Origin of the sequence: Fictibacillus sp. WQ 8-8 (assembly GCF_024494405.1) — a bacterium.
GTDB lineage: Bacteria > Bacillota > Bacilli > Bacillales > Fictibacillaceae > Fictibacillus_C > Fictibacillus_C marinisediminis.
Genome location: NZ_JAMXKG010000005.1, coordinates 343139 through 441505 on the forward strand (window position 1 = coordinate 343139; position 98367 = coordinate 441505).

Below are 98367 nucleotides of genomic sequence, written 5' to 3' on the forward strand. Positions count from 1 at the left end.
AGGGTTACACCGAATATCAGAGGCTCTCCGATTCCGAGGATACCAACTGGCAGGCCGCCTTTGATGACGCGTTTCAGCTTGGCATTTTTTGTTTTGAAGTAGATAGCAAAGGCTGCACCAACTTGGCCTGCTCCACCCATCGCCAGAATCGGAAGCAAAGGATCCACTTTAATCGAGTTCAATAATTCCATATGAACAGGTGTCAAACCTTGATGCAAACCGGTAACAACAAGCGGAAGGAAGGTACCTGCAAGGACGATTCCGGCAAAGATACCGCCAATATCAAGAAGGTTTAATAATCCTTTTGTGATCAAGTCAGAGATGAAGCCACCGACAGGCTGTAGAACGAACAGTGTCGCGATTCCGGTAGCCAGCAAAGCTAATGTAGGAGTTACAATAATATCAACTGCAGCTGGTACGAAACGGCGGATTCGTTTTTCACTCCAGGCAATAAAGACAGCAGCAAGCATGACACCGATCAGACCGCCTCGGCCTGGCAATAGCTTTTCGCCAAACAATGTGATGTTGGCAAGCGCCGGGTTGATGAGCATGATTCCGGCCGCGCCGCCAAGTGCCGGTGTTCCGCCAAATTCTTTTGCGGTGTTGATTCCGACGAAGATCGCAAGGTAACCAAAAAGCCCCCATCCGATCATATCGAGCATCTGCATAATTGGTACTTCTTTTGGAACACCGCTTCGGACCAAAACGTTAGTAATACCGGCAATCAATCCGGAACCGACAATCGCCGGGATTAACGGAATAAAGATGCTGGCGATTTTACGAAGAAACAGCTTAAACGGTGTAGCGTTTTTCCGGTTGATTTCATCTTTCGTAGTCTTGGCGAGATCATCTTCTCCATCTTCATCCAGTGCTGAAACTTGAAGTCCCGTATTTCTGGACATCTCATCGGCTACCCGGTTGACTGTTCCAGGTCCGACAATGATTTGAAGGGTCTCATCCCCTACAACACCCATGACCCCGTCGATGTCTTTGATGCCTGCTCTGTCCACTTTGGATTCATCCTTCGGCGTTACGCGAAGCCGTGTCATACAGTACGTTAAGCTTTGAATGTTTTCGGCGCCGCCCAGTTTTTCAGTTATCTGCTGCGCCATTAATTGTTCTTTTTTCATGATCTTATCCCCCTTTTAAGAAAAGCGTAGCGTCCCGTTAAGGTCCGACAAGCGCTGGAACTCTTACACAGCAACACGCTTTTTGTGTTGAGGGGTAAGAGTGAAGCGACCAAAGACGAATTGTGTTTTTCAATTCGTCCTCCGAGGACCTATGCTGAAAACAAGAAACACGTTTTCTGCTTTGGACGCTGGAGCTAGACATCACTTCTATGCGAGTTCAAATACAAAAAAGCGTTCACATCATCCCCGCTGCATATCGATGATGAATTTATAGCGGTCCCCTCGGTAAATTGACTGCACGAGCTCCAACGGACGCCCGTCTGTCAGGTAGGTGTATCTTCGAATAAATAAAACCGGCGATCCTTTCGCGATTCCAAGAATCTCGCTTTCAGCTTCGCGGGCGACAGAGGCTTCAAGCTCCTGTGTTGCATAATCAATGCTGAGTCCAAGCTCATCCTCTACGTATTGATAGAGTGAACCTTGTACGATCTTTTCGTTCAGTCCCCTGACTAAGTCAGCCGACAGGAACGTGGTTTCAAGCGCCATCGGTATTTGATCCGCGAGCCTGACCCGCTGGATCTCATACACGGCAGCTCCCGTTTGAATTCCTAAACCTGTGGCCGTTTTCCCATGGGCTTCACTCAGTTTAAAATCCAATAGTTTGATAGATGGCGAGAGCCCTCTGGCCTTCATGTCTTCTGTGAAGCTCGTCAGGCCGACCAGCTTTTGCTCAATCTTTTTGTTGGCGACAAAGGTTCCCTTGCCTTTTCGGCGGGTCAGGTAACCATCATTGACGAGGTTGGTTATCGCCTGTCTGACAGTCATCCGGCTGATTCCGTAAGTTTCAGCGTATTCCCGCTCGGAAGGAATCATCTCCCCTTCTTGAAGTTCTCCTTTTTCAATCCGTCCTTTGATCGCTTCTTCAATTTGATAATAGATCGGCAGTGGTGAGTATTTATCAATCATTTCTGTATCACTTCCCTAACGAGTTCACCAGTTTTAATGCCTGTGAATCTGCAATAATGGTTACATTTCCATGCATGTTCAAGGCCGATGCCGGTACGGTTTCTGAAATTTCTCCGCGCAACAGATGGAACAGCGCGTCCTGTTTCTTTTCTCCCGAGGCGAGAAGAAGGATTTCCTTGCTTTGCAAAATAGTGGAGATGCCCATCGTGAGTGCTCGTGTCGGCTGTTTGGAGAGATCTGTAAAATACACCGCGTTTGCCTCAAGCGTCGATGGCGTTAAGTCCACCACATGTGTTTTTGATGAAAAAGGCGTTCCCGGTTCATTAAACCCGATGTGCCCGTTCTGCCCGATACCGAGCAGCTGCAGGTCGACGCCACCGATGCTCTCAATCAGTGAGTCATAGCGCAAGCATTCTTGAAGGAGTTCCTCAGCCGATCCGTTTGGAATGTTCGTTTGATCAAGCGGAATGCTCACCCGGTTAAAAAGGTGCTCACACATGTAGGAATGATAGCTTTCCGGATCGCTTGACGAAAGTCCCACATATTCATCGAGATTGTACGTGTGCACATGGTCATACCGCGTTCCGTTCTCCTCATGATCCCTAACGAGCTCCTTGTACGTGCCAAGCGGTGTGCCGCCTGTCGCAAGTCCAAGTGTGACATGTTCCTGGCTCTTGACTTTTTCCAACATAATTTGGGCACTAACCCTGCTCATTTCCTCGTAATCCGCAACTTCAATGATTTTCATGTTATACGTCCTCCCTCCGCTGATAAGAAAGTTTTCCACGGCAGAAGGTGAAGATAACGTCTTTTTCCTCGTTAAGCACGACAACATCGGCATCCTTGCCTGCTGTCAAACTTCCCTTGCGTTCATAAACACCAAGCTCTTTCGCCTGGTTTACGGCGGTCATCTGAATGATGTCCTCCGTGGAACACCCGGTAAACTCCCTCATGTTTCGGGCCGCGTCCTTCATCTTTAAGATACTGCCGGCAAGCGTACCGTCTGCCAGCGTCGCTTCGTTTCCATCGACCGTTACGTCCTGCCCGCCAAGTGTATATGAACCATTGCCCATACACTTTGCCCGCATGGAATCGGTAATGAGTACGACCCGCTCGCTGCCTTTGTTGCGGTAGGCGAACTTCACCATCTCAGGCCGGGAATGAATGCCGTCGACGATGATTTCTGTTGTGATCTCATCATGCAGCAGAATCGCTCCTGCCACTCCGGGTTCACGGTGGTGAAGGCCCCTCATTCCGTTATACAGATGAGTCGCATGCGTAACACCTGAATCAATGCTCTTCACAACCTCCTCATACACCGCGTCAGAATGGCCGATTGATGCGACAACTCCAGTTTCTTTTAAATAGGAAGACAGCTCGTATCCACCCGGTTCTTCGGGTGCCAAAGTTACGAGTTTAATCGCGTTGCCAGAAAGCTCCTGCCATTTCTGAAACAGCTGGACGTCCGGATTTTTAATATGGTCCAAAGGCTGGGCTCCTGCCCGCTTCGGGGAAATAAACGGCCCTTCTAAATGAAGGCCGATGATCTCCGCCTCCCCGGGAGGATTGTTTTTCCCCATGTACTCTCTGACGTTTTGCAGTGCGCTTTCAATTTCCTTTTCGCCTTGCGTCATCGTCGTTGCAAGAAAGCCCGTCGTTCCTTCTTGTGGAAGGGTAACTGCCATCGTTTTTAGGGCCTCCTCTGTCCCGTCCATCACATCTGCGCCAGCAGCACCATGAATGTGCAGATCAATCATACCGGGAACAACAGATGACTTGCCGGGCAGCTCAAGAACATCATAATCTTCAAGATTTAATGCATCAGCTCCTTTGCCCACCTCTGCTATTTGCTGGTCTCTAATTATGAGGTATCCATTTTCCAGCTCACCATTTTCTGTATAAATGGTACCTCCTGTTAATAGTAATGGTTTCATCTCCACTCACCATCCTTATTATCTCTATGCACAGGGTACCATGCTTATAACTAGTTGTCTATACCAGTCGAACTATTTTGTTAATTCAGAAAATAGGTCTTATCACCTTATTTATAGAGAAGGTAGTGCTTTCTGATCTTTTTGAACTGGTCAAGCTCAGGCATCCACTTCTGTCTGATCTCTTTTAAAGATGTTCCCTTTTCGATTTCTTCCCGTACCCAGCCGTTTCCGATCAGGTTATCAAAATATGAAATCCCCTGGCTGTTTTCTGCTCTGAACTGAAAATCGTTGGGATACAGATCATGTATCGTTTTCACAACCGCAAGCCCTGTATCCACAGAATTATAGGAACCATAATCGGTCACATGAATCTGAACACCGTTCGACAGCACATTTGCAAATTTTGAGAACGTTGGGGTGAAGGAATTTGAACGGAACATCACTCCCGGAAGCTTCAGTTCGTTCAATTTTTGTGCGAGCACATCTCCGTCAATGAACGGAGCTCCGATCGTTTCAAACGGCCTCGTCGTTCCTCTTCCTTCTGACACATTTGTTCCTTCAATCAATCCTGCTCCAGGATAGACGAATGCGGTGTCCACAGTTGGCATGTTAGGCGAAGGCATCACCCACTGAAGCGGTGTTTCGTAATAAGTCTTCCAGCGGTGCCAGCCTTTCATTTTGACAACCTTCAGATCCGCATTGATATTGAACTCCTTGTTAAAAAGCATCGCGAGTTCACCGACCGTCATCCCGTGGCGAAGAGGAATCGGATATAAGCCGACAAACGTTGCATACTTCGGCTCAAGCACCGGCCCTTCCACTGCTTCCCCGCCGAGCGGATTCGGACGGTCGAGCACAACAAACTCGATGTTGTTTTCCTTCGCCGCTTCCATCGCATACGCCATCGTATAAATGTACGTGTAAAAACGGGTACCCACATCCTGGATGTCAAAGACGAGAACATCAATGTCCTTCAGCATTTCAGGGGTTGGTTTTTTCGTTTTCCCGTAAAGGCTGTAAACCGGAAGCTGTGTTTTCTTATCAATGTAAAAATCAACATACGACCCTGCCTGCTCGCTTCCCCGAACTCCATGTTCCGGACCGTATAAGGCTTTCAGTTCAAAGTTCGGGTTGTTGTGCATCGCGTCGACGATACTGTTCAGCTTTCCGTCAACTCCTGTCGGGTTCGTGATGAGCCCGACACGCTTCCCTTTTAAAAGGTCTTGTTGGTCTTGAAGCAGCACTTCTGCACCCGTTTTAAAATTTTGCGGTGAATTTTTATGATGATTGTCATCCTCTGCCATCGCCGATGACAGTAAGGTGATCACCAAAACAAATAACATCCCTGCACTCAACCACTTTTTCATCTTATTTCTCCCCCTTTAATAAGATAGTCCGTGCCCGTATGGATACAATGTTTCTTTGTTGCTGTTATAGATGGTTACTGGCAGCTTTCCCGACGGATTATTCTTGCCGAAAATAGTATCCGCCACTGCTGCAAAGCTTGCTGTTCGGAAGCTGTATTGTGCGAGATATGCATCTACATCAGGAAACGCCATAATGTCATATGGATTTCGGATCCCGACCGCAATGACTGGTTTGTCACTTTCACTGTTCACTTGATTCACCATTTTCATTTGGGCACTGTCAGGGGCTCTTCCTGCTACAGAAGATGTGTACGTTCCAACGATGACAGCTTTTGCTGATTTTACCGTTTGAAGCTGATCATCCGTTAATGAGCCAGCGGCTTTAATCATGACACTGTTTGGATACAGCCGTTTCACTTGAGCAGCCAAATCTTCTACATACGTGTTGCCGATCACGACAACTGGTGCACCCGCATCCGTACTCAATGGAAGAGTATTTTGGTTTTTAACGAGTGTAATCGACTTTTCTGCTGTTTCCTTTTCGATCTGTTTATGTGCAGGGGAACCGACGACTTGTTGAGCATTTTCAATGAGCTTGTTTACATCTGCAGATTTTTCAGCTTTAAAGATGCTGCGTTTCACTTTCAATGTAAGAAGCCGTTCAACAGACTGGTTCAAGCGTTCCTGTGTAATTTCACCTTTATGAACCGCATCATATAAACCATTCGCTACGGCCTCAAGACCAACAGGCATGAGTACGATATCTGTTCCAGCGTTTACCGCTCGGATGGCTGAGTCTACAGGTCCAAAGTTGTCAGAGATCGCCTGCATGTTCATCGCGTCGGTTGTAATGACACCTTTATAGCCCATGTCCTCTCTCATCAGTTCTGTCAGCACTTTATGGGAAAGCGTGGCTGGGATGGCAATCGTGCTGCCGTCTTTCTTGGAAATAGCAGTGGATGGATCGATTTTTGGGAACGTCACATGAGCAGTCATGATTGCGTCCACCCCAGCATCCATCGCTTTTTGGAAAGGAAACAGCTCTACTTTTTTCAAGCGCTCCAAGTCATAGGGTACTTCCGGAAGGCCAATATGGGAATCAACTGCTGTGTCCCCATGGCCCGGGAAATGTTTTGCTGCACCCGCGGTGTTTGTGGACTGCAAGCCTTTGATGTAAGCAGTTCCTAAATCTGTAACAAGCTGAGGATCTTCTCCAAAGGAACGAGTTCCAATAACAGGGTTGTCCTGATTGTTGTTTACATCAAGCGAAGGTGCAAGATTAAAGTTGATCCCAAGCGCGTTTAGTTCTTCACCAATCGCTTTCCCTACCTTTTCAGCTAACTCAGGAGATCTTGTTGCACCTAGTGCCATGTTTCCTGGAAAATCTGTTCCGCTTTGAAGGCGGGTAACAATACCACCCTCTTGGTCAATCGAAATAAGCAATCCGTTCTTTTCTGAAGCTTCCTGATAATTGGCCACAAGTTTGGTTGTCTGTTCTGTCGTTACAACATTTTCACGGAACAAGATGATGCCGCCTAGATGATATTTCTTCACGAGGGCTTTAATCTCTGGTGTGACCTCTGTTACGTTCTTGCCATTAAACGTTCGGAAGTCCGGCATCAGCATCTGACCTACTTTTTCTTCCATACTCATCTGTTTGATGGCTGCCGGAATCACATTGTACTTTTTCCCTTTTTGCTTTTGGATTACAGCTGTCTTTGTTCCTTTATGGTCTTTCACGGAGATTTCTGTATGGTCGATCTTTCGTCCGTCCGTCACAAAAATGCGAGTGTCGCCGCTGTGGCCTTTAAGTGTTACAAGTCCTTTGGGGTCTACTGTGGCAACCCGCGGATTTGCCGACCACCATCTTAAAGCTTCCGTCTCCGTGAAATGGCCGTCCACTTTATACACATGAAGAGCATGAAGCTGGATTTGATCACCATTAACCTCCTTTAACGCCTGTGGAATGTTGCTGGAGATGATCAAATCTCTTTGATCAGGATGGCTTGCTGCAGCTGTCTGTTTTGGAACCGCTCCAAGGAACGAAGCAACGACGAGCATACAGGCCATCGCATATAAAAACGCTAGTCTTTTCTTCATTGCATGTTATCCTCCTTTAGTTTTATGAACGATACTTCTTTCTGGAGGAATTTGTCGTTTCCTTTCGACTCAGGCGAAAACAAAGCAATAGGCCCAGGAAGGTTTTCTGCCATATAGTTCTAGTTGTCTATACCAGTTAACTTTATTCACAAAAGAGTGGTAATAAATCCTTATAAAGGAAAAAAGCTGTGGAAGAAGCTCCACAGCTTTTAATAACTTTGTCTTTATTGCGTGGGTGGGTTATGAGGAAACTGGGACATGTACCCGGTAAACTGCTGGGCAGCCTGCTGCAGCTTCTGCGGCTGTTCCGGCGTCAGTGCGTACCAGCCTTTTTGGAACATAAGCTCATAGAGTTCACGCTGCATGTTTTTCGTCTCATCAAAAATCGAATGAATCTCCTGATAGAGCGCGTCATGGCTCGCTTCATTCATGGCTGTTGAATACGAAGCGGTCATGTACTTTTCATAGGAAAGAATGTCATTCAGGAAATCCCGGTCATTCATCTGAGGCGTTTTCGGCACCTGAGACTCTGGATTTTGAATTTTGTTCTGATTGTTATTCATCTTCCGTTCCCCCTATTGATTCATATTCTGGCTTCCGCCGGATTGAAGTTTCTGCAAGATCTGCTGATAATGCTTTTCGTGCATGTGGCACGCCTTCTCAAGCGCCGTACTCACCTGCTGGTCCTGACACTGGCTCGCTGCAAAATGCGCCTTCTTAAATCCAAGCAAATTCCATGAAAGCATGTCGGTTAAGTAGTTAAAGTCTTTCCCTGTGATCACATTCGGCGGCTGTTGATACATCGGCTGCTGGTTCTGTCCCTGATTCGGTTGCTGCTGTTGCATACGTATGTCCTCCTTCTATTCTTTGATTTACCATGTTAGCTTTCCATCTTTTTGAGAAAGTATGCCAATAAGTTGGTAAATTTATGGAACTGGAAAAGATGAACCCTGATAAGGCTCATCCCTCATTGAAAGAATTTTTAATAAAGAGGCTTGCTTTTCTTTCAGCTTCTGTTATATAATTTTTCTTGTCAGCAACAACCATCGTGGGGGCTTAGCTCAGCTGGGAGAGCGTTTGGCTGGCAGCCAAAAGGTCAGCGGTTCGATCCCGCTAGTCTCCACCATACATAATCATTCAAACCCTTGGTATACAAGGGTTTTTATTTTTGTTTTAGAATCTAGTTTGGAGTAAGTTTCCGAATTGTCGCCGAAATCATATTCTTTTTCTTAGGCTGTGAATAAATTATTTTTATTAATAGAACGAATTTTGTTGAGAGTATCCGAAATACATATCATTACTCCATATTAGCATGGACCTCAAAATCCACTCTCAGTTTGGGATAATATTCATTCCTCCAGTCTTTTAATTCATGGTAAGAAATCAGATGATGAAATTGTTGGCCAAACCCAAAAATATCTGTATGGCTTCTTTGTGTTTGCTTAAGTATATGATAAAACCGCTTTTCAGTAATCTTTTCAAGTTCTTTTTGAATCATGTGATCTGTGATTCCTTCTTTTCTTTCTAAAATGTGTATTTTTAAATTCAAGTCGCTTGACACCAGCGGTTGATTACCTTTCATTGATGTTATATTTTGAATGGAGCTGTTTGTGATCATAGTACTGGCAAAACCTAGACTCTCTATTTTTCCTTTTCCTTTTTTATTTTCGTTTTGGAATACATTAATTAATTGGTTTTCATCCGGGCTGATTCTTTCCACTATTTTTCCTTTCTTCAAAATATCGGAGCCCTCAAAGATTAACACTGTATCTTTTCCGGAACGAACAACCGGAACGGCGATATCTCTAGTATATAAAAACGGGCTTCGATACACTTCCCAAATAGGGGTACTAAAGATCTCAGGTGCCCACCCAGCCCCTTTATTAAAATAATCATAAATAGAGGAAGCATGGACACCTAACTTATCGTTTATGTTTGATAACACATTTTCGACATTTTCATCTGTAATGGCTACCAACGCTCTTGAGGGAATTTCTTCTGAATCCATTAAAAATTTTATAAGGCCCTTAAATTCCTGTTGGTTATGTGCCAAATTGTTTTGAATGACGATTAATCGTATTTGTGAATAATCAACGGCATCTTCGGAGTTTGTCCGCATTTGGCCAAGCACACTTGCTACAGTTTCGCCTTTCCCTGTTACAATTCTCGATATTTTGCTGTCTTTATTCGGTATAGGGATTTGCAATGTTAATTTATACTCTTTACCATCTTCCTTGGAAATGCCCAGGACTAAAGGAATGGTGCGTTTATTTATATCTTTAATATCCCAACACCCGCAGAGTAAGATTATCGACATGAATACGATCAATAGTTTATATCGTTTATTTTTTTTCATGCCCCACGACACCTCTTTTCGACAGAAAACCATAGATAAAAATGGTAAACGGAATAATAATCATTAAATAAGCTTGAGCACCTGTACTATACAGAAACCACTTTTCCATCAAAGTTTTGTTCGGAACAAATAACGCGAAAATAAAAGCGATGACAGAAAAAGCAATAATCCAATATGAGGATTCGCGTTTGCTGCATCTAAACATTTTCTGCATGATCCGTCCGATCATCCAAAGTATAACTGCATTAGCCAATATCACTAATCCAACCAACGATACACCGAAGAACACCGTTTGTCGGTTGAACGAAAACCAGCTAATGTCTATTGAATCCATTGCTTCCATAAAAGGGTGGGTCATGACCACAACCGGTTCTTGTCCGAAAATATATAACGGTATATACACAACCGAAAGAAAAAATAACGTTACACTAACCCATGCAATAAAAAAAGGGCGGAACGTCAATTTTGTTTTGGAAGTCATAAATCCCAAAAATAAAAACGATGAAAATCCTAAAAGATAGCAAAAATTTTTATTTAACAAGAATTTGGGAGGTGAATTCCAACCAAGTGTAACGTTATTTAAATCAAAATTTATAAAAGAGGAAAAAATATTAAATAGCACTAAGGGAAAAACAATCAAGAATATAAAAATCGAGGAACGTAAAATGGTGCCTAAACCTTTTATAGCTGTATATACCGAAATGAAAAATAACAGTGCCATTATTGACCAATAAGGGGTCCGAGGCAAAAATATCGAAATAATGACTTCAGTATGGAGGCGAATATTGAGGGCAACTAGCGCAATCAAGTGGATCACAAATGGGGTAAGAAACATGATTACAGCCCATCTCCCCATTTTAAGAAAAATATCAATGACATCATTTTCGGGAAAATAATTTAACCCTTTCATGTAAATCCAAATTAAAACCAATTCCAGAAAACATTGACACATCACCACTTCCCAATGAGCTGTTTTCGTTAATACATAAACGAGATTAGGATAGACCAAATAGCCAAAACTCAAATGTATAATAATGAAAACTGCTCCAATTTGTATCCTCTGCGTCACTTTGTGTCTCCTTTTTGTTCAATACGAAACGTTAGATAAGGAATATCGTTGGATGTTAAGCTTGCCAAATATATGATGGTGAAAATGAAACCAGTACAAACCCCTAAAATACCGAAAAGTGATGCCAAAATTAATATGGGGTATTTCAGTAAACGAATGTACAAGGAGTTTTGCATTCCGATCACTGCCGAACTGGCAATTACAATAGCGGTGATTACAATGACCAACAAATTACTTACTAATTTCGCTTCAACTACCGCCTGCCCCAATATGACCCCTCCTACCATTGTAATAGCGGGACCCACGCTCTTAGGAAGCCGCACAATCGCTTCAAGTATCAAATCAACTAAAACGACCATTGCAATGGTTTCAAGAAAGGCAGATAAAGGAATACCTTCCCTGCTTTTAGCGACAAACAGAGCAAGATCAGTTTTAAATACTTCAGGGTTAACTGAGACCAAGGCAACATATAAAGCGGGAAGTATAAGAGTGGCCACAACTCCTATTACTCTAAAGATTCGAAGCATAAATGACAGTACAAAAGGGAAATTGCGATCGTTTGCACTACTTAACATATCCCAAAGCAGATGGGGAAAAACAAGCGCGAAAGGACAATTATCTAAAAAAAGCACGATTCTGTTCTTTTTTAAGGAATGAATGGCTTGAGCCGGAAGTTCAGTGGCGAATAGATGACTGACAGGACTCAATCTACGTTGACCAAATTGCTTATTAAGATCATCGATTGTTTCAATATCTGATTTAATTTGATTTAACTGCTGGTTCACTTTTTCAATAAGGTCATTCGGGGTTCTTCCTTTAATATAGAGCATTGACAGCTTTCGCTTTTCCAGCTCTCCAACTTGATAGGAACAATGGCACAGACGTTCAGTATCCAGTCTTTTTCGGATCATCCCAACGTTAATATTAATATCTTCTCCAAAGGCATCCGTAGAGGATTGAATGGGACTTTCATTTTTAGGCTCTTCAATGCTGCTACTCAGATTTTGGGCGATAGGGTCTATCACGGCATTCTCTTCGCCATCTTTTGAAACGATCACTAATTTGCCTTCTAATACGGCTTTAATGATTTGTTCTGTATCAACGCTAATCTGGTCACTAAGATTTGACAAAAGTACTTTTAATGAAGTAGACGGAGCAGCCATTTGTTGAACATATAATTTCGACTTAGGTAAATCAACTAGCGTATTAAATCCAATAAGATAGATTTCTGTTTTATCTACTCGTTCTTCTTCGATGAAAAAATCGTCGTGATTGGAAAACCTGGATTCAATTTCTTTTACTATATTCCTCATTAATTTGCCCCTTAACAACTAGAAATCTAAAGAAATTATTTGCAATAGGGAGCGTTTTTATTCGATGAATGAATAACTAGTGTTATATCCAGATGGTTTAACCGAACTATTATAAAGGAAATTTAAGTCTTAAAGCGAATGGTTAGTTGAGCATGATACAATGAATTTGAAAGGCTTCTTTAAAAATTTGCTAATTTACGGAGGGAATGGAATGTTTACATCAGTAAATGATTTCTTAAACGAATGGAAACAAGAAGCAGCTGTTACCCAGAAAGTGCTGGATGTGCTGACGGATGAATCGTTGAATCAGGATGTTTCTCGAGGATTATACAGCATTGGAAGCCTGGCTTGGCACATTACTGGAGCAGCTTACTACTTTCCTTCACAGGTTGGATTAATATTTGAGATTCCTGATCTTCAAAAAGAGACACCCAAATCAGCTGCAGAAATCAGTGAGACATACAAAACAGTAAGTGAGCGGTTAACACAAGAGTTTTCTGAACAGGTTTCAGATGAAAAAATGAACGAAATGGTGAATTTATTTGGAATGGACATGCCTGTTCAGGCTGTTTTCCGTCTGCTCATTCAGCATCAGGCTCATCATCGCGGACAATTGACTGTCTTAATGAGACAAGCTGACTTGAAAGTTCCTGGCGTATATGGCCCTAGCAAAGAAGAATGGGAAGCAATGAATGCTCAAATGAGCTGAGATCGTCATGGTGAAAAAATGTTTTAAAGGAAGTTTTCTCTGGTTCCCTAAATAGCGGTTCGATCCCGCTGGTCTACACTATACACAAACCATTAAAACTCTTGATAATCAATCAGCAAAACAACTGCAACACTTAATCCTTTAACAAAGTTAAACTTCCTAAAGTATAAAAAAACGAAGCCGCTAATTTGCGGCTTCGCTTTCTTATTAAGAACAGAATTTATCAGTTGATTTCGGAACGGATAACCCGAATAACGGACGGATATACAAAGCAAAAAAGGTTCCAAGCATCGCCATAATCGCCCAAACATAGCCATGCAGGCTAAAGGATGCGATACCACTGAAATACGCTCCAATATTACATCCAAAAGCAAGGCGTGCTCCATACCCCATGAGCAGTCCGCCGATGATTGCCGCGGCGGCTGTACGAATAGGCACTTTCTTTAGAAGGAATACACCTCCGAGCGTAGAAGCAGCCAGTGCCCCAACAATAAGGCCAAAGTCCATTACACTGGTTCCATCCATAAGAACAGATTGATTGAGAGGCGCTGCTTTTTCACCGGCCCAGTAACCCCATTGGGTAACATCGACTCCCATTGCCTGTGCGGCTTTGGATCCCCATAGGGCAAAAGCGGAAGTAATACCCCACGGACTTCCTTTTACAAGTAAAGTTGCGGCATTAAGCACTGCCAGGACGACAGCCGCAGTTAATATTGGCCATGAGCCGCGGATGACACGGGTCCAGCCTTTTGCACCTGGAATCGGAGCCATTTTTGGAGGACGGCGTTTCTTTTCAACTTTAAATGTCATCCAAGTTATACCTCCTAGGATAATCATTTGAATCACCCAGCCTCCAAACCAGCCAAGACCTGTGCTTGTCGCCAAGGAAAAAGGCTTAAATGCAGGGAGATTCATCCAAAAATCGAAGTGGTATGCTCCAAAAACAGAGCCGACAATAAATGCAATTAATGTGAGAAACATTTCAGAACGGCCACCCCCTACAGCATACAATGTGCCAGATGCACAACCGTTGCCAAGCTGCATTCCGATGCCGAAAATAAAAGCACCCACAATTAAGCTTACCCCGATTGGAGAGACGTTTCCAACCGGACTTCCGCCAAATAAGGTAACGTCAGCCGCAAATATAATCGCAAACAACGTACTGGCAACTGCCAGCATCAGCATATGCGCACGAATGGCTTCGCCGTTCCCTACTGCCATAAACCGTCTAAAGGCAGATGTAAAACCAAACCTTGCGTGAAAGAGTGTAAATCCAAGCAAAAGGCCGAGCCACAAGAGCATTCCTTGTTTTAAACCTCCAGCCTGGATGCTTGCATAGCTCAATATAACTGTTAACAAGCCTGCAAACACAACCCAGTAAGCCTGAACCGCCCCCGTGCTTTTCCCTTCACCAGTCGGCTTTCTTTCTTTATTTTGTGACGTATTAGAAGAAGCTAATCCCATCAAATCACCCCTTAATCCAATAAAACTAGTCGGAAATATTCTTTCTCTGTATACTACAACTTATATTGAAAAAGGGGAACCATTTTGCTTGTGTTAATTTTAGAGAATATTAAAAAAGCCAGAGCCCCCTTTAAAAAGAGGACTAGCTGACTAAATTCAGGTTGATTTGAACATTCCTAACGGTAGTAAAAAAAGATTTTGGCAGGCGGAAACAAGCATTTGTTTGACTCGTCCATCAATTGCTATTTTTTTCCTTGCCTAATTACATAATTATTATAAACTACGACAATTACAATGGTTTAGTTTGACAAAGGTATGGCTTGATTCAATACTGTATCCATACATCGCTGTATTTGTTCCTTCTTTTCAGCACTTAATGGACGTGCAGGTGCCAATACATCGGTAGAGATCTCGATTCCCCGCATCCGTATGGCTTCTTTCGCTACATTCACAAAAGGAGAATCGAGTTTGTATAAAAGGGGAAATGGCGCTAACTTTTTGTGTAATTCAATGGCTTTCCCGTAGTTTCCTTCCTTAAAAGATTGATAGAGGCCAACAGTAAGCTCTGGGATAAAATTGGCCGTTAACGGGATGGCACCGTCCCCGCCAACAGATAATGTATTTAATAAGTGATCATCGTATCCAGAGAGAACCGCAAAATCTTCTTTAAAGGACTTCACCGTTAAGATCATTTCCCTGGTATGCCCCACTGATTCAACCGTTTCTTTAATACCCGCGATATTTGGATACGCTTTCACAAGCTTAAGTACAAATTCTGGTGATAAATCTTGTCCTGTTAGTCCAGGGAAATTGTAGAGCAGAATGGGTAGATCAATCGCTTCAGCAATATCGGCATAATGTTGAAAAAGATTCTCCTCTGTAAGTTGCCAATAATAAGGGTTAATGACAACAATACCGTCTGCTCCAGCCTCTTTTGCATGCATACTTAATGAGATGGTTTCTAGTGTGCTTGGAGTACCGGTTCCAATGAGAACGGGGACTCGGCAGTTAACATACTGAATGGCAAATTCAGTTACAGCTTTTCTTAATTCAACCGTCATCTGGCTGAATTCACCACCTGTCCCTAAAAAGAACAGTCCATCTACTTTTGATTCAATTAAGAAATCAATCAGATTTCCCATACCCTTTTCATCTAGTCGTCCATCTTTATGTAATATGGTTGGAATCGGTGGAATAACACCTTGGAATTTTGCTGACATATGATCTCTCCTTTTTTAAAAATGGCTGTTTTCGTAACCTTTGTTGCTCTTAGGAGTGGTTGATTTCCGTTTCAGGCTGCTCGCTTTCCGCGTGGCGTGCGGTGAGCCTTACCGGCGCCAGCGCCTACTTTCTCGGCGCATGTCGCCTGTGGGTCTCACCTGTCCCGCTGCTCCCGCAGGGCAAGGAAGGCTTCGGCAGCGTTATATCGCACGAAGAAAATGTGAAATTTATTTTCGAGGAGTCTCGCACCTTGCACTCCAATCAACTTGTCAATGAAGATTCTTTAAAAAATGTTCCTAAAGCAACAATCTTTTAGAAAAGAGCCTTAAAAATTGATAAATAGTATTAAAGCAGATCTGAGCTATATAAACCTCCTTTCTACCTAAAGGGTTTTATAATATCAAACAAGGTTTCTATTCTCTGGATATATCATAACATCTTTTCTGAAAAATTAGAATTATATGCCAATGGAATTTAAAAAAGATGACCCCTGTTAAATACAGAGATCGTCTTATAAAAACTGCTTAGGCTTTTTTTAATGTCCTTGTTTACTTCATTACAGTTGTGTCTATACTAGTCATCCAGCTTTGCCGCAGTTAAGTTAGCGTCAAAGAGATTAATTTGTGTAGCAGTTGCATTTTTCACTTGGAGAACTTCGTTTTCCTCTAAACAAACGATTTTACCCACTTTAGCCAAAGTGGTGTTAGGGAGAACGGTAACGGAAGCGATCAATCGAGCGTTAGCGAAGATTTCGAAAGTTGCATTTGTACCGCTCTGCAAATTCGCATTAAACGTGATTCCATAGGTTCCAGATTTTTTGATCGCGAGTCCGCCAATTGGAGAAATGTCAGTACACTCTGCAATCACTTCATTGTTTAACGGTATAAATTCATCGGGGTCAAATAATCTTCCGCTAGTAGCACTGAACGAAGCATATCCAAGGACTTCATGACACTTTCTGCATTCCTTTTTACACGTAGAGGAGCTAGAGGAACTCTCGTGTTTGCACTTAAATGAACTGGAGCTGGAGCTTTCATGTTTATGAGAATCCAACCTCGCCGCAGTTAAGTTAGCGTCATAGAGTGTAATCGTGGTAGCTGCTTTCACTTGGAGAACTTCGTTTTTCTCTAAACAAACGATTTTAGCCACTTTAGCCAAAGTAGCGAAAGGGTAAACGGTAACGGAAGCGATTAATCGAGCGTTAGCATAGATTTCAAAAACTGCCGGCGTAGTTTGTCCACTGCCTGCTAAATTCACATTAAACGTGATTCCGTAGGTTCCAGATTTTTTGATCACGAGTCCGCCAAGTGGAGAAATGTCAATACATTCTGCAATTACTTCATTGTTTAACGGGATGAGTTCTCCGGGATTAAAAGTCGTACCCTCAAAAGTAGGAGCACTGAACGAAGCAAATCCAAGGACTCCTTTACACTTTCTGCATTCCTTTTTACACTTCGAGGAGCTAGAGGAACTCTCTTTTTTGCACTTAGAAGAGCTGGAGGAGCTGGAGGAACTGGAGGAACTGGAACTTTCATCTTTATGAATATGGCAACGTTTTTTTATAATTTTAACACCCTTCTTTTTAACTCTTCTTTTCGAGGAGCTAGAGGAACTAGAGGAACTCTCTTTTTTGCACTTAGAGGAGCTAGAGGAACTGGAACTTTCGTCTTTATGAAAATGATGACTTTTTTTCATAATTTTATCACCTTTCTTTTTAAATCTTCTATATTATATTAATTTCATAATCCAATGTATGGTTGAATGATAGAGGACAAACGTACATTTAATAGTAAAGAGTAGCCAATTATGATAGAAACAAGAATAGCGTCCATGTTATCGCTCTTGTGTTACTATCCACGGCCGCATCAGTCGCAATTGCTGCATTATTGCGGCGGCTCTATTTAGCCTAAATAGTAAAGTAACGAAGTACGAGAAAGTCGTTTAGTTGAGAAAAAGCGCATTAATTCCCTACCACTGGGAAAACTTTGATTATGCATAATAGACAAACTAACTATGAAAAGGGGTATGAACCATGAAGAAAGACCACGAACAAAAGCCGTCGGTCGCTCCAGGCATGAATGATGCAGAAGAATTAGACCAAGAGGCTACACAGGAAGAAATTGAAAGAGGCAATTATACAGAAGTAACAACGATGTCTTGGGATGAAGTGGATCCAAGTGATTAAGGCTATATAGCTTTTATGAGCCAGAACAAAGCCTGTACAAACTATAAAAAGGCATTATAATGCCTTTTTATAGTTGTTTTATTTTGCTTTTCTTACTCCTGGTAGCATGAGAGCCCGTATAACTAGACGTTCTGTTCCCTCTGTTCGAAATAATGGATAGGCCGGATCACAATGCCCCAACCAAACTGCTCACCAGCTCTGACTTGCGTGGTCGGATGTAGTAAGGCTATCCGAATCGCATCCTCCATGTCCTTTGCTTCAATGAGGAACGCACTGCCGATCAGCTCTTTGGTCTCTACAAAAGGACCGTCCGTAACCATTACCTTCCCGTTCTCCCGGCGCAAGCATTTGGTTTCTAAGTCGAGCCCAGCATCCATCATCACTTGACCGCTTTTGTAGAATTCCTTGAGGTGGGGCTGACATTCGCTCATGACAGCCTCAATCTCCGCCTTGGGACGGGCATCCATTTTTTCTTGATTGAAGTAACCTAAACATAGATATATCATTTTAACATCTCCTTTATATCATTGATATTGGCTTACATTTTGCTGTTTGTTTTAAGTCGACGATCGGCATACAGTAAAATGGACTCATCACAAATTGTTTTTCTAGACTTTTTCATCGGTTTTACTTGCTATTCCTCCATACATTCAGAGGCCCGCTTCAGAAGCAGTTCCCGCTCGGGTGTATTGCGGGTAAAATCCATGTGGATCTGGCATTCGCATCGCCCATTCTATTGCTTCTTCTCTAGATTTAACCTCTATGAGAGTAAAACCAGCAATCATCTCCTTTGATTCTGTAAATGGTCCATCTATTACTTTTGGTTCCTGCCAGGTTCGGGGTACGAGATTCGAATTCCGTTTGAGCTTGGATGAAGCCCTTCAGCGGCTAACAGAAAACCTGCTTTCACCAATTCCTCGTTATATTTCACATAGCCTCCTTACAACGAACGAGGAATTACAAAATCGACATGAAAAAATATTTTTTATAAAATATTTTAGACATTCATTACTATCGTTAAATTATTCAATAAAAAAGTGGACAACACCTTTTGAGTTAGTGCAGCGATATCTATTTTTATCTCATTGAAAAGAAAGTCATTTAAGTTTCAATTCTTCATAAACCCCTTTAGTTACAAATAAAAGCTTTACTTCTTATTGAAGCTAACAAATGCAATGTCCAACCATTACAAATCGCTCTTGCCTGGACCATCCGTTCGAGCAACGTCATAGCGATTCCAAAAGCGGTTCAAAAAGAACATGTTATAGCAAATGCCGAAGCGGCAATGATTGAGATTACTGAAGAAGATCTCAATAAACTTAATCAAGTATTTTCTAAACCTACAAAGAAAATGCCATTGGATATTATTTAGAAGGACTTTTTTTATTTACATTTGTGATTGAAAATACTGAAGAGAGGAACATAGAGAAGAGAGTATTTACTTATGGGGGCAGATAAAAGATGAGCACGGAAATCAAAGCTTTTGTTTTTGATGTGTATGGAACATTATTTGATGTCCATTCTGTGAAGGAAAAATGCGAGGAATTCTATCCTGGAAAAGGAGAGAAAATCAGTCAAATCTGGAGAACGAAACAAATTGAGTATTCCAATTTGCGCCAGCTTATGGGCAATTATGAGACGTTCTTAACGATTACAAACGATGCCTTAAAATATGCCATTAAAGCCAGTGAAGAAGAATGGGGCGAGGAAAAAGAAAAGGCATTGATTGAAGCTTATTTGCAATTAACTCATTATCCTGAAGTAGAACGTGTACTTGTGCAGCTAAAAGATAAAACATTGGCCGTCTTCTCGAATGGTTCCCATGATATGCTTGATCCCTTAATCCAACAGTCCGGGCTCTCCCCTCTCTTTGACGCCATCATCAGTGTGGATGAAGTGAAACAGTATAAACCCACACCCGCTTCGTATGATCATGCGCTAAAAACATTGAATGTCAAAAGAGAAGAAGTATTATTCATGTCTTCCAACGGCTGGGACATTTCCGGAGCAAAAAACTTTGGATTTCGTACGGCATGGATCAACCGAAACGAGCTGCCCATTGAGGAATTGAACCTTGCTCCTGATACCATATATTCTGATCTTAATGGAATTCTTGAGTGGAAATAATAAAGAGGGAGAAACCGTCATGGCTTCTCCCTGTATTTTTCCCTGTAATGGCATAGAGCAAGAAGTGGCCAGACATGATTATAGCTATGGTAATAGATATAAAAGCTTCCTGGCAACCCAGCGCCTGTTGGGTAGGTCAGGCTTTGAACATTATAATTTCCACGGTTTAATAGATAATCAATGCCTCTTTTTATGGTGCTGTTCGGTGTGGGACAAGCAGTGATCAAGGCATCAAGTGCCCAGGCTGTCTGGGTTATGGTGCTGTAGGAAAGGGAAATATATTTCTTTTCGATATCACTTCTGCATGATTCTCCCCAGCCACCGTCGGAATGCTGAATTTCTGTCAGCCATCCTATTGCCTTTTGAATGGTGCGGTCTTGCTCACAGATGCCCGCTGCCATCAATCCTGTCACACTTGCCCAGGTTCCGTAAATGTAACTAATTCCCCAGCGGCCGTACCAGGAACCGTCATTTTCCTGATTTCTTTTTAACCATTGCACGGCTGCTTTAATCCGAGGAGACGGCAGCAGCAAACCGTCATAGTTACCAAAAAATTCGAGGGTACGTCCTGTGAGATCAGCAGTGGAAGGATCCGTAAGGGCATCTCCCGCGTTTTCAACAGGCAAAATCCGCAGCCATTTTTTATTGGTGTCCTTCTCAAAAGCCCCCCACCCTCCATCCTTATTCTGCATGGATAACAGCCAGTCTCTTCCTCTTTTATAGGCATGATTCAGGTTCTTGTTTATTCTTTGGTATCGGTTTATTGTTCGAAGGGCAGCCTGTGTGTCATCTACATCGGGATGGCGGGTATTGCCTTCACTGAAACCCCATCCGCCTGGAGATGCATCCTGATTATGATACTTCCAATCACCATAGCTTGAATGCTGATTCTTCAGGAGGAACTGAAGGCTTTTTTTCAGACTGGGATGTGTAGAGGCAACCCCGGAAGACAATAAAGCATAGTTTATCAGAGAGGTGTCCCATATAGTGGAGGGAGAATTTTGGATATGAAAGGTCTGACCGTTATAGCACAACAAGGAAATAAGGCCATGAACGGCTTGTTTTATCATAGGTGAATCCTTCTTATAGCCGATTGAGATAAGCCCATACACCATAAGAAAGCTGGTACTTGCATAGTTAAGCAATGTACCGTCAGCTTCAATACGCTTTAAAATATAGTTTTCCAGAAAGGCAGTTTGATAAGAATACGAAGCCTTCCTACGAGTGACCTGTGTCTCATCCCATAAGCCATCTTCCATTTTTGTATACAAATGTTTCAGACACGGCGTGCTGCCGCTTCGTAATTGGAACTTTTGTGACATACCCAACAAAACGGGGGCAAAATGTGCCCTGGCATAGCTGCTGATATCATAAAAGTTTAAGTTAACTTTCTCCATTATTCGAAAAATCCTTGCAGGATCAGCTGTATGTTTCGGCCAGGGGTACAGGCCGTTAAACGCAAAAAAGACTTTTGTCATCAAACTTACTTTTTTTAAACCGCCCTGATTTCTAATAAAACTGACGGCTTGCTTTAGACGGTTTGTCTCATTTGGCACGTGCCCTGAAAAGAGGAGAGCGGTATACGCTTCTGCTGTCGCCGTCAAATTCCCCTTTTCCTCATCAGGATAGGCTTTCCACACTCCATTCGTTTCCTGCTTGGACAACAATCGTTGAACGAGCCGCTGAATCAGTTTTTCGTCTTTCCATCCCAGAGTCCGTAATAAAATAATCATGTAGGCGTCAGTCATTAAAGCATTTTCGAAGCAACACCTCCATGATCCATCCTGTTCCTGCAGCTCAAGAAGGCAGGAACTGCGGCTGTCAATTTCCCTATTTACCTCAGCAAGTCTGTACATGGCATCCATCACTCCGGTTAAGTCCCTTGGCAGTTGCTTTACTGCCTATAATGTATGTGTGTGCAAGGGTACCGGTGACTGATATCTTTAATGCCAAATTTTTTCTAAGATTTAAAGATTGATATACTATTTACAATCTATTATTTTGCATGCATAAAATAGGTGATCAATAAGGGAGTGATTCTAATCAATAACTTACATAGCAAAATTGCACTCGTAACCGGAGGATCAAAAGGCCTTGGCAAACATATCAGCGCAGCCTTGGCACAATCAGGAGCAACCGTCATCGTCAATTATGCACACAGCCGGGAAACTGCCCTCCAAACCATCGACTTCATTCAATCCAGCGGAGGAAAAGCATTTGCTGTTCAAAGCGACGTAACAAATGAAGAATCCGTAAATCGCCTAGTTAAAGAAAGCGAAGAGATAACGTGCGAGACAATCGATATTCTGGTAAACAACGCTACCGGCCCCCAGCCAGAGCTCTCACTTGAAGAAAGCACATGGGATGACTATTTGGATCAGCTGAACTTTTTTGTGAAAGCTCCTCTGTTATTAACGAAGGCGGTCTTGCCGGGGATGAAAGAAAAAGGAGAAGGCAAATCATTAACATTGGAAGTGAAGTCATCCAATTAGGGAACGCAAACTTTGCAAACTATGTAACTGCGAAATCCGCTCAGCTTGGGATGACCCGATCTTGGGCGAATGAACTCGGACGTTTTGGAATCACGGTGAACCTTCTGAACCCCGGCTTTATACCAGTGGAGCGGCATGAAGGGATCGATCCAAGTAATTACCAAAAAGGCGTGCCCCTCGGCCGCATGGGAGAACCCCTTGATATCGGAAACGCGGTTGTATTCTTGGCATCCCATGAAGCCAAGTTCATCACCGGACAATCACTATCCGTGAACGGCGGGAAAACGTTTGGTATATAAAACTTCTTCATTCCCTTTTGATTCATGCACCCAGTTAACGGTTCCTTCATATTTTAATGGAAAAAAGGAAGGTCTCTCATGCCCTCTTTTGGCCAGTTGTGTCAGCAATACGCCCAAATATTGAATGGAACTCCCAAGGTTGAACATGGGGTATGCTCGGTAGAGTTCCAGCGCAATCTGCATGTTACCATTCAAGGACGTCCGAGCCGCGGCGAACTTCATGCTGGTCTGATGTTTGAATCTGTGGATCAACAAGGAAACGCCCTTAACCTGGGGGAAGTGGTTTTATTAGAAGAAGAGATACCTTTGTTCACGAGTATTCTTGTTAAAAATAAAATCATGATAAGCGCACTTCATAATCATTGGATGTATACAAAACCGAGCATCCTTTATCTTCACTTTCAATCTGTTGAATCTCCCTTAACGTTTGCTCATAAAATGTCAGAAGCATTTAGAGCTCTAAAAATTAATGTCTCATGATACTAACTTTACTTATGTCTTTGTCTCTGAAGTAACTATTTCTGGTAATCCGCTCTCTTCCTCTTCCACTGGCAGATTACTTAGCTTTGGAAGCGGTGAAAATACAATCCACACTAGAGCGGTCACGGTGCCTATCGCGCCTACAACGAGGGTGAGGCGCAACCCAATGAATGTTCCGAGGTACCCTCCCAGAAGTGCTCCAATCGGGGTAACTCCTGAAACGACAATTCGATAGCTTGCATTCATTCTGCCAAGGAGATTCTCATGTGTGATGGTTTGGCGGAGGCTGATGACATGAACGTTGGAGATGACGACACCCACTCCTCCCAAGAAGAATGAAATGATAAGAATAGGAGATGTGATGTAAAATGGCCCGCTAGCCATAATAGGAACGAGAAGAGGTGCCAGGCACGCGACAAACATAGCTTCGAAGATGGTGGGACCCGTTTTAAAGCGTGTGCCGATATAATTGGCAAGAAGTGAACCAAAGAATGCGCCGACACTTGCCATTGCCAGGATGACCCCGAGTAAAGTGGGTCCGATCTGCAAATCCCGCGTCAGGCCCACGCGGGAGATGATCTGAATGAATGGGTCGAAATCCATGAGCTTTTTCCATCTACTGCTTTACTTTTTTAAACGCCTCTTCTGTATACTTATTCTTCGGATTCCAGAGCAAGTACTCATCCACACCAAGCTCCTGCCCAGCCCGAATCTGATCCTTCACCTGCTGTGGCCCGTATTCAATATGGCCGTCCACCCAGGTGGCAGTGAAATCCTGGTACCACGGACGGATTTCAGCGACCGGTTTCTTTTGTTTTTCGAGCACCTTGTCCCGGTCGACAGCAAACTGGAGAGCTTTCTTGATCAGTTCATACGGCTTGGCATCCGGGACACTTATGCCGTACACCCCTGGTCCGTAATGGGACGGGTACGTCATTGGGCTGATCACATCGACGGTCGGAGTAACTGACTCCCACTGCTGGCCGATGCCGGAATCGTCTTTTTGGCTTGTGGACACACCGAACACATCGGCTGATACTTTGACGCCGTATGGCTTCAGATCCTTTTTCGCATAAAGAAGGAAGTCGTGAATGTTTTGCTCTTTAGACTTTTTATCCGGGTTATCAAACTTCACTTCACGATCCACCTGCGCCCCGTTGTCGGGGAATCGGACATAGTCGAACTGAATCTCATCAAACCCTTGCTTTGCCGCTTCTTTCGCAATAGAGGTCACATAGGACCAATACTCTTCATTATACGGATCAACCCAGGGAATGCCATCGTTGTAATATAAGCCACCGCTTTTCTTCTTCATGGCATACTCTGGTTTTTTCTTAGCCATATAAGGATCCTTAAAGGTAACGATCCTGGCAATTGTATATATGTCTTTGTTCTTCAGCACTTTCATCCGCTGAGAGATATTGCTGATTTTCGGGTGCTGATCTGAGCCGTATTGATTAACGGCAGGCACCTTTGAATCGTATGTAATCTTCCCGTCATCTTCTTTTACATCTACCACGAGTGCATTGAGTTCTGTATCATCCACCAGCTTGACCAGTTCATTAAACTTTTCATTATTTCCGGCGGATGCTCCTGACATGTAGACTCCCTTTACTTTCACATCTTTCGGTTTTTTAACAGGAACTTTCCTTTCCTTTGCTGCTTCTTCTTTCTTTACCGGCTGGTCTTTTGCTTTCGTTTCATTCGTTGTGCTTCCCGACGTCTTTTCTGCGGTCCCGCATCCAGCCAGTCCGCTAACTACAAGCAGACAGGTTAACGAAATGCTTCCGAACGCTCTCTTCATTTGGTGCTTCCCTCCCCTGATGTAGCATCTAGCTATGTTCTATGGTTCGCAGTGTTAATACCCTCTTTTAGAGAGTTTAAGCGCTTTCTCTGCTTTTTTAACAATCTTTTAATAGAAGGAAGAGAGAACTGATTACCAACTGGTTTTATTTGGTCATACTAAAGGGAAATAAGTAAATAACTCGCAGAAGTTAACTTGCCATATATGTCGCAGGAAAGGTTGGTGCAGGAGTTGAAGAAAGAAGAAGATTTGCAGCGGGGGTTGAAAAATCGGCATATCCAGCTGATCGCCATCGGCGGAGCGATTGGAACCGGTCTTTTTTTAGGCGCGGGAAAATCGATTCACTTGGCGGGGCCGTCCATCATGCTGAATTACGCACTTATTGGAGCTATGCTGTTTTTCATGATGCGTGCCTTGGGTGAAATGCTCATGTACAGCCCGACATCCGGCTCGTTCACTCACTTTGCCGAATCGTTCATCGGGCCGTGGGCAGGTTTTATCACGGGGTGGACGTACTGGTTCTGCTGGATCGTAACAGGAATGGCCGAAATTACAGCGGTCGGATTGTATGTGAAATACTGGTTTCCGAGTATTCCTCAATGGCTGACGGCACTGGCCGCTGTACTTGTTTTGCTGCTCATTAATATGTCGGCGGTTAAAGCGTTCGGGGAGATTGAATTCTGGTTCGCTCTTATTAAAATCATTACCATTATTGCGCTCATTGGTATTGGAATCGTGCTGATCGTCATGGGCTATGAAAGCCATGGCACTCAGGCTTCATTATCCAATCTCGTAAATCATGGCGGATTTTTCCCGAACGGTTCATCGGGCTTTGTTCTTGCCTTTCAAATGGCACTCTTCGCATTCGCAGGAGTGGAGCTTGTCGGCGTAACAGCCGGTGAAGCACAGGATCCAGATAAAACCTTGCCAAGTGCCATCAACAACATCCCTGCACGGATTCTTCTCTTTTATATCGGGTCACTGATCGTCCTCATGTCCATCTATCCATGGGATAAAATAGATCCAGACTCAAGCCCGTTCGTTTCGGTCTTTAAGTTGATCGGTATTCCGGCAGCATCGGGTATCATCAATTTCGTCGTCCTCACTTCCGCAATGTCGTCTTGCAACAGTGGCCTGTTCAGTACGGGACGAATGCTTTACACACTGGCGAATGAAGGAAAAGCACCTAAAAAGCTTGGATTGCTAAACAAAAAGCAAGTGCCGGCACCCGCTCTTATCGTTTCAACATTTTTCCTCTCGTTTGGCGTTTTGCTCAATTATTTATTGCCGGAGGAAGTGTTCACGCTGGTGACAAGCATCGCGACCATCTGCTTCATCTGGGTATGGGGAATCATCCTGGTCGCCCATCTCCGCTTCCGGAAACTAAAGCCTGAGGACGCGAAAAAGAGCGCATTTAAAATGCGGCTTTCGCCGGTGATTAACTGGATCGTACTGGCATTCTTCGCTTTTGTTATCGTTGTGCTTGGTTTTGCGGCAGATACACGTATCGCCCTGTTCATTACACCTGTCTGGTTTGTGATTTTGATCATCGCTTACATGATTACAAAAAGAAACACTGAAAAAAGCATTCGTTAATTTTAAAACCCCCGAGAACTCATACCGTTCCGGGGGTTATTTGTGATTTACAGTAATTTACATAAAGTGTAAAATAATAGGTAATTTGTGTATATTGTGGAGGGATGTATTTGTTTTCTCTATTAAAAAATTCTCTTTACCTGCGATTTTGGCTTGGGCAAGTCATTTCCCAACTTGGAGATGGAATCACAAGAATTGGGATTACCTATCTTGTAGCAACGCTATCCAAAGATCCGCTATTAATCGGACTTGTCATTTTCGCCCAATTACTTCCCACTGCAGTCTTTGGAATTTTTCTGGGTCCCCTCGCTGATCAATGGAACAGAAGGTGGCTGATGGTTAGTGCAGATCTGTACCGGATGGCTATGGTTATAGCCATGATTTTTTTCTATGATTCTGTTCCAGCATTAATCATTTTGACTGCTTTTCACGGAATCGGAACGGCTCTTTTTGATCCTGCACGTACATCTTCCATTCCAGACCTGGCCGGAGAATCCAACCTCTCGGAAGCCATTTCACTGTCTCAATCTACAAAAGCTGCAATGGATATCATCGGCCCGTCGTTAGGGGCTTTGCTGTTAATGAGTAAGCAGTATTCCATCATTTTTTTAATTGATGCAGCTACATTCGCCGGCTCTGCACTTCTTCTCTTTACACTTTTTTCTATTGGAAAAGTACATGCCTATTCGCCTGAGGACAAGAAGACCTATTTATCTTTTATTACCTCTGGCATAAAGGAGATCACCGGCATGCCTTCTCTGCGCTTTCTTCTCTTACAGCTGCTTCCTATCACACTGGTCGTCGGTATACTGAATACAAACCTGGTGGCTGTATTGACCACTACATTCCATGTATCTGCGTTTCACTTTAGCCTGATTGAATCTTCCATGGCGATCGGGGTAATCATCGGTGCTACCTGGTTCGGTCCTTACCTTATGAAACGATTAAAAGCAAATGCTCTTTTAATCTCAGGAACGGCTGTTATCGGCATTTGGATGGCACTCATTCTTCACCTAGACTGGATAAGGGAAGAAACAGGAATTGGAGCGATCTATATTTGGTGCACATTAATAGGAGTCTTTAATGCCCTGATTAATGTTCCGTTAAGTACCCTTTTCCTTCAGGTAACTCCTCCTGCTTTCAGTTAAACTCACAATGTATTTGAAACACTTGCCCAACGTGATATAATAAAAAAAGAAAATGTTCATCGTTCTTCGGTAATATCAAATTGCTGGAAGAGCTTGTCATTTAATGGAATAGCGGGATGGATGGCTGGTATTTAAAATGCTTAGCAATTAACCCACTGTAAAGGAATTTGTGCAGCAAAAGCACAGATTGTTTTATAGTGGGTTTTTTTATGTTTTCTAATAGGAGGAAAGTAAAGTGGCAAACAAGATTAGGATTGAAATAAACGGGAATTTACAGGAGGCTGAGGAAGGGACCAGGGTACTGGATCATCTTCTGGCACAGGGTGTAGAGCACCCGCACATCTGCTATTCGGAAACACTGGGGCCGATCCAGACGTGTGATACGTGCATGTGTGAAATCGATGGAAAGCTGATGAGAGCCTGCTCCACCGAAGTAAAGGAAGGCATGAATATTCTTACCTCCTCTCTTTCTGCAAAAACAGCCCAGAACGAGGCGATGGATCGAATTTTAGAGAATCACCTTCTCTACTGTACGGTTTGTGATAATAACAATGGAAACTGTAAGGTCCACAACACGGCAGAACTATTGGAGGTAGAGCATCAAACTCGCCCGTTCCGTGAGAAAGGCTATGAAGTGGATATGTCCCATCCCTTCTACCGCTATGACCCGAATCAATGCATCCTTTGCGGAAAATGTGTAGAAGTATGCCAGGATCTTCAAGTGAATGAAACACTGACGATTGACTGGGAAAGAAAGATGCCCAGGGTTATATGGGACAACGATAAATTAATCAATGAATCTTCCTGTGTCTCTTGCGGTCAATGTGCAACCGTCTGTCCGTGCAATGCCTTAATGGAAAAATCAATGCTTGGGGAAGCGGGTTTCATGACCGGAATCAAGCAGGACCTGCTCAATCCGATGGTCGACCTCATAAAAGAAGTGGAACCCGGATACAGCGGAATTTTTGCAGTTTCTGAAGTGGAAGCTGCCATGCGTGAAACCCGTACAAAAAAAACAAAGACTGTTTGTACCTTCTGCGGAGTCGGCTGTTCATTTGAGGTATGGACGAAAGGCCGCCAGATTTTAAAAATTGAACCTTCCGAAGATGCACCAGTTAACAGTGTTTCTACCTGTATCAAAGGGAAATTCGGGTGGGATTTTGTGAACAGTGACCAGCGCCTCACTACACCGCTCATCCGCAAAGGCGATGAGTTTGTAACAGCAACCTGGGAGGAGGCTCTTTCCCTTATCGGTGAAAAGATGAGCCATATAAAAAATACGTATGGAAGCAATGCGTTAGGTTTTGTCAGTTCATCCAAAACGACAAATGAAGATTCCTATCTTATGCAGAAACTGGCCAGGCAAGTATTTGAAACGAACAATGTGGATAACTGTTCACGTTATTGCCAATCCCCTGCCACCGACGGTTTGCTTGCAACAGTCGGGTACGGCGGAGATTCCGGTACGATCAAAGATATCGCAAGCGCCGGACTTGTCATCATTATCGGGGCCAATCCTACAGAAGGACATCCTGTATTGGCCACACGTGTCAAACGGGCGAAGAAACTTTATGGACAAAAATTGATTGTTTCTGATCTTCGCAGACATGAAATGGCGGAGCGATCCGATCTTTACCTGCACCCGAAACAAGGTTCTGACCTCGTCTGGCTGGCGGCGGTAACCAAATACATCATCGATCAAGGCTGGCATGATGAGGACTTTATCAGGGAAAGGGTTAACCAGTATGAGGACTACCTTCACCTGCTTAGAAAATATACGCTTGAATATGCAGAGGAAGTCACAGGACTTTCAAAAGAACAGATGATCAAAACGGCGGAAATGATTCATGAAGCAGACGGCACCTGTGTTCTTTGGGGAATGGGTGTTACTCAAAATATCGCCGGATCCCATACGTCTGCTGCGATTGCAAACCTGCTGCTGGCTACTGGCAACTTCGGGCGCCCGGGTGCAGGAGCTTATCCGCTGCGCGGGCATAATAATGTACAAGGCTCCTGTGACATGGGAACTCTTCCTCAATGGCTTCCCGGCAACCAGAGACTGTCCGATGATGCTGCACGTGCAAAATTTGAAGAAGCATATGGAGTATCCATCTCCCCTAAAGCAGGATTTACAAACATTGAAATGCTTCAGGAAGTGGAAAAAGGCAATTTAAAATCCATGTATTTGATGGGAGAAGACATGGCCTGGGTGGATTCCAATTCCAATCATGTCCATGACATGCTAGGCAAACTGGAATTCTTTGTCGTTCAGGATGTTTTCTTTACAAAAACGGCTCAATTTGCCGACGTTGTCCTTCCAGCTTCTCCATCACTGGAAAAGGATGGCACATTCACCAATACAGAACGCCGCGTTCAGCGTTTGTATCAGGCGCTTGAACCTATGGGAGAATCCAAGCCGGACTGGTGGATCATCCAGCAGATCGCTAGGCAGATGGGAATGGACTGGAACTATTCACATCCTCGTGAAATTATGGATGAAATTGCACGCCTTGCCCCTATTTTTGCTGGAGTCAGCTATGACCGTCTAGAGGGATGGAACAGCCTCGTCTGGCCGGTGCAAAAAGATGGCAATGATGAGCCGCTTCTTTACACTGAGCGCTTTAACTTCCCTGACAGCAAAGCACGCTTCTCCCTTGCTGAATACTTGCAGCCAGTGGATTATGAAAAGGAATTTGATCTGATCTTGAACAACGGCCGTCTGCTTGAACATTTTCATGAAGGCAATATGACAAACAAGTCAAAAGGCATCCAGTACAAGCTTCCTGAAGTCTTTGTTGAAGTTTCGCCTGAACTCGCCAGTGAAAGAGGCCTTCAGGACGGCTCTTCTGTCCGCCTGATCTCACCGTACGGTTTTATTAAATTGCGCTGTATCGTCACAGACCGGGTCAAAGGAAATGAATTGTATGTACCGATGCATTCTGTAAGCCACGAAAATGCCATTAATATGCTGACCGGCAGTGTCGGCGACGTCCGGACCCAGACTCCTGCCTATAAGCAGACAAAAGTACGAATGGAACTTATTCATGTTAAAGGCAGAACACCGCTTCCAATGTATAATCCGCGATATGCAGAACGGAACCCTCAGGCTGGTGTTCAGGTCGAACGCAAGTGGGCCCGAGAGGACTACGTGACAATTGCCGATATTAATGTACCAGTGGGAGGCCGACGATAATGGCACAGCCTATTACAAAGATTGTTCATTCAACACGAACCGAAAAAGAAATGCAGGAGCAGCAAATTGAAACGATTGTAGAGGATCTTGCAAAGAGTGCAGATGGAATAAAGGAACTGATCAAGCTTTTTCAGCAGCTTCATGACAGCGGAATTTTAGGATCGGTGAATGGCCTTGTTGAAGCGAAGGAGAAGGTGGCGGGGATTGCGGTTGAACAGCTGCTCCGCCCCCAGATGACCAATGCCATTAATAATATGATGGCGGCGGCCGGTGTCTTGTCCGATACCAACCCTGAAATGACGAAGAAACTGATGAGCAGCCTTGGCAATGGAATTCAAAGAGCGGAAAAGGGACTTATCAGTAATGATAAGGTAGGCATTTTCGATCTCATGAAAGCCCTAAAAGACCCTGACATTAACAGGGCAATCGGATTCGGTATGAACCTGTTAAAAGGTGTCGGGGAAGGATTGAAGGAGTAAGATGGTCCGCATGCTAGAAATAATCTTACCGGAAAAGTGGAAAACCATCAGTAATGGTTTACAAAAATTATTAAATCTCTCCCTTGTTCTGCTTGGCGGTATGCTGGTATTTTTTCTTTTCAGAGAGCTTATCTATATTTTCATGGACGCCTGCACAGGGAATCACAATGTTCATGATATACTTGGTAAAGTACTCGTGTTTTTCTTATATTTCGCCTTTATTTCCATGATTGTGACCTATTTTAGCGAAAGCCACCACTTTCCGCTTAGCTATCTTCTATACATTGGAATTACGGCGGGTGTCCGTTACATTATCGTCAACAACGCCAATCCATTAGGAAACTTTTGGCTTTCAATCGTCATCCTGCTGCTGGTTATCAGCTATATCATGCTGACGCCTAAAGGCAAACGATTAAAGGATACAAGGAGAAGGATACAATGACCAAAAATATAGAGCATCAATTCAGTATGCTTGTCCGTGAAATACGCAAGGAATTTGTCGGCAACGGTCCAAAGGAAATCAGCACACGCTTTGTTGGCTCTTGGGCCGTTAGTGAGATGAAAGGAAACCTTACGAATATCGAAAAATTCATGATGGGTTCAAAAGAAGGCGAGAAAATGGTTCACGAAGCACGTACCGGTCTCGTGAAAAAAATTTATACCGATCTCAGTGTCCGCAGAAAGTTTGAAGATCTTGCTGGTGCAGCCATCCTGCGTATTTTTTCTGATATCGACATTGAGGCTGATATTGCCATGACAATCTTTGTCTTTGACCGCCCCTTATTTTCTAAAGAGAAATAATAAAAACCCGGATCCTTTGTCAGATCCGGGTTTTCTCGATTTAAAAAAGGATTTATCGTACAGAGCTGTTTACGGTTAAAATATCATCAATTCTTTCTAGCTCTTCATCACTGAAATCAAGGTTATCCAGTGCTGCAATATTTTCTTCAATTTGACTCACTCTGCTTGCACCTATTAAAGCAGAAGTTACCTTACCGCCGCGAAGAACCCATGACAGTGCCATTTGAGAAAGGCTCTGTCCTCTGTCTGCAGCGATTTCATTGAGTCTGCGGACTCTTTCAACTACTTCAGGAGTGACTTCATTCTCTCCCAACGCTCCAGTCGATTTTGCCGCACGTGAATCAGACGGCACACCGCTTATATATTTTTTCGTCAACAAGCCTTGGGCAAGCGGGCAAAACGCGATGGACCCTACCCCGTTTTCCTCTAAAACATCCTGAAGTCCGTCTTCGATCCAGCGGTTTAGCATGGAATAGCTCGGCTGGTGGATAACGAGCGGTGTTCCCAGATCATTCAAAATTTTAATAGCTTCCGTCGTTTGTTCCGGGCTGTAGCTGGAAATCCCCACGTAAAGTGCTTTCCCCTGGCGAACGATAGCATCCAGCGCTCCCATCGTTTCTTCAAGAGGAGTATTAGGATCCGGACGGTGGGAGTAAAAAATATCCACATAATCGAGCCCCATACGCTTCAGGCTCTGATCCAGGCTTGCAATCAAATACTTTTTGGATCCCCATTCCCCATATGGTCCCGGCCACATGTAATAACCGGCTTTGCTCGAGATGATCATTTCATCACGGTACGGAGCGAAATCAGTCTTTAACATCTGACCAAACATTTCTTCTGCAGAACCTGCAGGCGGTCCATAATTGTTAGCCAGGTCAAAATGGGTAATACCAAGATCAAACGCTCTTCTCAGCATCGCGCGGCCATTTTCAAAGCTGTCGACTCCGCCGAAATTATGCCAGAGACCAAGAGAAATCGCAGGAAGAAGCAGCCCGGAGCGGCCGCTTCTGTTATATTTCATAGACTCATAACGATTCTTTTCTGCTGTATAGACCATCATTTATCTCCTCCTCAATTCTAGTAAAGCGCTTTCACTTTCAGTCAAAGAAATGAAGTTCAATGCATTCCGCCAATGCCTCCGACCCTTTGCTGCTTGGATGAAGGTGATCCCCCGAATCGAATTCTCGTAAAAGTCTTTCAGGATGATTTGGATCTTGTACAACTGCCTCAAAATCAATGACTTGATCAAATTCTCCAGAGTTCCGGATCCAATGGTTTACCTTCTGCCGCTTGGCTTCCTCGGTATCAGTAACTCCTCTATATCCGCCGAAGGGCAGGAGCGTCCCGCCGAATATCTGTATATTTTTTTCATGAGCCCACTTAATATAAGTTTTTAAGCCTTCAATAATTTCTTCCGCTTCAACTTCTTCTGAGATTGGATTTGATCCACAGGAATGAATGATATCATTCACGCCATGCAGGACAATGACATACTTAACATCTGAAGTTCCAAGTGCATCCTGCTTAAATCGTTTAATGCCCGATACACCAAAATTATAATGTTCTGGGCTGTCAGTTAATACCTTGTTCCCGCTGATTCCCCGCCTCAGCAAATGACACGGTACGGATTCTTTCACCAATCGCTCTTTAAAATAATCCGGCCATTCCATCGCGGTTATCGAGTCTCCGAAAGCAACGATAGAAGGAAGAAACTCCTTCTCCCTCTGACTCTCCTCGATTCCATTTGTCATATCTTTCTTATCCCCTCGCTTTCAAGGTATACTGTAAGATTCAGGATCACAAACCATACAAACATAGAATAGATGCCCAGAGCAAAAAAAACAAAGAATATGATCATTCGATGACGTTATTTCGATGGATTAACGGTTGTCACATCGAATTATCGTACCCAGGTGCCTCGCATCTAAAGTCTGAAACCGGACAGATTCCCCTGAATGGATTTGAAGAATTGATTCATAATCCCTTGAAAAAGACCCATGCAAATTTTTTCTTGCAGGAAAGATGGTATGTACATTGTTCACTCCTATGTCATCTCATTGGTCTGCTATTATTTGGAATAACCCGATACTTTCATTATTCAAGGAGTTTTATTTGCCTGTTTTTGTATTAAAAGCTTAAAGTTTTCATGTATAATTATTCAGTACAAAAAAGTAAAATTTTGTGGAATACTGTCCATTCAGAATAGAAGAAAAACAGGTAGATGAGGGGTTGCGATGACCAACGAAATTATTCAATTTAAAAATGTGACAAAGCAATATGACGATGATCCGGCAGTGCTCGATAACGTCAGCTTTGAAATTGAACGGGGAAAATTTTATACGCTGCTCGGTCCTTCCGGCTGCGGAAAAACAACCATACTTCGCTTGATCGCTGGCTTTACGGAGGCATCTGAAGGAGAGATTTATTTTAACAACAAGAAGATTAATGATGTACCGGCGAATAAACGCCAGGTTAATACCGTTTTTCAGGATTACGCACTATTCCCGCATTTAAATGTATTTGAAAATGTGGCATTCGGACTTCGTATTAAAAAGTTGAAAAACAACGAGATACAAAAGAAAGTGAAAGAAGCGCTCAGCTTCGTTAACTTGGAAGGCTATGAGACGCGTGAGATCCGGGAAATGTCCGGAGGCCAGCGCCAGCGTGTGGCCATTGCAAGGGCTATCGTCAACGAGCCGGAAGTCATCCTGCTTGACGAGCCGTTATCTGCTCTCGACTTAAAACTGAGGACAGAAATGCAGTATGAATTGCGTGAGCTGCAAAGGAGACTGGGAATTACCTTTATTTTTGTTACCCATGACCAGGAAGAAGCTCTTGCCATGTCTGATGAGATTTTTGTATTAAACAAGGGGAAAATTCAGCAAAGCGGTACGCCAATTGATATTTATGATGAACCGATCAACCGGTTTGTCGCTGATTTTATCGGGGAGTCCAATATCGTAGAAGGAAAAATGATCAAAGATTATCTTGTAGAGTTCGTCGGAGGACAGTTTGAGTGTGTGGATAGAGGACTGAACGCTAACGAACCGGTAGAAATTGTGATACGTCCGGAAGATTTGGAGATTACAACGCTTGAACGAGGAAAACTTAAGGTGCGTGTAGATTCACAGCTGTTCCGCGGGGTTCACTATGAGATCAGCTGCTACGATAAAGACGGCAATGAATGGCTTGTCCATTCTACGAAAAAGGCAGATGCAGGAAACGAAATCGGATTATATTTCGATCCGGAAGCCATCCATGTCATGCGGTTTGGGGAGTCAGAAGCAGATTTCGACCGGCGTCTTGAGGCTTATACTGCTGGAGATGCCCATGAACAATAAGATCACCCGAAATCTTTACCTTTTGCCTTATGCAATATGGATTATTCTTTTCGTTATTGCACCGCTTCTTCTTGTTCTTTATTATTCGTTTTTTGATATCGAGGGTCACTTTTCACTGGTGAATTACAAGAACTTTTTTACGCCGGTTTATTTGAAGATGACCTTCAGTTCGTTCTGGTATGCGTTTTTGATCACACTTATTTCCTTTATCATCTCTTACCCGACGGCTTATTTGCTGACGAAAACGAAGCATAAGCAGCTATGGCTGTTATTGATAATCGTTCCTTCCTGGATCAACCTGCTCTTGAAAGCCTATGCTTTCCTGGGCATCTTCGGGACAAAAGGAATCGCGAACAGCTTCTTGGAAGCCATAGGTGTTGGATCGAAACAGATCCTGTTCACTGATTTCAGTTTTATATTTGTATCGGTTTATATTTTCATACCGTTCATGATTTTGCCGATTTTTAACTCATTGAATGAAATGAATCCTACCTTATTGGATGCAGCCAATGATTTGGGGGCATCCAAGTGGACAACATTTCGCCGCGTCATCTTCCCTTTGACGATTGATGGTGTAAAGTCAGGCTGCCAGGTCGTATTTATCCCTGCGCTGTCTCTATTCATGCTCACACGCTTGATCGCAGGAAACCGCGTCATTACGCTTGGTACAGCGATTGAACAGCATTTTCTTGTCACCCGTGACTGGGGCATGGGTTCGACGATTGCGGTTTTCTTAATTATTATCATGTTCCTGATCATGAGTGTGACAGGGAACCGGAAACGAGGTGTATAAGTTGGATAATAAAATAAACTCGATGTCACGAATCTTTCTCGTGTTGATATTCCTTATCCTTTATGCACCGATCTTCTTTCTTGTGTTCTACTCGTTCAACACCGGTGGAACGATGTACGGCTTCAAAAGCTTTACACTCGATTGGTACAAGGAGCTCTTTCAGGATTCACGCTTGCTGATCATCGTGCTGAATACGTTTGTGATTGCTCTTCTTTCCTCTTTATTTGCAACCATTATCGGGATTTTCGGAGCACTAGGCATCCACAGCATGAAGAAACGGCAGACGAAAAACACGCTGCTGTCACTGAACAACGTACTGATCGTCAGTCCGGACGTTATAATTGGTGCCTCCTTCCTCATCCTGTTCACGAAAGCAGGAGTGAAGCTTGGCATGTTTTCCGTCTTGTTCTCACATATCGCGTTCAGTATTCCGATAGTCGTTCTGATGATCCTTCCCAAGCTGTCCGAGATGAGTCCGACGCTGATCGATGCAGCCAGAGATCTTGGAGCAAGCCACTGGAATGTGTTGACCAAAGTTGTTCTGCCCTACATCACGCCTGGAATTTTTGCCGGCTTCTTTATGGCGCTGACGTACTCTCTGGATGATTTTGCGGTTACGTTCTTTGTTACCGGAAATGGTTTTACTACGCTTTCTGTTGAGATTTACTCATTGGCCCGCCGTGGAATTTCGTTGAATGTCAACGCGCTGTCCACCCTCTTGTTCCTTTTTACACTCGTGCTTGTGGTTGTGTATTATTTCATATCTCAGCGCAACAAGCCGAACGGATGGGGGGTTAAAAAATGAGAAAGCTTGTCCGTTTTTTCCTGGCGATCATTCTTGTTTCTGCGGTTCTCTTTTATACTGTTTCTGAGCTGAACAACTCAGAGGGGTATTCAGGGCGGAATACCCTGACGATCTACAACTGGGGCGATTATATTGATCCCCAGCTGATCAAACGGTTTGAAAAAGAACACGGCATTAAAGTCATCTATGAAACGTTTGATTCGAATGAAGCAATGCTGACAAAGATTGAGCAAGGCGGGACTACGTATGATATTGCTATTCCGTCTGAATACATGATCGATAAAATGAGGAAGGAGCATCTGCTCATTCCTCTCGATCATTCCAAGCTTCCGAATTTGCATTATATCGATAAGCGATTCATGGACCTACCGTTTGATGAAGACAATAAATATTCTGTTCCTTATTTCTGGGGTACAGTCGGCATCGTCTATAATCCAAAAATGCTCGGCGGCAAGAAGATTACGAGCTGGAACGATTTATGGGGACCCGGCCTTCGGAACAAGATTCTTCTGATCGACGGAGCCCGCGAAGTGATGGGCATGGGACTCAACAGCATCGGTTATTCCCTGAATGATACGAATCATACCCACCTTCAGAAGGCCAAAAGAAAACTGGATACTCTGACACCGAATATCAAAGGCATCGTTGGAGATGAGAGCAGACTGCTGCTTGAAAATGAAGAAGCTTCAATCGGGCTTGTCTGGTCCGGGGTCGCTTCAGAAATCATGAGCGAAAACAAGGACTTAGAATATGTTGTTCCTAAGGAAGGCTCCAACTTGTGGTTCGACAATATGGTCATCCCGAAAACAGCAAAAAATAAAAAAGCGGCACACAAGTTCATCAACTTTATGCTTGATCCAAAGATAGCAGCTAAAAATGCAGAATACGTCAACTATTCAACGCCAAACAAAAAAGCTCTATCTTACATGCCGAAAGAAACCGTGAACGATGAACGCTTTTACCCGTCGCCTCAGCTGACTGAAAAGCTTGAGGTATACGAGAACCTTGGGAAAAAGAATTTGGCGTACTATAACGAGCTGTTCTTGGAATTTAAAATGCACCGCAAATAAAATAAGAGGAAGAGCTATTGCTTACAGCTCTTCCTCTTTTCTTATGGCTATTTTCGTAAAGGTTGTGATTCATCCTATTGATTAAGTTTATGTACCTCACGAGCAATGGATTCCAGTATATAAACAACAGGCACTTGTGCAGTAATATTAGCTTCTTCAAAAGATTCCTCGGTTACATAATACGGAATGTTTATATCAGAAATTTTCGCAATGGTAGATAGTTTATTGTTTGTAATACTGATTATTTTACTTCCTTCTTGTTTAAGAATGTTAAGATGAGTGACTGTAAAATTATTTTCTCCTGAGACAGATAAAGCAATGGTTACGCTATTATTGCGGAGTTTGGAGTGAATCGGAAAGATATATAACGAAAATTTACCTAAACTTGAGAAATATCTAGCTCCATATTCAGCAAGAATACCTGAGCTTCCTATCCCGATAAAAATAACATTATCTGCTTTGGTGACTAAACTTGCAGCTTTCCTGACTTTTTCTTCTATATCACCTTTTAAAGTCCGTTCAAAAAATTCTACTCCTGATTGTTGGGAACTTTTTATCGTCGTCTTTTTATTCTCTTTTAATTGCATTTTAAGCCTTATTTTAAATTTGGAAAAACCCTCACAATTTAGTTTCCTGCAAAAACGTAAAACCGTAGCTGTTGATACATGCGTTTCATCTGCTAGTTCACGAATTCGCATATAAGCCACTTTATCCATGTTTTGACTAATGTAGTTGTATAAAGAAGTTTCTAATTCATTGAAAGAAGCGATGATTTCGTTCGACCCTCACCCATTACCTGCCCGTCTTTCATGGCAGTGGTGCCGGCAACTTCTACACGTTTACCTATACGGATAGCTCTGCAATATCCTACGATCGGCTCCCACGGTGAACCTGTTAACACCTTTGTTCGATGATCCATTAAAAGCATCCCCGCTCTCTTACTGATTTTTCCTTTTGAGTCTCACGTATCTCCTAAAGACATATTAACCGCTTCAGTTGCATGTATTAAAGCTGTATCAAATAATGGCACTTCTGAATCTTCTGGTTTTACGAGTAATCCGATCTCCGTACAGCCCAAAATAATCCCTTCTGCTCCAGAAGCAACCAATCGATTAATAACCTCTTTATAATATTCCTTTGATGATTGCTTAATCTTCCCTAAACATAACTCTTCATAAATAACTTGATTAATTCTTTCCCTATCCTCTTTGTCTGGCACAAAGACATGAATACCTTGAGACTCTATTCGAGATTTGTAGAAATCCTGTTCCATCGTATATTTAGTGCCAAGCAATCCTACGTTTTTTATTTTTGATTTTTGAATTTGAAAAGCTGTGGCATCAGCAATATGCAGTATGGGTATATTTATTTTTTTCTGTATATCATTGATTACTTTATGCATGGTGTTCGTACAGATCACAATGAAATCGGCGCCTGCTTTTTCTAAGGACCCAGCAACATTCCCCAGGATTTTCCCGGCACTTTCCCAATCGCCTGCTGCCTGACAGCGTTCAATCTCTTCAAAATCAATGCTGTATAACAGGCACTCTGCTGAATGCAAACCACCTAATCTGTTTTTAACTTCTTCATTTATTTTTCGGTAATATTCTGCGGTGGATTCCCAGCTCATACCACCGATTAAACCGATCGTTTTCATAGAATCACCCTGTTTTCCTATTTACTTTTAATTGAAATATTTTTCAATATCCTGGTTGTTCTTTAATATAATCAGTTTGTGATCATATTGGTTTAGTAGTTTTAATATTTTGGGTTTACTTTCTTTTTCAAAGTTGGAGTTCCATATAAACATGTTCCTGAAGATCTTTAACGTTGGCCTGTAATTTGCCTTTTCGATTTTTAATTTTTGATAAACGAATCTCTTTATGATTCTAATAGTCCGTTTAGAATAATCAGTATCTAAGAGGATAATAAAATCTGCATTTTGAAAACTTGGATTCACCCAAGTATGGTGAACTCCCTCTACAATCCATTTGTCAGAGGAAATGATTTCATTCAGATACTGATCCCTCTCTTCATCACTTCTTCTTATATCTTCAGGCTTGTTCCTTTTCCATACGACGTTGTCCAGTTCAATGTACGGAACATTTAAACGAAAAGAAAGTGTCCTTGCTAACGTTGTTTTCCCGCTTCCTACTGAACCAATAATATGTATCTTACTTGGATTTTTAACCATCATTTTTTCCTTAATAACTAACCATCCCTTTTATTATTTTAAAAGCATTGCGGTTTTTCTTCCCTGTTTTGAATCCTTCTTTCGTATCAAGAATAAACACGGTTTTAGCCATCCAGATCCGGAAATAAAGAGAATGAAATTTATTCCCCCTAATGAACACCAAATTAACTTCGATATGAAACCCATTTTTCCTTCTTCAACCACCTAGTGATGGAAGTAACGTTCCGAACCTTGAAATCGGACAGATGAAATTACAGATGATGGCTTTATCTTTCTTGCTTGGGCTAGTCCCTCATGGAGGTGTCTTTTATGCCTTTACTTTGAAAGTCTTCTAGCGAAAAAAAACAAGCACCTCCACTAAGAGGTGCTTGAATGTTCTATTTGCTGTAAACTGCATTGGAAAGCAGGCGGAAAAGATAATCGGTATGATCCCTGAAGCCTGCTTCGATTCCCATAAGCGTGACGTCCTTGGACTGGTCCTTGATGATGACAGCCTGTCCCTGGGCGGCCTGGCGATTTTTCCAATGCCCTGCCATAAAGAATTCACTGCTGTTTTTAAAAGAAGCTGCCGTTTCATAACCATCCGTATTGGAGTACCAAACTGGGCCGTATACAAATCCGTAATCACTCTCATTGTAGCCTTGAGTCAGGGCGCTATGATTATAATCGACGCGAACAATCCCATTGCTGTCAGGGTTTCCTTTGTTGATGGTCACATTGGTCAGCCCAAGCGTTTTTGTGGCACTTGCTGCTCCAGAACCAATAGCGATATACTTCCCGCCTCCATTAACAAAATCAGTAATGTTCTTTTTCAAGGCTTGGAATTGTGCTTCGTTTTCCAGGCCGAACTCCGCGTTTGCTTTGCTGTTTTTATAGGAAATGAGATTGGATGTTCCGTTATAGAAAAATACATCAGTATTGCCAAGTCCTTGAACTGCGAGATCTCTTGGTGCGAGTTCTCTCACGTTAAAGCCCAGCCGTTCAAGGGCAAGCTTTGTTCCGGAGTGGGATTGAGTTTTGCCCATTCCTCCATCTTTTAAAATGGTGACATGCAGCTGTTTTACGTTTTGGACTTGATTAGGTATGGCCGCACTTTTGACGATCAGTCCAGACTTTCTGACGAATTGCATAAGATCATGGTTCACTCTGCTTTTAATGTAAAAAGAACCCTCTGTCCCGCGTTGGACTGCGTAGCCTCTGTTGATCAGCTTATTTGCAAGTTCAACTGATTTTACCGATGTGTTCGGAATTTTGTATGGCCCTTTCCCGATGAGCTTGCCCTCATCGTGCGCACTTTTGACATCATGTAAAGAGAATTTCAGGTTACTGTCAGCCGGTACCTGAATCGCGTCAAATCCCCACAGTTCCGGGAGACTCCATGCTGAAATGTCGTACATCGCTGGAGTATCATCCGTGATGTCTTCCCCATCCCAAAGCATAGTGTTGGCCAGTCCTGCTTTCGCCTGGCTCATGTTTACGATGTACGTTCCGGCAGGATAGGTCTTGCCATTAAAATTGAACGTTTTTTTTGATTTGCTTACTTCAATATCGTTTTTCATGAGATGGCTGACTGCCTTTTCTGTTGCTGAAGAATCTGTTGGATCAGAAGGCAGGATATAAGCCTTCGGGAAGAATCCTTTTTTATGGAACGGATGATCAAAGTTGATGCCTCGTTTGAAGACTTCAATCTGATCTTTCACCATACCGGTTTTATTTTGGCTGGCGTAGTTCAGAGCACCCATTACCGCGTCGTAATGCCACTTTACGCCATCCCAGTCATTAGTCGGCGTTTCAAGAGTATAGCCGTAAGATCCGTGATACATGGCATACATCGGAGTGAAGATCGGCGGATAATCATCCCAGCCTGCCGTGTCATCCCTCTGCGGTATGTAGGCACCCGTCATGTTCTGGTAATCTACTTTTGATGTCAAAGTATTCGTGTTCTTATAGTCTTTACGGTTGCTGACGATTTCAGACTCCATCGCTTTCGCCTGGTTCATCGCCCACTTGGAGAAAAGGTCATACTCATAGTTTGGATTATGAGGCGGCGTACACGGCTCGATCAGCCCCGGTTTATCCGGACCGCCATAATCTTTCACATAACCATGAAGGTCGAGAAACACCATCGGGTTCCACTCTTTAATCAGGGAGACCATCGCTTGAGTTTCCGGCTGGGATTGCGTGATGAAGTCGCGGTTTAAATCAATGCCATTGCCGTTAAAACGAGTAGCGTCGATCCGTCCATCCGGGTTGGCCACTACATTAAAGATAAGGATCTGATTCTTGAGGATCTGCTTTGTGTCTGCGTCGTTGTTTTTCGCAAACCGTTCAATGAGCTGAAGTACGGCATCTGATCCAGCAAACTCTGTTCCGTGGATGGATCCGTTGATCATGACAGGCACCTTGACGTCCGGATGCTTGTCAATAAAGACTTGAGCTTTTTCGGGATTCTTAAACATCTCTTTTCTAAGTTTCTTGTAAAATCCTAATTGCCCTTTTGCTTTTTGGTCAGCGATTGTGACCACATACATATCCCGGCCGTTTGCTGATTTCCCGTACTTGGTGACCGTCATCCGATGGCTTTGCTTCTGAATCTTCAGAAGCTGCAGGCCGATCTTTGAGTATTTCGTAAAGTTATAGTTCTCGCTGTTGAATAAGCTTCCGTCTTTTTCACTTTGAGCTTCAAAAGTATTTACATTGTGCCATTTAACTGGTGCTTTCCCTGGTGATTCTGCCAATGCCGCATATGGTGCTGCCAGGATGCTGAGGCCGATCAGCCCTGCTGCTGCCTGTTTCTTAAATCCCATCTTTCAATCTCCCCTTTTCCAAGAAATGAAAAATATAACTATATTCATAGTATCGTATATTTATTCGACAAAACATCTGTAGAAAGCCCTAATTTGCATAAATGGTGCCAGGCACTCTCATTACACACTTGTGTAATGGGAGTGCCTGGCACCGACAAAGAAGCCTATATTAATTTACTAAAACCTAAAAGGAGAGTTATTGATATGCCTAAAAAAATTCTGATGATCACATCTCTATCTTTTCTTCTTTTATTAACTGCGTGCAATGAGGAAACCCGTGCCGTTGAAAAGTTAAAAGAGGAAAATCCAAGGGATATAAAAAAAGTAGCTGCGGCCTTTCCAAAAGATGTTCAAAAAGAATTGGAAGCTCCAACGAAATTTCCTTTCAAATCTAAAAATGCCGACTTAACTTTTGCAAGTGAGCCTGCGGGAGATCCAAAAGGGAAAATTATTATGACAGAATTTATATTTGGCAATGGAGTCGACTCCGTTTTGCATGCCTCGACCTATCATAATAAAAACACAAGTTTTGATTCAGACGGCAAGAAGCCTAAAACGGTTAAGTTAAAAGACGGAACGAAAGCAACCATAGTAAATAACAGCAAGACTTCAAAAGTAATCCGATGGAAAAAAGACGGCCTTTATCACTCCATCATGCTGATTAAATCACCTAAAAGCAAAAAAGAATATTCCATTAAAGACATCGTAAAAACCGCAGATTCCATGCATCACTGATCCATTCTTTCAGAGCACCGATTTTTTTGGTGCTTTTTCCATTTCTTGCTTTAAACTAAAAGTAAGAATGAATAAATCAAAAGGAGGCCGCTATGGACCGTCTTACCGTTCATTTAATCGTCATATCATTCGATTGTCTTTCGTCACTGGACTTCCCTATGCTGCAGGAGCTTCCCCATTTTGCCGAACTCCTGCAGAACGGATCCTATTGCAATAATGTTGAATCAATCTATCCATCTGTCACCTACCCTTGCCATGCCACGATCGTTACCGGCAATTATCCCAACAGGCATGGCGTTGTGAATAATACCTATCTTCAGCCTGGCCGGCCCTCCCCTGACTGGCATTGGCACCGACGGCATATTAAAGGCACAACCCTGTATGATGAAGCGAAGAAAGCAGGCATGACGACGGGAGCCCTTTTATGGCCGGTGACCGCCAAGGCTGAAATGGATTACAACATGCCAGAGATTTTCGCCAACCGTTCTTGGCACCATCAGATACCTGTCTCTCTTTTTAATGGAAGCGTCAGCTATCAGCTCGAGATGAACCGCCGTTTTGGCCATATCCGAAAAGGGCTTAGTCAGCCTGAGCTTGATGATTTTGTCCTGGAATCAACCGTCCATACCATTCAAACAAGAAAACCGCAGCTCTTGCTCGTTCATTTTACCGATCTGGATACCAATCGTCATTACCATGGCTTTTCTTCAGATGAAGCGATGGATGCACTCCGACGACACGACGCTCGGCTCGGCCGGATCGTAAAGGCGCTCAAGGAGAGCGGTATTTACGATCAATCGACCATTGTGGCACTCGGTGACCACAGTGCCCTCGATGAATCCATTGCCATCCAGCCGAATGTCTACTTCAAGGAACAAGGACTAATTACCGTTAATAACAGAGGAAAAGTAACAAATTGGAAGGCATACTGCCATAGCTGCGACGGCTCGGCATATATATACATAAGTGACAAAAATGATCATGACACAAAACACAAGGTTCAACAATGGCTGCAGGAATTATCACAAGATGAAAGCAGCGGAGTTGAACAGGTATTAACTGGAGAAGAAGCCGGAGCCAGAGGTGCGGATGCGCACTCTGATTTTATGCTGGAGGCACGAAGGGGTTATTATTTTAAAGAAGCGCTGAACGGCGGCTTCCTGCATCACATTACAGCTGAAGATGTGAAGGCAAAGCGATACACCTGGGGTTCCCATGGCTACTCCCCTGAAAAGGAAAACTACTGTACGTTCTTTGCAGCGGCAGGCAAGGGAATTGTCCCTCATCAGGCCATTCCGTCCATGCGCCTCGTGGATGAAGGACCAACATTTGCCCGACTTCTTGGTCTTCACTTAGGGAATACAGACGGAGCGGCTGTTGAAGGATTATTAACGCTATAGGGAGAAATGAGAAGCGGAAAGAATGAAAATGGAAATAAAAAGGGGATAAGAGGATGAAGCGTTTCTCGAAGGAAGAAAGCAGCTGGATGTTTTATGATTGGGCTAACTCTGCGTATTCGATTATCATCACAACCGCTGTGTTTCCGCTTTTTTATAAAGCGTCCGCGATGAAAGCCGGTGTAAGTGGTGCTGATTCTACTGCGTACCTGGGCTATACAATTGCCATTGCGACCTTTATTCTGGCTATGCTTGGACCTATCCTCGGAACGATTGCGGACTATCAGGGAATGAAAAAGAAGTTCTTCACCTTCTTCTTTACACTGGGTGTCGTCTCAACTGCTGTCCTTGTTTTTGTTCCAAGTCAGCACTGGCTCCTGTTATTGATCATCTACACGTTTACAGCCCTGGGATTTAACGGTGCTTTAGTTTTTTACGATGCGTTTCTTATCGACATCACGACGGAAGAACGGATGAACCGTGTTTCCGCCCGTGGATTTGGGTTAGGGTATATCGGAAGTACGATTCCTTTTCTCATCAGCATCGCAATCATTATCCTTGCACAAAAAGAAGTGCTGCCCTTCTCTACTCCCGCTGCAAGCAAGATTGCCTTTTTCATTACCGCATGCTGGTGGGCTCTGTTTACGATCCCCATGTTTAAAAATGTTCATCAAAAATATTATGTTGAGCAGGAACCTTCTCCTGTAAGAAATAGCTTTAAACGCCTTGGCAAAACCCTAAGGGAAATCAAACAATATCGTTCTCTATTTCTTTTCTTACTCGCCTACTTCTTTTATATTGATGGAGTCGGCACCATTATTTCCATGTCGACCGCATACGGAACGGATTTGGGAATCAGTTCAACGAGTCTGCTCATCATTTTGTTTGTCACACAGGTTGTTGCTGCACCATTTGCCATTCTGTACGGCAGACTTGCTGAAAAGTTTACGGGTAAAAAAATGTTGTACGTGGGAATTGCCGTTTATATCATTGTCTGCATTTATGCCTATTTCTTAAAAACAACGCTCGATTTTTGGATCCTGGCAATGCTGGTCGGTACGTCACAAGGAGGGATCCAGGCGTTAAGCCGAGCTTATTTTGCGAAGCTTGTACCGAAAAAGAACGCCAATGAATTTTTCGGATTTTACAACATCTTCGGAAAGTTTGCTTCCATACTTGGGCCATTGCTGGTCGCTGTCACCGCTCAGGTAAGCGGCAATTCAAGCAGCGGCGTGTTCAGCCTGATTCTGCTTTTTATTATCGGCATGATCATCCTCGCTTATGTCCCTGAGACAAGAGCAGATGCAATCGATCAGTTTGATGAAAAAAAGCATACAAAAATAACATAATTTTCCGGGCAACTACACATAATAATCGCGATATTCATTGAATATCACCCTTGTTTCTTAGGGTCTACTCTTAACGGATGAGGTGAAAAGCAATGAGTTACAAAGATCATTTAGATCCCCACTCAGGTAAGTTTCACCACAATTGGACGCGGCCGAAACGTTCAAAATCTCAAGTGAATGGACATACTGAGATGTCTCAGAACAACATTATCTTGAGAAGCAACGCTAAAGCCCACCACTGGTAAGGATTGCGAATAAGAAACAAAAAAAGAAGGCCACAGCGCCTTCTTTTTTATATTTTTCTGCATATTAAAGGATTGAAGCTTTCTTTAGAAAGAGGAGATCTGATGGATCCTAACACCAGAACCGTGAGAGTATTTATCGCCAGTCCCTTCTTTGATAAGGAGCAGCTGGAACGAATTCAAAGGCTTGAGAATGCCTTAACCCGAAATCCATATGTCTCGGAATTCTATTCTGCCCGCTTCCACCAAAATCAGCAATATCCATGGGGATCCAAGGGATGGAGAAAAGTTGTTTTTAACCTTGATCTCTATTATCTGCGAAGAGCGGATGTAGTAGTTGCCATTCACATTACGAAGGATTATGTACTGACAGCGGAACGGCATTCGAACTTGGCTATGCCTTTGCCTTTCAAAAACCGATCATCCTTATTAAAGAAAAAACAAGTGTGCCAAATCTTATGTTGATTGAGAGTCTCCATGCCTATTTGACGAAAGCGGACGATATTGCCACGTATGATTTTCTGCGAATGCCGCCACTTTCATACGAAGGACCATTAATTTAACCTGCTCGTCCAAGCAAATACCAGAATTCCCCATATGATAATAGAGAGAAGAGAGTTATATTCTCTTTTCTCTATTATTCAGTTATTGGGGGATGATTGAATGTCAAGGCGTAGGAAAAAAGTCAAATGCAGAGTGAGAACTAGGCGTACAAGCGGCGGCCGCCGTGTTACCATAATTAAATGCAGAATTAAAAACAGAAGAAGACGCAGATCCAGCTCATTTTAAGCTTACAGGGATGCTACCAATTTTGGTGGCATCCTTTTTTATTTTTTTCTTTACCTTAAGCTTACAAATGCTTCACTCTTTCGTAACTATACCTTCATAATGCACTGTTAGTCTAACACTGCATTACGATAAAGGAGGTTGTTCAATGAAAGTTTTGAAATCACTTATCATGTTTTTTACCATATTTTCTTTCGCTATTCCTGTTACTCAAGCTCATGCCATAAGCGGCGGTGGAAGCCAGGATGGAGGGGTCGGAAATTCAGAGCACTATCTTGATCAGGATTCCAGCATGACAGCAGATCCCAAAATTAAAAACATCATCTATCCGCTGATGTCTACACCAGCCATTAAGAAAAAAGGCAGCAGTTTCACTATACAAGTGGATACACAAGGGAAAACACCTTCAGGATGGGGTGTGAAACTTCAGGAGAACACGGCTTCCCAGGTTGATGGAGAGTATGCCCTTCCAGTGACAAAGGTTGAGAAAGGTACATCTTATTGGAAAGACAGCTCCTCGATTTACAATGTTACAGTCACGATTCCCGATGACATCCCTGAAAAACTTTACGATTTAAATATTTCTTATTCGGCCGACGGCGCTCAAGTGAGTGATGAAGAACCGAATTCAGTAAAAGTTGTGAATGAATTTAAAAAGGATTTTCGTTTTATTCACTTAACGGATATCCATGTCGGTTCTCCCCGTAATCTAGCTAAGCCGGAAGATGTTGCGGAGGCTGGATTTTGGACTCCTGATGAGTCCAAAAGATGGCTGTACCTGCAAAAGACCATTCGGGAGGTCAATCTGCTCAAGCCCGATTTCGTCGTACTAACCGGAGATTTAATGTTTGGGCAGATGAATCCTAAGGAATATATTTATGAGTATAAAGAAACGTACCGCATGCTGAAAAAATTTAATGTACCAGTCTATGTTGTACCAGGCAACCATGACTATTATGCACAGGATGCTACATTAACCGATGGCGCCAAATATTGGGAACAATACTTTGGACCGCAGTATTTCTCTTTTGATTATGGCCCTTATGCCCATATGATCGGATATAACTCGTTTGACTGGGATAAGTTTGACCGGCAAGGACATGGTTCCGTTTCTGTTCCAACATGGGGCGGGCAAGTGAGGCAGCAGCAGATGGACTGGATTAAAAACGACCTTGCAAAAAACGCTGAAACTGCCGATGCGGAACAAATAAAAGGTCTCTTCTCCCACCACAATCCATTATGGCGGGACCGTGATATCTGGCCTTCGAGCGATTCACAGGTTGCAGATTATTGGAAGAATTATGATGCTACGCATGACCCGCAAAATCTTCCTACATTGCTGCAAGGAGAAGTCCTTGGCCAAAAGTATGATCAGCAGTGGCACGGTGAAGGAGCTCAGCAGATGATTGATTTAATGAAACAGTATCATGTGAACTTATCGCTGCATGGACATACACATATTGACAACATTACGAAAAAGGATGGCATTTTATACTCTACAACCTCTTCCATCGAGCTGACCGGGCAGCCATGGGTAGGTTACCGAATCTTCCAAAAGAATCCTGCTAGCCCTGATTTTAGTTCCTATATCTACGAAGGAACAGAGCGTTCTACGCCTGTCTATCAAAATGGGAATACAGCAGCGGGCACGGTTTCTTTTGACGCCAATTACACCCAGCCGAATGACGGAACCCAGAGAAAACAGACCGTTACAGCTGTAAATCGTTTGAACAAAGAAGTAACATTGAACATTCCTTTATATATGAAACCCGGCAGCTACAGCTCCACAGAAGGTGAAATCACTGAAAGTAAAGCATATGGACTGAAGCAATGGATGGAAGTAAAAGTTACCGTCCCTGCGAACTCCAGCAAGGACGTCACCATCCAGCCAAAATAAAAGCTTTGCTTTAAAAGCCCGAATACATTCTTCGGGTCTTTATTGTGGTTTTCTTTTATCTTTCAAGAGCCTTTACTTTCACTTTTTGTCTGCCATTCCTGGCGGAGTCAGCTGTTCTTTTTGTCTTACTATACGGGCTGCTCCACCCTCTGAAGCATCGTACCGTTCTTTTCAAAGTTGATATGCCAGGACAGCGCTTTTTCCAGGATGTGAGGCGTTTGTCCTCCTCGTTTCTTCGCTTCCTCATAATAGGCCGATAACTGCTCGCGGTACATCGGATGGACACAGTTTTGAATAATCTTTTCCACACGCTCTCTAGGTGCAAGTCCACGCAAATCCGCATAGCCCTGCTCTGTGACAATCACATCCACATCATGTTCATTATGATCCACATGTGATACGAACGGAACAATGCTTGAAATGTTGCCGTTCTTGGCAATGGATTTGGTCACAAAAATGCCGAGGCGGGCATTGCGGGCAAAATCACCGGAACCTCCGATGCCATTCATCATTTTCGTTCCCATCACATGAGTAGAGTTCACGTTTCCGTAGATATCCAGCTCCAGTGCTGTATTGATTGAAATAATCCCCATTCGGCGGATCAGTTCAGGATGATTGGAAATCTCCTGCGGCCTGAGCATCAGCCTGTCACGGTATTTTTCAAAGTTAGAAAAAACCTTGTCCATCTTAGACGAGGATAAGGTGATTGAACAACAAGACGCAAAACGTACTTTATCCGCATCCAGCAGATCGAAAACCGCATCCTGAAGCACTTCTGAATAAACCTCCAGATCGGTAAACTCTGAATCCAGTAATCCATGAAACACGGCATTGGCGACCGATCCAATACCGGATTGAAGCGGAGCAAGTTTATCTGTCAGACGGCCAGCCTTGATTTCTTCCCGCAAAAAAGAGATTAAATGCTGGGCCATGATGACTGTTTCATCATCCGGTTCCACAATAGTTGACGGGGAGTCGAGTTGATTCGTAAACACAATCCCTTTAATTTTATCCACATCTACTTTCATACCGGGTAGCCCGATTCGGTCGTCCGGCTTTGTCAATGGGATGGGCGAACGTTCCCCTTGTTTTTCCGGTTCATAAAGATCATGAATACCTTCTAGTAATTCAGTCTGTGCTGTATTGATTTCTACAATTATATTTTTTGCGTGCTGTGAGAAGACCATGGAGTTGCCGATCGATGTCGTTGGAATAATCATTCCGTCTTCGGTGATTGCAACCGCTTCCAGAATAGCGTAGTCAATAGGTTCCAAAACATTGGAGCGAATCCATTCTGACGTATGCGACAAATGCTGATCAACAAAATGAAAGTCTCCCGCGTTAATGCCTTTTCTCATAGTCGCATCGGCCTGGAAAGGAAGACGCTTATTCAGCATGTTCTTCTCCGCAAACAGTTTATCAACATCTGAACCTAACGAAGCGCCTGTATAAACATTCACTTTCAGAGGTTCGTGTTCTGCCCGCTTTGCCAGAGCAAACGGAACGGCTTTCACATCTCCTGCCCGTGTAAAGCCGCTCAAGCCAAGGGTCATCCCATCATGGATCCACGAGGCAGCTTCCTCTGCTGAAACAATCCGATCATGTAAGCGTTGATCTCTAATTCTATTGTAAACGCTTTCCATTCTCTTCACTCCTATCTCGCTCTTTTCATAAGTGTAGCAAAGGATCATTATCGGAAGAAAAGAAGTGAATAAATCACGAAAAATTAGGATAAGACAGAACATTCAGTTCTTGAAACAGAAAAAAATCCGCCTAGAATCCAAGCAGATTTCTGAAATAACTTGCATACGACTGGCTGACCGGAACCTGATCTCCGTTTTTCATTGAAAGTAAAAATGTGGAGTGGGTGTCCGGATAGATCTCCCGGATGTGATGAACATTGACGATGAACGAGCGATGGCATCGGACAAAGTCATCTTTCGGTAAAAGAAAATCAAATTCATTCAGCGTATCCTTATGACTGCCAGTATGTTTTTCACCAACCACATACGTCTTTCGTTCCTTCGCCTCCAAATAAAGAATATCTGCGAACGGAATCGGAATCCAGCCATCCTCGCTTTTTACGGTAACGACCGCCTTGCCGCTCGTTAATGCCGGAAAGATAGCGGTGACACACCCCTTCAGCTCTCCTTCATCCATCAAGGGGACCGCCATTCCGTAATATGGGGTGCCGAAAATATCACGGTTAATAAACTGCGATACTTTTTGTTTGGAAACCAGCGCTTTATGTGTAATGGTGCCTTCTTTAATTCCATCACCCGGCTTGATCTTCAGGTTGATCCTTTTGCTTGGCTGGTAGTAAATATAATGGTCTGTATCTGTTACTGCAATAGAAGCTTCATGTGAAAACAGGTCACTGATTACGTCAAGAAGTGCAGATGTTTTAAAAGGTTCCATGGCTCACACCTTTTCTTTGTTTAGCTTAGCTTCTTCTTATTCTATCATGAAAAAAGAGAACGGATTTCCGCTCTCTCTCTTCACCCTTATTCTTTTTCCGTAAGCTCAAGAGCAAAGTCACCAACAGCGTTCTCTTTGTACAAATCAGTGATAGACGTAGAATACTGGCTGATTTCAGCTCTGAATCGGAGGTCCTTTTCAGGGACTTTTACTTCAAAATCGTTTTTGTAGAGAAGCGTCGTAATGTCGTGATACTCACTATGCTCTACTTTAAACTTGAAACGGATCTTTTTCAGTTGGCTGGCTGTAGTCGTAAGATGCAAATCTGTTACATCAAATTTCCTATCATTGAGAATGACGGTATTCAATATGATAAACAACTCCTAAAATGGATGACTGCCCTCAAATGCTGCAGGAGCCGTCTGAGCATTGATCATCCTTATTTTCTTTCTTCTCACTGCTGCTAATCACTTGGATCGGGCTGTTTTGCTGTTCTTCTTCCTGCACCTTTTCGAGGACTTCGGTAAAGACAGCTTCCGGCTGTGCGCCTGATACACCATACTTTTGATTGAAAACGAAGAAAGGAACACCGGTTATCTTAAGTTGTGATGCTTCCGCCTCGTCTGCACGGACATCGTCTGCGAATTTCCCTTCTCTTAATACAGCAAGTGTTTCTTCCTGATCAAGACCGGCTTCTGCCGCAAGCTTCGCCAGTGTTTCATGCTCACTGATATCAAGGGCTTCGGTAAAATAACCTTTAAGGATACGTTCTGTCACTTCTTTCAGCAGTCCCTTTTGTTTGGCAAAATGAGAAACCCTGTGGGCATCAAAGGTGTTCGTCGGTTTCATATTTTCAAAATCATAGGTTAAGCCAACTTCTGCCGCTCTCTGTGTCATCTGATCATTCATTCCTTTTGCTTGCTCATAAGACATGCCGTACTTTTCAGCCAAAACGGTATGCATGTTTTTATTTGTTTCATTTTTGAAAGAAGGATCGAGTTCAAAACTCCTATAAATGACTTCTACGTTTTCACGGTCTTCAAAGTCGTTCAGCGCGTTCTCAAAACGTCGTTTTCCGATATAACAAAATGGACAAACATAATCTGACCATATTTCAACTTTCATAGTTTTACCCCCTATTTACGTACAACTATTCCCTATTGTATCCATAATCAGCGAATCATGCAGAAATCCTGCTCAAAAAAGCCTATTGAGACGGGAAGATTCCTCCGTCCGGGATGGTTACTTGCGAGTTGACAGGAAATACTTGCGAAACCGGGCCATTTACTTGCGGTTCGACAAAGATTACTTGCGAAAAACAGCCCGTTACTTGCCGTTCGACAAGCTTTACTTGCCAAACACATCATTTTCATAAAAAAGAGAAGCCAAAACGCGCTGCCTTGGCTTCTTTTTCCTCTTCTTACTCCACATTCTCACTATACCTATGTTTTTCGAGTTCAGACCTGATGTCTTCCGGAATCACTTCCGATTTACCCTTTTTAACATCATGATTTACGTAGACGGCCGTCCCTTTTGCACAAAGCCTGTTGTCCTGGCGAATTTCTTCATACAGCTCGAGGCTTGTATTTCCGATCCGTTTTACCCACGTATACACCTCGGCATCTTTTCCGAAATAGATCTGATCCACATAATCAACATTCATGTTCAGTATGATCATTTTCCAGTTTTCGAAGGAACTGTCCGGTGTGAACAGTTTAAACAGTTTGTTCCTGCCCGCCTCAAACCAGATGGGTATCGTCGTATTGTTGATATGTCCAACCCCGTCTGTTTCTGAAACGCGCGGTTCGATGATCGTTTTAAACATATTTTTCTGCCCTTTCGATTGGTTTGGTAGATGGAATAGCAGGTGCCCCTGTAGCAGCCGTAAAAATAATCCAAAGTCAGCTTCCTCCACACTTACGAGAATCGTGCGTATCTTTTTCAATCTTTTCTACTTCGCTCTGTACTTCTTTAATCCTTTTAAAATAAATAAAAACGAAGCAGCCGAAAGCGGCTGCTTCATTTTTTATATCCTTTATACTTGTCGTGCCCAATGGCGATGCTGCGCCACAGCTTGAATAAAGGACTCGCTGTTCCTGCTTTCCAGGATTACCACTCCAGCGGCCCTGGAGTCAACACCCGCTGCTGCCAGCAGTTCCGTTCCTTCTCCGGCTGTACCGATCGCTTTGAAATGTCCAAATGCCTCATTCACAAATGTCGTTGCTTCTTTTACTGCTTTTAAGCTGTTCACACTGTCTTTTCCGCCGGCCACATAAACGGCGTCATAGAGTACCGAATCGCTCGTAAGCAAAGTTTGATCGACTTCCAACTCCTGTCCGCCGCTGCTCGAGATTGGATTAAGTGTTTCACTGACAATTTCAGATGTGATTCCAGCCTTCTTCAACGCATCCTTCAACCCGCTGATTTCTTCAAAGTTAAACCCGTCTTCTGCCAGAATGGCGACTTTTCTTGTTGCCGGAGCTTTGATGGTGTTTTCTTGGCTTAATGCCGGTGATGACGCGGTTTCCTGAGAAGGTTGAGCACTGTTCGAGACTTTTACACCCACTCCTGCTGCAATCTGTTCAGCAAGGTCGGCATCAACATGGCTGAACAGATTTACAACCTGCTGCTGAACACTTTTGCTTTTCACCTTTCCGACTTCAAAACGGAACGCTTTAATAATATGCTGCTTCTCGACTTCTGACATGCTGTTCCAGAAGAGCTTCGCCTGGCTGAAATGGTCCTTGAAGCTGTCGCTGCGCTGCTGAACCTTCCGCCCTTCCACTTTCTCCTGATAATGAGCATAGCCGCCCTCTTCCTCAGTGGCTGGCGCTGGATCGTTATTTTCCAAAGAGTTTTTATGATAAGCAACAGGCCCTTGATTAATCGTCATGCGATGCATACCGGCTCGCTGGTTATTGTGGAACGGGCACACCGGCCGGTTAATCGGCAGCTCATGGAAATTCGGACCGCCAAGACGGGAAAGCTGCGTATCTGTATAGGAGAATAAGCGCCCTTGAAGGAGCGGATCATTCGAAAAGTCAATGCCGGGTACGACATGTCCAGGGTGGAAGGCTACCTGTTCTGTTTCAGAGAAGTAATTATCAGGATTGCGATTAAGTGTCATCTTCCCGATAATTTTCACATGAACAAGCTCTTCTGGCCAGATTTTCGTGGGATCCAGCACATCAAAATTAAATTTAAACTCATCTTCCTCCTCGATCATTTGAACACCAAGCTCCCATTCCGGGTAATCTCCTTTTTCAATGGCTTCATAAAGATCTTGGCGGTGGAAGTCAGGATTTTTACCGGCAAGACGCTGTGCCTCGTCCCAAACGAGGGAATGCACACCGAGCTTCGGCTTCCAGTGGAACTTAACGAAGCGAGCCTGTCCCTGTTCGTTCACAAAGCGGAACGTGTGCACACCAAAACCTTCCATCATACGATAGCTGCGGGGAATGGCACGGTCGGACATCGCCCACATTACCGTATGAGCTGATTCCGTATTGTTGGCAACAAAATCCCAGAACGTATCATGAGCAGTGGATGCCTGAGGGATCTCATTATGCTGCTCCGGTTTAAATGCATGAACAAGATCCGGAAATTTAATCGCATCTTGAATAAAAAAGACAGGGATATTGTTTCCTACGAGGTCATAGTTCCCTTCTTCCGTATAAAACTTGGTGGCAAATCCCCGCACATCACGTACAGTATCCCCGGAACCGCGTGATCCGGCAACTGTGGAGAAACGGACAAATACCGGTGTTTTCACAGATGGATCCTGAAGAAATCCAGCCTTCGTAAATTCTTTCATGGATTCATAGACTTCAAATTCACCGTGCGCCGCATACCCTCTTGCATGCACAATCCGCTCAGGGATTCTTTCATGGTCAAAGTGAGTCATCTTTTCACGGAAATGAAAGTCTTCCATTAATGTCGGTCCCCGCACTCCAGCTTTTAGTGAGTGTTCATCCTCAGAAACGCGAAGCCCCTGATTGGTGGTCAGCTTCTTCCCTTTATTGTTCACTCTGAATGCTTGAAGCTGCTTGTCCTTCTTATTTTCCCCGCTGTTGTTTTTCGGATCATTCGTACTCAAAGTTCAATTCCTCCTTAGGGCCGTATTCAGACTATAAATTATGTATATCCATTAGAACGTTTCCCTTCCTTTCCAAAATTAAACTAGTTTATTAGATTGCAGGTTGCATTTAATAAAACAAAAAAATCAGCCGTAAAAGGGCTGACTATAGTTTTTATCTATTCATTTGATTTTTTTTCACGATGGATTTCACCGCTCCTTCAATTTCCTCATACCCTGTGCAGCGGCATATGTTGGAATTCAGCCACTCAGCGATTGTATCGTCTTTGGCATCTGGAACTTTTTCCAGCATCGCATGGCAGTTCATAATAAATCCCGGAGTGCAGTATCCGCATTGAAAAGCAAAATGCTCAATAAAGGCCTGCTGGATGGGTGTTCCTTTTAAGCCTTCGATCGTTGTAATCTTCTTGCTCAGACTTTCCACTGCGAGCATCAGGCAGGATTTCATCGCGAGCCCATCGACGTTTACCGTGCAGGCGCCACAGTCTCCGTTCAGACATCCTGGCTTTGCTCCGGTTAATCCCATCTTCTCTCTTAACACGAACAGCAAAGTGTCCGTTGGCTTGATGACTACCGCTCTTTCTTCATCATTGACATGTAAGACTGCTGACAGACTCCGTGCTGCATTCATCGGTTATCCCCCTCGAGCTCTTCTAAGATGTCAAAGAGCGTATTTTTCAGCACAAAGAGCCGATATTGCGATGACCCCTCTATATCATCCAGAACCGGTTTGGGCAGGTGCTTGAGAGATGCAAGAATCCGATCCTGTAAAGAAGCACCGTTGGCATTTAGTGCTTTTTCCATCTCTCGAGATCGAAATGGAAAAGGACAGACTCCGCTGAAAGCAACTCTGATTCCCTCTTCCGCTTTGATCGCGGCAATCGTTACCAGTGGGTAGCCGGTGTCCCACTGCTGACGCTTTTTCACACAATGATATGGAAGGTCTAAATAATGTTTATCGGTCTGAAGCTGTACGAGAAACTCTCCTCTTTTCAGACTTAGCGTCTTGTTAAAAACATTCATCAAAGCCACTGTCCTGTTGCCATCCATGCCGGAAGCCACTATTTTACTGTCCGTTAATAGATACGGAAGAACTGCTTCACGGTAAAAGATCTGTCCGCAGATGTTTCCCCCGATCGTAATTTTATTTCTCGCCGTGTGGTCAGCCACACCGCTTGCCGCTTTGCTGAGAAGCGGAAATCCATTATGCTCCTCTATGGCAGTCAGGCTGAGCGCGGCACCAGTGACAAAAGAATCGCCATGGCTTTCCATTACATTGCATTCCGGAATTCCTTTGATGTCAATGACCGCGTTCGTATACACAAGATTCAATCGTCCGAGCGTGATGATTTCCGTTCCGCCTGAGTAATAGAGCGGATATTTCCTTTCCTCGTCCAAAGTGTGAAAGAGCTGCACCGCTTCCTCTATACTTGTCGGATGATAATAATCAAACTCAAAGGAAAGCATGGCTGGCCCCTTCCTTTTCCTTGGTTCTCCAGATCAGCTCAGGGATAAGCGGAAGTTCGTTTAACTTTACACCGGCAGCGATGGAAAGAGCATTTCCAAGAGCTGCAGGCATTCCCAGGATTCCGTGTTCGCCTGCTCCTCTTGCACCATACGCGGCATCGATCTGGGGAGTTACGACAAAATCCACAACGTATTCAGGATGTTCACCATAACGGAGCGGCCGGTACGTTCGGAGCTGAGGATTCAGCACTCTCCCAAACTCATCGAATCTAAAGGTTTCACGGCCGCCAAATGCGAGCCCCATGCTCATCGCTCCCATCACCTGGCCCCTTGCGGCCTTCTCATTCAAAACCGTTCCGATGTCAATAACAGAAACCGCCCGTACGATCCGGTACGTCAATTGCCGTTTATCAAACTCAACCTCAACGGCCTGAGCTCCTACAGACCATTCCGGCCCCGGCTTGCCTGCGCCTGTTTCTTTATTCATATAAGTAAGGTGACGCAGATTGTAATGTCCCCTTCCGATAATCTGGCCGCCGATCGCATTGCCATTAGAGAACTTGTACCCGTAGGCAATATCCTTAACATCGATTCCAATGCTTGGATCGTCCCGTAAAAACACCTTTCCAAACGCTACCATCAGATCTGATGCTTTAGCTCGCAATACACAGGATGCGATGTTTTTCAGCTGGCAAATCACATCGTCTGCCGCTTCAAGGACCGCTCTTCCCGCCAAGAAAGTTCCCCGGCTTGCAACGGTTTTCCAGTGTTCGGGAGTACTTTGAGTATTCACTTTCATCTGAACATGTATCTGGCTTATTTCCATCTGCAGCCGCTCTGCCAGAATTTGTGCAAGCACCGTTTTTGTCCCTGTGCCAATCTCAATGACGCCTGAGATTAAATTGATGCTGCCGTCAGGATTGAAGGTTAAAATAACCCCTGAACCAGCATCCGATTCGATCGTGGAAGTCTTCCAGATGCAGCTCACGCCTTTTACTAGTACTTTGTTGTTCCCTATTTCTTTGGCCACTCCTTCATCCCAATGGATGATTTCTTTCAAACGGCGGATGCAAGCTGGGAGATTCCCTACATTGCTCTTGTTCAGCGGTACTTGTGTCGGTGTTGTATCACCGGGTTTGATCGCATTTTTGTAACGCAGCAAAAGTCGGTCCATTCCGATTTTTTCAGCTAAAGAATCCATTGTCCGCTCGATGGCAAACAAAAGCTCGGAATGGCTGAATCCCCTGAAGGGCGCCGCATATGGGTGGTTCGTATACATGCAGAGCGAATCACACCAGACGTTATCAATATCATAAGGACCAGTGCAATCTGCTGCAGCCGCCTTGCTGAGATCCGCTGCTTTATCCGAATAGGCTCCCCCATCAAACAAAAACTGGAGCTCGGCAGCTTTGATCTTTCCTTCCTTTGTACACCCCAATTTTACCGTGGCATCCAGTCCGATGTGCACCGGTGAAGTCAGTAGATCCTCCTCACGGCTATTAAGCAGTTTAACCTTTCTTCCTCCCACCGCTCTAGATGCTAAATAGGCGAGCAGTTCAAGCTGGATGGACGCCTTCCCGCCATATCCTCCACCGACCAGAGGTGTTTCCACGATCACTTTTCCAATGTCCACATCAAAGTATTCATGAATCAGCCGTTTGATCATAAAAGGAGCCTGGGAAGAAGAGGTAATGATCACATCCCCGTTCGAACGAATCTCACACGATGAACATCTCGTTTCCATGGCGGCATGATCGGAAGGCGAAAATGAAAAGTGCTCTTCCACTGTTACTTCACTTTCTTTCCAACCTTTCTCCATATTTCCTTTCCTGATTTTTGTCTGGTTAGCGATGTTGGTGCCAGGCACCGGGTATACCCGCTCTTCTTTTTTATAGCGGCCCAGATGCTCGTGTACGAGAGGGGCATCCTTTTTTAAAGCTTCTGTTGGATTATGGACAACGGGCAACGGTTCATATTCTATTTCGATCAGATCAGCTGCCTTTTTAGCCTGATGGGGTGTATCAGCTACAACAAGAGCAACAGCCTCACCATGATACCTTACTCTTTCAGTCGCCAATGGCGGACGGTCACGGATTTCTTCGCCCGTGAGAGGGAAATGGTCTCCGGCAAGGATGGCACGGACACCGGATACTTGTAACGCCTTTTCTTTTTTAATGCTCTTTATACGGGCATGTGCATAAGGACTGACAAGGAGTTTGACATGAAGGGTACCAGGGGATGAGTCATCAGCTGTGTATTTTGCTGTGCCCGATACTTTATCCCAGGCTTCTTTTCGGATTACACTTTTTCCAATGTACTCCACTTCCATCCTCCCCTTTTCATCAGCTTTTTGATCTCAATGTAATCTTCTTCTGTATCAACATCTACAAAAAGAGAAGGGTTATTATAGTGAATGATTTTACCGTTTAAATACTTTTTATTTCTATATATATGACGTGCACCATGATCTCCTGTTATTCCTTTCACCTGTGCTGCCAGGTGTTTTGAAAAAATCACCGGTGGCCTAAAACAATTCTTATGGCATGCAGCCACAAACGCTATAGGAGACTCTTTTTTAAAGCAAAGGATTAGTTCATTAATCATTTCTTTTGTAATCAAAGGCTGGTCAGCAAGAAGCACGATTATTCCGTTGGGTAAAAGCTCTTCTGCTTTTTTCACCCCTGCAACAAGAGAAGCAGACTGTCCCTGCACTGAATTTTTGCAGGTCAGCTGACTCCATTTTCGACGATAAGGACTTTTAAAGAATGAAGAGTCCATCCAGTCGAGGCGATCATTCTCTCTCGTCACCACAACGATATGGTCGATCAACGATTGAAGAGCCGCCCGAAATGCCCAGTTTCCAAGACATTCATGACCTAACCGAAGCCACAATTTTTGAAAACCCATCCTCTGGCTGCTGCCGGCCGCAAGAAAAATAGCCACAATCTTTCCCTCTCTCATAAAAAGCTTTCCGTCGGACGCTTTTTTTCCAGCCGATAAACTGCTATCATCTCTGCGAGAATACTGACTGCAATCTCCTGGGGACCTGATGAACCAATCGGGAGCCCTATAGGTGAAGAGAGGTATTCTGGTATTTCCTTCGTTTCCAAAAGCTTCTCTGTCCGATTTCGTGGCCCAAGCACGCCAACATAGCGAAGATTTTGTTTGAGAAGCTGAGTCAGAAATTCTTTGTCTTGTTGAAAGTTATGGGACATGATTACTGCAAAATCTTGAGAGTCAAAAGCAAGCTTATCAAAAAGGTCTGGCGGATAACCAACGATTAAGTGATCCGCAAAGGGAAATTCAGCACGGTTGCAAAATGCTGGACGCCAGTCACAAATGGTTACCGACCACCCTGTCTCGGTTGCCAATTTAGCCACCGGTTTCGCATCTTCACCTGCTCCGAAAATGACTAGCCTTGGCATGGGTTCAAACAAATAAAAAAAAATCATCTCCACGCCATTCGTTGAAATAAGGCCATTTTTGAAAAAGGTTTTCTTATCCGTTTTTTCAAAGTGATTTTTAATGTTTAGCCGAGTTCCATCAATAAACAACTCCTTACTATGCAGAACTGGCCTCCCTTCTTCCAAGGACCGTTTTACATCAAGAAGCTGGTGACGAAGCTCTTCATCCACCCTCTCTACTAAAACATGGAGCACCCCGCTGCAGCCGGTTCCCGTTCCCCACAAAAGGTCTTCATCGCTTCTTTGGTTATAGACGGCATATTGAGGCTGGCCATCCAACAGGACCTGCCGGCTGCGTTCCTCCAGATCGCTCTCTACACATCCTGCACTGATCATACCTGTTTTACCATCCTGATGAAAAAGCAGCATCGCGCCTTCCTTTAAGTAAGAGGAACCTTCCACATGAAGGAGTGTCGCGATCACACACCCTTCCTTCAATTTTTTCAGCCTGTCAGCAATCTCGTAAAAATACATCTCTTCGTTCACCCCCTGTTTGGCTCCCTGCAAAAATACCTTCCAGTGAACGGAAATGACCTCATCAGCATGATTATATTCGTGAAGAGCATGACCTTAGAATAGGGGATTTTCATTCTAATAAACTTCTATTGACACCTAAGTACCATGCGTTTACAATGAGAATCGAATCATTGAGATGTAAAAAAATCAAGGTCATAAAATAGATAGAAAAACTAGACTCCAAAGGAGAGCAGCATACAGTTTTGTTGTTTGCGAGACCTTTACCGAAGGGCATCGGAAAAGGTTTTTAACTTGATATTGTTACTGGAGGTACATTACTTGTTAAAAAAATGCATGAGCTTATTTAAGCTCGGACAGGCTACGATCGATCTTAAACTCGATTCCTATGAATTAAAGCCTGGAGAAAATGTTAACGGCTTTTTCCTTCTTAAAGGAAAGTGGATGAAACAAATCATCAAACGGCTCGAATGTGATCTGATTGTTCAGAACCAAGAAGATAAAACAGAGCGGATGATTGAATCTGTCACTACCATCTATATGTCTAAAGAGCTTTCTCCTGATGGAAGCATTGAAATCCCGATGTCCTACCAATTGCCCGATGATCTTATTTCTTCCTCCCCTACTGTTACGTACCGCCTCCAAACGCGGCTCATCTGCGATAACACCCGCTGTGTAGATCATGATGAGATTACAATCTGCGGATAAACAATAAAAATCCAGCCGTATTCATTCGGCTGGATTTATTTTGTGGTTATTTTCAGATGATGTTTCGTAATGATTCTCATTCCGCATTTGCATCGCATGCTGTGTTTCAAGAATTTAATTTCACTCTGGCACTTGGGGCATTCGATATGTTCGGCAACAGCCATGTTCACGAGCCTCACTTTATCTTTTTATTTATTTCTGCACTCTTTGCATAAACCGTAGAATTCCAATGTGTGATGATGAACGTCATAATCTGTTAATCGGGAAGCTGCATACTCCACTTCAGTCAGCCTTGGATAGTTAAAATCAACGATCTTTTGGCAAGACTCACAGATGACATGGTAATGTTTTGCGTCAACAACTTCATACTTGCTGCTCCCATTTCCAAATGATAACTCTTGGATGATCCCCAAGTTAACAAATGATTTCAGGTTATTATAAACCGTAGCCAGTGTAATGAACGGGGGAAGCTGCCGATGAATCTCCTCTGCCGTCAAATGCCCCCCGGATGAAATGATGGCTTGTAAAATCAAGACTCTTTGAGGGGTAATTCGCAAGCCGCTTTCTTTTAACTTTAATTTGGTCACTTGCTCCGCATCCACGGTCAACATCCTCTTTTCATTCGTTTAGAAACAAGTACCCGCTGTTTGTGCGGGTACTTGTTAATTGAGAATTCACTATACTAATTGAGAAAAAAGTCGAATCATAGCGCTTCTTGCGGAACCGGTAAACCAAGTCCGTCCGCAATCCTTTTTCCATAATCAGGATCTGCTTTATAAAAATGCTGGATCTGGCGTAGTTTAATTTCTTCTTTCTCTACAGGCTTCATAGCTTCCACAATAGTATTTACAAGCCTTATGCGTTCTTCATTACTCAACAGACGGTACAGATCTCCAGCTTGTGTATAATGGTCGTTGTGATCGTATGCCACACTTTCTGCCACTCCGTAAACCGGATAAGCAGCCTGTTTATTTTCAGGTGATTCCTTCGGGCCTCCAAAGCTGTTCGGCTCATAATACACAGAACTTCCTCCGTTGCTGTCAAAACGCATCTGCCCGTCACGCTGATAATTCTTCACTTCGTTTTTGGGACGGTTGATCGGCAATGCCTGATGGTTTGCTCCTACACGGTAACGGTGGGCATCTGAGTAAGCGAACAAGCGGCCCTGAAGCATCTTGTCAGGAGAAACATCAATTCCGGGTACTAGTGTCCCTGGTGAGAAGGTTGCTTGCTCCACTTCTGCAAAATAGTTTTCCGGATTTTTATCCAGCACCATTCTGCCCACTTCAATCAACGGATAATCCTTTTGGGACCACACTTTAGTAACGTCAAACGGATCAAAGCGATACGTATTGGCATCTTCCATCGGCATGATCTGAACATACAGTTTCCATGCCGGAAAATCTCCTTTTTCAATCGCATTAAACAAATCTTCTGTATGGTAATCAGGGTTATCACCTGCAATTTTTGCAGCAACATCCGGAGCAAGATTCGCTACACCCTGCTCTGTTTTAAAGTGATATTTAATCCAGACACCGTCACCATCAGCGTTAACCCATTTAAACGTATGGCTGCCGAATCCATGCATGTGGCGGAAAGTTGCCGGGATGCCGCGGTCGGACATCAGAATTGAAACCTGATGCAGTGATTCAGGGGAAAGTGACCAGAAATCCCAAACTGCGGTCGGGTTTTTCAGATGTGTTTTCGGATCTCTTTTTTGTGTATGGATGAAATCAGGAAACTTAATGGCGTCTCTTATAAAAAAGACCGGTGTATTGTTCCCGACGAGATCATAGTTACCTTCTTCAGTATAGAATTTAACGGCAAAACCGCGAGGATCACGGACGGTATCTGCAGAACCATTTTCGCCGGCTACAGTGGAGAAACGAACAAACAGCGGCGTGCGTTTTCCGACTTCAGATAAAAAGCCGGCCTTCGTATACTTTGAAACGTCGTTCGTTACTTCAAAATATCCGTGGGCTCCGGCACCTTTCGCATGAACAACGCGTTCAGGAACTCTTTCTCTGTTGAAATGTGCCAGCTTCTCCAATAAATGAACATCCTGGATCAATGTTGGTCCGCGTGAACCAGCAGTGATTGAATTTTGATTATCTCCTACCGGTGCTCCCCAGCTGGTCGTCAAATGATTCTTATTCGTCAATGTTATCACCTCATAAGTTATTTAGAATGATTATAATTTAATGATAACACTTATCACTATGAAATCAACACTTTTTTATAATTATTATTAATAAATAACAAAAATTATTTATAGCCTGTCAAAATTGAAAAGCTTTAATGTTTTTCTCCTTTCACTCATAGACTAATTACAGCATACCGATTTCAGCAGATGGAGGATTAATGTATGAGTAAAAAAGTGAATTTCGACTGGGCTTCCATACAGGAAAAAGTAGATGGTGTTCTCGGAAATGATTTTTGGCAGGACTTAAACCGTGTTGTTCCGAAACGGACGGCTTGTACCGATTTTTATGAAAACGAAACGGAAGGATACCTTGTCGTTGAACTGCCGGGTCTGCGGTCTCAAGAAGACCTGAACATTGTACTTGAAGCCAATCAGCTTGTATTGGAAGGAAACATCCCGTATACGTATCCGATTGAAAAAGAAGCACTGAAGATGAATGAAAGATTGTCCGGACCTTTCAAAAAAGTCATTCATATTCCCTTTCAATATTCACCTGACGAAGTGAAAGCCGAATACAGACATGGTCTGCTCGAAATCAGACTTGTAAAAATGAAAAAAACGAAACCCATTACGATTTCGTTTACGGAAGAAAATCATAAGGATCCGTCGTAATATGAATCTCCCGGAAAGCATCACTCTAGAAAAGCTTATTCCTATTCTATAATTTTGTGCATTTAAAAAAAGGAGTTTACGAACATTTGTTCTTATGTTAGTCTATAAAAGAAGGCGCGGATGGTAGCCGCACCTCCCCCGAATAACTCTCTTTGGCCAGCTTGTTAACCTTGCTGGCTGCTTTTTTGCTTAATTATTCAAAATTTCAACATATAAACATTCCATTTCCCCGGACAAACCCACACTCTTTCCTTTTTCTTTCATAGAAATAATTATCAGAGTATGTGGAGGTATATGTGTGCCCATTGATCTATACATCCAGGGAATAAAAAGAGGGGTAATTTTACGAACAAATCTCCCTCACTATTTGCAATTTTTCAAGCAGTTGGGCTGTACTACTATAACCTGGAATCAAAAACAACAAAGACTTGATATTACTCTTCCTTCTATCGATTCACCGATAAGGATTCAAACACTTTTTCAAAATAATGAAACACCAAGCAGTTTTCATCAAAAAGCAATGCAGCTTTTTAAGGAACAATTAATCTCCTATGGAGTATCTTGTCCTGTAAAAAGAAGCCAAAAGGATTCAGAAGTTCTCATCCTTAACATCTCCTTTCAAGAAAGCAATAAGTTCGATCGTACAAATCTTACACTTTACAACTATGGACAAACCGGCCATAGCCTGTCTAAAAAATGGGCGAGCTCCTTATGCTCACCAACCTTCCAAGTTAAAGCAAAAAAGCGATGGAGTCTCTTATCCTATCCCATATTGGAAATCCATTGTATCTTTCCAGAGAACTACGATCCTGACTGCCTCAAGAGACAAATTGATTTACTCGCTCTTACCCTGGCCGTCATTCACCTTGATTTTTATAACTAAAATTAATAATTAAAAGGGGCTGTCCAGAAAGTCGAAAATTGACCTTCAGACAGCCCTTTTTTGGCTTGAAAAATCTTCAATGAAAAGTTAATTGAAGTGGAAGATGCGAGACTCCTGCGGGACTAGCGTGACAGGTGAGACTCCCGCCGGTGCTTGCACCAAGAGGCTCACCGCACGCCCCGCGGAAAGCGAGCAGCCTGGAACGGAAATCAACAGCTTACAGATTTCTTGGACAGCCCCTTTGCTGATTTATCTATCTTTTGAAAACTTCTGAGACAATTTCATAGGAACGCAATCTTTCTTGATGATCAAAAATCTGAGCGTTGACAATCATTTCATCCGCTTGAGTTTCATCAAGGAAAGCCTGAAGTTTTGTTTTAACTGTTTCCGGTGTGCCGATGATGGTTGTTCGAAGTGACTGTTCGACAGAAGCTTTCTCATAATTGGACCAGATTCCTTCCATCGTTTCAACAGGTGGCTTAAGTTTGGAAGGAATGCCTCTGACAAGATTTAAAAACTGCTGCTGCATGGAAGTTGCCAAATAAGCGGCCTTCTCTTCTGTTTCAGCAGCAATCACGTTAACTCCCACCATGGCATACGGCTTGTCCAATACCTGTGATGGTTTAAAGTTTCTGCGGTACACATTAAGAGCAGGCAAAGTATTGTCTGGAGAAAAATGGCTCGCGAATGAAAAAGGCAAACCGAGCTCAGCAGCCAGCCGCGCACTGAATCCGCTTGAACCAAGCAGCCAAATCGGAATGTCCAGCCCCTCACCTGGAATGGCCCTCACCGGATTGCCTGATCCGTCTGGTTTTAAATACGCACGGAGTTCATCCACTTGTTCTGGAAAGTCTTCCCCGTTGCTCATATTTTCGCGCCTAAGAGCTTTAGCTGTCACCTGGTCTGTGCCAGGAGCTCTACCTAATCCAAGGTCTATTCTGCCTGGGAACAATGACTCGAGAGTTCCGAACTGCTCAGCGATGACCAAAGGAGCATGGTTAGGCAGCATAATCCCCCCGGACCCTACACGGATTTTCTCCGTTCCTCTTGCTACATGGCCAATAACAACGGCGGTTGCAGAGCTGGCAATGCCAGGCATACTATGGTGTTCAGCCAGCCAGAAGCGGTTATAGCCCCACTTTTCGGCGTGCTGTGCTAAATCAAGGGTGTTTTGAAGCGATTCTGAAGCGTTTCCTCCTATTACGATCGGAGATAGATCCAATACAGAAATCGGGATATCTTGGAGCTGCTTTTTAGCAGATGATTGATTTTGCTGGGACATTGTAATTGTCCTCCTTTCTAACGTCTTGCTATAAAAAATGATTTTAGAAAATGATTTATTAAAACCTTACTTTTTATTGTAACAACTAAATTTAAAGTATCTAAATTTTTTGCTCAAGTTGAGCAAGCTAAACATTCATTGGCGATCAGCTCATAGGAACGAACACGATCCTTTATATCATGTGTAATCGTAACAATCATCATTTCGTCGGCTTGATAGTGTTCTCTCAGCTCCTCAAGACGCCGCTTAACATAAGAAGGGCTTCCGATAATGGACCGTTTTTTCATCGAGTTCAGCATCTCTTTTTCCTCTGGAGTCAATGAATAATGCTTCGCTTCTGCAAGGGATGGGATTCCTTTTCTCCCCTCTCCTTTTGCCAGCTGGATCTTCCAAATTTGATTAGGCAGTGCTAAATCTTCAGCTTCTTCTTTTGTCTCCGCACAAAGAACGGATACGGCTGCAATCGTGTTTGGTACCGGCGACCAATTATTCGCTCTAAACTCAGATTTGTACTGATCAATAATATCGGTAACGTCCTGTTCGCTCATAAATTGGCCGAAAGCATAAGACAATCCGTGTTTGGCAGCAAGAATGGCACTCTTTTTGCTCGTTCCGAGAATCCAAGGCTCTGGAAGGATGTCAGGAACCGGTGATGGAGTGATCTTAGAAAACATGTCATCTGAAGGAAAATCATTTTTGAAAAAATGCAGCAACGTGTCTACTGACTCAGGCATCTTTCGGACTTGTTCCAAATAGTTATCCGAGAGTGCCATCGTGGCTTCTGCCGATCCGCCGGGTGCTCTTCCGATGCCTACATCTATTCTCCCAGGAAATAAAGCAGCGAGGAGATTATACGTTTCTGCCACTTTATACGGCTTGTAATGAGGCAAAAGAACCGCTCCGGATCCTAAGCGGATCGTTTCGGTCTGCCCGCCAATATACCCGAGCATCACTTCCGGAGCCGGACAGGTCAGTCCAGGAAAATCGTGATGCTCGGCAATCCAGTATCGCGTGTAGCCTAGTTTCTCTCCTGCCTGCGCCAGGCTCAGCGAGTCATGAAGAGCCTGCTGAGCGGTTTTTCCGCTTGAGGCGGGAGATTGATCAAGAATGCTTAATTTCAATTACGGTTCCTTCTTTCTGCAAAGAACGTTCTTTGCTTATCCTTGCCCCTATTTTATCCAATTCATGTGATTCATCAAAATAAAATGATCTGACAAAAGAAAAGCATGCCCCATGAGTCAGGCATGCTTTTTCGCAGAATGTATGGTTGTTGTTTTGTTTTTCGAAAAAATCTACTTATCCCCAGTAAATTTAATGCCTTTGACAAAATAGCGGTTGAAGAAGGCGTAAAGAACCACAATAGGCAGGGTAAAGACCATGGATGCAGCCATGATATAAGTTCCAGAAGCTGATGAACTGCCCCATTGCCGATATCCGTCAAAAGAACTCTTAAATCCAGGATCCCGCGCTCGACCAATCTCTGGAGTGCTGGGTAGTCACTTTCAATTTTGGTTATTCCTGCTTCCCAGTCTTTATATGATGACTCTAATTTTCCAAGTGCTGCTTCAGGCGCGATAGCTGTTCCAGATTTTCCATCAATCTCAGGAATAACGGTAAAGGTTACAGATTGAACCTCGCCGTGGTTTAATGAGAAACGGAAGGTGATTCCTTCTTCCTTTGATACAGCCTCAGCATCAAGGTTCCAGCTCACCTTGGTCGCGCGTTTTACATGATCAGCTTCATCATAATAGTAATGGATCCCATGAGAGGTAGGTTTGTTCTTCGCCTGAGCACTTCCCAATTTCTCCATATTGAAAGCCTCGGATAATAAACATGTCAGTAAAGTCCACATCCAGCAATAAACTGATGTCAAATTCAACTGGTTTTGAAAAATAGCTTTTTACTTGAATGGTTTCGTAAAGAACCCCGTCATAGATTAAGCGCTTACGTTCAAGCTCTATGGATTCTCTCCAAAGTATGAGTTCTCCGTCTTTCTCCATATGGGGATTTGTCAGCAAAATTCTCGCACTGTAATTTTCATCCGCAGAAGAAGAAAGAAGGATTGGATCTTCTCCATTAATTTTCAGATCAAACTTGCTTAAAAAGCGTGTATCTTTCGTATAAAGACCCAAGCCATATGTATTGTCAACAAGAATATTGCCCTTGTCATCCGTTAATAAAAATAAGTCGTTTTCTTTAATCACCCGATAGTCCATATTGGCTTTTAATCATACACACAAACTAAAATTGAAGGTTATTGTGACAATAGCATTCAGGCCATCCAAATCAGGTGGCATGTTTATTTTTTTTATATAAAAAGGTTTGATTACAAAGGAGAAGGGGAATATTTTTATAGTTAATATAAAAACTCTTCAAAAATAAAGGAAATTTAAAATAGGAAAAGAGATAGTTTTTTAACACTGGAAGGAGAACAGCAAATGGACAGAGTACAGCAAAGAGAAATTATTGAGTTTATCATCAGTCGGAGAGAAGAGTTTCAAAATAAGCTGCTATCCGAGGCTGTAGAAGTCGCGCCTAAAATAAATGATATTTTACAATCAGGGAATATTGATCTTTTGAAAAACGCTGAGAAGCTGGTAACGTATGTGGTGGAAAGGAAAGAGAACGAACTCATTTCCTTTGCCAAGCAAGAAGGGGTAGCCTGGGCAGAGCATTCTTTAACTCTTACTCTTAAGCTGGAGTGGGTACATGCGATTAGAAGGACGGTCTGGCACTTCCTGTTAAAATACGATCAACTGAATACCCCTGTAGTCAGTATTTCAGACTACAGAGCAATGATTTATGAGATGGAGATGCAGATCAATGACAGCATCGATAAATTTCTTAATAGTTTTTTCATTAGGTATTCATCTTATAAAGATGAATTAATCAGCTCTCAGCGAAAAATAGTTGAGCATTTATCTGCGCCTATTATACCGATCAGTCATAATATAGCCGTCCTTCCTTTAATCGGTTTAATTGATGTGTACCGTATGGATACCATTGAGGAAAAAATATTGATGGATATTTCAAATTTAAAAATCCGAACGTTAATCATGGATCTATCAGGCATTACAGATATGGATATTGAGGTAATACACCAGTTTCAAAGAGTGATGAGCGGGGTTTCCTTGATGGGATGTGAAGCGGTCATTACCGGTCTGCGTCCAGAACTTGTCAGGAAAATGATTCATTTGGATATTTCGTTTAATGAGTATGCATCAACTAAAGGTACGCTTCAGCAAACATTAGCCGATTATTTAAATGCAAATCTGATTTAATACAGGAACGATCAACATTCAGTTTTTACTTTCTTTTTTGAGGGAAAGGAATACTCCTCAAAACTTATTGAACTAATAAATGGGTTTAAGAAAAAGCGATTTTTTCCGTCAAGTCAGGTAAAAAAAAATTTACTTTAATTTCAAATAAATTTTAGGTTGAATTTTGATAATCAACAAAGGCGGAGCATCCAAATTGGGTGCTCTTTTGTGATAAAGGAACATCCTGGCTTCTTGTCGAATTATTAAAGCGGAAGGAGGTTATTAAATGGATTACAGTACTTTGTTGAATAGATTAAAAAATGCCAGTCAAAACGGTGAAACATTTACAATTTTTATAAATACAATTAGTGATCAAGAAGATGATCAAGTAATGAGGACAGCGAAGAATCTCCAAAATGAATTGTTTATACGTTTAAGAGTTTGTGAAAAACAAAAAGATGGCGTGTTGCTCTCAGGAATGATTGAGCAGCTATAAATTTTTTAGGCAACCTTTAGAGGGTGTTTTTTTGTTGCTGCCTATAGAGAAGACTTTGAGGCCATACCAGGCACTTAATGATCGGGGGGTAGTCGAATCAATTTGTATCCATTAATAAAAATCTCGAATTTTTGGTGTTTATGCCAAATCATTCCGGGTAAACACTATAAAAACAATAGAGCGGGGATTGATATGATAAGAAAACCAGAGGAATATAGACATGAACTCATTGCAGGTAATAAGAAGATTTTTTCAGGAACTGGTGAACAACTTTTGTTATTGCTTTCTAATAATAAACCCATTATATCAATCGGTGACACAATTAAACTGCACGGAAATAAATTTTTTGTAAGGCGAGGTAAGTTTATAAATAAAAAAAATCAAAAAAATCTTATTAGGTATTATTTAGAAAAAGCCTTATAAAAATTGTTTCCTTTTGCCGAAATATGAAAGTATCGTGGGATATGGTTTGAAGGAGAGGTACAAATTGCTTCGGGCAAAAATGAAATGATTGTGCCGCTCAATCCGTCTGAGCGATATGGGTCCAGCTCCCAAATCCGGAGATGGAACTGACGAAATGGTAGTTTCCTGCGGGATCGATCCGGGCAGTCGCACCCTCACCAGTATAGGCATTGTAGAAGAGCACGCTACCGCTAGAGGTGCCGGTGATGTGCGTCCAGCGTCCAAATCCAGAGATGGAACCGACATAACGGTAGTTTCCACCGGGGTCAAGTGTTGCAGTCGCTGCCTCCCCTATATTGGCATTGTAGAAAAAGAGTGTACCGTTGGCGGATCCGACTACGTGGGTCCATGTTCCAAGTCCAGAAATTTGACTGACGTAATTATAGATTCCGTCGGCGTCAATCGTGGCGGTTGTTGCAACCCCATTAATGGCATTGTAAAAAAAGAGAGGTGTGTCAAGTGCACGTTTAATCATTTGTCTCAAGTCGGGGCGGCTTCCTATCCGAGGCAAGCGCGGAGTTATCCTTACCTGGGGTGAACCTGTTCATCGGAGCAATCTTCTCGCTCTCGCTGGACTCAACGGGTTTCTCCCACGAGACCGCAGGACACCTTGCAGGCAAGCCAAAGCGCCTACCACCATGGCAGCAGCGCTAGAAGTGCCGGCAAAAACATTGGTGTACCATTCGAGCTCATTCGTGCCGTCCTGGAGATCCCCATAACCTGTCGTTGTCACCTCACGGCCCCACCCTTGAGCATCAAATAATTTCCCATAATTCGAGAAAGACAGGCGCGTCCTATCCCGGCCATGATTCATGCCGTGGGTTCCTGGGGGTGGTGCACCAGCTCCCACATAGTCCCCATTTTCAATAGATGATGTTAACGTTTCTAAAAATGCAAACATTTATTGTTTAGTAATCTTTTTTCATTAATTAATGATACCTCACCTGATTCCTCCTCAACAATAACAGAACAATAGCGCGTATATCCTTGGTTGTAGTTATTTTGAAAACTAAGACGTTAAATTGATAAATCTGAAATTTTGATAACAAAACAGTAGTAGCCCCTGTTAACTTATTCTTAAAATAAAATTCAGAGCAAGAGACCATCCTTTTTACTACGTCTTTCAATATTGGCTGGTTGTGCTCATTCTGGAGGGTCAGTGGCAGCTACTGTAAAAGTATGTGCTGGAAAAGAACCTGCCAGAAAATATTCAGTGGATAAGAAGATTGGAAAAATTAAAAAGACGGTCAAGCATTATTCCTTTTTGAACGGATTGACTTCTAAGAGAAGTTGTTACCCTAATAAAGACGATGAAGGCAACTATTTTATTCGCCTTCATCGTCTTTTTACTATAGTTTCCTTCTCTGGCCCAAAAGCTCCGCAGCTTTCTTCGCCTTTTCGTGCTCCGGATTGGAATATAGAGCAGATGTTGTAGTTGAACTATGACCAAGCTGCGTCATTAGCAAATGGATATCTCCCTCTTGAGCCATTAAATGAGTACCATATGTATGCCTCAACTTATGTGGAGACATCGCTTTATTTGAGGTAAACGCTTTTGTATATTTCTTAACGAGTGCTTCAATGGCTCGATTGGATAGGGGAGTGGCCACTCCATGGATTTTAGTTAGAAAAACGTAATCAAATCCATCATTTTTTCCATTATAACGGGTATGACGAACGAGTAAATAGGTTTTTAGATCATTCATTGAAGGAGGGGCAACGGCTACAATGTCTTTTTTTCCACCTTTTCTGACAACATGAATCCGGTTATCCTCAAAATCCAAGTCACGAAGTCTTAAATTTGATAATTCATTTACTCGGATTCCACTACCGAGAAAAAGCGAAAGTATAGCAAGGTCACGCTCTTTGTCTCTCTGGAAATATGCTAATCGTCGAGGACTTAAATTTTTCTCATACAAATTTTTTACAAACTCCAGAAAGATAGTATCATCATCGTTGTGGAATATTTGTGTTGTGATTCTTGCAGCCCGTGATCCTAGGGTTTCCTTCACCTTATTCACTTCAATTTTTAACATAACATTGCGGTAAAAATAAGGTTCACCTTCTTCATTTTCCGTTTGAGTAGTCAAATATTTGAAGAGTGAGCGAAGGGCAGAGATCTTTCGATTTATTGAAACCTTTTCCGCTTTTTTTGTTTCATGTTTATTTACGGAAATGTTTCTACGCTCTAAAAATTTTATGAAGGAACGAGCATTCTCTAACTTGAGATTTTCCAAATCAGATAAGGGTATATCCTTAATATCTTTACTTTTAGAAATACCGTCCGCGATAAGCCACTCAAAGAATAATTTATAGTCAAGTACATAGTTTAATAGAGTGGAGGGGGATCGGTTACTCAGCTTATCATCGACATATTCTGCAACGTAAAAGGGCATTCGCTTGACCAGCTGTTCTAATTTTTGTTCATGAACTTGATGTTGTCTTGTATTAGCCAAAGTCAAAACCCTTTCTTTTATAATAAAATTATTTAGCACTAATTGATTGTACGGGTACTTTTACATATTCGAATTGGGAAGGGTAGAGCGCTTCTAGATCTAGGATTGCTGTTTCAGCAGCTTTCTCGCCCTTAAAAATGGTTTCAATAGTAAAGGCTTCCATATTCGTATTTACGTGGAACACACGAATTTTATAGTCCATATAAAAACCTCCAATATCATTAGGATTGAAGTATTTGTTTTGTAAACTCTTTAAAATCACCAAGGTGTTTTTCAATAATTTGTTTTAAGATCTCAATATTAATGGATTGATAGTCATGGACAGCGATATTTCTAAAACCAACCATTGCTTTTAGCCTTTTGGCCAGAATTTCATTTATGATGGCATTCTCCTGTAGCAAATCAAAAGCGTCTCTACTTGATTGTGGGAGTCCAAGGCGTTTATCCGCAATGATATGCATCGCCAGGTCTATGGAAGCTTCGCATGCACGTTGAACATTTAATATCATGGAATCTTGTTTTGTGTAATCCTTAAGATTCTCGGGATTGTTGTCATATACTTGGTTGATCCTATTTATACAACGTTCAATCACATTTATTTTATTTAGAATCACGTCGTTTTTCATAAATGGACCCTCTTTCATCAATTTTGTTTAAAATACTTTTCCGTTCTTCATTTAACTTGGCATACATGCTTAAAGCGGTCATTTGTAAGTTCTTATATAAGTTGTCGTCGACACAATAAATTAACCGACCAGTTGAGTAGATCTGAGCTTTGAAAACGGTTGATGCTGCACTAATGTCCACTAAATCAACATCTACTTTGATTAAGGCCGCTAGTTCTTGAGCGAAAAGAAAAAGATCATAGGTATTAAATGATATTTGTGAAGAATAGAAAGCAATATCAATATCGCTTTCTTTATGTACGGAATCTTTCGCATGGGATCCAAACACAATGATAAATGTTGGATCAATTTTATTTATTAGGAAATCCTGGATGATTTGAAACATATCTGGTTTCATTTACACACACTCCCTAATATTTATGTCTACATTATACCAAACGTTTATTAATAAGTATTTTACGAAAAGTTAATAAAACTCACCATTAATATAAAACCGACTGCTGTCAGACGCTTTTCAGGCGGAAACATCTCTGCCGCATAAACGAAAGAGATCGGAGCAAAAGCTGCTGCAATCAATCCTTCAAGTGCCCGGAGCATCACTAATCCTGAAAAATGATCAATAAATCCAATGATAAAAGAAACAATCGCTAACGCACTAATGCTGCTGGCAAGAAAAATTTTACGGCCATACATATCAGAAAATGGTCCATAAAGCAGGCATCCGATCGCGTAGCATAACGAAAACGCACTGCCAATCCAGGCCGCCTGATTGGCCGTTTTATGAAAAGTGCCTGTAAATACTGTGGTCAGCGGGATGGTTACATACATGCTCGAAACAATGACCAACCCACTCCACAGTAAAATAAGAGTCATGATTGAATATTTCTTTTCCACTAAAAATCTCCTTTACTTTCCACTGAACGCTGGCAAAATACCGGCAATGACATGGTCCACCAGCTCGGAAATAAAGAGCTCATCCGGTGTTTGTTTATAAATGAGGATACGAAAATAGATCGGATCGATAAGCATATCGAGCAGAATATCGATGTTTACTTCGGCTTCAATCCCGTGGCTGAATAATGGCCTCGTTCAGTCTCTCCCTGTCAATTAACGTTTGTATGTAAACAAGCGAAAAAGAAGCACCGTTGTTTGTTTGCCTCTGTACGATTTTCAGCATCATCCATTTTCGCTGTTACATTATTTAATAATTCAAGCGTCACAGCTTCATGGCGTAATCCTGTTCTTCTCTTCATTTTTATTTTTTTGATTGGCTGCTTTCCTTTTCTTTTTACGGAACATCAATACAAATGTTCAGGTGAATAGATTTTAACCAAAGAAAAAAGCAAGTGCTCCGCCCATGTGCTTTGCCATGCACAAGAAAAACTGCCGGTCATATATAGGTATATCGGTTCAAATCGGATGAGGGAGATGATGAAATTTATGCTGCCTATGGAAAAATATTTCGGTAAGTTTGAACTCGTTCATTCATTTTATGGGGCTATGCCTACAGGAGTTACCGTGTCAGAAACCGGGCGTATTTTCGTTTGCTTTCCGAAATGGGGAGATGACGTGAAATTTACGGTGGCGGAAATTGCCGGGGATCAATTGCAGCCTTATCCAAATTTAGAAACAAATTTGGCCAACCCGGCAAACGTTGCGATGTCATTTATCAGTGTCCAAAGTGTAGTGGCTGATGGAAGGGGAACACTTTGGGTATTGGATACAGCAGCACCCAATTTTTCTGAACCAATTAAAGGGGGAGCAAAACTGGTCGCTGTTGATTTAAAAACAAATACAATCAGAAATGTGTATACCTTTACAGAAGAAGTAATCCTGCCAACCACATATTTGAATGATGTTCGCTTTGATTTTCGCGTAGGAAAAGCCGGTTATGCCTATATTACAGATTCATCCTCCAAAGGTCCAGGAGCGATCATTGTTGTGGATTTAGAAACTGGAAAGGCATTCAGACGGTTAAGTGGAACCCCTCCTACATCACCCGATTCCTATTTCTTGCCAAAAGTAGAAGGTAAAATACTGATGAACCGCAATAAAGATGGCTCTATTTCTCCCTTTCGACTGGCGTCTGATGGTATCGCGATTTCTGCGGATGGAAAGACATTATTTTTTTGTCCATTAACAAGCCGTCATCTGTTCTCCATTTCAACAGAAGCCCTGAGAGACAGAACGATACCGGAGAAGGACTTACTTTCCCGCGTAGAGTATTGGGGAGAAAAAGGGGCTTCTGACGGAATGATCACCGGGGCAAAAGGAAACGTCTATGCAGGGGATTATGAAAACAACAGCATACGAAAGATCATGCCGAACGGAAACATGGAAACCATTGCACATGACCCGAGGATTTTATGGCCGGATACGTTTTCGATTGGCCCGGATCAATACTTATATATCATTGTAAACCAATTACACCGGCAGTCCAGGTTTCATTATGGAAGGGACCTGCGAGAAAAGCCGTATAGTTTGCTTCGCATGAACATAGATGAATTGCCTGCTCCTGCATTCTGACAATAAATAAGGGGCTGTCCTGAATTGACCTTCAGGCATCCCCTTTTTGCGTAAAAAATCTTCAATGAATGAAAAGTTGATTGTAGTGGAAGGTGCGAGATCCTCGAAAATGAAAATCACATTTTCTTCGTGCGATGCACCGCTGCCGCAGCGTTCCTTGTCCTGCGGGACTAGCGTGACAGGTGAGACTCCCGCAGGCGCTCGCGCCGATAAAAGCGAGCGGCCTGGAACGAAAATCAACGGCTTCCAGACTTCTTGGACAGCCCGTTTACATGATCTATAGTGTTGGCAAATCCAAAGCGGTCTTCATATTTGTCAAGTTCAAATCGATTTGCTCGTTCGTATCCCAAGCGTGATACCATCCTTTTTCCACTATATAACCGGAAACTTGTTCATGCATCTCAATGGCTTCCTCCAAATGCCTAGTTAACATTTCTTTGATTTCAGGTGTTCCGGCTTCCGTAACAGCCATTGCGTAATTTCTAACTCCACTTTTTGCCGCAATCAATAAATCCATCGCAACAATCTGGTCGGAAAGGGCATCCATTCCTGTTAAGTTTTCAATGAATGAATTCAATTTTACTCAGCTCCTAACGATTGCTTTGCATTAGATAAAACAGAGGTATATTCGTTTAACTGGCTGGTGGAAAGATCAATGTCTTGCTGCATAATTTCTTTTAGCCTTGGGTCACTAACCAGTGCTTTCATTGTTTTAGACTTGGTTAAACAATTTGTTTTAAAAGCGGCCATTTCTTGAACCTCAAGAACTTCGTGTAGGGCATAGTTCATTTTTCAATCCTCCTTCCTCAAGGCTTCAAGACGACTTTTATACAATCATCCGTTTTGGTGTCAAAAATCTCATAGCCACGCTTGGCTTCACTGAGCGGAAGGACATGGCTGACCACATCTCCCGGATCAATCTTTCCTGTAGAAACCAGTTCAAACATATAAGGCATATAGTGAATAACAGGTGCTTGTCCGGAGCGGATATTGACATTGCGGTTCATAATATCTCCAAATGGGAAACCGTTATATTTTCCCCCATAAACGCCGGTCACCTGGATATTGCCACCTTTTCGGACGGCCTGGGTCGCCATGATAAATGCACCAAATGCACCACTCTGAAGTTTTAATCCGCTGGCAAGAAACTCCATATCGGTCATTTTTCCGTCCATACCAACAGCATCAATGACTACATCCGCACCGCCCTTGGTGATTTCCTTCAGGTATTCTCCACAATTTTTATGATCCTCAAAGTTCACAATTTCAACTTTGTTTGTCCGTTTCGCATGCTGCAAGCGATAATTCACATAATCGACTGCAATCACCCGCTTCGCCCCTTTTAGCCAGCAAAACTTTTGTGCAAAAAGTCCCACGGGACCACATCCCAAAACGATAACGGTGTCCCCGTCTTTTACGCCCGCATTATCAACACTCCAAAACCCAGTGGTCATCGCATCCGCAATAACACTTAACTTTTCATCAGGTTCCTCGCAGGTCTCCGGGATTTTAAAATGAGTAAAGTTGGCAAAAGGGACTCTCAAATATTCCGCTTGCCCGCCTGGATAACCGCCAGTTGTTCCGGAATATCCGAAATAGGCTCCCATATCTCCATTATCATTTGAATTGTCGCATTGACTTTCCAAATGGTCTTTACAGTAACGGCATTCACCGCATGCGATGTTAAATGGAATGATTACGCGGTCTCCCTTTTTTAGTTTTGTCACTTCAGGACCAACCTCTTCAACGATTCCCATCGGTTCATGTCCAATGACATAGTTCTCTTGCAGGTTAGGGATCATGCCATGAATTAAATGCAAATCAGAACCACATATCGCTGTACTGGTCACTTTGATAATCATGTCATCTGGTTTTTCAATCTTAGGGTCTGGCACTTCTTTCACAACAACATTTTTTATCCCTTGGTACGTTACCGCCTTCATACTATATAACCTCCAGTGTTAATGTTCATCAGGTGTCCGATCAAACATGCCCTTTCGATTGGTCTCAATGGGAAACAGGTTCATTTTGCCAATCTTAATCGTATTGTTGGCCGAAAGCTGATCCAATTGATACTGTTCCGTTAGTTCGTAAGGATGGAACCATTTTTTCTTGATCATCAACTCAGATATTTCCTGATGCATCGCAATGCCCTGCATCAATTGTTTTCTTAATGTGGCACGAACATCAGGTGATGCGGATTCGGTTAATGCTACAGCTATGTTGCGAACGCCTTCTTTGGCACGAAGGAGAAAGTCCATTGCAAAGGTGGTGTCTGCTAGTTCAGGCATATGCAGCGAGTTTATCGGGTCCAAATAATCATTATTCAATGAATGGTTCCTTCCTTTCCATTAATGATGGGGGTTGGGCGATTTTGAGGAACAGGAGCTTGAAAAGGTGCTCGTTCATAGAGGGATTGCAATTCAGTAAGATCCTGTATCGATTGTTCAACATCTTTTTTCATTAAATTCCTAAGATCATCATCAAAAACCAATCCTTGCATTAATTTAGACTTGGCGATACAAAGCGTTTTAAAGTTAATGGCCTCATGTAAGTCCAAAGACTCGTGGGCAGCTAATAATTTCTGTTGATCCATTTTGATTCCCCTCCTTTTATCCTAAATACAATGGTATTGTTCCAAACATAGAATGAAGTATGCTTTACAATATTTCTTACAAAGACCAATTACTTACAAGGATAGAACCACGAAAGGCAAGCAGAATAAATCATCAGCAAATTCAAAGCTCTGTTATCCTTAATAATTTAAAGGACGGTATAAAGTTGTAGCTTATAAATGGCTACCTTAATGGAATTCTAATTTTTTATTCTATATTCCAAAATCCCATTAAAAAGGAATGGACTGATGTACTTTTTTTAGCATTTTTTTAATCAATTTCAAAAAAGAAAAATCCCGGGAAACTTAAAAATTAAAAAGTACTTCTAACGTACTTAGAACTAGAAAACCGATGCCCCCCATCAAAAATAACGCTTTTGGATAAATAAATGCCACAATTAATCCTATAAGTAAGAGCCATATTATCGACTTGAGAGTTACTTTGAGAAATTTCCAGATAATATAACCAAAGCTCTCCCCCCTTCAGTACATTCTCACCCGAAAAAAAACTTCACTACATAACGGAAGGATAATGCGGAAGCCTCGTACGAACAAACCACGTATTTGTTATACATAACGTTTTATTTACATTTTATAAGATTAAACGGTGTTATCCCCCACGATATTAACCACAGGGGCTTTAATTCTATTGTTTTATAGAAGTTTAATGTCAGGCTTAAGTTTTACACACCAACGAAAAAACTTCTGTTATTAGGTAACTTTTCCATGTTAATTTGAGAGTGAACATCTAAAGTTTTATACTAAAACCATCCCATCTTCAACGAGCTGTTTTTGAAGCTCTTTAATATCAATGTTTGATGGAGTTGTTCCGTTAGTATGGGTCATTGCAGCTGCTGTTCCAGCCGCCTGCCCAACAGCCATTGCACTTGGAGTTAACCGGGTTGTGGCAAGTGCTTCATGAGAAGTTGACATACAGCGTCCAGCTACAAGTAAATTTTGGATCTTCTTAGGAACAAGGCATCCATAAGGAATGTCGAACGAACCGTCCCCTTCTATCCATGAGATCTCCATTCCATTTCCGCTTGGAGCATGGATATCAATTGGATAGCCGCTTTTTGCAATAACTTCGTCAAACTTTCGTCCGGCTACCACATCCTCTTTTGTTAATACATAGTTACCCTCAATTCTGCGAGATTCACGAATTCCAATTTGGGCACCAGTGCTCGATATCGAAGCGTTTTCAAAACCAGGAATTGAATTTTTGAGAAAATCAGCCACCATTAACACTTGCTTGCGGCCTTCAAATTCGGCCTTTGTTAAATCCTCAATTTTTGTGCTATCCAGATCCTGAACCCTTGTCATATTCACAAGCACTTCATCTTCTGCTGGACCTGCAAAGAAAAGAACCTGATCACGGTTAATTGGCAGATCCGCTTCCTTCCATTCTTTATAGAAACCCTGCACAGCAGTCAAAGGCAGATTTGGAAGGTCATCAAACGGTGTTTTTTTAAAAAAGTTTTCCGGATGGTTGATCATTTGCTCTTTGACTTTTTTCAAATCCACTCCCCGCATCCTAAACTTCATCGTTAACGGCTGAGTTTTTTGGTCTTGATCACGACCCTTTAGAGTGGGCGCTCCTGACAAGTATGCAATGTCTGCATCTCCTGAAGTATCGATAAACATATCAGCGTAAACTTTTTGTCGCCCTGATTTTGAGGTGATCTGTATATATTGAATCCGATTATTTTCAACTTTAACGGTATCGACAAAGCTATGAACGAGTAAGTCGGCCCCCGCTTCTTCCAGCATTTCAACAGCTAGAACTTTGTACACCTCCGGATCATAAGGTGTGACGCTATAAACAAACCCACACGTGTCGCGAAGATGTCCTGGAGAAGCACCGCGATTCTTTAAGCGCTGGACAATTTCATCAGCTATACCTTTGATTACTTGGGTTCCATTTTCAGTGTGGTATGTCATCCATGGGTAAACGCTTGCAATGGTGGACATGCCTCCAAGAAAACCATGCCTTTCAACTAATAGTACCTTTTTATGTTTTCGGCCAGCAGCAATAGCGGCATTAATTCCAGCCGGTCCACCACCCACGACAACAATATCGTAATGTTTTATCATATTTTCTCCTCCTATTAAGAAGCTTAATGGATCTACTACTATACTAGACGAATAAGGGGTGCTGTATCTATAAATGCAGGAAGGTTAAAACATGTTTCAATTAGAGGAAAATACAAAAAACATGTTTTAAGAACAGACATTAACAAAAAATTCTGTGATATAGTTTCGTTGTTGAAAGCGCACACAATTAAACATGGAGGTTTTAAAGGGGGTTATATTTTGAGGAAGAAATTACAAAGTTATTTTTCCATGCTGGGAAGATCGTTTCTTTTAGCCGTAGCGGCTATGTCATTCTTTGTCCTGCTGCTATCCTTAGGAGCTGTTTTGAAAAACCCGTTTTTTATTGAAGCAGTTCCCTTCTTAGGTAACACATGGGTTCAATTTATTGCAAACGCTCTCAGTGAATCCGGACTTGTTATCATACGGTTTATGCCGCTTGTATTTGCTGTATCCATTGCAATCGGAATGTCGGAAAAAGGTTCCAAGGAAATTGCAGCCTTTTCAGCGGTAGTGGGTTACTTATTTATGATTACCTTCTCGAGCTTGGCGATGTCTACATTCGGGTTGGCACTCAAACCCGATGTAGTAGTCGGTGAAAACAATATGCTTGCCATTTCTCAAACGCTTGAGATGAGAAAAGCAATGCAGACGATGGTGCTCGGTGTTCAAACGATTGATACTGGAGTACTTGGCGGGGTTATTGTTGGTACTGTCTCAGCTTGGGCAACCAAACGCTTTAAGACTCAATCGCTGCCGATGATTTTTAGCTTTTATCGAGGCAAACATTTTCCCCCGATCGCCACCGGTTTTATCTTTATGGTTGTTGGGATTGTGATTCCGTTCATCTGGCCGGTCATCGGAGGAGGAATTTACAGCGCTGCCAAGCTTGTCACCGGAGCAGGCGTATTTGGATCGTTCTTATTCGGATTTATTGAAAGAATGTTGATTCCAACCGGGCTTCACCATGTGTGGTACTCGTTGGCACACTTTACACCGGTTGGGGGAACAAAGGAAATATGTGGACAATTTTATACAGGTACCAAGGCCATTACAACTGCTGCGTTAGGGTGTGGCAAGTTCAGCGGGGACCTTTCCGATATTACCCGTGTTTGGCTCGGCCAGGGTGCGACTCCAATAAAAGTATTTGGTGTACCTGGTGCCTTGCTGGGGATCTATCTTGCGGCGAAGAATAAGAATCGAGCAAAAGTTATCGCCATCTCGGCGGCAAGTGCTTCTTTCTTTGCTGGAGTAACAGAACCCTTCGAATTCCTATTCATGTTCCTAGCTCCAGGATTATTCGTGATTCATGCTGCTCTAACTGGATTGTCGTTTGCTATTTTAGATTTAGTGAACGCTTCTTACCTAGGAGGTAACAACATCATCGAACTTATTTTTAATGGTGTTTTCCAAGGTCATAAGTCAACATGGATTCCTGTCACATTAGTCGGTGTCGCGATGTTCTTCATCTATATGTTTACGTTTAAGTGGTATATCGAAAAATTCAACATTATGACACCCGGACGGGAACCAGAAGAAGATACGGAAGAGATTTTACACGCAGAAGTGGCAGCGTCCAAGCTTATTATTTCAAAAGCTGATAAGAATGAAGTAGCAAAAATCTTAATTGAACACCTGGGTGGAAAAGACAACATTAAAGATTACACCAACTGTATTTCCCGCCTTCGAATTTTCGTTCATGACCCATCACTGTTGAATGAAGGAGCTCTCAAAAAGGTACCGGATTCTCTCGGTATGTCAAAACCATCAGAAGAAGAAGTTCATATTGTTTTTGGTATGAAGGTATCTGAATACCGTGAAGCATTAGACGTTCAGCTAGATCAATAACCAAACAGAGATTGAGGTGCTAATATGAAAACTTATAAAATTGCCGTAGCGGGTGGAGGTTCCACTTATACACCAGGAATTGCGAAAGCACTAATGCTTAAGAAGGAAGAATTCCGGGTTAGCGAAATTCGTTTATATGATATCAATGAAGAACGCCAGAGGAAAGTGGCAATGATTACAGAAAAAGTAGTCGCTGAATTTGATTCAAACGTAAAAATCACAGCCACAACCGAACCAAAAACCGCATTTGAAGATGTTGACTTTATCTTTGCGCAGCTTCGTGTAGGCGGTAATGTTATGCGTGAAAAGGATGAAAAAATTCCGTTCAGCCACGGGATTGTTGGTCAAGAAACATGTGGGCCGGGCGGTATGGCATACGGGTTGAGAACTATTGGTCCAATGATAGAACTCTGCGATTATGCAGCGCAGTTTGCTCCTGACGCGTGGATCATTAACTATTCAAATCCTGCGGCGATTGTAGCCGAAGCCATTCGAAGAGAACGTCCAAATGCACGTATTTTGAACATTTGTGATATGCCAATAGGTATGATGCTTCGCATGGCCGAAATTCTAGGCGCAAAAAAAGATGAAATTGAAGTTGATTACTTTGGATTAAACCATTTTGGCTGGTTTACCGACGTGTATGTTAAAGGTGAAAGCCGTATGAACGAATTGCGTGAGTATATGAGCGTAAACGGGCTAGTAACTCCGGAACAGTCAAAAGATCTGCAGCACTCCGATGTAGATTGGATTAAAGCGCATAAAAACGTGGCAAAAATGCTTCAGCTTTTCCCTGAGTATCTGCCTAGCTCCTACTTGCAATATTATTTGATTCCGCAAACCGTGGTCGAACAAACAAATCCAGAGTACACGAGGGCAAACCGGGTGATGGATCATCGTGAAAAGAACTTGTTTGACTCTATTGAGCATCTGGAAGAGACGGGTGAATTCCAAGAAGGGTTCAATGTCGGTGTCCATGGTACTTTTATCGTTGATGTAGCCATGTCAATCGCCTTTGATCGTCGCGAGCGCTTCCTCCTAATTGTTGAAAACAACGGAGCGATTCCCAACCTGCCTTCCGATGCAATGGTCGAAATTCCAGCGTATGTAACGAGCAGAGGACCTGAACCTATTCGATTAGAACCCATTGGTTTATTTTACAAAGGTTTAATCGAGCAGCAACTAGCCTCTGAAAAATTGCTTGTTGAAGGGGCATTGGAAAGTTCATACCAAAAAGCACTGCAGGCATTTGCACTCAATAAAACATTCCCTTCTGCAGAAGTGGCAAAGATTGTCTTGGATGATCTGATCGAAGCAAATAAAGATTTCTGGCCAGTATTAGCATAATATTTAACCAAACAGACCTGACCTATCGTCAGGTCTGTTTGATTTCCCTGTCCCCTATTTTATAATAGGTATCATGGAGGGAAAACGATGAAACGTTTGTTGCTTAATAAAATCCTCGCTACCATCGGCGACACCATTAATGAGACTGAATACATGGTTCTTCTCGATTTAATAGAACATATGGATCAATTGCAAACCTACAGCATTCGCGAAGCGGCAAAAAATAATTTCGTATCCACATCAAGCATTTCCCGGCTTTGTATAAAGATGGGGTTAAGCGGCTACAGTGAACTAAAGTTTTTTTTGAAACAACAATATGATTATCTTGAGGACAATCAGAATGACACTGATTCTTCGATAAACAAAATGGCCTCAGTTTTGCTGAATTCGTTTCAGCAAAACTATAAAAACACGATTACCCAACTAAATGAAGAGGACTTAGAACACTTTATTAAACTGTTATCTCATTCTTCCTACATAGGTGTGTGTGGCTCAGGAATTTCCGAGATTGTCGCCACATATTTCACTCAGCGGTTCCAAATCATTGGAAAGGATACATGGCTGGTTAACGTAAGCGCTCCCGGCGGGATCTATATGAACCAACTAGCAAAAAGCCAGCTAATGGTGGTGTTCTCAAGATCAGGTGAATCATCGTATACCCTATCGAAGGCACAGATCGCGAAACGAGAGGGAATTAAAATCGCAGCTATAACAAGCAGCAGGAACAGTACTCTGGCGGAAATAGCTGATTTGATTCTCCCGATATATGGTTCAGGGGAACCTCTTGATGTGTCCTATAACATAACGTCATATAACTCGATTGTGGTGCTTTTCATTGACCTTTTGCTTCAGTTGTACATGGATAGTGTACCGAGTGACGGTCTAGAGGAAAAAAAATAAGTGGTGGCTTATTCTGAGTTACCTGCTCCTCCGTGCTCACCCTTGCATAGATCGCGATCATTGACACTTTCCCTTCTGTAATTATCTTTAAGTTAAGAGTAGTAAGAATACCTGATTTTATCAGTAGAAGTTCCTTCAATGATTTTTTTATGCACATCGCATCCACCTCTTTAGAAGGTATGAAATACGTCTTGGTTACTTGCTGTAAGTAATAAATCGCGCCATTTTGGTTGATTACACTATATTCTGGTTCAAACCGATATTCATTTCGTTCCACAGCACCCATTTGCCCAATGACCCTCCTTATATAAACATAACAATTAATATTTCACAAATCTGCTGTTAACAATCTTATAATTCATATTTTCTTTTCAATCTAGCAAAAAAAAATGCAAGTACGTGCAGGATATTATAGAGCTTGCACTCTGGGATTTGTTCAGGAAGTACAAAACATGAGGAAGAACTGAACACTCTGAATAATGAATATGGATAAACCTACCTGTAGTAACACCCTTAATTTGTTTAAATTAGTGTGATAAGGTGAATATAGATGGTTTTCCAACGAATCCCCATCAACCGTTGTGTCCCTCGTTTAGTCGGATTTCACTAAAAGAGGGATCTTTTTTTATTATTTTTTGATTTCAACCGATTTTAAATATTTGAGTCATTCATAGTAGCCTACTTTTATGTACTTTCATCAGTTCATTGCAAAAATAAACGGCCGTGAAATCGCGTGGTTATGAGGTTTTTGACAAATAAAAAATGGGTGCCCTCTTTTCTCCGCATCAACTCGCTTATCGGTACGCTTTTAATCCACGCAAGGCATTCTCGGTTCTTTTTGATTTGGCGGTTAAGCTTATTGCTCTTGCTATAAATCTGACTCTACTCTCATCTTCAAACATAATATTCAGCTCATAAAACCCCATTTTTGGTTTTGTAGAAATATTAATCTTAATCATCTCATCCTGTTTATCAACATGCCCTAAAATTGGGTGGGATTGATGTTTTGATGATAATCCTCTTTAAAACCGATGATTTACATATGCGGATGACGAAGTGTTCCTCCAGAATACGGACCGTGATTTTTAAAGAAAATCACAAATTGATAATGGCCGCTTTGTATGCTCTGAAGGAAAACCCCTTCTTTAATGAAGAGGCTTTTCTTTCATATATGTTTTAAAGGTCTTTTTAACTTTAGGAACAACGTAATGGCTGCCCCCTTTATCCTGTACATCCTCAATCATCATAGAAATCAGCAGGCTCGGCTGTTTTTGGTTGAAAGCTACAAACCAGCCGTTTTCTTTCCCTTTCTCACCTACTTTTGATTTTAACTCAGCTGTTCCGGTTTTACCCGAAAGCATGATTCCTTTTAGAGGGGGATTATATCCCGTTCCCCTTTTATCCTCTACCACTTTTACGAGAGAGCTGCGAATCCGCGTAGCGGTCTCTGGTGAAACAACATTTTCCTTCCATATCTTTGGCTTCGGATTTACCTCTTTCACCAATTTAGGCGCAATTAAGTCCCCGTTATTGATAAATGGAGTATAGGAGAGCCCAAGGTGAAGAATGTTCATTTCAACTCGACCCTGTCCATAACCCGTATCGGCAAGCATTCCTTCTGAATCGATATCCTCTTTTGTCAACGAAGAGTTCTCGAAATCCAAATCAAACGGCATATTCTCATTAAAACCAAATTTCTCAGCTCCTTTTACCATCTCTTCTTTTCCAATTGCGAGAGCTGCCTGAGCAAAGTAAATATTATCAGAATAAATCAGTGCTTTTTCCAAATTCACATTTACAGAAGGAACTTCAGTAACCCTCGTAACAAACTTCTTATCCCATGATTTATCTTTCTGCCACTTTTTCCCTGAAATCGCTACTTCCTTATTTGGGTTAAGCTTATTCGTCTCTAGTCCGATTGCGGCGGTAATCGGTTTAAATGTGGAACCCGGAGCGAATGTATAGGCAAAACGGTTTAACAGCGGCTGTTTCGGGTTCTTTTCCAATTGTTGATAACGTGAACCGAGTATTCCTAAAACAAAATCATTCGGATCGAATCCTGGGCTATTTACCAGTGCCAAAACCTCACCGGTTACAGGATTTATTGCTGAAGCTGTACCAATATCTTTGTTCATTTGGTTATAAAGATCCCTTTGCAGGTACATATCAATATTTAGTTTGACGGGTTTACCGTCAATGGCTTCTTTCTTCGCGACTGCTCTTTTTTCATTTTCTCCCTCATCTACAATCCGGATGAGTCCTCCATTTTTCCCGCGAAGCTGCTTTTCATAAAATTTCTCGAGACCTCTTCGCCCGATAACATCGGTAGATTGATAGCCTTCTGATTTGAGTTTTTTCAGTTCTTCCGCCTTAATTGGCTGCACAAAACCTGTTAAATGTGATGCAGCTTCTTTGTATGGATACACCCGCGTTTCAATCGACTGGCTACTAATACCTTTAATCTTTAAGATTTTTTTAAGTCGGGGATCATCTTCCGCAATCGTTTTGATAGGAACGAAAAACCCTGGTTTTACCCATGAAGAATTTAACGCGTTATCGATGACCTCTTTGTTGATACCAAGTGCTTTTGCGAGCTGCTGTTTGCTGTCATCGCCATTCCCAGGAAGATCTTGCGGGACAATGCCGATCTGTTCGGCCATGCCATTTACGGCAAGCCCATTTCCATTCCGGTCGAGGATCTCCCCCCGTTTTGCCTTATTGGTTTGAACTCTAACTTTATCCCCCTTTTCCATACCAGGGAAAATTTGCGAGTAATCCCAATTTACAAACCAGTTTTTCTTGTCGTCCTTTTCCTGCTCCGCCATTTTTATTTTATGTTTGTATTGAATAGGACCCGCCAACGTATCCATTTTTACTTTGTATGTATACGTCACATTCCCATTCTTGTCTGGATCCGGTTCTTCTATTGGAATAACCGGTGTTATGGAAATATTTTGTGCATTGATTCCGTCATAAATCGCGGAATATTTTTTCACGAATTCATCTTTTGTCATTTCCTTTTTGCTTTTATCGGAAAGCATGGAGTACATTTTATCAAACTTCATAGATTGCCAGTTTTTCATATATTCTTTTATTGTAGGATCTGGCTTAGGTCCATCCGAACATCCTGCAACCAGGATAAAAAGTAAGGCTATACAAAGAATTGAAAGTTTATGTTTCAATCCGTTCCCCTCCTGACTTTGTCTCTCTCTTTCCTTATTTTAATCCATTAAAAAAAAATAACCGAAGTGATAACGCTCACCCTGGCATTCCATTTTTATTTTTAGTTTTCGTATCTTAAGCAATATTTGTGGTTTTCGGCCGACATTTATGCAACCGCATCCTTTAACACATCTTTGTTTTAAAATCGAAAAAATCTGCCTTGCTCATATGAAAATAGAGCAGGTCCATATTCGATAAATGGATCCCTGTGAACTCACCAAAATGTGTCGTGTGTCGAATCCGTTATAATAGATTCGGCCCCTTTCGGTTTATTAAGTTTCAGTAATTCCACAAGTTGAATTCAATACAAAAATAAGTTGTGATAATCAGAAATTTAGCCCATGGTAATAGTTAGAACTCAATGGGCTTTGTCTGTCGTCTGTCAATTATGTCTTACTATTTGGGTGTTTTTGTCCAACCCCTAGAAAAGGTCCATTTTGAAAAATACCCCTAGATGCGAAGAGAGTGCAACCTTACTCCAGAAAAGCGCCCTATTATGAAGCAGCATGACTGGTGTTTTAAACAAGTTTATTTTAATCCCATCCTAAAATCAGAACGGGATTATATGTTTAAATAACTTTATTTTCACTAAAAATTTATTACTATACCTTACCTACTGATGGTTGACTTTAAGGGTACCGATTACTTCCTTTGTTGCCTGTGCAATAAGCTTGTCGTTAGAATCAGCGTCCTTTTTATCACGACTAGAAAGTATTGCAAGAACAATAGGATCTCCTTTCGATGGCCAAATAATAGCAATGTCATTTCGCGTTCCATATGATCCTGCTCCAGTTTTATCTGCAACTTCCCAACTTTTTGGTACTCCCGCACGAATTAATGTATCTCCAGTTGTGTTTCTCTTAAGCCAATTTGTTAAAATCGTACGTTTCTCCGTTGGGAGTGCGTCTCCAATTGCGAAAGCCTGAAGGCTGGTAGCAAGTGCTCTCGGTGTGCTAGTATCATGTTTTTCTCCTTGTTTAACTTCGTTTAACTCTGGCTCAAATCGCTCAGGATTGGTAACATTATCACCAATCTCCCTGAGTGATTTCTTAAGCCCACTTGGCCCACCCAGTTGCTTAAGTATGAGGTTCTCCGCAGTATTGTCACTGTATCGAATAGAAGCATCGCAAAGCTCTTTAAGAGTCATTCCTGTATCAACATGCTTCTCTGTGATCGGATTAAAATTTACAAGATCATCACGGGTATAGGTAATTCTTTGGTTAAGGTCTTCTATTGACTTTTGTTGTAAGAGTGCCCCTACAGCTAAAGCTTTATGAGTAGATGCATATGCAAAACGCTCATCTGACCGATAAGTTACTGTTTTGTTTGTACCAGTGTCCAGTGCAAAGACGCCAAGTCTAGCATCAAATTTTTTCTCCAGTTTGGCAAAATCATCTGTAATTGAAGTTTTTTGATTTTTTTGTTTAGATTGAGCAGAATGGGTGTTATCCTCTGAACAACCTACAAGCATTAAACATGAGAGAAGTAGTACAGGTACAATTTTTTTAAATTTAAAAGTAGTAAAAATGGTGTTACATGATTTCATTAAAATCTAACCCCTTTCTAAAAAATTTTATAACACAGCAGCAACAGAAGGCCTCGATACAACACGATATAACATTCACTTATCTTTACACCCTTTTTTGATTACACTTGTAATATCATACTACATTTGTAATCCGATGATGTCAATTTTTAAATTTAGAAAAGATAGGAAGACTTTAATAAAGTTGTTGTCTGTTTAAGCCAGGAAAAGCCTTGCTACCCCTTTGCTATAATGTTCACAAGGATTAGTAAATTGATAAACTACCAATGAAATGCTAAAATTAGGCACTACAAATAGATTTTTTTTGAGAAGATATCAACGAATTTTGTCAGAACTAAGTAAAAATGCTGAGGAATGGAGACGAGCACATGTTCTTAACTCATTTTGTAATTAGTTTTATGGTGTCTTCTTTTACCATTGCAGTTATTATGCTGATTAAGACAGTGTTCCAAAAGCAATTATCAGCGAAATGGCAATATAATCTATGGTTTTTATTGATGATTGCATTGACACTTCCTTATATACCGAATCAATTAATTAATTTCGGAAATCATTTTATCTCATTGAATGTTAATCAAAGCAATGGAATAAGCCCTTCAACTCCCCATACTGGAGATGATGTGGTTAGTAACGGAAATTGGATGCATGACTTAACGGTATCTGTAAATCATCCCAATCTGGAATTCCTGAATATAATTTTCTCCGGCATATGGATTGCAGGGATGTTAGTATTGGCTGTTATGACAATTCATGCTTGGTTAAAGGTAACGAGCATAAAAAGTACTACAACTGAACTAAAAAATAAAGACGTTCTCATCTTATTTGATCAGTGTAAGCAGCAATTAAATATATCAAGACAGTTTACTGTAGGTGAATCACCGCTTGTCAAATCTCCGATGACGTTTGGTCTTTTTAAAACCTATGTTGTGTTACCGGCTCATTTTGGCAAATGGATTTCTATGGAAGATATTAAACACATTTTTTTACATGAATTGAATCATTATAAATATAAAGATATTGCGACGAATTACTTGATCATTATTTATCAAATTTTATACTGGTTTAATCCGCTTGTTTGGTTTGCTTTTAGGGAAATGAGGTTGGATCGTGAAATAGCCTGTGATATTGCTGTTTTAAACTCTTTAGATAAGGACTGCTATGCAAAATACGGAAATACGATTATTCATTTTGTGGAAAGAGCATCTCATCCAATGAAATTGCCTTTGACAAATCAGTTAAACGGTTCTAAGGAGCAAATAAAAAAACGTATTGAAAAGATTGCATCCTTTACAAATGAGTCAAAACTGTTGAAACTGAAGAGTATAGCTATCTTTTTGCTTGTGGGAGTATTTGTTGCAAGTCAAATTCCAATCGTTTCTGCAATAGCCGATGATAATGATCGTTACGATTTTAATAGTGACCGGACAGTTTATGAGGATCTAAGCGAATATTTTTCCGGATATGAGGGGAGCTTTGTATTATATGATATGCAAGCTGATCGATATAGTATTTATAATGAGAATAAAAGTACATTGAGAGTTTCCCCGAATTCTACTTACAAGATTTATAGCGCGTTGTTAGGATTGGAGTCAAATGTCATAACCAGTGAAAATTCAACAATTAAATGGAATGGAATAAAGTACCCTTATGATTCTTGGAATATGGATCAGAATTTATCTACAGCAATGACAAATTCAGTAACCTGGTACTTTCAGGAATTGGATAAAAAAAATAAACTGGATAACATTCAAGCTTATCTAAAAGAAATAGGCTATGGTAATTACGATGTTTCTGGTGGAATCGAACAATATTGGTTAGAGTCTTCATTAAAGATATCTCCGGTAGAGCAGGTACAATTACTAAAAGCTTTTTATACAAACCAATTTGGATTTAAGGAGAAAAATGTCCAAACCGTTAAAGATACGCTCAAATTAGATGAAAAAAATGGTGCATGGTTGTCAGGGAAAACTGGTACAGGTAATGTAAATGGCAAAAATATAAACGGTTGGTTTATTGGGTATATAGAGACCACGGAAGACACTTATTTCTTTGCAACTAACATACAAAATGAAGATAATGCCTACGGAAGTAAGGCGGCAGAAATAACGTTATCTATTTTGAGAGATAAAGGCATATATTAAGTATTTCCTGTGGAAAAAACCAACGAATAGAGGTTGACATCTCTAAGAAGGAGGAGGATAAGAGTGTCTAAAAAAGTACCCAGTATTTCTGAAGCAGAATGGGAAGTCATGAACGTTCTTTGGGAAAAGCCCCCACAAACGGCCAACGAAGTCTATTTCTCATTGGAGGGGCGAACAGATTGGAAGCTGAAAACAGTACGCTCTCTTCTGGATCGTCTAGTCCAAAAAAAGGTGGTCGGTGTAAATAAAAATCAGAAGGTCTATACTTTTTTTCCGCTTTACTCGCAGGATGAATATCAGCGCGCTGAGACACAGTCTTTTATAAAGAGAATTTACGGTGGGACGCTGAAGTCGATGCTGGTTCAGTTCATCCAAGAGGAGTCCTTATCTGAAGAGGATATTAAAGAATTACGCTCAATTTTAGATGGAAAGACTAAAAAAACCTCAGGATGAAACAGTAAATCAAATGGAGTTAGTGACAGTCAGTGATGATATCGTTCCATCCATTATCAATAATGAATTATTGATATTGCCTTTGTCTAATCGTAAATTGGTGGTGGCTAGTAATTTTTTATAACTTTGATCAGATTATAATGGATCAATTTATTGAATACCAAATGATAATCTTGTTTTTATAATTTTTGAAAAAAGGAGCATCTACCTAACTACCAGATGCTCCATTTTGACGTGTTTCTTCCTATTATACATGCCTTGCACGAAATACGTCACTGGTTCTGATATCCCGTGCTCCACTTCCCAAGCTCCAACTCTACAAGGAGCGCATGGGTTGGACTTTAACTATGACTTTCATGCTACGCTGGACGAATCCGTGCACCGATCGAATACAACTACTTGACCAAGGATGAGCTTATTAAGAAAGGCGTCCCCCTTGATTCCGTACAATCAATGGAAGTGCCTGGCTTTAGTACCTTTCTTCGCGATGGTGAAAGAACTTTTTCACACGTATACGACTTACGCCCGTGGAACTGACCTACTAATTGGCACCTTCAACTACCTCGATTTAACAGCTCTTGGTAGGTAGGAGGACTGGGAACTGCCACCTGGACGCAGTGACGGCAACGGCAAGACATGGCTTCGTCGTCATGACGAATATGAAGACTCTTTTGAATCGGATTCTTGCTGCCATTCAAAGAAGAGCGATTTATAATCAATGTAGTTCATCTATAAATATTAGTTAACAGATGTTTAAGAAACGGGCGCGATTTTGGAGTAATGAAAAAGCCAGATTTCTCTATTTTAAATTGAGAAATCTGGCTTTTCATATTGGGATTTCCTTAACGTTGTAAATCCATTTTTCCTGACGTTACCCCGATCATAATTCCAATGCTACAAAGTAGGATGTGCAAAATAGCACTTAAAATAAGCGCAAATTATCTCCAAAAGTGACAGGCCAAATTTAGGTCTCGTTTTATCATTGCCAAAAACCATCGTTTTTGATAAACGTTTCGTTTTTAAAAGCCATTTAGCCTCATATTGTTTTTTTGGTTCACCACCTCGCTTTTCTGAAAACTGTTCCTGCCCCCTTGGAAAAAGCGTCTCCACTTATTGTAGAAACGCCCCCCGTAGCTTAATAAGCTAATTACTCACAATAATTGAGTAGAGATAGAAATGAAATTATATCCTCCGCTTAACATTTTTGATCACTACTTTACTATGGGGAATACTTGGCATGCTAACCATGCTGAAACTTAAATCCTGGTCAGGAACTTCATAATCCATTCGATTCGCTAGAAAACCAAGACTCACTTTCATGACTTCAATGGTGACCCACTCCCCAGCACAGCGATGTCCCATTAAGTAATCACCACCACCCTGCGGAATGAAGCTAAAAGGGCTTCCTTCCCATTTGGCAAACCGATCAGGACTAAACATATGAGGATTTTTCCAAATTTCAGGGTCATGATTTGTACCATAAAGATCCAGCAAGGTTAACGTGCCTTCTTCAAATTTATAGCCTTTCCAGGTGAAATCTTTTTTTACCAGTGCCACTACAAATGGAAAAAATGGATAAAAACGGCGAACCTCCTGTACAAACATCTGAGCATACTTTTCATCGCCGGATTTAAGTTTCTCCCTTTCTTCCGGATAATGGAACACTGCCAGCGCAATGAAATTGATGAATATAGCTATCGCCACAATCGGTCTCAAAATATTGATTACTTCTACAGCTGCAGTCTCGGTATCCAGAAGATTCCCTTCCAGATCCCGATACCAGGCAAATCTGTGTAATGCGGTATTTTCAGGGGGATTCACTTTCCCATCACGAACCCTATCAATGAGTTCTCCAATCCATATTTCTACGTAATTCCGTGCATGTCTCCCTAGCCAATGTTTTGGACCAACTGCAGCTGCTGACTCGAACATTGCCCCTAAATTTTTTGTCAGCATCTTAACTTTGCCTTCTTGTACCGGTACCCCTGCCCACTGACAGGCTGTCCTGCACATAATTTCCTTCGCTTCTTCATAAAGAATAACCTTATCCATCTGTTCCCATTTATCCACTGCGATCTCCCACTGTTTTTTTGTAATGTCGGTCAGTTTTTTAATCTCGTCAGAAGACATGATCGCCATAAACATTTCCTTGCGATGTTTATGGGTCTGCCCATCTAACGCCTGAACACCATTCCTGCCAAACAATGTTTGAACCACCCGGTTTGGTGCTGCATCTTTCCTTTTGAATTTCTCATTGTCATAAAAAACTTCCGCAGCTTCCTTTCCTCCCATGCAGATCGCTTTCTTTCCAAGCAATCTGGTCTGGAAAATATCGGAATTAAAACTGTGACGTCTGTTCAGAATGTACATATATCCTTCTCTCATAAGACTTAAGCTATGGTCTATTCCTTCTTCCCGAGGCATTTGATTTGTATTTGACATATGATCCATCTCCATTTTCATGAGTAATGGTCTTATTCTTTGTAAACTCTTCCCTGTTTACTCTCAACAAAACTTGGACCTGGGATAAATGGTGTTCAACTTGATACAATTTAGAACCTTCTTGACGTTAATGACTTCTAATAGCTCTTTAGTCAAACCTCTAACTGCTTCGTTTAGTTTTGTGAGAAATTCTTCTATTCTGTACATGAGTGCAAAAACCCCGTATTTCTGAACTTATTAAATGCAAAAGAGTTCAGAAACCCATTCATTATTCTTTGTTCATCTACTTCAAGTAGAATTAAGTGATTAGACAGAAAAGTCCTTATATGATGGGACTTTCAGCCTTAGCCTATGTTTTCGTTGGTAGGACCCTTAAACAGATTTCAACTTCTAAAAAAAGCCGGTTCGTGTAAGAATTGACTTTTTTAATTTGTCTTGTTGAATTATCATGCTTCGATAGTTGAATAGACATTGTTCAACAATCTGGCCCAATACAAAAAGACACGCCTTTATATATGCGATCCTCGTTTATGATTAAAGATTAATTTAATTAGCTTTTCAAAAATATTTCCTTTATAAAAAAAACATCTACCTTCTTAATCCTTAATGTACGATTCGGTGAGTAGCTTTCGTAACATCATTGACAAATGAGAAATGCAGTTCGTGATTATCATTAATCGAAGCGAAAAAAATGCTATCCAATTCTTTGATTCCTTTCTTTTGTAATTGATCTATTAACCATTTTTCATTTAAGTTTAACTGGTTAAGAACAGTAGAATCAATTTTTCCCTCCAAGATGACAGGGTAGGATATGCCTTCATGTTTCTTTTTAATTTCTAAATCCTCTATCGTAACAAAAGATTTGTTCGCTTTTTTATAAACGGTTAAATTTCCATTTGCTTCTACTATTGCAAGTTCCACATCTGTTAGATTAAATATATCCTTTTCTCTGAGCATCTGAAGAATGTTGTCTAAGGAATAGCGGATACGCTTTAAATTTCCCACAAGCATGGTCCCGTTTTGTATGACTATTGTTGGCTCAAATGTGATCAATTTACCGATTCGTCTATTTTTTATTATTAAAGTCGATATGACTCTTTGCAAAAAGGCAATAGCCGAAATGGCGATCGTAGTATTTAAATGGCTGATGTTCGGGTTGGATATATCCACTCCAGCAACGACAGCAAGTGTAATGATGATTAAAAAGTCAAACACTGGTATTTCACTAATAGAACGTTTTCCTATAAATAATGCTGTAATCAATAAAAAAGGAACGAGTGTTATAATTCTTCCGTATAATACAACAATTTCTTTTACCCATTCCAACATTTCATTGATCATCCCTTTTGTATCCGTCTACAAGTTCTTTATAGACTGAAATCATTTTCTCATTAAAATCATAATATTGGTATTGTGATGTGATCTTTGGCAACTGATCTGCTTCGTCTTGACTAGTGACTACCTTTCCTGCTGTAACGTATCGGTTTCGAGGAACTTTCACTCCTATTACCTTTGAAGCTGGTTCTAATACCACGTTTTCCTCTACGTAAGAATCAAAGACTAAACATTGCATGCCAATAAACACTTTATTATCGATCCTGGCAGGTCCATGTACTTGGCATTGCGGTGCTAACGTAACCTGATCACCTATATAGATTGAGTAAGGCTGATTTTCTTTAAAAGTTGAATGATTGGCCAACAACCTTGATATTCATAATTTTTTAACCCATGCAGCACTACCCCATCCTGTACATTGGTTTCATTTCCAATATGGATCCTTAACCCCTCATCTCCCCTTAAGGATGAAAACGGACCTACAAACACTTTCTCACCTATGCTAACACTGCCAATTACGGAAGCGAAATGATGGATATAAGATGAATGATCCACAGTAGGTTTATCAATGTTCAAATTAAACGTAGTTGTTGTATTTGGGGTCACATTATCTTTATTGTTTAAAGCTTCCATAACTTTTCCAACAATGGAGGAAACAGTAAAACCTAAGATTAATTTGTTGCTCATTTTCATGTTCACACCATCCTTTCCGTAATATTCCATTTTTATTTATTTAAATATTTTGATTTACAAATAAAATTTTTAAGACCCCTTTCATGCCTACATCGTAAATGTAGCTCGTGGTTCATCCATCAAAATAAGTATGTTCACCGGTTTGTTTAATCTTTTATAAAAGACATTTATAATATACCCGCAACCAATTTGGTTATTGAATTTTTTATGTCGAATTTTTTATTTAAGGGTAAGCATAAGTTTATATACTGAACGTATGGCAGCGAAATAATGGTTAAATTTTATTTCTATTATGATTTACAATCGTATATTTAAAATACCCACCTAATCGTGGGCATTTAGGAATAAAGGCTATTTGTTGTTAAATGGATTTTTACTAGGAATTAATTCTTTCGCAAACTCTGTTAATCCAGCAATATTCGGTTTTTGGACACTTTTTCCCATGGGAAAAATATTCATTAAGTTTTGAACAGGATTCTGCATCTTTCTGTTTTGATTTCTTCTTAAACCATAAACAGCCGCACTAATTACAAGACCTAAAACAGACGCCCACATCAATCCATTATTGTTTCTCCGTCTGCCAAACATATTTAAAAGAGGTTGTCTTCTTCCCATATTAAAAAGCGCTGTTATCCAGTTATTCAAATTTA

100 protein-coding genes, 1 tRNA gene and 5 pseudogenes (1 of these 106 running past the window's edge) are annotated in these 98367 nt (G+C 42.0%); 39 read left to right on the forward strand and 67 right to left on the reverse strand.

Translation table 11 applies throughout. From position 1 onward, the window contains the following. The 8 genes from M1K46_RS13640 to M1K46_RS13675 all read right to left on the reverse strand — a co-directional run. Positions 1–1130, reverse strand: the 5' portion of a protein-coding gene (locus M1K46_RS13640) for a PTS transporter subunit EIIC (RefSeq protein ID WP_053357460.1). The gene continues 238 nt to the left of window position 1, outside the view; 1130 of the gene's 1368 nt are visible here — the first part of the coding sequence; the start codon lies at positions 1128–1130; its stop codon lies beyond the left edge, outside the window. A gap of 240 nt (positions 1131–1370) precedes the next feature. Continuing rightward, a complete protein-coding gene (locus tag M1K46_RS13645) occupies positions 1371–2096 on the reverse strand; it encodes a GntR family transcriptional regulator (RefSeq protein ID WP_256226357.1) in 726 nt (241 codons plus the stop codon). 7 nt (positions 2097–2103) lie between these two features. Further along, positions 2104–2844, reverse strand: coding sequence for a glucosamine-6-phosphate deaminase (gene nagB, locus M1K46_RS13650; RefSeq protein WP_256226358.1), 741 nt, complete (start codon positions 2842–2844; stop codon positions 2104–2106). A gap of 1 nt (position 2845) precedes the next feature. After that, positions 2846–4030 (reverse strand): N-acetylglucosamine-6-phosphate deacetylase, encoded by a 1185-nt coding sequence (nagA, locus tag M1K46_RS13655; protein WP_256226360.1) that lies wholly within the window; start codon positions 4028–4030, stop codon positions 2846–2848. A 107-nt stretch (positions 4031–4137) separates the two neighbouring features. After that, entirely contained in the window at positions 4138–5397 is a 1260-nt protein-coding gene (locus M1K46_RS13660; protein ID WP_256226362.1) for an exo-beta-N-acetylmuramidase NamZ family protein, read from the reverse strand. A gap of 15 nt (positions 5398–5412) precedes the next feature. Beyond that, positions 5413–7497 (reverse strand): glycoside hydrolase family 3 N-terminal domain-containing protein, encoded by a 2085-nt coding sequence (locus M1K46_RS13665; RefSeq protein ID WP_256226363.1) that lies wholly within the window; start codon positions 7495–7497, stop codon positions 5413–5415. A gap of 224 nt (positions 7498–7721) precedes the next feature. Next, on the reverse strand, positions 7722–8060 hold the full coding sequence (locus M1K46_RS13670) for a spore coat protein (RefSeq protein WP_053357454.1): 339 nt from the start codon (positions 8058–8060) through the stop codon (positions 7722–7724). A 12-nt stretch (positions 8061–8072) separates the two neighbouring features. After that, positions 8073–8342, reverse strand: coding sequence for a hypothetical protein (locus M1K46_RS13675; protein ID WP_053357453.1), 270 nt, complete (start codon positions 8340–8342; stop codon positions 8073–8075). A 205-nt stretch (positions 8343–8547) separates the two neighbouring features. Between M1K46_RS13675 and M1K46_RS13680 the strand changes: the two genes are divergently transcribed. After that, positions 8548–8623, forward strand: a tRNA-Ala gene (locus M1K46_RS13680). A 171-nt stretch (positions 8624–8794) separates the two neighbouring features. Here M1K46_RS13680 and M1K46_RS13685 read toward each other — a convergent pair. Genes M1K46_RS13685 through M1K46_RS13695 form a run of 3 tightly spaced genes read right to left on the reverse strand, consistent with a single transcriptional unit; the run spans position 8795 to position 12235 of the window. After that, on the reverse strand, positions 8795–9853 hold the full coding sequence (locus M1K46_RS13685; protein WP_256226364.1) for a Ger(x)C family spore germination protein: 1059 nt from the start codon (positions 9851–9853) through the stop codon (positions 8795–8797). Beyond that, entirely contained in the window at positions 9840–10922 is a 1083-nt protein-coding gene (locus M1K46_RS13690) for a GerAB/ArcD/ProY family transporter (protein WP_256226365.1), read from the reverse strand. Before M1K46_RS13690 ends, M1K46_RS13685 begins: the two co-directional genes overlap by 14 nt. Beyond that, complete coding sequence (locus M1K46_RS13695) at positions 10919–12235, reverse strand: spore germination protein (protein WP_256226366.1); 1317 nt, start codon at positions 12233–12235, stop codon at positions 10919–10921. The genes M1K46_RS13690 and M1K46_RS13695 overlap by 4 nt, the downstream gene beginning before the upstream one ends. Positions 12236–12446: 211 nt before the next feature. Between M1K46_RS13695 and M1K46_RS13700 the strand changes: the two genes are divergently transcribed. Beyond that, entirely contained in the window at positions 12447–12944 is a 498-nt protein-coding gene (locus M1K46_RS13700) for a DinB family protein (protein WP_256226367.1), read from the forward strand. A 207-nt stretch (positions 12945–13151) separates the two neighbouring features. On the opposite strand, the gene M1K46_RS13705 is transcribed toward M1K46_RS13700, so the two are convergent. After that, positions 13152–14408 carry a YeeE/YedE family protein gene (locus M1K46_RS13705; protein WP_256226368.1) on the reverse strand — a complete coding sequence of 419 codons (1257 nt, stop codon included), beginning with the start codon at positions 14406–14408 and terminating at the stop codon, positions 13152–13154. Positions 14409–14707: 299 nt separating this feature from the next. Next, the gene (locus M1K46_RS13710; protein ID WP_256226370.1) at positions 14708–15628 is read right to left on the reverse strand and encodes a dihydrodipicolinate synthase family protein; all 921 of its coding nucleotides are present in this window, start codon (positions 15626–15628) and stop codon (positions 14708–14710) included. Between the two features lie 59 nt (positions 15629–15687). Here M1K46_RS13710 and M1K46_RS13715 point away from each other — a divergent pair, with 59 nt between their 5' ends. Further along, positions 15688–15945 carry a hypothetical protein gene (locus M1K46_RS13715; RefSeq protein ID WP_256226371.1) on the forward strand — a complete coding sequence of 86 codons (258 nt, stop codon included), beginning with the start codon at positions 15688–15690 and terminating at the stop codon, positions 15943–15945. Positions 15946–16202: 257 nt separating this feature from the next. On the opposite strand, the gene M1K46_RS13720 is transcribed toward M1K46_RS13715, so the two are convergent. After that, positions 16203–16925, reverse strand: a complete 723-nt coding sequence (locus M1K46_RS13720) for a hypothetical protein (protein WP_256226372.1) — start codon at positions 16923–16925, stop codon at positions 16203–16205. Positions 16926–16944: 19 nt separating this feature from the next. On the opposite strand from M1K46_RS13720, the gene M1K46_RS13725 reads away from it, so the two are divergent. Both M1K46_RS13725 and M1K46_RS13730 read left to right on the forward strand, forming a co-directional pair. Continuing rightward, a complete protein-coding gene (locus M1K46_RS13725) occupies positions 16945–17172 on the forward strand; it encodes a hypothetical protein (protein WP_256226373.1) in 228 nt (75 codons plus the stop codon). Positions 17173–17661: 489 nt separating this feature from the next. Next, complete coding sequence (locus M1K46_RS13730; RefSeq protein ID WP_256226374.1) at positions 17662–17814, forward strand: hypothetical protein; 153 nt, start codon at positions 17662–17664, stop codon at positions 17812–17814. Positions 17815–17936: 122 nt separating this feature from the next. Here M1K46_RS13730 and M1K46_RS13735 read toward each other — a convergent pair whose 3' ends face one another. Both M1K46_RS13735 and M1K46_RS13740 read right to left on the reverse strand, forming a co-directional pair. Next, positions 17937–18320, reverse strand: a complete 384-nt coding sequence (locus M1K46_RS13735; protein ID WP_256226375.1) for a YciI family protein — start codon at positions 18318–18320, stop codon at positions 17937–17939. Between the two features lie 144 nt (positions 18321–18464). Next, positions 18465–18742 (reverse strand): annotated as a pseudogene (locus tag M1K46_RS13740) (YciI family protein); the annotation flags it as partial. Between the two features lie 234 nt (positions 18743–18976). On the opposite strand from M1K46_RS13740, the pseudogene M1K46_RS13745 reads away from it, so the two are divergent. Beyond that, a pseudogene (locus M1K46_RS13745) lies at positions 18977–19186 on the forward strand (aldo/keto reductase); the annotation flags it as partial. Between the two features lie 89 nt (positions 19187–19275). Next, positions 19276–19941 carry a haloacid dehalogenase type II gene (locus tag M1K46_RS13750; RefSeq protein ID WP_053357440.1) on the forward strand — a complete coding sequence of 222 codons (666 nt, stop codon included), beginning with the start codon at positions 19276–19278 and terminating at the stop codon, positions 19939–19941. 17 nt (positions 19942–19958) lie between these two features. On the opposite strand, the gene M1K46_RS13755 is transcribed toward M1K46_RS13750, so the two are convergent. Continuing rightward, positions 19959–21806 carry a terpene cyclase/mutase family protein gene (locus M1K46_RS13755; protein ID WP_256226460.1) on the reverse strand — a complete coding sequence of 616 codons (1848 nt, stop codon included), beginning with the start codon at positions 21804–21806 and terminating at the stop codon, positions 19959–19961. Positions 21807–21974: 168 nt separating this feature from the next. Between M1K46_RS13755 and M1K46_RS13760 the strand changes: the two are divergent. Both M1K46_RS13760 and M1K46_RS13765 read left to right on the forward strand, forming a co-directional pair. After that, a pseudogene (locus M1K46_RS13760) lies at positions 21975–22732 on the forward strand (SDR family NAD(P)-dependent oxidoreductase). 78 nt (positions 22733–22810) lie between these two features. Next, positions 22811–23212, forward strand: a complete 402-nt coding sequence (locus tag M1K46_RS13765) for a DUF1259 domain-containing protein (RefSeq protein ID WP_256226378.1) — start codon at positions 22811–22813, stop codon at positions 23210–23212. Positions 23213–23224: 12 nt separating this feature from the next. Here the strand turns inward: M1K46_RS13765 and M1K46_RS13770 are convergent, their stop codons facing one another. Together M1K46_RS13770 and M1K46_RS13775 are read right to left on the reverse strand one after the other, a co-directional pair. Next, entirely contained in the window at positions 23225–23815 is a 591-nt protein-coding gene (locus M1K46_RS13770; protein ID WP_256226379.1) for an MFS transporter, read from the reverse strand. A 13-nt stretch (positions 23816–23828) separates the two neighbouring features. Then, positions 23829–25016, reverse strand: coding sequence for a putative glycoside hydrolase (locus M1K46_RS13775; RefSeq protein WP_256226380.1), 1188 nt, complete (start codon positions 25014–25016; stop codon positions 23829–23831). A gap of 204 nt (positions 25017–25220) precedes the next feature. Between M1K46_RS13775 and M1K46_RS13780 the strand changes: the two genes are divergently transcribed. The 6 genes from M1K46_RS13780 (at position 25221) to M1K46_RS13805 (ending at position 32233) form a co-directional block, all read left to right on the forward strand. Next, a complete protein-coding gene (locus M1K46_RS13780; RefSeq protein WP_256226461.1) occupies positions 25221–26612 on the forward strand; it encodes an amino acid permease in 1392 nt (463 codons plus the stop codon). A 110-nt stretch (positions 26613–26722) separates the two neighbouring features. Next, the gene (locus M1K46_RS13785) at positions 26723–27760 is read left to right on the forward strand and encodes an MFS transporter (protein WP_256226382.1); all 1038 of its coding nucleotides are present in this window, start codon (positions 26723–26725) and stop codon (positions 27758–27760) included. A gap of 235 nt (positions 27761–27995) precedes the next feature. Beyond that, positions 27996–30953: a formate dehydrogenase subunit alpha gene (fdhF, locus tag M1K46_RS13790; protein ID WP_256226383.1), complete on the forward strand. Its 2958-nt coding sequence runs from the start codon at positions 27996–27998 to the stop codon at positions 30951–30953. Continuing rightward, complete coding sequence (locus M1K46_RS13795; RefSeq protein WP_062233516.1) at positions 30953–31432, forward strand: DUF1641 domain-containing protein; 480 nt, start codon at positions 30953–30955, stop codon at positions 31430–31432. Before fdhF ends, M1K46_RS13795 begins: the two co-directional genes overlap by 1 nt. 10 nt (positions 31433–31442) lie before the next feature. Beyond that, complete coding sequence (locus M1K46_RS13800) at positions 31443–31874, forward strand: phosphate-starvation-inducible protein PsiE (protein WP_062236928.1); 432 nt, start codon at positions 31443–31445, stop codon at positions 31872–31874. After that, the gene (locus M1K46_RS13805) at positions 31871–32233 is read left to right on the forward strand and encodes a DUF2294 domain-containing protein (RefSeq protein ID WP_053357432.1); all 363 of its coding nucleotides are present in this window, start codon (positions 31871–31873) and stop codon (positions 32231–32233) included. Before M1K46_RS13800 ends, M1K46_RS13805 begins: the two co-directional genes overlap by 4 nt. A gap of 52 nt (positions 32234–32285) precedes the next feature. On the opposite strand, the gene mgrA is transcribed toward M1K46_RS13805, so the two are convergent. Both mgrA and M1K46_RS13815 read right to left on the reverse strand, forming a co-directional pair. Then, on the reverse strand, positions 32286–33293 hold the full coding sequence (mgrA, locus tag M1K46_RS13810) for an L-glyceraldehyde 3-phosphate reductase (protein ID WP_256226462.1): 1008 nt from the start codon (positions 33291–33293) through the stop codon (positions 32286–32288). A gap of 40 nt (positions 33294–33333) precedes the next feature. Beyond that, positions 33334–33987, reverse strand: a complete 654-nt coding sequence (locus M1K46_RS13815) for a GDSL-type esterase/lipase family protein (protein WP_053357431.1) — start codon at positions 33985–33987, stop codon at positions 33334–33336. Positions 33988–34470: 483 nt separating this feature from the next. Between M1K46_RS13815 and M1K46_RS13820 the strand changes: the two genes are divergently transcribed. Genes M1K46_RS13820 through M1K46_RS13835 form a run of 4 tightly spaced genes read left to right on the forward strand, consistent with a single transcriptional unit; the run spans position 34471 to position 38245 of the window. After that, entirely contained in the window at positions 34471–35577 is a 1107-nt protein-coding gene (locus M1K46_RS13820; protein WP_256226384.1) for an ABC transporter ATP-binding protein, read from the forward strand. Further along, positions 35567–36370, forward strand: a complete 804-nt coding sequence (locus tag M1K46_RS13825; RefSeq protein ID WP_256226385.1) for an ABC transporter permease — start codon at positions 35567–35569, stop codon at positions 36368–36370. Before M1K46_RS13820 ends, M1K46_RS13825 begins: the two co-directional genes overlap by 11 nt. Positions 36371–36392: 22 nt before the next feature. After that, a complete protein-coding gene (locus M1K46_RS13830) occupies positions 36393–37175 on the forward strand; it encodes an ABC transporter permease (RefSeq protein ID WP_375162203.1) in 783 nt (260 codons plus the stop codon). Further along, positions 37172–38245: an ABC transporter substrate-binding protein gene (locus M1K46_RS13835; RefSeq protein ID WP_256226387.1), complete on the forward strand. Its 1074-nt coding sequence runs from the start codon at positions 37172–37174 to the stop codon at positions 38243–38245. The genes M1K46_RS13830 and M1K46_RS13835 overlap by 4 nt, the downstream gene beginning before the upstream one ends. A 74-nt stretch (positions 38246–38319) precedes the next feature. Here M1K46_RS13835 and M1K46_RS13840 read toward each other — a convergent pair whose 3' ends face one another. The 6 genes and pseudogenes from M1K46_RS13840 to M1K46_RS13865 form a co-directional block, all read right to left on the reverse strand. Then, positions 38320–39018: a MurR/RpiR family transcriptional regulator gene (locus M1K46_RS13840; RefSeq protein WP_256226463.1), complete on the reverse strand. Its 699-nt coding sequence runs from the start codon at positions 39016–39018 to the stop codon at positions 38320–38322. An 8-nt stretch (positions 39019–39026) separates the two neighbouring features. Further along, positions 39027–39164, reverse strand: a pseudogene (locus tag M1K46_RS13845) (RidA family protein); the annotation flags it as partial. Between the two features lie 42 nt (positions 39165–39206). Beyond that, a complete protein-coding gene (locus tag M1K46_RS13850) occupies positions 39207–39902 on the reverse strand; it encodes an aspartate/glutamate racemase family protein (RefSeq protein ID WP_256226388.1) in 696 nt (231 codons plus the stop codon). Between the two features lie 27 nt (positions 39903–39929). Beyond that, positions 39930–40439 carry an AAA family ATPase gene (locus tag M1K46_RS13855; RefSeq protein ID WP_375162197.1) on the reverse strand — a complete coding sequence of 170 codons (510 nt, stop codon included), beginning with the start codon at positions 40437–40439 and terminating at the stop codon, positions 39930–39932. A 10-nt stretch (positions 40440–40449) separates the two neighbouring features. Next, positions 40450–40599 carry a DUF3977 family protein gene (locus M1K46_RS13860; RefSeq protein WP_375162198.1) on the reverse strand — a complete coding sequence of 50 codons (150 nt, stop codon included), beginning with the start codon at positions 40597–40599 and terminating at the stop codon, positions 40450–40452. A 217-nt stretch (positions 40600–40816) separates the two neighbouring features. After that, the gene (locus tag M1K46_RS13865; protein WP_256226390.1) at positions 40817–43246 is read right to left on the reverse strand and encodes a M14 family zinc carboxypeptidase; all 2430 of its coding nucleotides are present in this window, start codon (positions 43244–43246) and stop codon (positions 40817–40819) included. 204 nt (positions 43247–43450) lie between these two features. Here M1K46_RS13865 and M1K46_RS13870 point away from each other — a divergent pair, with 204 nt between their 5' ends. The 6 genes from M1K46_RS13870 to M1K46_RS13895 all read left to right on the forward strand — a co-directional run bounded on the left by M1K46_RS13870 (position 43451) and on the right by M1K46_RS13895 (position 49652). Further along, a complete protein-coding gene (locus M1K46_RS13870) occupies positions 43451–43981 on the forward strand; it encodes a hypothetical protein (RefSeq protein ID WP_256226391.1) in 531 nt (176 codons plus the stop codon). A gap of 92 nt (positions 43982–44073) precedes the next feature. Next, on the forward strand, positions 44074–45381 hold the full coding sequence (locus tag M1K46_RS13875; RefSeq protein WP_256226392.1) for an alkaline phosphatase family protein: 1308 nt from the start codon (positions 44074–44076) through the stop codon (positions 45379–45381). Between the two features lie 53 nt (positions 45382–45434). Beyond that, the gene (locus M1K46_RS13880; protein WP_256226394.1) at positions 45435–46727 is read left to right on the forward strand and encodes an MFS transporter; all 1293 of its coding nucleotides are present in this window, start codon (positions 45435–45437) and stop codon (positions 46725–46727) included. Positions 46728–46819: 92 nt separating this feature from the next. Continuing rightward, complete coding sequence (locus M1K46_RS13885; protein WP_082316169.1) at positions 46820–46972, forward strand: YpzG family protein; 153 nt, start codon at positions 46820–46822, stop codon at positions 46970–46972. A gap of 102 nt (positions 46973–47074) precedes the next feature. Beyond that, positions 47075–47434, forward strand: coding sequence for a nucleoside 2-deoxyribosyltransferase (locus M1K46_RS13890; RefSeq protein ID WP_256226395.1), 360 nt, complete (start codon positions 47075–47077; stop codon positions 47432–47434). 469 nt (positions 47435–47903) lie between these two features. Further along, complete coding sequence (locus M1K46_RS13895) at positions 47904–49652, forward strand: metallophosphoesterase family protein (RefSeq protein WP_256226396.1); 1749 nt, start codon at positions 47904–47906, stop codon at positions 49650–49652. 128 nt (positions 49653–49780) lie between these two features. On the opposite strand, the gene M1K46_RS13900 is transcribed toward M1K46_RS13895, so the two are convergent. From M1K46_RS13900 to M1K46_RS13950, 11 genes are all read right to left on the reverse strand, one after another. Continuing rightward, positions 49781–51295 (reverse strand): acetyl-CoA hydrolase/transferase family protein, encoded by a 1515-nt coding sequence (locus M1K46_RS13900; protein ID WP_062233477.1) that lies wholly within the window; start codon positions 51293–51295, stop codon positions 49781–49783. 130 nt (positions 51296–51425) lie between these two features. Next, positions 51426–52070, reverse strand: a complete 645-nt coding sequence (locus tag M1K46_RS13905) for a LytTR family DNA-binding domain-containing protein (protein WP_256226397.1) — start codon at positions 52068–52070, stop codon at positions 51426–51428. Between the two features lie 86 nt (positions 52071–52156). Continuing rightward, positions 52157–52438, reverse strand: a complete 282-nt coding sequence (locus M1K46_RS13910) for a DUF3219 family protein (protein WP_256226398.1) — start codon at positions 52436–52438, stop codon at positions 52157–52159. A gap of 34 nt (positions 52439–52472) precedes the next feature. Next, positions 52473–53195 (reverse strand): DsbA family oxidoreductase, encoded by a 723-nt coding sequence (locus tag M1K46_RS13915; RefSeq protein ID WP_091003616.1) that lies wholly within the window; start codon positions 53193–53195, stop codon positions 52473–52475. A gap of 295 nt (positions 53196–53490) precedes the next feature. Next, positions 53491–54015, reverse strand: a complete 525-nt coding sequence (locus tag M1K46_RS13920) for an acyl-CoA thioesterase (RefSeq protein ID WP_256226399.1) — start codon at positions 54013–54015, stop codon at positions 53491–53493. 90 nt (positions 54016–54105) lie between these two features. Beyond that, positions 54106–56166, reverse strand: a complete 2061-nt coding sequence (locus M1K46_RS13925) for a catalase (RefSeq protein ID WP_256226400.1) — start codon at positions 56164–56166, stop codon at positions 54106–54108. Positions 56167–56320: 154 nt separating this feature from the next. After that, positions 56321–56797, reverse strand: coding sequence for a (2Fe-2S)-binding protein (locus M1K46_RS13930; RefSeq protein ID WP_091003609.1), 477 nt, complete (start codon positions 56795–56797; stop codon positions 56321–56323). Then, complete coding sequence (locus M1K46_RS13935; RefSeq protein ID WP_256226402.1) at positions 56794–57633, reverse strand: FAD binding domain-containing protein; 840 nt, start codon at positions 57631–57633, stop codon at positions 56794–56796. The genes M1K46_RS13930 and M1K46_RS13935 overlap by 4 nt, the downstream gene beginning before the upstream one ends. Then, positions 57620–59956 carry a xanthine dehydrogenase family protein molybdopterin-binding subunit gene (locus tag M1K46_RS13940; protein ID WP_256226403.1) on the reverse strand — a complete coding sequence of 779 codons (2337 nt, stop codon included), beginning with the start codon at positions 59954–59956 and terminating at the stop codon, positions 57620–57622. Before M1K46_RS13940 ends, M1K46_RS13935 begins: the two co-directional genes overlap by 14 nt. Then, positions 59932–60576: a nucleotidyltransferase family protein gene (locus tag M1K46_RS13945; RefSeq protein WP_256226404.1), complete on the reverse strand. Its 645-nt coding sequence runs from the start codon at positions 60574–60576 to the stop codon at positions 59932–59934. Before M1K46_RS13945 ends, M1K46_RS13940 begins: the two co-directional genes overlap by 25 nt. Before the next feature lie 14 nt (positions 60577–60590). Next, positions 60591–61583 (reverse strand): XdhC family protein, encoded by a 993-nt coding sequence (locus tag M1K46_RS13950; protein WP_256226406.1) that lies wholly within the window; start codon positions 61581–61583, stop codon positions 60591–60593. Positions 61584–61892: 309 nt separating this feature from the next. Between M1K46_RS13950 and M1K46_RS13955 the strand changes: the two genes are divergently transcribed. Next, positions 61893–62279 carry a sporulation protein gene (locus M1K46_RS13955; protein WP_256226407.1) on the forward strand — a complete coding sequence of 129 codons (387 nt, stop codon included), beginning with the start codon at positions 61893–61895 and terminating at the stop codon, positions 62277–62279. Between the two features lie 188 nt (positions 62280–62467). On the opposite strand, the gene M1K46_RS13960 is transcribed toward M1K46_RS13955, so the two are convergent. Next, positions 62468–62890 carry a Fur family transcriptional regulator gene (locus M1K46_RS13960; RefSeq protein ID WP_256226408.1) on the reverse strand — a complete coding sequence of 141 codons (423 nt, stop codon included), beginning with the start codon at positions 62888–62890 and terminating at the stop codon, positions 62468–62470. 92 nt (positions 62891–62982) lie between these two features. Further along, on the reverse strand, positions 62983–64440 hold the full coding sequence (katA, locus tag M1K46_RS13965; protein WP_256226410.1) for a catalase KatA: 1458 nt from the start codon (positions 64438–64440) through the stop codon (positions 62983–62985). Between the two features lie 204 nt (positions 64441–64644). Between katA and M1K46_RS13970 the strand changes: the two genes are divergently transcribed. Together M1K46_RS13970 and M1K46_RS13975 are read left to right on the forward strand one after the other, a co-directional pair. Further along, the gene (locus M1K46_RS13970; protein ID WP_256226411.1) at positions 64645–65094 is read left to right on the forward strand and encodes an Hsp20/alpha crystallin family protein; all 450 of its coding nucleotides are present in this window, start codon (positions 64645–64647) and stop codon (positions 65092–65094) included. A 298-nt stretch (positions 65095–65392) separates the two neighbouring features. Then, the gene (locus M1K46_RS13975; RefSeq protein WP_256226413.1) at positions 65393–65977 is read left to right on the forward strand and encodes a hypothetical protein; all 585 of its coding nucleotides are present in this window, start codon (positions 65393–65395) and stop codon (positions 65975–65977) included. 253 nt (positions 65978–66230) lie between these two features. Here M1K46_RS13975 and M1K46_RS13980 read toward each other — a convergent pair whose 3' ends face one another. The 4 genes and pseudogenes from M1K46_RS13980 to M1K46_RS13995 all read right to left on the reverse strand — a co-directional run bounded on the left by M1K46_RS13980 (position 66231) and on the right by M1K46_RS13995 (position 69475). Further along, positions 66231–67259, reverse strand: coding sequence for an LLM class flavin-dependent oxidoreductase (locus M1K46_RS13980; RefSeq protein WP_256226414.1), 1029 nt, complete (start codon positions 67257–67259; stop codon positions 66231–66233). A 113-nt stretch (positions 67260–67372) separates the two neighbouring features. Further along, a complete protein-coding gene (locus tag M1K46_RS13985) occupies positions 67373–68380 on the reverse strand; it encodes an LLM class flavin-dependent oxidoreductase (RefSeq protein WP_256226415.1) in 1008 nt (335 codons plus the stop codon). A 171-nt stretch (positions 68381–68551) separates the two neighbouring features. Beyond that, positions 68552–68690 (reverse strand): annotated as a pseudogene (locus M1K46_RS13990) (carbohydrate ABC transporter permease); the annotation flags it as partial. Between the two features lie 311 nt (positions 68691–69001). Beyond that, positions 69002–69475, reverse strand: a complete 474-nt coding sequence (locus tag M1K46_RS13995) for a glycogen debranching N-terminal domain-containing protein (RefSeq protein WP_256226416.1) — start codon at positions 69473–69475, stop codon at positions 69002–69004. A 222-nt stretch (positions 69476–69697) separates the two neighbouring features. Between M1K46_RS13995 and M1K46_RS14000 the strand changes: the two genes are divergently transcribed. From M1K46_RS14000 to M1K46_RS14010, 3 genes are all read left to right on the forward strand, one after another. Further along, on the forward strand, positions 69698–70540 hold the full coding sequence (locus tag M1K46_RS14000) for an STAS domain-containing protein (RefSeq protein WP_256226417.1): 843 nt from the start codon (positions 69698–69700) through the stop codon (positions 70538–70540). A 265-nt stretch (positions 70541–70805) separates the two neighbouring features. Then, positions 70806–71015, forward strand: coding sequence for a hypothetical protein (locus M1K46_RS14005; RefSeq protein ID WP_256226418.1), 210 nt, complete (start codon positions 70806–70808; stop codon positions 71013–71015). 102 nt (positions 71016–71117) lie between these two features. Continuing rightward, positions 71118–71438: a hypothetical protein gene (locus M1K46_RS14010; RefSeq protein ID WP_256226419.1), complete on the forward strand. Its 321-nt coding sequence runs from the start codon at positions 71118–71120 to the stop codon at positions 71436–71438. 97 nt (positions 71439–71535) lie between these two features. Here the strand turns inward: M1K46_RS14010 and M1K46_RS14015 are convergent, their stop codons facing one another. The 7 genes from M1K46_RS14015 to M1K46_RS14045 form a co-directional block, all read right to left on the reverse strand. Next, positions 71536–71988: a hypothetical protein gene (locus M1K46_RS14015; RefSeq protein ID WP_256226420.1), complete on the reverse strand. Its 453-nt coding sequence runs from the start codon at positions 71986–71988 to the stop codon at positions 71536–71538. Positions 71989–72021: 33 nt separating this feature from the next. Then, positions 72022–72378: a hypothetical protein gene (locus M1K46_RS14020; RefSeq protein WP_256226421.1), complete on the reverse strand. Its 357-nt coding sequence runs from the start codon at positions 72376–72378 to the stop codon at positions 72022–72024. Between the two features lie 448 nt (positions 72379–72826). Beyond that, positions 72827–73939 (reverse strand): tyrosine recombinase XerS, encoded by a 1113-nt coding sequence (gene xerS, locus M1K46_RS14025; RefSeq protein WP_375162199.1) that lies wholly within the window; start codon positions 73937–73939, stop codon positions 72827–72829. Positions 73940–73961: 22 nt separating this feature from the next. Continuing rightward, entirely contained in the window at positions 73962–74135 is a 174-nt protein-coding gene (locus tag M1K46_RS14030) for a hypothetical protein (RefSeq protein ID WP_156316338.1), read from the reverse strand. 19 nt (positions 74136–74154) lie between these two features. Next, the gene (hepT, locus tag M1K46_RS14035) at positions 74155–74559 is read right to left on the reverse strand and encodes a type VII toxin-antitoxin system HepT family RNase toxin (RefSeq protein ID WP_256226425.1); all 405 of its coding nucleotides are present in this window, start codon (positions 74557–74559) and stop codon (positions 74155–74157) included. After that, entirely contained in the window at positions 74534–74956 is a 423-nt protein-coding gene (mntA, locus tag M1K46_RS14040; RefSeq protein WP_091003564.1) for a type VII toxin-antitoxin system MntA family adenylyltransferase antitoxin, read from the reverse strand. Before mntA ends, hepT begins: the two co-directional genes overlap by 26 nt. Positions 74957–75015: 59 nt before the next feature. Further along, positions 75016–75453: an MFS transporter gene (locus M1K46_RS14045; RefSeq protein ID WP_256226426.1), complete on the reverse strand. Its 438-nt coding sequence runs from the start codon at positions 75451–75453 to the stop codon at positions 75016–75018. A gap of 537 nt (positions 75454–75990) precedes the next feature. On the opposite strand from M1K46_RS14045, the gene M1K46_RS14050 reads away from it, so the two are divergent. Beyond that, positions 75991–77085, forward strand: a complete 1095-nt coding sequence (locus tag M1K46_RS14050; RefSeq protein WP_256226428.1) for a major royal jelly family protein — start codon at positions 75991–75993, stop codon at positions 77083–77085. Between the two features lie 277 nt (positions 77086–77362). Here M1K46_RS14050 and M1K46_RS14055 read toward each other — a convergent pair whose 3' ends face one another. The 6 genes from M1K46_RS14055 to M1K46_RS14080 all read right to left on the reverse strand — a co-directional run bounded on the left by M1K46_RS14055 (position 77363) and on the right by M1K46_RS14080 (position 81793). Further along, positions 77363–77662 carry a spore coat protein gene (locus M1K46_RS14055; RefSeq protein ID WP_256226429.1) on the reverse strand — a complete coding sequence of 100 codons (300 nt, stop codon included), beginning with the start codon at positions 77660–77662 and terminating at the stop codon, positions 77363–77365. 2 nt (positions 77663–77664) lie between these two features. Beyond that, a complete protein-coding gene (locus M1K46_RS14060; protein ID WP_062233384.1) occupies positions 77665–77874 on the reverse strand; it encodes a hypothetical protein in 210 nt (69 codons plus the stop codon). Positions 77875–77891: 17 nt separating this feature from the next. Continuing rightward, positions 77892–79028 carry a zinc-dependent alcohol dehydrogenase gene (locus tag M1K46_RS14065; RefSeq protein WP_091003554.1) on the reverse strand — a complete coding sequence of 379 codons (1137 nt, stop codon included), beginning with the start codon at positions 79026–79028 and terminating at the stop codon, positions 77892–77894. A gap of 18 nt (positions 79029–79046) precedes the next feature. Then, positions 79047–79415, reverse strand: coding sequence for a spore coat protein (locus M1K46_RS14070; RefSeq protein WP_256226430.1), 369 nt, complete (start codon positions 79413–79415; stop codon positions 79047–79049). Next, the gene (locus M1K46_RS14075; RefSeq protein WP_256226431.1) at positions 79412–79681 is read right to left on the reverse strand and encodes a spore gernimation protein GerQ; all 270 of its coding nucleotides are present in this window, start codon (positions 79679–79681) and stop codon (positions 79412–79414) included. Before M1K46_RS14075 ends, M1K46_RS14070 begins: the two co-directional genes overlap by 4 nt. Before the next feature lie 774 nt (positions 79682–80455). Beyond that, complete coding sequence (locus tag M1K46_RS14080) at positions 80456–81793, reverse strand: FAD-dependent oxidoreductase (RefSeq protein ID WP_256226432.1); 1338 nt, start codon at positions 81791–81793, stop codon at positions 80456–80458. A 219-nt stretch (positions 81794–82012) separates the two neighbouring features. Between M1K46_RS14080 and M1K46_RS14085 the strand changes: the two genes are divergently transcribed. From M1K46_RS14085 to M1K46_RS14095, 3 genes are all read left to right on the forward strand, one after another. Further along, on the forward strand, positions 82013–83638 hold the full coding sequence (locus M1K46_RS14085) for a PTS transporter subunit EIIC (protein WP_256226433.1): 1626 nt from the start codon (positions 82013–82015) through the stop codon (positions 83636–83638). A gap of 24 nt (positions 83639–83662) precedes the next feature. After that, positions 83663–84985 (forward strand): 6-phospho-alpha-glucosidase, encoded by a 1323-nt coding sequence (locus tag M1K46_RS14090; protein ID WP_256226434.1) that lies wholly within the window; start codon positions 83663–83665, stop codon positions 84983–84985. Between the two features lie 87 nt (positions 84986–85072). After that, positions 85073–85885, forward strand: a complete 813-nt coding sequence (locus tag M1K46_RS14095; protein WP_256226435.1) for a MurR/RpiR family transcriptional regulator — start codon at positions 85073–85075, stop codon at positions 85883–85885. On the opposite strand, the gene M1K46_RS25835 is transcribed toward M1K46_RS14095, so the two are convergent. From M1K46_RS25835 to bla, 5 genes are all read right to left on the reverse strand, one after another. Further along, positions 85818–86171 carry a DUF5370 family protein gene (locus tag M1K46_RS25835; protein ID WP_375162200.1) on the reverse strand — a complete coding sequence of 118 codons (354 nt, stop codon included), beginning with the start codon at positions 86169–86171 and terminating at the stop codon, positions 85818–85820. The two genes, M1K46_RS14095 and M1K46_RS25835, sit on opposite strands and share 68 nt — an antisense overlap. Positions 86172–86679: 508 nt before the next feature. Further along, complete coding sequence (locus M1K46_RS25840) at positions 86680–86874, reverse strand: hypothetical protein (protein ID WP_375162204.1); 195 nt, start codon at positions 86872–86874, stop codon at positions 86680–86682. A gap of 47 nt (positions 86875–86921) precedes the next feature. Continuing rightward, entirely contained in the window at positions 86922–87035 is a 114-nt protein-coding gene (locus tag M1K46_RS25845) for a DUF4931 domain-containing protein (RefSeq protein WP_375162205.1), read from the reverse strand. Further along, on the reverse strand, positions 87031–89067 hold the full coding sequence (locus M1K46_RS14100) for a penicillin-binding transpeptidase domain-containing protein (protein ID WP_256226437.1): 2037 nt from the start codon (positions 89065–89067) through the stop codon (positions 87031–87033). Before M1K46_RS14100 ends, M1K46_RS25845 begins: the two co-directional genes overlap by 5 nt. Before the next feature lie 653 nt (positions 89068–89720). Continuing rightward, positions 89721–90653 (reverse strand): class A beta-lactamase, encoded by a 933-nt coding sequence (bla, locus tag M1K46_RS14105; RefSeq protein ID WP_256226438.1) that lies wholly within the window; start codon positions 90651–90653, stop codon positions 89721–89723. A gap of 368 nt (positions 90654–91021) precedes the next feature. Between bla and M1K46_RS14110 the strand changes: the two genes are divergently transcribed. The 4 genes from M1K46_RS14110 to M1K46_RS14125 all read left to right on the forward strand — a co-directional run bounded on the left by M1K46_RS14110 (position 91022) and on the right by M1K46_RS14125 (position 93836). Beyond that, positions 91022–92794, forward strand: coding sequence for a BlaR1 family beta-lactam sensor/signal transducer (locus tag M1K46_RS14110; RefSeq protein WP_256226439.1), 1773 nt, complete (start codon positions 91022–91024; stop codon positions 92792–92794). Between the two features lie 63 nt (positions 92795–92857). Continuing rightward, entirely contained in the window at positions 92858–93247 is a 390-nt protein-coding gene (blaI, locus tag M1K46_RS14115; RefSeq protein ID WP_256226440.1) for a penicillinase repressor BlaI, read from the forward strand. 284 nt (positions 93248–93531) lie between these two features. Next, entirely contained in the window at positions 93532–93660 is a 129-nt protein-coding gene (locus tag M1K46_RS14120) for a DUF899 family protein (RefSeq protein ID WP_256226464.1), read from the forward strand. 74 nt (positions 93661–93734) lie between these two features. Continuing rightward, positions 93735–93836 carry a DUF899 family protein gene (locus M1K46_RS14125; RefSeq protein WP_256226465.1) on the forward strand — a complete coding sequence of 34 codons (102 nt, stop codon included), beginning with the start codon at positions 93735–93737 and terminating at the stop codon, positions 93834–93836. A gap of 593 nt (positions 93837–94429) precedes the next feature. On the opposite strand, the gene M1K46_RS14130 is transcribed toward M1K46_RS14125, so the two are convergent. From M1K46_RS14130 to M1K46_RS14150, 5 genes are all read right to left on the reverse strand, one after another. Then, on the reverse strand, positions 94430–95689 hold the full coding sequence (locus M1K46_RS14130) for a cytochrome P450 (RefSeq protein WP_256226443.1): 1260 nt from the start codon (positions 95687–95689) through the stop codon (positions 94430–94432). Between the two features lie 603 nt (positions 95690–96292). Beyond that, the gene (locus tag M1K46_RS14135) at positions 96293–97018 is read right to left on the reverse strand and encodes a DUF421 domain-containing protein (protein WP_425590817.1); all 726 of its coding nucleotides are present in this window, start codon (positions 97016–97018) and stop codon (positions 96293–96295) included. Position 97019: 1 nt separating this feature from the next. Beyond that, positions 97020–97223 carry a hypothetical protein gene (locus M1K46_RS14140; RefSeq protein ID WP_256226444.1) on the reverse strand — a complete coding sequence of 68 codons (204 nt, stop codon included), beginning with the start codon at positions 97221–97223 and terminating at the stop codon, positions 97020–97022. Between the two features lie 113 nt (positions 97224–97336). Next, on the reverse strand, positions 97337–97717 hold the full coding sequence (locus M1K46_RS14145; RefSeq protein WP_256226446.1) for a hypothetical protein: 381 nt from the start codon (positions 97715–97717) through the stop codon (positions 97337–97339). Between the two features lie 351 nt (positions 97718–98068). Continuing rightward, the coding region (locus tag M1K46_RS14150; protein WP_309144589.1) for a hypothetical protein at positions 98069–98367 on the reverse strand (299 nt) is incomplete at its 5' end.

Coding starts and splice junctions, on each gene's coding strand:
- M1K46_RS13645 (WP_256226357.1), bottom strand. CDS start 2,096: ATGATTGATAAATACTCACCACTGCCGATCTATTATCAAATTGAAGAA.
- nagB (WP_256226358.1), bottom strand. CDS start 2,844: ATGAAAATCATTGAAGTTGCGGATTACGAGGAAATGAGCAGGGTTAGT.
- nagA (WP_256226360.1), bottom strand. CDS start 4,030: ATGAAACCATTACTATTAACAGGAGGTACCATTTATACAGAAAATGGT.
- M1K46_RS13660 (WP_256226362.1), bottom strand. CDS start 5,397: ATGAAAAAGTGGTTGAGTGCAGGGATGTTATTTGTTTTGGTGATCACC.
- M1K46_RS13665 (WP_256226363.1), bottom strand. CDS start 7,497: ATGAAGAAAAGACTAGCGTTTTTATATGCGATGGCCTGTATGCTCGTC.
- M1K46_RS13670 (WP_053357454.1), bottom strand. CDS start 8,060: ATGAATAACAATCAGAACAAAATTCAAAATCCAGAGTCTCAGGTGCCG.
- M1K46_RS13675 (WP_053357453.1), bottom strand. CDS start 8,342: ATGCAACAGCAGCAACCGAATCAGGGACAGAACCAGCAGCCGATGTAT.
- M1K46_RS13685 (WP_256226364.1), bottom strand. CDS start 9,853: ATGAAAAAAAATAAACGATATAAACTATTGATCGTATTCATGTCGATA.
- M1K46_RS13695 (WP_256226366.1), bottom strand. CDS start 12,235: ATGAGGAATATAGTAAAAGAAATTGAATCCAGGTTTTCCAATCACGAC.
- M1K46_RS13700 (WP_256226367.1), top strand. CDS start 12,447: ATGTTTACATCAGTAAATGATTTCTTAAACGAATGGAAACAAGAAGCA.
- M1K46_RS13705 (WP_256226368.1), bottom strand. CDS start 14,408: ATGGGATTAGCTTCTTCTAATACGTCACAAAATAAAGAAAGAAAGCCG.
- M1K46_RS13710 (WP_256226370.1), bottom strand. CDS start 15,628: ATGTCAGCAAAATTCCAAGGTGTTATTCCACCGATTCCAACCATATTA.
- M1K46_RS13725 (WP_256226373.1), top strand. CDS start 16,945: ATGTCAATACATTCTGCAATTACTTCATTGTTTAACGGGATGAGTTCT.
- M1K46_RS13730 (WP_256226374.1), top strand. CDS start 17,662: ATGAAGAAAGACCACGAACAAAAGCCGTCGGTCGCTCCAGGCATGAAT.
- M1K46_RS13735 (WP_256226375.1), bottom strand. CDS start 18,320: ATGATATATCTATGTTTAGGTTACTTCAATCAAGAAAAAATGGATGCC.
- M1K46_RS13750 (WP_053357440.1), top strand. CDS start 19,276: ATGAGCACGGAAATCAAAGCTTTTGTTTTTGATGTGTATGGAACATTA.
- M1K46_RS13755 (WP_256226460.1), bottom strand. CDS start 21,806: ATGGATGCCATGTACAGACTTGCTGAGGTAAATAGGGAAATTGACAGC.
- M1K46_RS13765 (WP_256226378.1), top strand. CDS start 22,811: ATGCCCTCTTTTGGCCAGTTGTGTCAGCAATACGCCCAAATATTGAAT.
- M1K46_RS13770 (WP_256226379.1), bottom strand. CDS start 23,815: ATGGATTTCGACCCATTCATTCAGATCATCTCCCGCGTGGGCCTGACG.
- M1K46_RS13775 (WP_256226380.1), bottom strand. CDS start 25,016: ATGAAGAGAGCGTTCGGAAGCATTTCGTTAACCTGTCTGCTTGTAGTT.
- M1K46_RS13780 (WP_256226461.1), top strand. CDS start 25,221: ATGTCGCAGGAAAGGTTGGTGCAGGAGTTGAAGAAAGAAGAAGATTTG.
- M1K46_RS13795 (WP_062233516.1), top strand. CDS start 30,953: ATGGCACAGCCTATTACAAAGATTGTTCATTCAACACGAACCGAAAAA.
- M1K46_RS13800 (WP_062236928.1), top strand. CDS start 31,443: ATGCTAGAAATAATCTTACCGGAAAAGTGGAAAACCATCAGTAATGGT.
- M1K46_RS13805 (WP_053357432.1), top strand. CDS start 31,871: ATGACCAAAAATATAGAGCATCAATTCAGTATGCTTGTCCGTGAAATA.
- mgrA (WP_256226462.1), bottom strand. CDS start 33,293: ATGGTCTATACAGCAGAAAAGAATCGTTATGAGTCTATGAAATATAAC.
- M1K46_RS13815 (WP_053357431.1), bottom strand. CDS start 33,987: ATGACAAATGGAATCGAGGAGAGTCAGAGGGAGAAGGAGTTTCTTCCT.
- M1K46_RS13820 (WP_256226384.1), top strand. CDS start 34,471: ATGACCAACGAAATTATTCAATTTAAAAATGTGACAAAGCAATATGAC.
- M1K46_RS13825 (WP_256226385.1), top strand. CDS start 35,567: ATGAACAATAAGATCACCCGAAATCTTTACCTTTTGCCTTATGCAATA.
- M1K46_RS13830 (WP_375162203.1), top strand. CDS start 36,393: ATGTCACGAATCTTTCTCGTGTTGATATTCCTTATCCTTTATGCACCG.
- M1K46_RS13835 (WP_256226387.1), top strand. CDS start 37,172: ATGAGAAAGCTTGTCCGTTTTTTCCTGGCGATCATTCTTGTTTCTGCG.
- M1K46_RS13850 (WP_256226388.1), bottom strand. CDS start 39,902: ATGAAAACGATCGGTTTAATCGGTGGTATGAGCTGGGAATCCACCGCA.
- M1K46_RS13855 (WP_375162197.1), bottom strand. CDS start 40,439: ATGGTTAAAAATCCAAGTAAGATACATATTATTGGTTCAGTAGGAAGC.
- M1K46_RS13865 (WP_256226390.1), bottom strand. CDS start 43,246: ATGGGATTTAAGAAACAGGCAGCAGCAGGGCTGATCGGCCTCAGCATC.
- M1K46_RS13870 (WP_256226391.1), top strand. CDS start 43,451: ATGCCTAAAAAAATTCTGATGATCACATCTCTATCTTTTCTTCTTTTA.
- M1K46_RS13875 (WP_256226392.1), top strand. CDS start 44,074: ATGGACCGTCTTACCGTTCATTTAATCGTCATATCATTCGATTGTCTT.
- M1K46_RS13880 (WP_256226394.1), top strand. CDS start 45,435: ATGAAGCGTTTCTCGAAGGAAGAAAGCAGCTGGATGTTTTATGATTGG.
- M1K46_RS13885 (WP_082316169.1), top strand. CDS start 46,820: ATGAGTTACAAAGATCATTTAGATCCCCACTCAGGTAAGTTTCACCAC.
- M1K46_RS13890 (WP_256226395.1), top strand. CDS start 47,075: ATGGATCCTAACACCAGAACCGTGAGAGTATTTATCGCCAGTCCCTTC.
- M1K46_RS13895 (WP_256226396.1), top strand. CDS start 47,904: ATGAAAGTTTTGAAATCACTTATCATGTTTTTTACCATATTTTCTTTC.
- M1K46_RS13900 (WP_062233477.1), bottom strand. CDS start 51,295: ATGGAAAGCGTTTACAATAGAATTAGAGATCAACGCTTACATGATCGG.
- M1K46_RS13905 (WP_256226397.1), bottom strand. CDS start 52,070: ATGGAACCTTTTAAAACATCTGCACTTCTTGACGTAATCAGTGACCTG.
- M1K46_RS13915 (WP_091003616.1), bottom strand. CDS start 53,195: ATGAAAGTTGAAATATGGTCAGATTATGTTTGTCCATTTTGTTATATC.
- M1K46_RS13930 (WP_091003609.1), bottom strand. CDS start 56,797: ATGAATGCAGCACGGAGTCTGTCAGCAGTCTTACATGTCAATGATGAA.
- M1K46_RS13935 (WP_256226402.1), bottom strand. CDS start 57,633: ATGCTTTCCTTTGAGTTTGATTATTATCATCCGACAAGTATAGAGGAA.
- M1K46_RS13960 (WP_256226408.1), bottom strand. CDS start 62,890: ATGTTGACCGTGGATGCGGAGCAAGTGACCAAATTAAAGTTAAAAGAA.
- M1K46_RS13970 (WP_256226411.1), top strand. CDS start 64,645: ATGAGTAAAAAAGTGAATTTCGACTGGGCTTCCATACAGGAAAAAGTA.
- M1K46_RS13980 (WP_256226414.1), bottom strand. CDS start 67,259: ATGTCCCAGCAAAATCAATCATCTGCTAAAAAGCAGCTCCAAGATATC.
- M1K46_RS13995 (WP_256226416.1), bottom strand. CDS start 69,475: ATGGACTATCGGGTGATTAAAGAAAACGACTTATTTTTATTAACGGAT.
- M1K46_RS14000 (WP_256226417.1), top strand. CDS start 69,698: ATGGACAGAGTACAGCAAAGAGAAATTATTGAGTTTATCATCAGTCGG.
- M1K46_RS14005 (WP_256226418.1), top strand. CDS start 70,806: ATGGATTACAGTACTTTGTTGAATAGATTAAAAAATGCCAGTCAAAAC.
- M1K46_RS14020 (WP_256226421.1), bottom strand. CDS start 72,378: ATGTTTGCATTTTTAGAAACGTTAACATCATCTATTGAAAATGGGGAC.
- M1K46_RS14030 (WP_156316338.1), bottom strand. CDS start 74,135: ATGGACTATAAAATTCGTGTGTTCCACGTAAATACGAATATGGAAGCC.
- hepT (WP_256226425.1), bottom strand. CDS start 74,559: ATGAAAAACGACGTGATTCTAAATAAAATAAATGTGATTGAACGTTGT.
- mntA (WP_091003564.1), bottom strand. CDS start 74,956: ATGAAACCAGATATGTTTCAAATCATCCAGGATTTCCTAATAAATAAA.
- M1K46_RS14050 (WP_256226428.1), top strand. CDS start 75,991: ATGAAATTTATGCTGCCTATGGAAAAATATTTCGGTAAGTTTGAACTC.
- M1K46_RS14060 (WP_062233384.1), bottom strand. CDS start 77,874: ATGAACTATGCCCTACACGAAGTTCTTGAGGTTCAAGAAATGGCCGCT.
- M1K46_RS14065 (WP_091003554.1), bottom strand. CDS start 79,028: ATGAAGGCGGTAACGTACCAAGGGATAAAAAATGTTGTTGTGAAAGAA.
- M1K46_RS14075 (WP_256226431.1), bottom strand. CDS start 79,681: ATGGATCAACAGAAATTATTAGCTGCCCACGAGTCTTTGGACTTACAT.
- M1K46_RS14080 (WP_256226432.1), bottom strand. CDS start 81,793: ATGATAAAACATTACGATATTGTTGTCGTGGGTGGTGGACCGGCTGGA.
- M1K46_RS14090 (WP_256226434.1), top strand. CDS start 83,663: ATGAAAACTTATAAAATTGCCGTAGCGGGTGGAGGTTCCACTTATACA.
- M1K46_RS14095 (WP_256226435.1), top strand. CDS start 85,073: ATGAAACGTTTGTTGCTTAATAAAATCCTCGCTACCATCGGCGACACC.
- M1K46_RS25835 (WP_375162200.1), bottom strand. CDS start 86,171: ATGGGTGCTGTGGAACGAAATGAATATCGGTTTGAACCAGAATATAGT.
- bla (WP_256226438.1), bottom strand. CDS start 90,653: ATGAAATCATGTAACACCATTTTTACTACTTTTAAATTTAAAAAAATT.
- M1K46_RS14110 (WP_256226439.1), top strand. CDS start 91,022: ATGTTCTTAACTCATTTTGTAATTAGTTTTATGGTGTCTTCTTTTACC.
- M1K46_RS14125 (WP_256226465.1), top strand. CDS start 93,735: ATGGTGAAAGAACTTTTTCACACGTATACGACTTACGCCCGTGGAACT.
- M1K46_RS14130 (WP_256226443.1), bottom strand. CDS start 95,689: ATGTCAAATACAAATCAAATGCCTCGGGAAGAAGGAATAGACCATAGC.
- M1K46_RS14135 (WP_425590817.1), bottom strand. CDS start 97,018: ATGTTGGAATGGGTAAAAGAAATTGTTGTATTATACGGAAGAATTATA.
- M1K46_RS14145 (WP_256226446.1), bottom strand. CDS start 97,717: ATGAAAATGAGCAACAAATTAATCTTAGGTTTTACTGTTTCCTCCATT.